Source organism: Quadrisphaera setariae (assembly GCF_008041935.1).
In the GTDB taxonomy this organism is placed as follows: Bacteria; Actinomycetota; Actinomycetes; order Actinomycetales; family Quadrisphaeraceae; genus Quadrisphaera; species Quadrisphaera setariae.
Map to the genome: position 1 here is coordinate 1 of NZ_VKAC01000008.1, position 113,405 is coordinate 113,405.

General features: G+C 75.3%; 106 protein-coding genes and 4 pseudogenes (1 of these 110 running past the window's edge). 59 read left to right on the top strand and 51 right to left on the bottom strand.

Annotated elements, in window-relative coordinates; translation table 11 throughout:
* Nucleotides 1–140 (top strand): annotated as a pseudogene (locus tag FMM08_RS23965) (IS110 family transposase); the annotation flags it as partial.
* A gap of 47 nt (nucleotides 141–187) precedes the next feature.
* Here the strand turns inward: FMM08_RS23965 and FMM08_RS13855 are convergent.
* Entirely contained in the window at nucleotides 188–643 is a 456-nt protein-coding gene (locus FMM08_RS13855) for a cupin domain-containing protein (protein WP_147926981.1), read from the bottom strand.
* 52 nt (nucleotides 644–695) lie between these two features.
* Here FMM08_RS13855 and FMM08_RS13860 point away from each other — a divergent pair, with 52 nt between their 5' ends.
* The gene (locus FMM08_RS13860; RefSeq protein ID WP_147926982.1) at nucleotides 696–1,697 is read left to right on the top strand and encodes a GlxA family transcriptional regulator; all 1,002 of its coding nucleotides are present in this window, start codon (nucleotides 696–698) and stop codon (nucleotides 1,695–1,697) included.
* A 174-nt stretch (nucleotides 1,698–1,871) separates the two neighbouring features.
* Here the strand turns inward: FMM08_RS13860 and FMM08_RS13865 are convergent, their stop codons facing one another.
* The gene (locus FMM08_RS13865; protein WP_147926983.1) at nucleotides 1,872–2,468 is read right to left on the bottom strand and encodes an RBBP9/YdeN family alpha/beta hydrolase; all 597 of its coding nucleotides are present in this window, start codon (nucleotides 2,466–2,468) and stop codon (nucleotides 1,872–1,874) included.
* Between the two features lie 127 nt (nucleotides 2,469–2,595).
* On the opposite strand from FMM08_RS13865, the gene FMM08_RS13870 reads away from it, so the two are divergent.
* Nucleotides 2,596–3,009: an Lrp/AsnC family transcriptional regulator gene (locus FMM08_RS13870; protein ID WP_222710774.1), complete on the top strand. Its 414-nt coding sequence runs from the start codon at nucleotides 2,596–2,598 to the stop codon at nucleotides 3,007–3,009.
* A 95-nt stretch (nucleotides 3,010–3,104) separates the two neighbouring features.
* On the opposite strand, the gene FMM08_RS13875 is transcribed toward FMM08_RS13870, so the two are convergent.
* The 6 genes from FMM08_RS13875 to FMM08_RS13900 are packed head-to-tail and all read right to left on the bottom strand — an operon-like array spanning nucleotide 3,105 to nucleotide 9,980.
* Nucleotides 3,105–4,733, bottom strand: a complete 1,629-nt coding sequence (locus FMM08_RS13875) for an aldehyde dehydrogenase family protein (protein ID WP_147926985.1) — start codon at nucleotides 4,731–4,733, stop codon at nucleotides 3,105–3,107.
* Nucleotides 4,734–4,778: 45 nt separating this feature from the next.
* Nucleotides 4,779–5,804 (bottom strand): proline racemase family protein, encoded by a 1,026-nt coding sequence (locus tag FMM08_RS13880; protein ID WP_147926986.1) that lies wholly within the window; start codon nucleotides 5,802–5,804, stop codon nucleotides 4,779–4,781.
* A 1-nt stretch (nucleotide 5,805) separates the two neighbouring features.
* Nucleotides 5,806–6,759, bottom strand: a complete 954-nt coding sequence (locus FMM08_RS13885) for a dihydrodipicolinate synthase family protein (protein WP_147926987.1) — start codon at nucleotides 6,757–6,759, stop codon at nucleotides 5,806–5,808.
* A complete protein-coding gene (locus tag FMM08_RS13890; RefSeq protein WP_222710775.1) occupies nucleotides 6,756–8,345 on the bottom strand; it encodes an FAD-dependent oxidoreductase in 1,590 nt (529 codons plus the stop codon). The genes FMM08_RS13885 and FMM08_RS13890 overlap by 4 nt, the downstream gene beginning before the upstream one ends.
* Nucleotides 8,338–8,700 carry a (2Fe-2S)-binding protein gene (locus FMM08_RS13895; RefSeq protein ID WP_147926988.1) on the bottom strand — a complete coding sequence of 121 codons (363 nt, stop codon included), beginning with the start codon at nucleotides 8,698–8,700 and terminating at the stop codon, nucleotides 8,338–8,340. Before FMM08_RS13895 ends, FMM08_RS13890 begins: the two co-directional genes overlap by 8 nt.
* Nucleotides 8,697–9,980, bottom strand: coding sequence for an NAD(P)/FAD-dependent oxidoreductase (locus FMM08_RS13900; RefSeq protein WP_147926989.1), 1,284 nt, complete (start codon nucleotides 9,978–9,980; stop codon nucleotides 8,697–8,699). The genes FMM08_RS13895 and FMM08_RS13900 overlap by 4 nt, the downstream gene beginning before the upstream one ends.
* A 72-nt stretch (nucleotides 9,981–10,052) precedes the next feature.
* Between FMM08_RS13900 and FMM08_RS13905 the strand changes: the two genes are divergently transcribed.
* Nucleotides 10,053–10,727 carry a GntR family transcriptional regulator gene (locus FMM08_RS13905; RefSeq protein ID WP_222710776.1) on the top strand — a complete coding sequence of 225 codons (675 nt, stop codon included), beginning with the start codon at nucleotides 10,053–10,055 and terminating at the stop codon, nucleotides 10,725–10,727.
* Between the two features lie 26 nt (nucleotides 10,728–10,753).
* Nucleotides 10,754–12,319 (top strand): M17 family metallopeptidase, encoded by a 1,566-nt coding sequence (locus FMM08_RS13910; RefSeq protein ID WP_187279755.1) that lies wholly within the window; start codon nucleotides 10,754–10,756, stop codon nucleotides 12,317–12,319.
* A gap of 4 nt (nucleotides 12,320–12,323) precedes the next feature.
* On the opposite strand, the gene FMM08_RS13915 is transcribed toward FMM08_RS13910, so the two are convergent.
* From FMM08_RS13915 to FMM08_RS13935, 5 genes are all read right to left on the bottom strand, one after another.
* Entirely contained in the window at nucleotides 12,324–12,668 is a 345-nt protein-coding gene (locus FMM08_RS13915) for a hypothetical protein (RefSeq protein ID WP_147926991.1), read from the bottom strand.
* Nucleotides 12,669–12,711: 43 nt separating this feature from the next.
* Nucleotides 12,712–14,067, bottom strand: a complete 1,356-nt coding sequence (locus FMM08_RS13920; protein ID WP_147926992.1) for an MFS transporter — start codon at nucleotides 14,065–14,067, stop codon at nucleotides 12,712–12,714.
* Nucleotides 14,064–14,591: a MarR family winged helix-turn-helix transcriptional regulator gene (locus tag FMM08_RS13925; protein WP_147926993.1), complete on the bottom strand. Its 528-nt coding sequence runs from the start codon at nucleotides 14,589–14,591 to the stop codon at nucleotides 14,064–14,066. The genes FMM08_RS13920 and FMM08_RS13925 overlap by 4 nt, the downstream gene beginning before the upstream one ends.
* A gap of 105 nt (nucleotides 14,592–14,696) precedes the next feature.
* On the bottom strand, nucleotides 14,697–17,645 hold the full coding sequence (locus FMM08_RS13930) for a hypothetical protein (RefSeq protein ID WP_147926994.1): 2,949 nt from the start codon (nucleotides 17,643–17,645) through the stop codon (nucleotides 14,697–14,699).
* A gap of 224 nt (nucleotides 17,646–17,869) precedes the next feature.
* A complete protein-coding gene (locus tag FMM08_RS13935; RefSeq protein ID WP_147926995.1) occupies nucleotides 17,870–18,781 on the bottom strand; it encodes a PKD domain-containing protein in 912 nt (303 codons plus the stop codon).
* 187 nt (nucleotides 18,782–18,968) lie between these two features.
* Between FMM08_RS13935 and FMM08_RS13940 the strand changes: the two genes are divergently transcribed.
* The gene (locus FMM08_RS13940) at nucleotides 18,969–19,883 is read left to right on the top strand and encodes a TspO-related membrane protein (protein WP_147926996.1); all 915 of its coding nucleotides are present in this window, start codon (nucleotides 18,969–18,971) and stop codon (nucleotides 19,881–19,883) included.
* Between the two features lie 44 nt (nucleotides 19,884–19,927).
* On the opposite strand, the gene FMM08_RS13945 is transcribed toward FMM08_RS13940, so the two are convergent.
* Nucleotides 19,928–20,410, bottom strand: a complete 483-nt coding sequence (locus tag FMM08_RS13945) for a hypothetical protein (RefSeq protein WP_147926997.1) — start codon at nucleotides 20,408–20,410, stop codon at nucleotides 19,928–19,930.
* A gap of 97 nt (nucleotides 20,411–20,507) precedes the next feature.
* Between FMM08_RS13945 and FMM08_RS13950 the strand changes: the two genes are divergently transcribed.
* Complete coding sequence (locus FMM08_RS13950; protein ID WP_222710777.1) at nucleotides 20,508–21,971, top strand: NAD(P)/FAD-dependent oxidoreductase; 1,464 nt, start codon at nucleotides 20,508–20,510, stop codon at nucleotides 21,969–21,971.
* A gap of 154 nt (nucleotides 21,972–22,125) precedes the next feature.
* Here FMM08_RS13950 and FMM08_RS13955 read toward each other — a convergent pair whose 3' ends face one another.
* A complete protein-coding gene (locus FMM08_RS13955; RefSeq protein ID WP_147926999.1) occupies nucleotides 22,126–23,301 on the bottom strand; it encodes a sensor histidine kinase in 1,176 nt (391 codons plus the stop codon).
* 3 nt (nucleotides 23,302–23,304) lie between these two features.
* Complete coding sequence (locus FMM08_RS13960) at nucleotides 23,305–24,012, bottom strand: response regulator (protein WP_222710778.1); 708 nt, start codon at nucleotides 24,010–24,012, stop codon at nucleotides 23,305–23,307.
* A 264-nt stretch (nucleotides 24,013–24,276) separates the two neighbouring features.
* On the opposite strand from FMM08_RS13960, the gene FMM08_RS13965 reads away from it, so the two are divergent.
* The 4 genes from FMM08_RS13965 to FMM08_RS13980 all read left to right on the top strand — a co-directional run bounded on the left by FMM08_RS13965 (nucleotide 24,277) and on the right by FMM08_RS13980 (nucleotide 29,504).
* Nucleotides 24,277–25,365, top strand: a complete 1,089-nt coding sequence (locus FMM08_RS13965) for a fatty acid desaturase family protein (protein WP_147927000.1) — start codon at nucleotides 24,277–24,279, stop codon at nucleotides 25,363–25,365.
* Nucleotides 25,366–25,531: 166 nt separating this feature from the next.
* Nucleotides 25,532–26,524, top strand: a complete 993-nt coding sequence (locus tag FMM08_RS23970) for a methyl-accepting chemotaxis protein (protein ID WP_147927001.1) — start codon at nucleotides 25,532–25,534, stop codon at nucleotides 26,522–26,524.
* Nucleotides 26,525–26,854: 330 nt separating this feature from the next.
* Nucleotides 26,855–27,457 carry a hypothetical protein gene (locus tag FMM08_RS13975; protein WP_147927002.1) on the top strand — a complete coding sequence of 201 codons (603 nt, stop codon included), beginning with the start codon at nucleotides 26,855–26,857 and terminating at the stop codon, nucleotides 27,455–27,457.
* 154 nt (nucleotides 27,458–27,611) lie between these two features.
* On the top strand, nucleotides 27,612–29,504 hold the full coding sequence (locus FMM08_RS13980) for an ABC-F family ATP-binding cassette domain-containing protein (protein WP_222710779.1): 1,893 nt from the start codon (nucleotides 27,612–27,614) through the stop codon (nucleotides 29,502–29,504).
* On the opposite strand, the gene FMM08_RS13985 is transcribed toward FMM08_RS13980, so the two are convergent.
* On the bottom strand, nucleotides 29,416–30,183 hold the full coding sequence (locus FMM08_RS13985) for a TetR/AcrR family transcriptional regulator (protein WP_147927003.1): 768 nt from the start codon (nucleotides 30,181–30,183) through the stop codon (nucleotides 29,416–29,418). The genes FMM08_RS13980 and FMM08_RS13985 overlap by 89 nt on opposite strands.
* Nucleotides 30,184–30,264: 81 nt before the next feature.
* Here FMM08_RS13985 and FMM08_RS13990 point away from each other — a divergent pair, with 81 nt between their 5' ends.
* From FMM08_RS13990 to FMM08_RS23080, 8 genes are all read left to right on the top strand, one after another.
* Nucleotides 30,265–31,122, top strand: coding sequence for an NAD(P)H-binding protein (locus FMM08_RS13990; protein ID WP_147927004.1), 858 nt, complete (start codon nucleotides 30,265–30,267; stop codon nucleotides 31,120–31,122).
* Between the two features lie 112 nt (nucleotides 31,123–31,234).
* A complete protein-coding gene (locus tag FMM08_RS13995) occupies nucleotides 31,235–31,705 on the top strand; it encodes a hypothetical protein (protein WP_147927005.1) in 471 nt (156 codons plus the stop codon).
* Nucleotides 31,702–32,037, top strand: a complete 336-nt coding sequence (locus FMM08_RS14000) for an ammonia monooxygenase (protein WP_147927006.1) — start codon at nucleotides 31,702–31,704, stop codon at nucleotides 32,035–32,037. Before FMM08_RS13995 ends, FMM08_RS14000 begins: the two co-directional genes overlap by 4 nt.
* 83 nt (nucleotides 32,038–32,120) lie before the next feature.
* On the top strand, nucleotides 32,121–32,513 hold the full coding sequence (locus FMM08_RS14005) for a hypothetical protein (RefSeq protein WP_147927007.1): 393 nt from the start codon (nucleotides 32,121–32,123) through the stop codon (nucleotides 32,511–32,513).
* Nucleotides 32,514–32,619: 106 nt separating this feature from the next.
* Nucleotides 32,620–33,105 carry a hypothetical protein gene (locus FMM08_RS14010; protein ID WP_147927008.1) on the top strand — a complete coding sequence of 162 codons (486 nt, stop codon included), beginning with the start codon at nucleotides 32,620–32,622 and terminating at the stop codon, nucleotides 33,103–33,105.
* Between the two features lie 91 nt (nucleotides 33,106–33,196).
* The gene (locus tag FMM08_RS14015) at nucleotides 33,197–33,406 is read left to right on the top strand and encodes a hypothetical protein (protein ID WP_147927009.1); all 210 of its coding nucleotides are present in this window, start codon (nucleotides 33,197–33,199) and stop codon (nucleotides 33,404–33,406) included.
* Nucleotides 33,403–33,744, top strand: coding sequence for an NUDIX domain-containing protein (locus tag FMM08_RS14020; protein ID WP_147927010.1), 342 nt, complete (start codon nucleotides 33,403–33,405; stop codon nucleotides 33,742–33,744). Before FMM08_RS14015 ends, FMM08_RS14020 begins: the two co-directional genes overlap by 4 nt.
* A 10-nt stretch (nucleotides 33,745–33,754) precedes the next feature.
* Complete coding sequence (locus tag FMM08_RS23080) at nucleotides 33,755–33,901, top strand: hypothetical protein (protein ID WP_187279756.1); 147 nt, start codon at nucleotides 33,755–33,757, stop codon at nucleotides 33,899–33,901.
* Between the two features lie 267 nt (nucleotides 33,902–34,168).
* Here FMM08_RS23080 and FMM08_RS14025 read toward each other — a convergent pair whose 3' ends face one another.
* Nucleotides 34,169–34,366 (bottom strand): hypothetical protein, encoded by a 198-nt coding sequence (locus FMM08_RS14025; protein WP_147927011.1) that lies wholly within the window; start codon nucleotides 34,364–34,366, stop codon nucleotides 34,169–34,171.
* 342 nt (nucleotides 34,367–34,708) lie between these two features.
* Between FMM08_RS14025 and FMM08_RS14030 the strand changes: the two genes are divergently transcribed.
* From FMM08_RS14030 to FMM08_RS14040, 3 genes are all read left to right on the top strand, one after another.
* Nucleotides 34,709–36,595 carry an HNH endonuclease signature motif containing protein gene (locus tag FMM08_RS14030; protein ID WP_147927012.1) on the top strand — a complete coding sequence of 629 codons (1,887 nt, stop codon included), beginning with the start codon at nucleotides 34,709–34,711 and terminating at the stop codon, nucleotides 36,593–36,595.
* Nucleotides 36,596–36,702: 107 nt separating this feature from the next.
* Nucleotides 36,703–37,881: a RidA family protein gene (locus FMM08_RS14035; RefSeq protein WP_147927013.1), complete on the top strand. Its 1,179-nt coding sequence runs from the start codon at nucleotides 36,703–36,705 to the stop codon at nucleotides 37,879–37,881.
* Nucleotides 37,878–38,429 (top strand): hypothetical protein, encoded by a 552-nt coding sequence (locus FMM08_RS14040; protein ID WP_147927014.1) that lies wholly within the window; start codon nucleotides 37,878–37,880, stop codon nucleotides 38,427–38,429. Before FMM08_RS14035 ends, FMM08_RS14040 begins: the two co-directional genes overlap by 4 nt.
* Here FMM08_RS14040 and FMM08_RS14045 read toward each other — a convergent pair.
* Complete coding sequence (locus tag FMM08_RS14045; RefSeq protein ID WP_147927015.1) at nucleotides 38,401–39,438, bottom strand: helix-turn-helix transcriptional regulator; 1,038 nt, start codon at nucleotides 39,436–39,438, stop codon at nucleotides 38,401–38,403. The two genes, FMM08_RS14040 and FMM08_RS14045, sit on opposite strands and share 29 nt — an antisense overlap.
* A 100-nt stretch (nucleotides 39,439–39,538) precedes the next feature.
* Between FMM08_RS14045 and FMM08_RS14050 the strand changes: the two genes are divergently transcribed.
* Nucleotides 39,539–39,934 carry a RidA family protein gene (locus FMM08_RS14050; RefSeq protein WP_147927016.1) on the top strand — a complete coding sequence of 132 codons (396 nt, stop codon included), beginning with the start codon at nucleotides 39,539–39,541 and terminating at the stop codon, nucleotides 39,932–39,934.
* 808 nt (nucleotides 39,935–40,742) lie between these two features.
* On the opposite strand, the gene FMM08_RS14055 is transcribed toward FMM08_RS14050, so the two are convergent.
* Both FMM08_RS14055 and FMM08_RS14060 read right to left on the bottom strand, forming a co-directional pair.
* The gene (locus FMM08_RS14055) at nucleotides 40,743–41,450 is read right to left on the bottom strand and encodes a hypothetical protein (protein ID WP_147927017.1); all 708 of its coding nucleotides are present in this window, start codon (nucleotides 41,448–41,450) and stop codon (nucleotides 40,743–40,745) included.
* A complete protein-coding gene (locus tag FMM08_RS14060) occupies nucleotides 41,447–42,607 on the bottom strand; it encodes an aminoglycoside phosphotransferase (RefSeq protein WP_147927018.1) in 1,161 nt (386 codons plus the stop codon). The genes FMM08_RS14055 and FMM08_RS14060 overlap by 4 nt, the downstream gene beginning before the upstream one ends.
* A gap of 65 nt (nucleotides 42,608–42,672) precedes the next feature.
* Between FMM08_RS14060 and FMM08_RS14065 the strand changes: the two genes are divergently transcribed.
* On the top strand, nucleotides 42,673–43,158 hold the full coding sequence (locus FMM08_RS14065; RefSeq protein ID WP_147927019.1) for a MarR family winged helix-turn-helix transcriptional regulator: 486 nt from the start codon (nucleotides 42,673–42,675) through the stop codon (nucleotides 43,156–43,158).
* 16 nt (nucleotides 43,159–43,174) lie between these two features.
* Here the strand turns inward: FMM08_RS14065 and FMM08_RS14070 are convergent, their stop codons facing one another.
* The 4 genes and pseudogenes from FMM08_RS14070 to FMM08_RS14085 all read right to left on the bottom strand — a co-directional run.
* Nucleotides 43,175–43,771: a TIGR03086 family metal-binding protein gene (locus FMM08_RS14070; protein ID WP_147927020.1), complete on the bottom strand. Its 597-nt coding sequence runs from the start codon at nucleotides 43,769–43,771 to the stop codon at nucleotides 43,175–43,177.
* A 104-nt stretch (nucleotides 43,772–43,875) separates the two neighbouring features.
* Nucleotides 43,876–44,574, bottom strand: a complete 699-nt coding sequence (locus tag FMM08_RS14075) for a hypothetical protein (RefSeq protein WP_147927021.1) — start codon at nucleotides 44,572–44,574, stop codon at nucleotides 43,876–43,878.
* 100 nt (nucleotides 44,575–44,674) lie between these two features.
* Entirely contained in the window at nucleotides 44,675–45,130 is a 456-nt protein-coding gene (locus FMM08_RS14080) for a GNAT family N-acetyltransferase (protein ID WP_147927022.1), read from the bottom strand.
* Nucleotides 45,127–45,546 (bottom strand): annotated as a pseudogene (locus tag FMM08_RS14085) (rhomboid family intramembrane serine protease); the annotation flags it as partial. The gene FMM08_RS14080 and the pseudogene FMM08_RS14085, both read right to left, overlap by 4 nt.
* Nucleotides 45,547–45,776: 230 nt before the next feature.
* Here FMM08_RS14085 and FMM08_RS14090 point away from each other — a divergent pair.
* Entirely contained in the window at nucleotides 45,777–46,187 is a 411-nt protein-coding gene (locus FMM08_RS14090; RefSeq protein WP_147927024.1) for a hypothetical protein, read from the top strand.
* Between the two features lie 58 nt (nucleotides 46,188–46,245).
* A complete protein-coding gene (locus tag FMM08_RS14095; RefSeq protein ID WP_147927025.1) occupies nucleotides 46,246–46,800 on the top strand; it encodes a hypothetical protein in 555 nt (184 codons plus the stop codon).
* 27 nt (nucleotides 46,801–46,827) lie between these two features.
* Here FMM08_RS14095 and FMM08_RS14100 read toward each other — a convergent pair whose 3' ends face one another.
* Nucleotides 46,828–47,589, bottom strand: a complete 762-nt coding sequence (locus FMM08_RS14100) for an SDR family NAD(P)-dependent oxidoreductase (protein WP_255472397.1) — start codon at nucleotides 47,587–47,589, stop codon at nucleotides 46,828–46,830.
* Nucleotides 47,590–47,645: 56 nt separating this feature from the next.
* A complete protein-coding gene (locus FMM08_RS14105) occupies nucleotides 47,646–48,749 on the bottom strand; it encodes an acetylxylan esterase (protein ID WP_255472398.1) in 1,104 nt (367 codons plus the stop codon).
* A gap of 4 nt (nucleotides 48,750–48,753) precedes the next feature.
* Between FMM08_RS14105 and FMM08_RS14110 the strand changes: the two genes are divergently transcribed.
* From FMM08_RS14110 to FMM08_RS14120, 3 genes are all read left to right on the top strand, one after another.
* Nucleotides 48,754–49,518 (top strand): DsbA family oxidoreductase, encoded by a 765-nt coding sequence (locus tag FMM08_RS14110; RefSeq protein WP_255472401.1) that lies wholly within the window; start codon nucleotides 48,754–48,756, stop codon nucleotides 49,516–49,518.
* Nucleotides 49,519–49,740: 222 nt separating this feature from the next.
* Nucleotides 49,741–53,517, top strand: a complete 3,777-nt coding sequence (locus FMM08_RS14115; protein ID WP_147927029.1) for a TM0106 family RecB-like putative nuclease — start codon at nucleotides 49,741–49,743, stop codon at nucleotides 53,515–53,517.
* Between the two features lie 75 nt (nucleotides 53,518–53,592).
* Complete coding sequence (locus FMM08_RS14120) at nucleotides 53,593–54,498, top strand: hypothetical protein (RefSeq protein ID WP_147927030.1); 906 nt, start codon at nucleotides 53,593–53,595, stop codon at nucleotides 54,496–54,498.
* Between the two features lie 21 nt (nucleotides 54,499–54,519).
* Here the strand turns inward: FMM08_RS14120 and FMM08_RS14125 are convergent, their stop codons facing one another.
* Nucleotides 54,520–55,740, bottom strand: coding sequence for an MGDG synthase family glycosyltransferase (locus FMM08_RS14125; protein ID WP_147927031.1), 1,221 nt, complete (start codon nucleotides 55,738–55,740; stop codon nucleotides 54,520–54,522).
* 142 nt (nucleotides 55,741–55,882) lie between these two features.
* Between FMM08_RS14125 and FMM08_RS14130 the strand changes: the two genes are divergently transcribed.
* Together FMM08_RS14130 and FMM08_RS14135 are read left to right on the top strand one after the other, a co-directional pair.
* Nucleotides 55,883–56,854, top strand: a complete 972-nt coding sequence (locus tag FMM08_RS14130; RefSeq protein ID WP_147927032.1) for a DMT family transporter — start codon at nucleotides 55,883–55,885, stop codon at nucleotides 56,852–56,854.
* Between the two features lie 51 nt (nucleotides 56,855–56,905).
* Complete coding sequence (locus FMM08_RS14135) at nucleotides 56,906–57,805, top strand: nuclease-related domain-containing protein (protein ID WP_147927033.1); 900 nt, start codon at nucleotides 56,906–56,908, stop codon at nucleotides 57,803–57,805.
* 16 nt (nucleotides 57,806–57,821) lie between these two features.
* On the opposite strand, the gene FMM08_RS14140 is transcribed toward FMM08_RS14135, so the two are convergent.
* Nucleotides 57,822–58,784: a nucleoside hydrolase gene (locus tag FMM08_RS14140; protein WP_147927034.1), complete on the bottom strand. Its 963-nt coding sequence runs from the start codon at nucleotides 58,782–58,784 to the stop codon at nucleotides 57,822–57,824.
* 192 nt (nucleotides 58,785–58,976) lie between these two features.
* On the opposite strand from FMM08_RS14140, the gene FMM08_RS14145 reads away from it, so the two are divergent.
* The 9 genes from FMM08_RS14145 to FMM08_RS14185 all read left to right on the top strand — a co-directional run bounded on the left by FMM08_RS14145 (nucleotide 58,977) and on the right by FMM08_RS14185 (nucleotide 69,376).
* The gene (locus FMM08_RS14145; protein WP_147927035.1) at nucleotides 58,977–60,065 is read left to right on the top strand and encodes a polysaccharide deacetylase family protein; all 1,089 of its coding nucleotides are present in this window, start codon (nucleotides 58,977–58,979) and stop codon (nucleotides 60,063–60,065) included.
* Nucleotides 60,066–60,095: 30 nt separating this feature from the next.
* The gene (locus tag FMM08_RS14150; protein WP_147927036.1) at nucleotides 60,096–61,466 is read left to right on the top strand and encodes an aminotransferase class V-fold PLP-dependent enzyme; all 1,371 of its coding nucleotides are present in this window, start codon (nucleotides 60,096–60,098) and stop codon (nucleotides 61,464–61,466) included.
* Between the two features lie 6 nt (nucleotides 61,467–61,472).
* Nucleotides 61,473–61,946, top strand: a complete 474-nt coding sequence (gene sufU / locus FMM08_RS14155) for a Fe-S cluster assembly sulfur transfer protein SufU (RefSeq protein WP_147927037.1) — start codon at nucleotides 61,473–61,475, stop codon at nucleotides 61,944–61,946.
* Between the two features lie 76 nt (nucleotides 61,947–62,022).
* Nucleotides 62,023–63,681 (top strand): insulinase family protein, encoded by a 1,659-nt coding sequence (locus tag FMM08_RS14160; protein WP_147927038.1) that lies wholly within the window; start codon nucleotides 62,023–62,025, stop codon nucleotides 63,679–63,681.
* Nucleotides 63,678–65,282, top strand: a complete 1,605-nt coding sequence (locus FMM08_RS14165) for an insulinase family protein (protein WP_147927039.1) — start codon at nucleotides 63,678–63,680, stop codon at nucleotides 65,280–65,282. Before FMM08_RS14160 ends, FMM08_RS14165 begins: the two co-directional genes overlap by 4 nt.
* Before the next feature lie 11 nt (nucleotides 65,283–65,293).
* Entirely contained in the window at nucleotides 65,294–65,743 is a 450-nt protein-coding gene (locus FMM08_RS14170) for an Lrp/AsnC family transcriptional regulator (protein ID WP_147927040.1), read from the top strand.
* Between the two features lie 84 nt (nucleotides 65,744–65,827).
* Complete coding sequence (gene lat, locus FMM08_RS14175) at nucleotides 65,828–67,198, top strand: L-lysine 6-transaminase (RefSeq protein WP_222710780.1); 1,371 nt, start codon at nucleotides 65,828–65,830, stop codon at nucleotides 67,196–67,198.
* A 32-nt stretch (nucleotides 67,199–67,230) separates the two neighbouring features.
* Entirely contained in the window at nucleotides 67,231–68,082 is an 852-nt protein-coding gene (locus tag FMM08_RS14180) for a sugar phosphate isomerase family (RefSeq protein ID WP_147927041.1), read from the top strand.
* Nucleotides 68,083–68,167: 85 nt separating this feature from the next.
* On the top strand, nucleotides 68,168–69,376 hold the full coding sequence (locus FMM08_RS14185; RefSeq protein WP_187279758.1) for a GGDEF domain-containing protein: 1,209 nt from the start codon (nucleotides 68,168–68,170) through the stop codon (nucleotides 69,374–69,376).
* A 61-nt stretch (nucleotides 69,377–69,437) separates the two neighbouring features.
* On the opposite strand, the gene FMM08_RS14190 is transcribed toward FMM08_RS14185, so the two are convergent.
* Nucleotides 69,438–69,818 carry a very short patch repair endonuclease gene (locus FMM08_RS14190; RefSeq protein ID WP_147927172.1) on the bottom strand — a complete coding sequence of 127 codons (381 nt, stop codon included), beginning with the start codon at nucleotides 69,816–69,818 and terminating at the stop codon, nucleotides 69,438–69,440.
* Nucleotides 69,819–69,980: 162 nt separating this feature from the next.
* Entirely contained in the window at nucleotides 69,981–70,916 is a 936-nt protein-coding gene (locus FMM08_RS14195) for a helix-turn-helix transcriptional regulator (RefSeq protein ID WP_222710781.1), read from the bottom strand.
* Nucleotides 70,917–71,030: 114 nt separating this feature from the next.
* Between FMM08_RS14195 and FMM08_RS14200 the strand changes: the two genes are divergently transcribed.
* Both FMM08_RS14200 and FMM08_RS14205 read left to right on the top strand, forming a co-directional pair.
* Complete coding sequence (locus FMM08_RS14200) at nucleotides 71,031–71,729, top strand: SDR family NAD(P)-dependent oxidoreductase (RefSeq protein ID WP_147927043.1); 699 nt, start codon at nucleotides 71,031–71,033, stop codon at nucleotides 71,727–71,729.
* Nucleotides 71,730–71,771: 42 nt separating this feature from the next.
* Nucleotides 71,772–72,245, top strand: coding sequence for a VOC family protein (locus tag FMM08_RS14205; RefSeq protein ID WP_222710782.1), 474 nt, complete (start codon nucleotides 71,772–71,774; stop codon nucleotides 72,243–72,245).
* 97 nt (nucleotides 72,246–72,342) lie between these two features.
* Here the strand turns inward: FMM08_RS14205 and FMM08_RS14210 are convergent, their stop codons facing one another.
* A complete protein-coding gene (locus FMM08_RS14210; RefSeq protein WP_147927044.1) occupies nucleotides 72,343–73,398 on the bottom strand; it encodes an aldo/keto reductase in 1,056 nt (351 codons plus the stop codon).
* 160 nt (nucleotides 73,399–73,558) lie between these two features.
* Between FMM08_RS14210 and FMM08_RS14215 the strand changes: the two genes are divergently transcribed.
* Entirely contained in the window at nucleotides 73,559–73,978 is a 420-nt protein-coding gene (locus FMM08_RS14215) for a hypothetical protein (RefSeq protein WP_147927045.1), read from the top strand.
* Between the two features lie 34 nt (nucleotides 73,979–74,012).
* Here the strand turns inward: FMM08_RS14215 and FMM08_RS14220 are convergent, their stop codons facing one another.
* The 3 genes from FMM08_RS14220 to FMM08_RS14230 form a co-directional block, all read right to left on the bottom strand.
* Nucleotides 74,013–74,315, bottom strand: coding sequence for a hypothetical protein (locus FMM08_RS14220; protein WP_147927046.1), 303 nt, complete (start codon nucleotides 74,313–74,315; stop codon nucleotides 74,013–74,015).
* 136 nt (nucleotides 74,316–74,451) lie between these two features.
* A complete protein-coding gene (locus FMM08_RS14225) occupies nucleotides 74,452–75,201 on the bottom strand; it encodes an NADPH-dependent F420 reductase (RefSeq protein WP_147927047.1) in 750 nt (249 codons plus the stop codon).
* On the bottom strand, nucleotides 75,198–77,006 hold the full coding sequence (locus FMM08_RS14230) for an ABC transporter ATP-binding protein (protein ID WP_369431730.1): 1,809 nt from the start codon (nucleotides 77,004–77,006) through the stop codon (nucleotides 75,198–75,200). The genes FMM08_RS14225 and FMM08_RS14230 overlap by 4 nt, the downstream gene beginning before the upstream one ends.
* Before the next feature lie 226 nt (nucleotides 77,007–77,232).
* Here FMM08_RS14230 and FMM08_RS14235 point away from each other — a divergent pair, with 226 nt between their 5' ends.
* Both FMM08_RS14235 and FMM08_RS14240 read left to right on the top strand, forming a co-directional pair.
* Nucleotides 77,233–77,790, top strand: a complete 558-nt coding sequence (locus tag FMM08_RS14235) for a MarR family winged helix-turn-helix transcriptional regulator (protein ID WP_222710783.1) — start codon at nucleotides 77,233–77,235, stop codon at nucleotides 77,788–77,790.
* Between the two features lie 92 nt (nucleotides 77,791–77,882).
* Nucleotides 77,883–79,151, top strand: coding sequence for an LCP family protein (locus tag FMM08_RS14240; protein ID WP_147927049.1), 1,269 nt, complete (start codon nucleotides 77,883–77,885; stop codon nucleotides 79,149–79,151).
* A gap of 87 nt (nucleotides 79,152–79,238) precedes the next feature.
* Here the strand turns inward: FMM08_RS14240 and FMM08_RS14245 are convergent, their stop codons facing one another.
* On the bottom strand, nucleotides 79,239–79,808 hold the full coding sequence (locus tag FMM08_RS14245) for a TetR/AcrR family transcriptional regulator (RefSeq protein ID WP_147927050.1): 570 nt from the start codon (nucleotides 79,806–79,808) through the stop codon (nucleotides 79,239–79,241).
* Between the two features lie 45 nt (nucleotides 79,809–79,853).
* Between FMM08_RS14245 and FMM08_RS14250 the strand changes: the two genes are divergently transcribed.
* Nucleotides 79,854–80,861 (top strand): SDR family NAD(P)-dependent oxidoreductase, encoded by a 1,008-nt coding sequence (locus tag FMM08_RS14250; protein ID WP_187279759.1) that lies wholly within the window; start codon nucleotides 79,854–79,856, stop codon nucleotides 80,859–80,861.
* 8 nt (nucleotides 80,862–80,869) lie between these two features.
* On the opposite strand, the gene FMM08_RS14255 is transcribed toward FMM08_RS14250, so the two are convergent.
* Nucleotides 80,870–81,415, bottom strand: coding sequence for an acetoacetate decarboxylase family protein (locus tag FMM08_RS14255; protein WP_147927051.1), 546 nt, complete (start codon nucleotides 81,413–81,415; stop codon nucleotides 80,870–80,872).
* Nucleotides 81,416–81,737: 322 nt separating this feature from the next.
* Between FMM08_RS14255 and FMM08_RS23425 the strand changes: the two genes are divergently transcribed.
* Nucleotides 81,738–82,568: an excalibur calcium-binding domain-containing protein gene (locus tag FMM08_RS23425; protein WP_222710784.1), complete on the top strand. Its 831-nt coding sequence runs from the start codon at nucleotides 81,738–81,740 to the stop codon at nucleotides 82,566–82,568.
* Between the two features lie 34 nt (nucleotides 82,569–82,602).
* Here the strand turns inward: FMM08_RS23425 and FMM08_RS14265 are convergent, their stop codons facing one another.
* A complete protein-coding gene (locus tag FMM08_RS14265; protein WP_147927052.1) occupies nucleotides 82,603–83,286 on the bottom strand; it encodes a DUF6318 family protein in 684 nt (227 codons plus the stop codon).
* A 174-nt stretch (nucleotides 83,287–83,460) separates the two neighbouring features.
* Between FMM08_RS14265 and FMM08_RS14270 the strand changes: the two genes are divergently transcribed.
* Nucleotides 83,461–84,252: a matrixin family metalloprotease gene (locus FMM08_RS14270; RefSeq protein ID WP_147927053.1), complete on the top strand. Its 792-nt coding sequence runs from the start codon at nucleotides 83,461–83,463 to the stop codon at nucleotides 84,250–84,252.
* A 43-nt stretch (nucleotides 84,253–84,295) separates the two neighbouring features.
* Here FMM08_RS14270 and FMM08_RS14275 read toward each other — a convergent pair whose 3' ends face one another.
* The gene (locus FMM08_RS14275) at nucleotides 84,296–84,775 is read right to left on the bottom strand and encodes a hypothetical protein (RefSeq protein WP_147927054.1); all 480 of its coding nucleotides are present in this window, start codon (nucleotides 84,773–84,775) and stop codon (nucleotides 84,296–84,298) included.
* Between the two features lie 296 nt (nucleotides 84,776–85,071).
* On the opposite strand from FMM08_RS14275, the gene FMM08_RS14280 reads away from it, so the two are divergent.
* The gene (locus tag FMM08_RS14280) at nucleotides 85,072–86,874 is read left to right on the top strand and encodes a DUF4407 domain-containing protein (RefSeq protein WP_147927055.1); all 1,803 of its coding nucleotides are present in this window, start codon (nucleotides 85,072–85,074) and stop codon (nucleotides 86,872–86,874) included.
* A gap of 83 nt (nucleotides 86,875–86,957) precedes the next feature.
* Here FMM08_RS14280 and FMM08_RS14285 read toward each other — a convergent pair whose 3' ends face one another.
* Nucleotides 86,958–88,217: a PucR family transcriptional regulator gene (locus FMM08_RS14285; RefSeq protein WP_439653565.1), complete on the bottom strand. Its 1,260-nt coding sequence runs from the start codon at nucleotides 88,215–88,217 to the stop codon at nucleotides 86,958–86,960.
* Nucleotides 88,218–88,290: 73 nt separating this feature from the next.
* Between FMM08_RS14285 and FMM08_RS24225 the strand changes: the two are divergent.
* From FMM08_RS24225 to FMM08_RS14295, 3 genes and pseudogenes are all read left to right on the top strand, one after another.
* Nucleotides 88,291–89,787: pseudogene (locus FMM08_RS24225) on the top strand (flavin-containing monooxygenase); the annotation flags it as partial.
* A 105-nt stretch (nucleotides 89,788–89,892) separates the two neighbouring features.
* A pseudogene (locus FMM08_RS24230) lies at nucleotides 89,893–90,756 on the top strand (alpha/beta fold hydrolase); the annotation flags it as partial.
* Between the two features lie 8 nt (nucleotides 90,757–90,764).
* Nucleotides 90,765–91,607 carry an SDR family NAD(P)-dependent oxidoreductase gene (locus FMM08_RS14295; protein WP_147927178.1) on the top strand — a complete coding sequence of 281 codons (843 nt, stop codon included), beginning with the start codon at nucleotides 90,765–90,767 and terminating at the stop codon, nucleotides 91,605–91,607.
* A 99-nt stretch (nucleotides 91,608–91,706) separates the two neighbouring features.
* Here the strand turns inward: FMM08_RS14295 and FMM08_RS14300 are convergent, their stop codons facing one another.
* Nucleotides 91,707–92,609, bottom strand: coding sequence for a hypothetical protein (locus FMM08_RS14300; RefSeq protein WP_147927056.1), 903 nt, complete (start codon nucleotides 92,607–92,609; stop codon nucleotides 91,707–91,709).
* A gap of 128 nt (nucleotides 92,610–92,737) precedes the next feature.
* The gene (locus FMM08_RS14305; protein WP_147927057.1) at nucleotides 92,738–95,623 is read right to left on the bottom strand and encodes a hypothetical protein; all 2,886 of its coding nucleotides are present in this window, start codon (nucleotides 95,621–95,623) and stop codon (nucleotides 92,738–92,740) included.
* A gap of 107 nt (nucleotides 95,624–95,730) precedes the next feature.
* Here FMM08_RS14305 and gtfA point away from each other — a divergent pair, with 107 nt between their 5' ends.
* Together gtfA and FMM08_RS14315 are read left to right on the top strand one after the other, a co-directional pair.
* Complete coding sequence (gene gtfA / locus FMM08_RS14310) at nucleotides 95,731–97,242, top strand: sucrose phosphorylase (RefSeq protein ID WP_147927058.1); 1,512 nt, start codon at nucleotides 95,731–95,733, stop codon at nucleotides 97,240–97,242.
* Nucleotides 97,243–97,427: 185 nt separating this feature from the next.
* Nucleotides 97,428–98,051 carry a DUF6518 family protein gene (locus tag FMM08_RS14315; RefSeq protein WP_147927059.1) on the top strand — a complete coding sequence of 208 codons (624 nt, stop codon included), beginning with the start codon at nucleotides 97,428–97,430 and terminating at the stop codon, nucleotides 98,049–98,051.
* A gap of 11 nt (nucleotides 98,052–98,062) precedes the next feature.
* Here FMM08_RS14315 and FMM08_RS14320 read toward each other — a convergent pair whose 3' ends face one another.
* The 3 genes from FMM08_RS14320 to FMM08_RS14330 are packed head-to-tail and all read right to left on the bottom strand — an operon-like array spanning nucleotide 98,063 to nucleotide 99,698.
* Nucleotides 98,063–98,782 carry an NERD domain-containing protein gene (locus FMM08_RS14320; protein ID WP_187279762.1) on the bottom strand — a complete coding sequence of 240 codons (720 nt, stop codon included), beginning with the start codon at nucleotides 98,780–98,782 and terminating at the stop codon, nucleotides 98,063–98,065.
* A gap of 41 nt (nucleotides 98,783–98,823) precedes the next feature.
* Entirely contained in the window at nucleotides 98,824–99,426 is a 603-nt protein-coding gene (locus FMM08_RS14325) for a hypothetical protein (RefSeq protein ID WP_147927061.1), read from the bottom strand.
* Between the two features lie 53 nt (nucleotides 99,427–99,479).
* Complete coding sequence (locus FMM08_RS14330; RefSeq protein WP_147927062.1) at nucleotides 99,480–99,698, bottom strand: hypothetical protein; 219 nt, start codon at nucleotides 99,696–99,698, stop codon at nucleotides 99,480–99,482.
* A 45-nt stretch (nucleotides 99,699–99,743) separates the two neighbouring features.
* On the opposite strand from FMM08_RS14330, the gene FMM08_RS14335 reads away from it, so the two are divergent.
* Nucleotides 99,744–100,646, top strand: coding sequence for an alpha/beta fold hydrolase (locus FMM08_RS14335; RefSeq protein WP_187279763.1), 903 nt, complete (start codon nucleotides 99,744–99,746; stop codon nucleotides 100,644–100,646).
* Here FMM08_RS14335 and FMM08_RS14340 read toward each other — a convergent pair.
* Together FMM08_RS14340 and FMM08_RS14345 are read right to left on the bottom strand one after the other, a co-directional pair.
* Nucleotides 100,637–101,173, bottom strand: coding sequence for a hypothetical protein (locus FMM08_RS14340; protein ID WP_147927064.1), 537 nt, complete (start codon nucleotides 101,171–101,173; stop codon nucleotides 100,637–100,639). The two genes, FMM08_RS14335 and FMM08_RS14340, sit on opposite strands and share 10 nt — an antisense overlap.
* A gap of 53 nt (nucleotides 101,174–101,226) precedes the next feature.
* Nucleotides 101,227–102,156: an NERD domain-containing protein gene (locus tag FMM08_RS14345; protein ID WP_147927065.1), complete on the bottom strand. Its 930-nt coding sequence runs from the start codon at nucleotides 102,154–102,156 to the stop codon at nucleotides 101,227–101,229.
* A gap of 178 nt (nucleotides 102,157–102,334) precedes the next feature.
* On the opposite strand from FMM08_RS14345, the gene FMM08_RS14350 reads away from it, so the two are divergent.
* Nucleotides 102,335–103,333 carry an ADP-ribosylglycohydrolase family protein gene (locus FMM08_RS14350; RefSeq protein WP_147927066.1) on the top strand — a complete coding sequence of 333 codons (999 nt, stop codon included), beginning with the start codon at nucleotides 102,335–102,337 and terminating at the stop codon, nucleotides 103,331–103,333.
* A 103-nt stretch (nucleotides 103,334–103,436) separates the two neighbouring features.
* On the top strand, nucleotides 103,437–103,832 hold the full coding sequence (locus tag FMM08_RS14355; protein ID WP_147927067.1) for a hypothetical protein: 396 nt from the start codon (nucleotides 103,437–103,439) through the stop codon (nucleotides 103,830–103,832).
* A 3-nt stretch (nucleotides 103,833–103,835) separates the two neighbouring features.
* Here FMM08_RS14355 and FMM08_RS14360 read toward each other — a convergent pair whose 3' ends face one another.
* The gene (locus FMM08_RS14360) at nucleotides 103,836–105,032 is read right to left on the bottom strand and encodes a 5-methylcytosine restriction system specificity protein McrC (protein WP_147927068.1); all 1,197 of its coding nucleotides are present in this window, start codon (nucleotides 105,030–105,032) and stop codon (nucleotides 103,836–103,838) included.
* A gap of 2 nt (nucleotides 105,033–105,034) precedes the next feature.
* The gene (locus tag FMM08_RS14365) at nucleotides 105,035–106,558 is read right to left on the bottom strand and encodes an McrB family protein (RefSeq protein WP_187279764.1); all 1,524 of its coding nucleotides are present in this window, start codon (nucleotides 106,556–106,558) and stop codon (nucleotides 105,035–105,037) included.
* A 141-nt stretch (nucleotides 106,559–106,699) separates the two neighbouring features.
* Between FMM08_RS14365 and FMM08_RS14370 the strand changes: the two genes are divergently transcribed.
* On the top strand, nucleotides 106,700–107,551 hold the full coding sequence (locus FMM08_RS14370) for an HNH endonuclease (protein WP_222710787.1): 852 nt from the start codon (nucleotides 106,700–106,702) through the stop codon (nucleotides 107,549–107,551).
* Nucleotides 107,552–107,800: 249 nt separating this feature from the next.
* Here FMM08_RS14370 and FMM08_RS14375 read toward each other — a convergent pair whose 3' ends face one another.
* Nucleotides 107,801–108,655: a DUF4190 domain-containing protein gene (locus FMM08_RS14375; RefSeq protein WP_147927070.1), complete on the bottom strand. Its 855-nt coding sequence runs from the start codon at nucleotides 108,653–108,655 to the stop codon at nucleotides 107,801–107,803.
* A 212-nt stretch (nucleotides 108,656–108,867) separates the two neighbouring features.
* Nucleotides 108,868–111,987, bottom strand: a complete 3,120-nt coding sequence (locus FMM08_RS14380) for a DEAD/DEAH box helicase (protein WP_147927071.1) — start codon at nucleotides 111,985–111,987, stop codon at nucleotides 108,868–108,870.
* A 179-nt stretch (nucleotides 111,988–112,166) separates the two neighbouring features.
* Here FMM08_RS14380 and FMM08_RS14385 point away from each other — a divergent pair, with 179 nt between their 5' ends.
* Nucleotides 112,167–113,405 carry the 5' portion of a DUF2075 domain-containing protein gene (locus FMM08_RS14385; protein ID WP_222710788.1) on the top strand. The gene runs 651 nt beyond the window's last position, so only the first 1,239 of its 1,890 coding nucleotides appear in the window; its start codon is at nucleotides 112,167–112,169; the stop codon falls past the right edge of the window.

The following is a 113,405-nucleotide window of genomic DNA, read 5'->3' on the forward strand; positions in this document are numbered from 1 at the left end:
CCGAGGGACGCCGCCACAACGCCGCCCTGATCTGCCTGTCCCGCCGTCGCATCGACGTCATGTTCGCGATGCTGCGCGACCGCCAGCCCTACCGCCCGCGGCCCTTCAGCACGAGCGGCGAGGCAACCCTGGCGGCTTGACAACGACATAGGGACACCCCCCGGGGGGGGGGGGGGACGCTGGCCGGTCAGTCCAGGGGAAGTCCCCGGGTGGAGGTGACGTGCTCGGGGACCTGCCCGGCGTAGTCCCCCGTCGACAACGTCGCCGACGGCTCCACCATCACGATCACCGCCCCCTCCGCGGACACGGGGCGGTGCTCCACACCCCGGGGCACCACGTGCACGTCCTGAGGACCGAGCACCACCACGCGCTCACTCCCGGCGACGCGCTGGTGCAGGTGCAGCTGTCCGGACAGCACCCAGAACAGCTCATCGGTGTCCTGGTGGGCGTGCCAGACGTACTCCCCGAGCACCTTGGCCACCTTCACCGCGTAGTCGTTGACAGATGCCAGGACCCGCGGCGCCCAGAGGTCCTCGAACCCCGCCAGCACCTCGTCGACGTTGACCGCTGCGTCACGCCCAGGGGCGGAGGCGTCCCGACCAGAGGAGCCGGCCGCAGGGCTGTGGAGGTGATCTGCGCTCATGGCACGAGCCTCACGCTTGCCCGCCAGCAGCCGTGAGTGCGAGAAATGACGCATGGCGCAAGATTCGTCTCACGCCCCCTCCGGGCGAAGGGCCCCGCTGGAGCGGGTCGTGGTCCTCGTCGACGACGACTCCAACCCCTTCGAGCTGGCCTGCATGACCGAGGTCCTCGGCATCGACCGTCCCGAGGTCGGCGGGCTGCTCTACGACCTGCGCCTCGCCACCACCGCCCCTCAGGTGCGGATGCGCCAGGGCTTCTTCACCATGACCGGCACCGCCGGCCTGGAGGACCTGCAGGAGGCCGACACGGTCATCGTCCCCAACCGCCCCGACACCGACCGGCCCCACACCCCCGAGGTGCTCGAGGCCCTGCGCCGCGCCCACGCCCGAGGCGCGCGCATGGTCGGCATGTGCAGCGGAGCCTTCACCCTGGCCGAGGCCGGCCTCCTGCGCGGGCGGGCAGCCACCGTGCACTGGCAGTGGGCCGAGCGCTTCCGAGCGGCGCACCCCGACGTCGACCTGCGCCCCGACGTCCTGTTCGTCGATGACGACGGGTTGCTGACCGCCGCGGGCAGCGCCTCCGCGCTGGACCTGGCACTGCACATCGTGGCCAGCGACCACGGAGCCGACGTCGCGGCTGCTGTCTCGCGCCGCCTGGTCTTCCCCGCCCACCGCCCCGGTGGGCAGCGCCAGTACATCGAGACCCCCCTGCCCAGACCCAGCGCACCCGATGCCCTGGCGGGCGCGCTCGCCTGGGCGCAGGAGAACCTGGCCGAACCGATCGACGTCGCCGCGCTAGCAGCTCGAGCGGGGCTGAGCCGGGCCTCGCTGCACCGGCGCTTCACGGCGCACCTGGGGTGCACGCCGCTGGCGTGGCTGCACGCCCAGCGGGTGGCGCACGCACGCCGGTTGCTGGAGACCTCCGACCTCCCCGTCGAGCAGATCGCGCTCCGCAGCGGCCTGGGGACAGCCACCAGCCTGCGCAGCCACCTGCGCCGGACGACCGGGCTCAGTCCCAGCGACTACCGCCGCCAGCACCGTCACGCGCTGGCCTGAGCGCGACCTCAGCGGTCGACAGCTGTCGCCCCCGGACACCGATGGCTCCGCAGGCGGACCGGACGGCGATCCGCCGCGGTCCCGGTGGACGGTCCCGGACGGCACACGATCAGGACCGATGACGGCGACGGCGCCACCGGTCCTGATCGTCGCGGCCGACGGCCCCCGGAGGAGTCATCGACTGGCGGACCGCCCGTCGGGCGCCGACGACGCCGGACGGGTGCCGTCCAGGAAGCGCCGCAGCAGCTCCCTGCCCTGGGGCCACACCCCCAGGGCGCTGCCCGAGCTGATGTGGCCGAGCGCACCGGCCTCGGCCCAGGTCGCTCCCCACTGCACGGCGACCTCGCGGCTGAAGGTGACCGACGCGTACGGGTCATCAGCGCTGGCGACGACCACCGCAGCAGACCCCAGCGCCCCGGGAGCGACGCCGAAGCCCGCTGCAGCCGCGGGGAACTGCGGCCCGGCCGGGTCGGGAACGGCCACCAGGAACCCGACAGCAGCGCCGGGGTGCGCCTGCAGCCAGGCAGCCGCCGCCAGGCACCCCAGGCTGTGAGCGACCAGCACCAGCTGCTCCTGCGCGGCCCCGTCCGAGCCGGTCGCGCCGACCTCGGTGACCGCAGAGGTGATCGCCTCCTGCCAGTCGTCCCACGACGGTTCGGTCCACGACGCCGGCGCGATGCGCACGGCCTGAGCGCCCCAGTCGCTCTCCCACCGGCTCTGCCAGTGCTCGGCGTCGGAACCGTCGATGCCCGGGATGATGACGAAACCCACTGCAGGCCTCCTGCGATGTGACCGATGAGAAGGTGATCACAGCACCCGTGGTCCCTCGGAGGTGGAGGCACTGATGGTCGAGAAGAAGGTCCCCTCTGCTGCCGATGGTCCATCGGACGCGGTGGACATGGCGATGCTCCGCCTGCTGCGCGTCGAGGGACGCCTGGGCGTGACCGAGCTGGCCCGGAGGGTGCAGCTGTCCCAGCCGGCGGTGTCGGCTCGGCTGCAGCGCCTGGAGCGCTCGGGGGTCATCACGGGCTACAGCGCCAGCATCGACCGGCGCCGCCTGGGCCTGGCGATCCACGCCGTCGCCCGGCTGCGCACGACGCAGGCGCAGGTCGCGCCGGCCCTGGAGCTGTTCGCGGTGCTGCCGGAGGTGGTGCGCATCTACCGGCTGACCGGGGAGGACTGCTTCCTGCTGGACCTGCACGCGGTGGACGCGGAGCGGTTGGAGGCAGTGGTGGACTCCATCGCGCGGATCGGTCCGGTCACGACGTCGCTGGTGCTGCGCGAGTACCCGGCAGGCGCGGTCCACGTCTGAGGCCCAGGTGGGCCACCGCTGCGGGGATCGTCAGCGGCGCGCTGACCGGGTGGCGACCCGCAGCGGCAGACCCCGGGCCGGGGACGGCGCCGCGGTCAGCCGCCCCAGCCCGCAGACTCCCCCGCGGCCGAGACCGCGCGCGGGACGCCCCACGGGTCGTCGTCGCGCAGGGCTGCGGGCAGGAGCGCCGCCAGCGCCCCGGTGGCGCCCTGGAAGGTCACCGGCCGCAGGAAGCGGCCCACCGCCGCGGACCCCACCGAGGTCGTGCGGCCGGCGTCGGTGGTGGCGGGGTAGGGACCTCCGTGCTGCATCGCGTGCGTCACGGCGACGCCGGTGGGCCACGCGTTGAAGATGACGCGCCCGGCCACGCTCGACAGCGCCGACACGAGGGCCGAGAGCGCGCCGTCAGCAGCGGTCCCGGCCTCGGCCTCGGTGACGTGCACGGCGGCGGTGAGCTCCCCCTCGTACAGGTCCGGCACGGCGGCGGCGACCTCGGCGAGCCCGGGGTGTTCCACGATCACCGACAGGGGGCCGAACGCCTCCTCCCGCAGCTCTGGACCGGCGGCCAGCAGCGCGGCGAGGGTGGTGCGCACGAGCGTCGGTGTGGCCAGCACCGCGGTCGGGGCGCCGCCGTCGTCGTCGCCCTCCTCGCGGAGCGCCCCCTCGACGAGCACCTCGACGCCGGGGGCCCCGAGCACCGCCGAGCGCCGGGCTGCGTAGCCCGCGGCGATCCCGGGGTGCAGCAGCCGGTGCTCGGGAACTCCGGAGAACGCCGCGACCAGCGCCTCGCCGAGCGGCCCGGCGAGGGAGCCCTCGGGGACGAAGACGAAGCCCGGCTGGGTGCACAGCTGCCCCGCCGAGGCGGTGGCGCTGGTGGCGTAGGCGGCCGCGAAGGCCTCGGCCCCCGCCTGCTCGAGCGCCCCGGCGGTCACGACGACGGGGTTGGTGGAGCCGAGCTCGCCGTAGAAGGGGATCGGGCGGCGGCGGGAAGCGGCCACGTCGGCCAGGTGGCGCCCGGCGCGCTGGGAGCCGGTGAAGGAGGCCGCGGCGATCCGCTCGTCGCGCAGGAGGTCGACCCCGTCCTGCTGGCCGGTGGCGGGGTCGGTCCCGGCGAGCTGGAGGGCGTCGGCGGGCAGTCCGGCGCCGGCGAGCGCCGAGCGGACCACCTCGGCCACGGCCACCGACAGGCGGGGGTGGCCGGGGTGGGCCTTCACGACGACGGGACACCCGGCGGCGAGCGCCGCCGCGGTGTCACCGCCGGCCACCGAGAACGCGAACGGGAAGTTGCTCGCGGCGAAGACCAGCACCGGGCCGAGCGGCACCAGCACGCGGCGCAGGTCGGGGCGGGGCAGCGGGCGGAAGGCGGGGTCCGCCTCGTCGACGCGGACGTCGAGGTGGCTCCCGGCCAGCGCCACGGCGGAGAACATCTCCAGCTGCACCGCGGTGCGCTCGAGCTCTCCGCGCAGCCGGGGGGCGGGCGCCAGTCCGGTCTCCTCGGCGGCGATCGCGACGAGGCGGTCGGCGTCGGCGCGCAGCGCGCCGGCCGCGGCCCGCAGACCGCCGGCCAGCTGCGCCGGCGCGATGGCGGCCAGCGCCGGGGCGACCGCCGCCGCCCGCGCTGCGACCCCTTCCGCACTTTCCGCGGCAAGTGCGCCTCCGGAGGGGGTCCTTGCCGCACTTTCCGCGGCAAGTGCGGAAGAGGCGGGTGCGGGGGTGGTGCTCACAGCGGTGCTCCTCAGCGGGGTGGTCGGGCGTCAGGTCGTCGAGCGTCAGAACGTGAAGCCGGTGGGGAACGGGTCGGTCGGGTCCAGCAGGTACTGCCCCATGCCCGTCACCCACGCGCGGCCGGTGATGGTGGGGACGACGGCGGCCCGCTGCTGCTCACCCTCCCCCACGGTCGTCTCGGCCACGAGCCGGCCGGTGAAGCGGGAGCCGATGAAGGACTCGTTGACGAAGTCCTCACCCAGCGCCAGCTCGCCGCGGGCCCACAGCTCGGCCATCCGCGCGGACGTGCCGGTGCCGCACGGCGACCTGTCGAACCACCCGGGGTGGATGGCCATGGCGTGCCGCGACAGCCGGGCGTCGGAGCCGGGTGCGATGAGCTCCACGTGGTGGCAGTGGTCGACGCCGTCGATGGTCGGGTGGCTCGGCGGGGCCGACGCGTTGAGGGCGTCCATGATCGCGAGTCCGGCGGAGAGCACGTCGTGCTGGCGCGCGCGGTCGAAGGGCAGCCCGACGTCGTCCAGGTCGACCATGGCGTAGAAGTTGCCGCCGAAGGCCAGGGAGTAGCGGACGTCGCGGGCACCTCCGGGGAGGCCCGGCACGTGGAGCACCTCGTCGAGGCGGTCGCAGAAGCTCGGGACGTTCTCCAGGGTGACGCCGTCGGCGTGCCCGTCGCGCACGGCCACCCGCGCCACCACGAGACCCGCGGGGGTGTCGAGGCGGATGACCGTCTCGGGCTCGGTGACGGTGACCATGCCGGTCTCCACCAGCACGGTGGCGACGCCGATGGTGCCGTGCCCGCACATCGGCAGGCAGCCGGAGACCTCGATGTAGAGCACGCCCCAGTCGGCGTCGGGCCGGGTGGGCGGCTGGAGGATCGCCCCGCTCATGGCGGCGTGCCCGCGCGGCTCGTTGACGAGCAGCTGCCGCACGCCGTCCATGTGCGCCATGAAGTGCAGGCGCCGCTCGTTCATGGTGGCGCCGGGGATGACGCCCACCCCACCGGTGACGACCCGGGTCGGCATGCCCTCGGTGTGGGAGTCGACCGCGGAGAAGACGCGGGAGGCGCGCACCTCAGACGCCTGCGCGCAGCGCCTCGACCGCGGCGACGGCGCGCTCGGTCTCGGCGGTGATGGTGGCCACCTGCTGCGCGGAGAGGGCACCGCGCGGCGGGCGGCACGGGCCTCCGTAGCGGCCGACGACGTCCATCGACAGCTTGATCGCCTGCACGAACTCGGTGCGCGAGTCCCAGCGGAACAGCGCCACGAGCTGGGTGTAGAGCTCGCGCGCCTCGGTGTAGCGGCCAGCGGTCATGAGGTCGTACAGCTCGACGGCCTCGCGGGGGAAGACGTTGGGGAACCCCGCGAACCAGCCGACGGCGCCGTCGAGCATGAGCTCCATGAGCACGTCGTCGGCGCCGGCGATGACGTCGATCTGGGTGCCGGCGGCCTCGCACAGCTCGGCGATCTCGAACGCGCGGCGCACGTCTCCGGAGAACTCCTTGACCGCCACGACGTTCTCGATCTGCGCGATCTCGGCCACGAGGGAGGGCACCAGGTCGACCTTGGTGTCGAAGGGGTTGTTGTAGACCATCACCGGCAGCCCGACGCTCGCCACCTGCTCGAAGTGCTCCACCACCTGGGCCGGGGTGGAGCGGTACATGGTGGGCGGCAGGCACAGCAGGCCGTCGGCGCCGTCCTCGGCAGCCACCTGCGCCCAGTGCTTCGCCTGGTGCCAGCCCGGCGCGTGCACGCCGGCGACGACGATGCCGCGCTCACCGGACGGGGTGCTCGTGCTCCGGGCGGTCTCGACGGCCACCTGCACCGCGCGGCGCCGCTCGGCGTCGGTGAGGGAGGAGTACTCGCCCAGGGAGCCGTTCGGGCCGACGCCACGGCATCCGTTCTCCAGCAGCCAGGCGCAGTGCTCGGCGAAGCGCTCCTCGTCCACGGCGAGGCCGGCGGGCGCTGAGGGGTCCTCGCGGTAGGGCAGGGCGGTGGCGACGACGACGCCGCGCAGGTCGATGCTCATGGGGTCTCCTCGGACGTGGGCTGGCTGGTGGCGGGACTGGTCGGTGTGGTCGCAGGTGGCAGGTCGGCGAGCTCGCCGAGGCGGACGGGCACGGCGAGGGGCCGTCGCTGGTGGGACACCGGCGGACGGGTAGTGCCGGTGGAGGCGGGCAGGCCGCAGCCGAGCACGGCGTCGACGGCGTGGCCGCAGACCCGGCCCTGGCAGGGCCCGAGACCGGCACGGGTGGTCAGGCGCAGCGACCGGGAGCCGGCGGGCGCGTCGGCGGCGCTCGCCGTGGCCTGCGCGACCGAGCGCAGGCGACCGGCCGTGACCTCCTCGCAGCGGCAGACCACGGTGTCGTCGGTGACCTGGGCGAGCCACCCGGGGCGGGGGGCGTGCGCAGCGGCGAGCCGGTCGGCGAAGGCGCGCAGCACCCGGCGTCGGCGCAGCAGCCCGTCGACCTCCGGGCCCGCGGGGTGGCCGAGCGCCTCGGCGGCCGCGAGACCGGCGAGGGCGCCCTCGACGAGCGCGGCGTCGGCTCCGCCGATGCCGGTGACCTCCCCGGCGGCCCAGACCCCGGGGGCCGAGGTGGCACCGCGGTCGTCGACGGCGACGAACCCCGCGCCGGCGCCTGAGCCGGCGACGGCGGCGCCGGCGGCCAGCGCCACCTCGAGGCGGGGCGTGAAGCCGTGGCTGACGGCCAGGGCGTCCGCGGCGACGACGCGCTCGGTGCCGGGCACGGGTGCCCAGGTGGCGTCGAGCCGGGCCAGCACCACCTCTTCCACGCGCCCGTCCCCGCGGGCGGCGACCACGCCGGTGGCGGTCCGGTACGGCACGCGGGCCGCGGTGAGGGCGGCGACGTACCCCGCGAGCTCGCGGGTCTTGCCCGCCAGCACCCCGACGCCGGAGAGCCCCGCGGCGAAGACCCCCGCGCCGCCACCGGTGAGCAGAGGGCCCCAGCCACGGGTGAGCTGCGCGGGGCCGGCGGCCTCGGCCACCTCGAGCACGCGCGCGCCGGTGTCCAGCAGCGAAGAGGCGACGGGCAGCAGGAACGGCCCGGCGCCGGCGACCACCACGCGCTCCCCGACGGCGAGCCGCTCGGACTTCGCGAACGCCTGCGCGGCGCCGCCGGTGACGACACCGGGCAGGTCCCAGCCGGGGAACGGCAGCGTGAGGTCGTGGGCGCCGGTGGCGACGACGAGCGCCGCGGGACGCAGCGCGAGGTGCCGGCGCCCGGGGGCGTCGGCCTGTCCGGAGGGCGTCACGAGCACGCGCACCACGAGGGCGCCGGCGCCGGGCTCGACGGCCCACACCGAGGCGCCGGTGAGCACCTCGCAGCCGGGGTCGCCGGCGAGGGTGCGGCGCAGGCCGGCGAAGGTCGACCAGCCGTGGTGCAGCTGCGCCTCAGCCGCGGCGGGACGCTCGGCCGGCAGGTGCCGCCAGTACTGGCCGCCGACGTCGTCGCCGCCCTCCACCAGCACCACGCGCGCACCGCTGCGGCGGGCGGCGTCCGCGGCGGCGAGCCCGGCGGGCCCTCCCCCGACGACGAGCACCTCGACGTCGCGCACCTCTGCACCCGCCCCCGCCAGGTCAGCCGGCTCAACCACGCCGCTCCCCCTCCACGCGCTCGACACGGGCTGGCAGCGGCTCGCCCTGCGTCGTGACGACGGCCCCCTCGACGGCGCGCCGCTGGCAGGCCCTCACGTCGCGCACGCCGTCGACGGTGACGAGGCAGTCGAAGCAGACGCCGATGCCGCAGAACACCCCGCGCGGCGCTCCGGCCCCGGCGGTCCGGCGCAGCGCTCCTCCGGTGCTCGCCGAGCGGCCGGCGGCCATGACGACCCCGGCGATGCTCTGCCCGCGCACGCCGGTGACGGGCTCGCCGTCGACGGTGATGGTCACGGGCTCCGCCGTCTCCGTCCTGGCGACGTCGCGGGCCGGGTCGACGCGTCGCGCGCTCACGCCGCCGCTCCCCCGGAGCCGCCCGGGTGCTCAGCGAGGGGCTCGGCGAGGGGCTCGGCGAGGTGCGGGGCCAGCGAGGGCCGGGCCACCGAGAACGCCGCGGCGTCGAGCGCCGGCTCCCGGCCGAGCAGGAGGTCGGCGACGAGCTCCCCGGTGGCCGGGGCCAGCCCGATGCCGGCGCCCTCGTGCCCGGTGGCGTGCCACAGCCCGGGCAGGCGCGGGTCCGGCCCGGCCACGGGCAGGTGGTCGGGCACGTAGGGGCGGAACCCGCCGTAGCTGCGCATCACCGGCACCCCCGCCAGCCCGGGGAACAGCGTCAGCGCCCCGGCCGCGAGGCGGCGGAGCACCTCCACGCGCAGCGCGCCGTCGAACCCGACCCGCTCGCGTGAGGATCCGATGAGGATGGTGCCCGAGGCCGTCGACTCCACCACGGTGGAGGTCTGCAGGTCGGCGTCGCCGGAGCCGACGGCGCCCACGTAGTCGGCGTCGTAGACCTTGCGGAACACCTGGTGCGGCTGGCGGGTGGTCACGAGGATGACGCCGCGGCGAGGGAGCACCGGCAGCGGAGCGCCCAGCAGGGAGCTCACCTCGCCCGACCAGGGACCCGCGGCGACGACGACGGCGCCTGCGGCGACGTCCCCGCGGCTCGTGCGCACTCCGGCCAGCCGGGCGCCGCCCTCGGCGAGGAGCGGGCCCGTCACCTGCGCGCCGGTCAGGACCACCGCACCGCGGCGTCGGGCGGAGGCCAGCAGCGCCTCGGTGGCGACCACGGGCTGGACCTGGGCGTCGTCGGGGTAGTGGACGGCGAGGGCGACCTCGGGAGTGAGCCCCGGCTCCAGCGCCCGGGCGCCGGCGGCGTCGAGCTCGACCGCGTGCACGCCGGCGGGTCGCTGCGTGGCCGCGAAGGCGCGCAGGGCGCTGGCACCGCCGTCGGTGGTCGCGACCACGAGGCCGCCCTTGGGCTCGAGCTCGAGGTCGGGGAAGCCGCCGGGCAGCCCTGTGCGCAGCTCCTCGCGCAGCTCGGCGGCGAGCGCCGGCCACAGCTGCACGGCGCGCTGGGCCATGGCCAGCTCCGCACCGGGGCCCTTGTCGGAGACCAGGAGGTTGCCCTCGCCGCTGCCGGAGGTGCCACCGGCCGCCTCGCTGCGGTCGACCACCACCACCCGCGCGCCGCCGGCCGCCAGCGCCCTCGCGACGGCCGCGCCGACGATCCCGGCACCGACCACCGCGACGTCGGCGACCCACCGCGACGCGGTGGTGCGAGGTGTTCCCTGGGCCATGTCCCATCAGTACCATGTCACATACCGGCACGGGAAGGTGTCGGGCGGAACAGCTGGTGGAGGGAGTCGCACGTGACCGAGGTGCTCTCGACGGACCGCGGCGTGGCTCGCGCGGCGAGCTTGCGCGACCAGGTCGAGGAGGCCATCGCAGCCGCCGTGGTCTCCGGCGAGCTGGCCCCCGGCCAGCTGGTCTCGGCCCCGGCGCTGGCCGCCCGCTACGGCGTCTCGGCGACCCCCGTGCGCGAGGCGATGATGGCCCTGGAGGCCCGCGGGTTCGTCACCACCGTGCGCAACAAGGGCTTCCGCGTCACCGAGGTCCACCGCGAGGACGTCGCCTCCCTCGTGGCGGTGCGCCGCCTCCTCGAGCCTCCGGCCGTGGGCCAGCTGGCAGCGGAGCGCTGCGCGCTCGTGGCCGAGCACGCTCCGCGCCTGCGGGGCCTGGCCGACGAGATCGTCGCCGGTGCCCGCAGCGGCGACCTCGCCGCCTACCTGCGCGCCGACACGCAGTTCCACTCCGAGCTCCTGGCCCTGCTGGGCAACCGCCACCTCGTCCAGGTGGTGGGCCAGCTGCGCTCGCAGACGCGCCTGGTGGGACTGGCGGCGGCGGTGGGCAGTCCTGAGCTGGAGCGCTCAGCGGTCGACCACCACGAGCTGCTGGACCTGGTGCTCTCCGGTGACGGCCCCGCGGCTGAGCGCTTCATGGGGCTCCACGTCAGCGCCGTGCTCGACTGGTGGACCCCGCAGTGACGTCCCACCCGGTGACGCCCCGCCCGGTGACGCAGCACCGAGCCTGCCGCGACCACGCCGCGGAGGTCGAGGCCGCCCTCGCCGTGCTGGTCGGAGTCCTGCCGCTGCCGCTGCGGGTGGCCGCCGACGTCGCTGTCCCCCTGAGCGGCGACGGCGACGGCGACGCGCCCGCCGCGAGGCTGCTGCTGCGCCGACCGGACCGACTGCCTGCCAGTGACGCCCGTCCCGGCGGAGCCCGCTGGCCCGCGGCCGACGGCTCCCTCGGCGGGCTGTGGCCCACCGCCGAGGGGCTGGTGGTCGGACTCGGCGCACCCCCGTCGGGCGGCTCCGAGGCACCGGGGGTCGAACCGTGGCTGGTCGCCGGCGAAGCGGCAGGGCGCTGCCTGGACCGCGACGTCGTCGTCGACATGCCCCACCCCGCCGCCACCATCGATGACGAGGAGGCCGTGGAGGCCCTGCTCTGCGGGCTCGGCGTCGGTGCCGCGGCTGCCCGGCTCGGCCACGAGCGCTCCACCGCCGGCAGCGCCGTCGACGCCGGTGGTCCGGTGGTCCGGGTGCCGGAGGCGTTGCTGCCGGCGGCCCGGCGCGGTCTGGTGGCGTCGGCCGCGGTCCACCTGGCCCGGCTGGTGACGTGCGCCCCGCCGGGCGTCGCGACCCCGGCGGCCGTCGCCGAGTGGGCACGCGCGGGAGCCGCGGCGGTCGGCGCCGGCTGCGAGGTGCTCGACGCCGACGGCCTGCGCGCCGGCGGCTACGGCGCCGTGCTCGCCGTCGGCGCGGGTTCCGCGCACCAGCCCCACCTCGTCCGCGTGAGCTGGGACGGGCGTCCGGCCGACCCAGCTCGTCCGGGCGGCTCCGGGTCGCCGGCGGACCTCGTGGTCGTCGGCAAGGGCGTCACCTTCGACAGCGGGGGCCTGTCCCTCAAGAGCCCCGCCGCGATGCAGGACATGCGCTCGGACTGCGCGGGGGCCGCGGTGGCGCTGGCCACCGTCCTGTCGCTGGCGGCCCAGCGCGCCCCGGTGGCGGTGGAGGCGCTGCTGCCGCTGGCGGAGAACCTCCCGGGTCCGGGGGCGACGCGCCCCGGAGACGTGGTGCGCTCGCGGTCGGGGCGGCTCGTGCAGGTGCTCGACACCGACTTCGAGGGCCGCGTCCTGCTCGCCGACGCGCTCACCGACGCGTGCGCCGCCCGCCCCCGGCTGGTGGTCGACGTCGCGACGCTGACCTACCAGGCCGTGGTGGCCCTGGGCCCCGACATCGGGGCGCTGCTGGCCCGCGACGACTCCGCGGCGGCGTCCGTGCTGGACGCCGCTCGGCGGGCGGGCGAGCCGCTGTGGCGGCTGCCGCTGGCCGACCGCTACCGCGCCCGGGTGGACGTCGGGTGGGCCCTCCGCAACCACCCCCTCACCGACAGCGGCCGCGCCATCACGGCGGCGCTGTTCCTCGACGCGTTCGTGCCGCCCGAGCAGCCGTGGGCGCACCTGGACGTCGCGGGACCGTCCTGGCGGGGCGACGCCTCGGCTGACGGCGCGACCGGCTTCGGGGTGCGCACCCTGCTCGAGCTGGCGCGCTCGCTGACGGGCTCGTCCGCGCCCTGAGCGCTCAGCCGCGGCCGGCGCCCCGGACGGTGCCGGCGTCGTCCAGGTCGAGGTTCACGCGGTCGGCGCGGAAGTCCATCGTCACCGGGAAGCACTCCGCCCCTCGGCCGACCACGCGCACGGACAGGCCGCCCGCCTCGACCCGCGCGGTGGCCTCGGTCTCGGTCATGCCGAGCAGCACGTCGGTCGTCTCGTCAGGTGCCCCGGTGGTGCCGCACGGACCGCTCGGTCCCGTCGGCGACGGACCGCCGGCGGGGTCGGCTGCTCCGCAGGCGGCCGTCACCACCACCACGGCCAGGAGGACGGCGACGAGCGCCGCCCGGGAAGCGCCTCGCGCTGCTGCGACCACACCCCCACGACGCCACCGGCCGCTGGGCTGTTGCGCCCCTGCGTCACAGAGGGCCGGGGCCGGCTCCGAGCGTGCGGGGGGTGCCGCCCGGGCGCCAGCGCCGCAGCGCGGGGTTGGTCGCCGCCAGCGCCGCGACCAGCACGACGCAGGCCAGTCCGCCGCTGACCGCGGCGACGCCGGGTGACGACCACGAGCTCACCAGCCCCGCCCGGGCGTTCCCCAGGCCCGGCCCGGCCACCCCGACGACGTTCTCCAGCGCGCTGACCCTGCCCAGGTAGGCGTCCGGCGTCTCGAGCTGCACGAGCGCGCCCCGGGCGATCACCCCGGTGCTGTCCGCGGCCCCGGCGACCGCCAGCAGCACCAGCACCACCCCGACGTCGTGGGCGAGCCCCACCCCCGCCAGCGCCAGCCCCCACACGGCAGCCGCCACCAGCTGCACCGCGCCCGGGCGACGGGCGCGGGCGAGCGGCGAGGTCGCCAGGCCGGCGGCCAGCCCGCCCGCGGCGAGGGCGGAGAAGAACAGCCCGAGCGTGGCCGGCTGGTCCGCGAAGCGCGCGGCGTTCAGGGCCGGGAACAGCGCCACGGGCATGGCCAGGACGGTCGCGGCGGCGTCCACGAGCACCGACCCCGACAGCGCGGGGCGGCGGGCCACCAGGCGCCAGCCGTCCCACGTCTGCCGCGCGGCGACGCCCAGTCCCGCCAGCAGGCGCGCCGGCGCCGGGCGCCTCGACGCGAGCGGTGCGCGCTCGTCGTCGTCGACGATGCCACCTCTGGCCGCAGCGCCCCCTGCCCTGGCTCGCGGCAGCCGCAGGGTCGCCACGAGGACGACGACGAGCGCGGCGGCGTCCAGCAGGTAGCACGCGCCCGGACCCGCCGCGACCAGCACGGCCCCGGCGGCCAACGGCCCCACCAGCAGGGCGACCTGGAAGGTGAGGTGGCTCAGGGCGACCCCGGCGGGCACCTGGTCCCGTGGGAGGAGAGCGCTGATGAAGGTGCGGCGGGCGGCTGACCCCAGCGAGATGGCAGCGGTCTGCGCCGCCACCAGCGCGAGGAGCAGCACGAGGCTCGATGCCCCGGCCGCTGCCTGCACGGCGAGGGTGAGGGCCGCGGCCAGGGAGGCGGCGGTCGTGACCAGAGCGAGGCGGCGTCGGTCGAGGGCGTCGGCCAGCTGCCCGCCCAGCAGCCCGCAGACCAGGGTCGGGACGGCGGTGACCAGGCCCACCGCGCCGACCCAGGCACTGCTGCCCGTGAGCTCCCACACCTGGAAGAGCACGGTGACGCTGACGAGCTGCCCGCTCGCCGTCGACAGCGCGCTGCCGAGCCACAGCCGCCGGAAGGCCGGGCTGGAGCGCAGCGGGCGGGTGTCGACGACGCGGTCGAGGTGGTCCCAGCGGCTCACGGGTGGTCGGTGGTGTCAGCGGTGTCGGCGAGCTTCTCGCGGAGCCGGTCGAGGAAGGAGCGCTCCTCGAGCAGGGCGCGCAGGTCGGCGACGACCTGCAAGAGCGAGTACGGGACGGCGGCGTCGAGCTCGGCGAGGAGGTCCTCCGTGGCGTTCCACTCGCGCTCGAGCAGCGGGACGGCTTCCGCTCCGGCTGCCGTGAGCGTGATGACGCGGGTGCGGGCGTCGGCGCCCGGGGCGCTGTCCACGAAGCCGCCCCGGCGCAGCTCGGCGAGGGTCTGGCTCATGGCGGAGTGGGTCACCCCCACCTCCCCGGCCAGCTGGCGGACGGTCAGCGGACCGAGGCGGGACAGGCGGATGAGCACCTTCGCGAACCGCGGTCGCAGCCCCTGCACGTGGCGCTCGGCGTAGAGGGCGGCGATGTCGGCGTCGACGGCGTCGGTGAGCTCGCTGAAGGGCCGCAGGAAGTTGCGGGTGGTCGGGTCCTCGTCGGACCGGTCGCTCGGCAGCGTCACAGCGCTCATACAACAGCACTGTCAGATCTGCGCCAAGGGGCTGTCATGCAGAAGACCCGCACCTCGAGGGTCGAGGTGCGGGTCTTCTGCGCGGTCAGCGGACGTCGGAGGTGGTCAGCCCATCGAGCCGTTGCGGGGGCGCGGCGCGGCGTGCCCCGCTGCTGGTCCGGGCGCGCGTCCCGACCTCAGCGAGGTCGACGACGCCGACAGGTCGGACAGGTCCGACAGGATCCGCGCGTGGCGGTCGCGCAGGGCCTCGACGTCGGCCTGGGCCTGCTCGAGCACCGCCTCGGCCTCCTCGCGGAGCCGCTCGGACTCCTTCGCGGCGGCCTCGAGCAGGCGGTGCGCGGCGGTGCGCGCCTCGGTGAGCAGCGCCTCGGCCTCCACGGAGGCGGACCGATGCTGCTCGGCAGCCTCGCTGCGGGCGCGGGCGACCTCCTCGGCCACCTGGTCCACGAGCTCGCGGGCACCGGCCTCGGCCTCGGCGGCCGTCCGCGCCGCGGCAGCGGCGGTGTCCGCGGCCTGCGCCGCGGCGGTCTCCACGAGGCGGGCGGCCTCGGACTGGGCCAGCTGGAGCGCCTCGCGCGCGGCGCTGCGGGCCGAGGTGGCCTCGCGCTGCGCGCTGGAGCGCAGCTCGGCGGCCTCGGAGCGCGCGGTGACCAGCAGGTCCTCGACCTCGCGGATCGCCGTGGTGCGCCGCTCCCGGACGTCCTCGTCGGCAGCGGTGCGCAGCTGGGTGGCGGCCTGCTCGGCTGCCTGGCGCAGCTCGGTGGCGATCCGCTCGGAGGAGGCGCGGACCTCCTGCGCGGTCCGCTCGGCGGCGTCGAGCACCTGCTCGGCGTGCTCGGCGGCCGTGCGGCGCAGCTCGGCCACGTCGAAGTCCGCCGCCTGCTGCTCGCGCTCGAGGCGCTCGGTGGCGGCCGTCGCGACCTGCTGGGCGCGCTCGCGCACGTCGCGGACGAGGGCGGCGGCCTCGGCGCGGGCGGTGCGGGTCGCCTCGTCAGCGGCCCCGGCGGCCTCGTCGAGCAGGCGGGCGGCCTCCGCCTCCGCGGTGGCGCGGACGGCCTCCGCCTCGGCGCGCGCGGCGACGACCTCGTCGGCAGCGCCGTCGCGCAGAGCCTCGGCGTGCGCGCTGACGGCGGTCAGGGACTCCTTGGCCTCCGCGTAGGCCTCGGCGGTCACACGGCGGGCCTCGGCCTCCGCCTGCTGGCGGACCCGCTCGGCCTCGTGCTGGGAGGTCGCCAGCAGCGTCGACGCCTCGGCGCGGGCAGCGGCCAGGAGCTCGGCGGCCTCGGCCTCCAGGGCGGTGCGGGCGGCCTCGGCGTCGTTGAGGAGGGAGACACCCCGCTGGCGGGCGAGGGTCAGCAGCTCCTCGGCGTCCACCTGGGCGGCAGCCCGGACGTCGTCGGCGTCCGCGGCGGCCGCGGTGGCGATGCGGCCGGCCTGGGCGCGAGCGGAGGCGAGCAGCTCATCGAGCTCCTGGGCGGCCTCCTCGCGGGCGGCGTCCGCGCCGCAGGTGACCCCCTCGGCCTCCGCGCGGGCCGTCGCCAGCACGGCGGCGGCGCCGGCGCGGGCGCTGGCGAGCACCTGCTCGCGGTCGTCCAGGGTCGCGACGCGCACGGCCTCGGACTCGTCCCGGGAGGCGCGCAGCAGCACCTCGGCGTCGGTGCGGGCCTGCTCCAGCAGCGCCTCGCCCTCCGCGCGGGCGGTCTCGCGCACCCGCTCGACGTCGGCGAGAGCGGCCTCGCGCTCCTCTCCGATCGCGGCGAAGACGGCGTCCCTGCCGGCGTCGATGTCCGCCTGGGCTGCGCGCAGCTGGTGCGCCACCAGCTCGGCCGCCTCGGCGCGCGCGACCTGGGCCGCGCCTGCGGCCTCCTCGCGCAGCAGCGCCGCCTCGACCTCCGCCTGCTCGGCGGTGCGCCGGGCCTGCTCCACGGCGGCGGCCCGCAGGGCGTCGGCCTCGTCGCGGGCGGACGCCAGGGCCATCGCAGCCGCGGCTGCCGCCGCAGCGGCGAGCTCCTCGCGCTCGTGCTCGGCGTCCGCCACCAGCTGGTGGGCGTCGGCGCGGGCCTGCTCCAGCAGAGCCGTGGCCACCGCGGCGGCCTCGGCGGCTGCGGCGCGCTCGGCCTCGGTCCTCCGGAGCGCCTCGTGGGCCTCCGCCTGGGCGCCGGCCCGCGCCTCCAGGGCCTGCTGCACCGTGAGGGCCGCCTCGTGGGTCACCTGCGCCGCGCGGGCCGCGGCCTCGTCGACGACCGTCTCGGCCACCGAGCGCAGCACGCTGACGCGGTCTTCGAGGGTGGTGCCCTCGGCGAGGAACCCCGCGCGGCGCGCGTCCATCGCGGCGAGGTCGGCGCGCATCTCGACCACCTGCTGGCGCAGGGACGTGTACTCCTCGCCCATGGCAGCCAGCGCCTCCCGCCCCTGGGCGGTGCGCTCCTCCAGCAGCGCCGCCTCCTGCGAGGCCCGGGCCACCAGGCCGTCGGCGCGGTCCTCGGCGCTGCCGATGACCAGGGCGGCCTCGCGGTCGGCAGCGGCGCGCACCTCGTCGGCGTGGCGCTGGGCCAGGCCGAGCAGGTCCACCGCCTGGCGGTAGCGGGAGGGGTCCACCCCCGCCTGCTCGGCGCGGTCGGCGCGGGGCGCGCGGGTCACGGGCGCGGCTCCCCGCCAGTGCTCCTGCTCGGCGGGCGACGGGTGGTGCAGCGCGGGCGCGGTGGGCGGCAGCTGGACCCGCTGCGGAGCCTGCTGCGGAGCCGGCGGGAGGGCCGTCGGGTGGGTCTGTCCGTCACGCAGGTCGATCATCGAGCGCCTCCCGGCGGTCTGCCCTGCGGGCCAGGTCGTGTCGTGGCGGAGCGCGCCGGGGCGCTCGTCGCCGGACGGTGCTGCGGCTGGGCCGGCCTCGTCAGCCGGAGGCGCGGTGAGCGCGGAGGCACGGGCTGCGCGGGGGGTCATGCGGACCCACGCCGGGCGGGCGGCGTCGACGGCGAGGTCGTGGGCGTCGTCGGAGGTGTCCTGGGCGACGCCGCGAGACGGGTCGCCCGAGAGTCCGGGTCTGTGCGTCTCCATGCACGGATCGTGACACCTCGAACGCTCTCAGCGTGGGACTTCCGGCGCGTCGAGGCATGTCGCCAGGTCCCGTGACCTGCCCAGGAAGCTGCTCCACCGAGGCGAACCAGGACAGATCAACTCTCCCGATCACCGACCGCGTGACTCGTGTGACTGCTGTGAACGATGGTGCACCCATCTACCCATGACGTGCAGCACGCGCCCCGCGCTCCGGCGTGTCGCGCTCACCCGACCGCGTCCCCGACGAGCGCAGCAGCGCCGGCCAGCACGGCCAGGGGCACCGGCGGGGAGGGCACGTCGACGGTGCCCGCCACCGCCGTGAACGCCCCGCCCTCCACGGAGTACTCCCCCGCGTAGGTGGTGGTGAGCACCACCTGCACGTCGCCGCCGCGCTCGTAGGTGTGCGTGGTCCGCAGCGCGGGGAACAGGGCGCCGGGGTCCGGCGTCGGGCCGAGCACCGTGCCGTCGCCGAAGTCCCACGTGTACGCCACCGGGGTGGCCCGCACGGCCACGGCCGCCCCCAGCACCGCCGTCTGCAGCGCCACCGCCGTCGTCCCGGCCACCGCGTTGACCGGCACCCCCACCAGCGCGTACCCGTTGCCGGGCTCGAGCACCACCGCCTGGCCCGGGATCGGCAGGCTGCGGAGGTCGGCGAGGGTCAGCCCCGGGACCGCCTCGCCGTCGGTGGCCTCCTGACGGGTCAGGCAGCGGGTGCCCGACGCCGACCACGTGGCGCCGTCGGTGGAGCGGAACTGCCGGTACTGCAGCCGCGGTGGCGTGCACTGCGCAGCGGCCAGCTCGCAGGTCGTGGAGGTGGGGGCGTCCAGCGTGTTGCCGTCGCAGGCCAGCACGTACCGGTAGCGGTAGCGGGGTCCGCTCGGCGCGGTCGCTCCCCCACCGCCCTGCTCCGCCGAGCCGCGCCCGCTGCCCGGCACGTGCTCGTGGCAGCCCACGTCCACGGAGCGGTCGCCGAGCGCGCCACCGCAGCCGACGGCCGCGGCTGTCGGTGACGCTCCCGGCACCGCCACGGCCACCACCGCCAGGACCACCAGGACGACGAGCGCCACCGCCCGGGTCGCCAGGCGGAGCGCGGCGGGGCGCTGCGTCAGACGGGTCCTGCCCGTGGCGGTGATCACGGGCGCAGCCTGGGGGACCGGCGCGGCACACCGGGCGCGGGCGCCCCCTCCCGGACCAGGCCCGTGCTCCCGTCGGGCCCGAGCTGCAGCGGGCGGTGACGGACGGCCACCGCTCGGTGGTCGCTCCTGCGCCGCCAGCGGCCCCCTCTCTTTACTCGCCCTTGACCATCCGGTGAGAGACTGGGACATGCCCGCCGGCGTCCTCGGTCCCCCGTCCTCGCCCACCACCCACAGGCCCTCGCTCGCCTCGCGCGCGCGGCGGTGGACCGTCGCCGTGCTCGCGGCTGCGCAGGTCCTCGCCGCCGTGGTCGCCTCCGTGCTCGGGGGTGGCCGGCCGACGGGCTCGAGCGGCGCGGACGCCTCGGGCCTGCTCATCACCCCTGCCGGGTACGCGTTCTCCATCTGGGGCCTCGTGGTGGCCGCCTGCCTGGCGTACGCCGCCTACCAGCTGCCGGCGGGCCGCGGCGACGAGCCGCCCTACCGCCGGGTGGCCTGGCCGCTGGCCGGCATCATGGCGTGCTTCGTGGCCTGGCTCGTGCTGGCGGCCACCGCACCGGTCTGGACCACCGCCGCCGTCTTCGCGCTGATGCTCGTGCTGCTGGTGGTCGCCTACGACACGGCCCTGCGCCACCGCCGGCTCATGCGCCTGCCCGGCCGTCTGCTGCTGCTCGGCGCGCTCGGCGTCTACACCGGCTGGGCCGCGGTGGCGGTCCCCGTCAACGTCGCCTCGGTCCTGGTCGAGGCCGGCGCTCCGACCGCAGGCGGTGGCGCCGTCGCGTGGCAGGCGGGTGTGCTGGTGGTGGCGCTGGGCGCGGGCGTCGCGGTGGTGCGCCGCTGGCGCGCACGCGCGGCGAGCACGCTCGCGGTGGTGTGGGCGCTCATGGCCGTCGCGTTCGGGGCCGGGGCGCGCGACGGCGGCGCAGTGCTCGCGGCAGCGGCTGCCGTGGGCGCCGTCGCGCTGCTGGGCTGGGCGGTGTGGTCTCGCTGGGAGGACCTGCGCCGGCGCGTCCAGGCGGCCACCGTCCGCGTCGGCGGGCCCGGGGGCCCCTTCGGTCCCGGGGGCCCGGGAGCGCCCGGCGGCCCCTTCGGCCCGCGCCCCTGACCCCGCCCGCAGCACCACGTCCGGCGTGTCGGCAACGTCCATGATCACGAACGGGGCGGGGGGTCTCCGTCGCCGTGGCCCAGGGCGAGCATCGCCTCGAGCATCTCCGAGCGCAGCCGCTCGATCTCCGGGGTGAGGCGCTCCACCGCCTGGCGCCGCCGCGGCGCGTCGCTGCGGCCCGACGTCGTCGTCCCCAGCAGGAGGTGCCTCGACCGCTCCAGCGCCTTCGCGCGCCGCAGCCACCCCTCCGCCTGCGCCACCTGGGCGGGGCTGCTGGCGCTCTCGGCGTCCGCCTTCGCGGACGTGGCGTGGTCGACGAGGGCGGAGATCTCCTGCGCGAGGCGCGCGTCGGGGGTGCGCGCCGCACGTGCGTCTGACCAGCCCTGGGTGAGCGCGCGGAAGCGGTCGCGGGTCTCGGGCTCACGCAGGTAGGGCGCCACGATCGTCATCCAGCGGATGGCGTCGGGGCCCCGCTTGGCCGCCAGCGCGACCAGCTGGCGCAGCACGGCGGGGTTGACGGCAGGCACTCCGCCATCGTGGCCCGGCGGGCACCCCGACGCACGAGGACGGGCACGGGAACGAACGCGGGAACGAACGCGGAGCGGTGCGCGAGAGGATCAGCCCGTGGGCTCATCTGCGAACGGCCTCGGTGGTGGCGGGGTCAGCTTCTGGTGGCACCAGCTGGGCGGCGCGCCGCGCCAGCGGCCACCGCTGCCGCGGCCCCCGTCGTCGTCCTCACCGGCGCTGGAGTGCGACGTCGCGGTGGTGGGAGCCGGCTACACCGGCCTGTGGACCGCGTACTACCTCAAGCGGGCGGACCCGTCGCTGCGCGTCGTCGTCCTCGAGCAGGCCTTCGCGGGGTACGGCGCGTCGGGCCGCAACGGCGGCTGGCTGACCAACGAGATCACCGGTGGGGTGGAGGGGTACCGCGCCAGCCACGGCCCGGCGGCGGTCGACGCGTTCCAGCTGGCGGTGGACGAGACCGTCGCCGAGGTGGTGCGCGTCGCGGAGGTGGAGGGCATCGACGCCGACGTCCACCTCGGTGGCGAGCACACCGTGGCGCGCGGTCCGGCGCAGCTGGCGCGACTGCGGGAGCTGCACGCGGGCATGGCCTCCCGGGCCGGCACCGACGTGCAGTGGCTGGACGCCGACGAGGCGTTCGAGCGCATCGGCGTGGCGGGGACGTCGGCAGCGGTGTGGCACCCGCACTGCGCCCGCATCCACCCCGCCAAGCTGGTGCGCGGGCTGGCCGAGGCCGTCGAGCGGCTCGGCGTGGAGGTCTACGAGGGCACCCGGGTCACCGAGGTCTCCCCCGGTCTGGCGCGGACCGAGGTCGACGGCGTGGCCGGCGACGTGCGCGCGCGGGTGGTGGTGCGGGCCACGGAGGGCTTCACCGCGGACGTCCGCGGGCACAGGCGCGACTGGCTGCCCATGAACTCCTCGATGGTGGCGACCGCGCCGCTGCCCTCTGCCGCGTGGGACGCCATCGGGTGGGACGGGCGCGCCACCCTCGGGGACGCAGCGCACGTCTACATGTACGCGCAGCGCACCGCCGACGACAGGATCGCCCTCGGAGGCAGGGGCGTGCCGTACGCCTACGGCTCCCGGACCGCCCGGACCACCGCGGACGGCGAGACGCCGGCCCGCACGGTGGAGGGGCTGCGCCGGGTGCTCGAGACCTTCTTCCCCGTGCTGCGCCAGCTCACGCCCGACGGGCGCGCGCCGCTGGAGCACGCGTGGTCGGGCGTGCTCGCGGTCCCGCGCGACTGGCACGCCTCCGTGGGCATCGAGCGCGCCGCCGACGGCACGGCGCTGGCCTGGGCGGGCGGGTACGTCGGCACCGGCGTCACGGCCACCAACCTCGCCGGCCGGACGCTGCGCGACCTCGTGCTCGGCGAGCGGACAGCCCTCACCGAGCTGCCGTGGGTGGGGCACCGGGTGCGCCGGTGGGAGCCCGAGCCGCTGCGGTGGCTGGCCGTGCACGGCCTGTACGCGGCCTACCGGGCAGCAGACGCCGCCGAGGCCCGCGGTCGCACGCGCACCTCACCGCTGGCGGTGCTCGCGGGGAAGGTCGCCGGTCACCACTGAGGACGACGACGACCCGCCCGCTGTGGCCCCGGCCGACTGCGCAGGGTGACCATCTCGGCAGGTTCCGAGGATGTGCCCCTTGGCGGTGACCACGTCGCCACGGCCGGTGACTGCTGCTCAGAACGGGTGACCCTCGCACCGCTGCCGCAGCAGCTCAGGAAGGCCCCGCCGCGTCCTGCAGCGGGAGCAGCACGCGCAGGTGGTGCTCGTCGTCGTCCTGCTCCACCGCCACCGTCCCGCCCAGGCTCTCGGCGCGCTCCCGCAGCCCGACCAGCCCCAGGCCCGCACCGCCGACCCCGAGCGCCGTGCGCGGCGCTGCACCGGCGCCCGTCGTCCTGAGGTGCGTGACCACCTCCACCCGCACCCCGCGAGGTTCCTCGGCCAACGACACCGTCACCGACACCGGGGCTCCGGGCGCGTGCTTGCGCGCGTTCGTGAGGCCCTCCTGCACGATCCGGTAGACCGTGCCCTGCACCGCGTCGGGCACCGGCACGCCACCGCCGGGCAGCAGGCGCGGGTCCACGCCGAGCCGCCCGGCCGCGTTCGCCTCGCGCACGAGGCGCGGGAGCTCGTCCAGCCCGTGCGCCAGCGGCACCGCGCTCGCGCCGTCCGAGGACCGCAGGACCCCGAGCACGGCGCGCAGCTCGCCGATGGCCTTCGACGCGAGCTCGCGGACCGTCGCAGCCGCAGCCCGGGTGCTGTCCTCCCGGGTGCTCACCTGCAGGGCGCTGGCCTGGACGGCGATGAGGGAGACGTGGTGGGCCACCACGTCGTGCATCTCGCGGGCGAGGTGGGCGCGCTCCTCGGCCCGCGCGGACGCCGCAGCGGCGGCGCGCTCCGCCGCACGGGCCTCCTCCAGCTCGCGCCGCTGGCGCCGCTCCACGCCCAGCGACCGGCGCAGCGCGCCGAGCCCGACCGCCCCGGCGACGGACACGCCGGCGGTGAGGAACGCCGAGGTGTTGGCGGCGAGCATCCCCGGGTCCCACTGCGGCCACACCGTGATCACGTAGGAGGCCACCACCAGCAGTGCCACCACCCAGGCGCGCCGCTGGCGCTCACCGAGGGTGAAGAGCACCACGAGCGGCGCCAGGGTGCTCTGGGCCCAGCCCAGGGCCGGTACCCCGAGGACCACCGCCGCCTCCGGCGACCACCGCCTCAGCGGGACCGCCACCAGCGCCAGCACGGACAGCACGAACGGCCGGTTCCACCCGGCGGTCTGGTTGGTGAAGCCCTGCGCCCAGCAGGCCAGCAGCAGCACCGCGTCCACGGCCACCGCACGGGCCAGGCGCGACCGGACCAGTCCCCGCAGCGCCCGTCCTCCTGCCACCACCGCTCAGGTCCCGGTCGGGACGAGGCCGGCCCGCACCGCCACCAGGGCGGCCTGCACCCGGTTCTCAGCGCCGAGCTTGGTGAGCACCGCGCTGACGTGGTACTTCACCGTGGCCTGCGAGAGGTGCAGCTCGTCGGCGACCTCGGCGTTGCCGAGACCCCGAGCCATGAGCACCAGCACCTCCCGCTCCCGCGGTGAGAGCAGCGCGACCTGCGCCACGGCGCCGGCGTCAGGTCGGCTGCGCAGGAACCCGTCGATGACGGGCCGCGTGACCTCGGCGGACAGCACCGCCGCTCCCCGCGCCAGGCGTCGCACGGCGTCGATGAGGTGCTCGGGGCTGGAGTCCTTGACCAGGTACCCGGCCGCTCCCAGCGACAGGGCCTCGGCCACGAGGGCGTCGTCGGCGAAGGAGGTCAGCACCGCCACCGCGGGTCGCGGCGGCGGGCAGGAGGCCACGTGCCGGAGCACCGTGAGCCCGTCGACGTAGGGCATCCGCAGGTCGCACAGGACGACGTCGGCCCTGTGCGCCGACAGCGCGGCCGCCGCGCCGACGCCGTCCACGGCGGCGACCACCTCGAGGTCGTCGGCCGAGCCGAGCACCGTGCTCAGGGCCGTCCGCACCAGCTGCTCGTCGTCGACGACGAGCACGCGCACCACCGTGCCACCCACCGTGCGACCGGGCGGTGGGCCGGGGTCAGGGGTGAGCTCCACGGGTGCAGTGAACCAGCCGGAGGCGGTGGCGTGATCCGCCGTGGGGCGGGACCGAGGTCGGCGAGGAGGCACCGGGACTGCCGCGGGTGCAGACCCACCCGGGTGGGTGTGTGACAGTTGGTCATGGGACTCCGGTCCCTCGCTGAACGGTCGGACGCGGCGTGCGCGAGCACGCGACGCGCACCGGGTGAGCAGTGCCTGACGCCCACCGGTGAGCGCCCGCGCCTGCGGTCCGCAGCCCGACCTTGCCTGAGGAGCCTCGCGATGACCACCACCGCCCCTCCCCCCGCCGAGAACGCCCCGCGCGTCCGCGAGCGCGACCGGGCTGTCAGCGCCTACGCCGAGCTGTCGAGGATGGTGAAGGAGCGCGGGCTGCTCGACCGGCGCCACGGCTACTACGCGGTCCGGATCAGCGCGGCGGCCCTCGCCATCGTCGCGCTCGTGGCGGGTGTCGTCGTCCTCGGTGACTCCTGGTGGCAGCTGCTGCCGGCGGCGGCCCTCGGCGTGATCGGCACCCAGTTCGCCTTCCTCGGCCACGACGGCGCGCACCAGCAGGTCTTCGACTCCTCGACCCGCAACAAGTGGGCGGCCCGGGTGTTCGCGGGGCTGTGCGCGGGCCTCAGCCACGGCTGGTGGATGAACAAGCACACCCGCCACCACGCCGCCCCCAACCAGGTGGGCAAGGACACCGACATCGAGTCGGTGGTGGTGGCCTTCCACGCCGAGGAGGCCCAGCGCCGCCGCGGGCTGCGCGCAGCGCTGACGCGCCACCAGGGCTGGTTCTTCCTGCCGCTGCTGCTGCTGTCGGGCGCCAACCTGCACGTCGACAGCGTCAAGGCGCTCGCGCGTCGCTCCCCCGTCAAGGGCCGCTGGGCGGACGTCGGCTTCATCGCGGCGCACTGGAGCGTCTACGCCACCGTGCTGCTGACGACCATGGGCCCCGGCAAGGCCGCCGCGTTCGTGGGCGTGCACCTGGCGGTCTTCGGCCTGTGCATGGGTGGGGCGTTCGCCCCCAACCACGTGGGGATGCCCATCGTCGAGCGCGGGGCGAGGATCGACTTCCTGCGCCGCCAGGTGCTGACGTCCCGCAACATCCGCGGCGGGGTGGTCATCGACTTCCTCATGGGCGGTCTCAACCGCCAGGTGGAGCACCACCTGTTCCCGAGCATGCCGCGGCCCAACCTGCGCCGCGTTCAGCCGCTGGTGCGCGAGTTCTGCGCCACCCACAACATCCCCTACACGGAGACGACGCTGGTCGGTTCCTACCGGGCGATCATCCGCCACCTCAACGAGGTGGGCCTGCGCGCCGGGGACCCGTTCAGCTGCCCGCTGGCGGCGCAGCTGCGCTCCTGACGACAGACGACCGACGGAGGGCGGGGAGGCGCGGCGTCGCGCCTCCCCGCCCTCCGTCTGCGTCTCCCCCGAGGGCTACAGGAGCTGCAGCACCCGGCCGATGTCGATCACGTGAGGCGGCCTCCCACCCGGGCCGTCCAGGGATCCGCGCGGGAGGAGTCGCAGCATGCGGCGCACGAAGAAGGACGTCCACGTCGAGGCACCGTCGGTCAGCACAGCGGAGGTGGAGGCCCTGCAGGCCCAGGTGGCTGCGCTGGAGGCTCGGACGCTCGAGGCCGAGCAGGCGACGGAGCGCGCCACCGCCCGGCACGAGCTGATGGTCCGCTCCTCCGGCATCGGTCTGTGGGACGCCGACCTCGTGCCCGGGGTGCCGCTGGCGCCGGACGACACGCTGCGCTTCTCGACGGGCCTGCGCCACATGCTCGGCTTCGAGGGGCTGCACGACTTCCCTGAGACCGTGGTGACCTGGGCGTCCCGGCTGCACCCCGAGGACGCCGACCGCGTCACGAGCGCCTTCGCCGCTCACCTCGGTGACCGGACGGGGCGGACCGGGTACGACATCAAGTACCGGCTGCAGCGCAAGGACGGCCGCTACGTCTGGATCCACGCCACCGGCGACAGCATCCGCGACGCGCAGGGCAACGCGCTGCTCGTCGCCGGGTCGCTGCGCGACATCGACGAGCAGACGCGCCTGGTGGAGACCTCCCAGGAGCAGGTGGAGACGATGCGCGCCTCCTCGGTGCAGCTGGCCGGCGTCAGCCGCGACCTCAGCACCGCCGTGGACTCCGCGGTCTCGCGGGCCTCCGACGCCGCGCGCACCATCGGCGTCCTGGACACCGCCAGCGAGCAGATCGGCGAGGTGGTGAAGCTCATCACCTCGATCGCCGCCCAGACCAACCTCCTGGCGCTCAACGCCACCATCGAGGCGGCCCGCGCTGGCGAGGCCGGCCGCGGCTTCGCCGTGGTCGCGAGCGAGGTGAAGGAGCTGGCCAACAAGACCAGCAGCGCCACCGAGGACATCTCCCAGCAGATCGAGGGCATCCGCGGCCGCACGAGCGACGCGGTGCGCAGCATCGGTGAGATCGAGACCGCGGTGCAGACGCTGACCGCCACCCAGACCGCCATCGACGCCCTGGCGCACGCGCAGAACGCCCACTGACGCCTTCACGGTGACCGGGTGCGGGCGGCTGACACCCCCGCACCCGGCTCACCACGTGAGCGTGGCGGTCACCGGTCGCCCGCTGCGCCCCACCCGACGGCGCCGTCAGCGGGCCCCTCGCCTCGAGCGGTCTCAGGGGCGGCGCGCCTGGGGTCCGCCCGAGCAGTGCGCCTGTCGAGTGCCCCGCCGCCGCCTCTGCCGCCGCTGGGGTCGCGCCGTGATCACCTCGCGGCGGGTGTGGCCGCTCGTGCTGGCCAGCGCCGGCGTGGCAGCCGTGGTGGTCGCCGCCGTGCGGGCCGTGCAGGCGTGGACCCGTTCGGGGAGCCCCGCATGACCGCTTCGAGAACGCCGCGCAGCAGTGGCACGGGGAGCGGCGGCTCCAGTCCACCCGGCCGACCCGACGGCGAGACGTGGAAGCAGCGTCGAGCTCGCGCTCGAGAGCAGGCACGGCGGACGTACTTCCACGGCGTCGAGGCCGTCGTCGCCGAGGCCGCACGCGCCGCCGGCGGCCTGACCGTGGTGGTCGAGCCGGGAGAGGACCACCCGCGGTACGTGCTGCGGCTGACGCGTCCCGGGGACGACCACGCCGCCGCTCGCCAGGCGTGCATCTCCACCTGGGGCAGCGGGCTGTTCTTCCTGGGCCTCTCCGGCGGCTTCGAACACCTGGAGATCGAGTACGACGACGAGCCCGAGGCTCTGCGCCTCCTCGTCGCCCTCGCCGCCGAGCACCTGCACGGCCGCTCCCGCGAGGTCGAGGAGGTCTTGCCCTCCGGTGCCCGCAAGCGCTGTCTCGAGATGACTCTCGACGGGGAGGTCCACCGCGTCCCTGAGGAGCAGGAGGCGGTGTTCGACTCCTGGCAGGCGGCGCTCCTGGGACTCCCCCGGGTGGTCGTCGTCCACCTCGTCCGCCGCGCCTGTCGCCGGAGCCGCTGACCGAAAACCCCTCGACGCCGAGGACCGAGCCGCCTAGCGTCGACGCGTGCTCAGCTGACACCGCGACCGTCCCGCGCCAGCGGACCCGCCCCACCCCTGCCGGTGGAGCTGCGAGGACCCGGCGGGAACCCTCCTCACCTCCGAGGACCTCGCGTTGCCAGCTCTCCACCTCGCCCTGCACCACGTCGACCGCCGCTACCCGGACCGGGTGGTGCTCCGCGACGTCTCGCTCGCCGTCGCGCCCGGCGCCCGGGTGGCCCTCGTCGGTGAGAACGGCTCCGGCAAGACCACGCTCCTGCGGGTGGCGGCCGGGGTCGACCACCCCGACTCCGGCACCGTCACCCGCCCGGACCGCACCCGGCTCGTGCACCAGGTGCTCCCGTTCGACGACGACGCCTGCGTCGAGGACGTCCTCGACGACGCCGTCGCCAGCGCGCGGGACGTCGAGCGCCAGCTCACGGCCGCTGCCGAGGCGCTGGCCGCGGCTTCCGACGCCGCAGCGGAGGCGCCCCACGTCGAGGCCCGGCGCGCGGCGGCCCACCGCTACGACGTCGCCCTCGCCGAGGCCACCGCCGCGGGCGTCTGGTCGTTGGACGCCCAGGTCGAGCGCGTCCTCGCGGGGCTGGGCCTCGGCGACGTCGGCCGCGACCGGCAGCTGGGCGCCCTGTCCGGTGGCCAGCGCACGCGCCTGGCGCTCGCGGCGGCGCTGGTGGCGCGCCCCACCGCGCTGCTCCTCGACGAGCCCACCAACCACCTGGACGCCGCGGGCGCCGACTTCCTCGCCGCCGAGCTGCGCTCCTGGACGGGTCCGGTGCTCTTCGCCAGCCACGACCGGCGGTTCATCGAGGACGTCGCGACCCGCGTCGCCGACCTCGACCCCGTCGCCGGCCCGGGCTCTCCGGAGGACGCTCCCGCCGCGACCCCTGAGGACGACGACGGCAGCGGCGTCGCCCGTGACACGGCGACGTCCGTGACCAGCCACCGCGGGGCCTACAGCGACCACCTGCGGGCGAAGGCCGCGGCCCGCCGCCGCTGGGAGGAGCAGCACGCCGCGGAGCAGGAGCAGCTGGAGGTGCTGCGCCACGAGGTGGCCGTCGGCGCCCGCGACGTCATGCACACCACAGCGCCCAAGGGCGAGGCGCGGATCGCCAAGAAGTTCTACTCCGACCGCGCGGCCACGGTCATCGCCCGCCGGGTCCGCTCCGCGCGCAGCCGGCTGGAGGACCTCGAGCGCACCCAGGTCGCGGCGCCGCCTCCGCTGCTGAGCTTCGCCGGATTCGTTCGGCGCGGCGGAGCTGAGCTTCCCGGACCTCCTGCGCTGCCGGGCACCCCGGACGTGCTGGTCCAGCTCGACGACGTCGAGGTGGCCGGTCGTCTGCGGCCCACGAGCCTGACGGTGCGTGCCGGTGAGCACCTGCTGCTCGACGGTCCCAACGGCAGCGGCAAGTCGACGCTCATCGCGGTGCTCGTCGGCGCTCTCGCCGCCGACCGCGGGCTGCGCCGCACCGCGCCGGGCGTCCGTCTGGGACTGCTCGCCCAGGACGTCGTGTGGGAAGACCCCCGGCGCAGCGCCCAGGAGGTCTACCTGCGCGCCGTCGGCGAGCACGCCCCGGCGCTCACCAGCACAGGGCTGGTCTCGGTCCGTGACGCCGGCCGGCCCGTCGGGTCGCTCTCGGTGGGCCAGCAGCGGCGGGTGGCCCTCGCCGTCCTGGCCGCCGACCCACCGGACGTGCTGGTGCTGGACGAGCCCACCAACCACCTCTCCCTCGGACTGGCGGAGGAGCTGGAGGCGGCGCTGGCGGATCACCCGGGCGCGGTGGTGCTCGCCAGCCACGACCGCTGGCTGCGGGAGCGCTGGAGCGGCAGCCGCCTCGACCTCACCCCGGGAGCCACCGGTTGGCCGGCCGTCAGCGGAGGTGCTCGGCCCTCGTCAGCGCGGGGAGCGGTCGCGCCCGGGATCAGCGCCCGCGCGCGCGACGCAGCCACTCGAGGAGCAGGGCCCGCTCGGCGTCGGTCAGCCCCGGCAGCTCCGGTGCCAATGCGGTGAAGGCGACGACCGTCGCGGCGGCTGAGTGCTCAGCCGCCGTCATCCCTGCCTCCTGCGCGTCCCCCTCGACGGGCACCGCGAGGACGGCGGCCAGCACCGCGTCCCACATGGCGAGGGCCAGCTGCGGGTCGCGGTCGGCCACCGGGGTGGCCAGCAGCGTCTGGATGACGCCGGTGCCGGCGGACTGCACCAGGTCGACGCAGCGCTCCTCCGTCACGCGCAGCCGCCCCGTCAGCGCCACGCGGTGCACCCGCGCCCGCAGCACCTCCCGTCCGGCCCGGGCCGCCCCCGAGCGCACCACGCGGGCGGGATCACCCAGCAGCCGGAAGACCTCGGGGTTGGCCACGCCGAACTCGACCTGGGTGACGAAGGCCGCGCGCAGGTCGTCGAAGGGGTCCGCTCCACGACCCGCCTCCTCCTGGACCTCGCGGGCCTTGGCCGCCACGAAGGCGTCGGCGGCGTGCTCGGCGACGGCGTCCAGGAGGCCGTCCTTGTCGCCGAAGATCCGGTAGATCGTCGGCGCCTGGACCCCCGCTGCGGCTGCGACCGCTCTCGTGGTCACCGCAGAGGGGCCGTGCTCCCGGAGGAGCTCGGCCGCGACGTCGACGAGCCGGCTGCGCACGGCGTCCCGCCCGGCGGGAGTGCTGGCCGGCGCCTGCGCACTGTTCTCGACCGTCATGTTGCCAACGATAACGACTGAGTGGTACCACTGCGTTACCGCCGATCCGGCGAAACTGCTTCCACTGATAGCGAGACTGCGATGATCGTCATCACCGGCGCCACGGGTGCCCTCAACGGCGCCACCACCGACCACCTGCTGAGCCGCTTCCCGGCCGAGGAGCTGGTCGTCGTCGCGCGCACCCCGGAGAAGGCGCGCCGCTTCGCCGACCTCGGCGTGAGCGTCCGCAGCGGCGACTACGCCGACCCGGGCTCGCTCGTCGACGCCTTCCGCGGCGCCGACCAGCTGCTGCTCGTCTCGTCCAGCGACCCGACCGCAGACGCTGTCGCGCTGCACACGGCCGCTGTCGACGCAGCGGTCCAGGCGGACGTCGGCCACGTGCTGTACACGAGCCACCAGGGAGCGCACCCGCGCACGCCGTTCGGTCCCGGGCGCGACCACGCCGCCACCGAGGCGGTGCTCGAGCGGTCCGGTCTGGCGTGGACGTCACTGCGCAACGGCTTCTACGCCCACAGCCTGCTCTGGCTGACCGGTGACTGGCGCACCACCGGCACCATCGCCGTCCCCGCTGACGGGCCTGTCTCGTGGACGTCGCGCGAGGACGCCGCGGAAGCCGCAGCGGTGGTCGTCGCCAGGATCGCCGCAGGCGACACAGGGCTCGGGGGGCCGCTCACCCTCACCGCCGACGAGGCCCCCACGTTCGTCGACGTCGCCGCCCTCGCGTCCGCTGCGAGCGGGCGGTCCGTCGAGCGGGTGCTCGTCGACCCGGAGGAGTGGGTGGCCGCGCAGGTCGCTGCCGGTCGCCCCGAGCGGGTCGCGCGCTTCACGCTGGGCTTCTACGAGGCCGCCGGCGAGGGCTTCTTCGCCGGCACCTCGCCCCTGCTCGGCGACCTCCTGGGCCGCCTCCCATCAACGGTCAGCGACGTCCTGACGGCGTGACGCCAGGCCCCGGCAACGAGTGCGGGCTCGTCCGGGGTCACCCGAACTGGGCCACCCTGGGCCGACGAGGCTCGTCCTGCTCGGTGGCGCACCCGGCATCGGCAAGAGCGCCGTGGCCCGCGCCGTCCTCACCCACCACCAGGGCCCACCCGGCTCAGCGCCCCTGCTGCAGTGGGTCGACGTCGACGCGTTGTGGCTCCACCAGCCGTGGCGGGTCGACCCGGCGATGCGCGCCCTCGTGGCCGCCAACCTCCGAGCGGTGCTCGGCGGCGCTGCCGCCGCGGGGGTCGAGATCGCGCTGGTGACGTGGACGTTCCACACCCCGGAGCTGCGGCGGGTCGTCGTCGATGCCGCCCCGCCGGACTGCGTGGTCCGGTGGGTCCAGCTGGTCGCCGCCGAGGAGGTGTGGCGCGCCCGCTTCGAGGCGGACGGCGACAGGACTGGCGTCGACGCGTTCTACGAGCGGCGCTACCGGGTCGCCCAGGCGGAGGCTGAGCACGCGGACGCGGTCGTAGACACGAGCCACTCCCAGGTCCGTGCGGTCGCGCACCGGGTGCACGCGCTGATGACCGAACTGCTGTGAGGACGACGCAGAGGCCCCGGCGGCCGCTCCGCCCCGGGGGCCGGTTGGTGGTGGTCGACAACGACCACCACGCGGGCGAGTTCGCGGAGCTCCTGGCGGCCAGCCCATGGGCTGCCTACCAGGGCAGCGGTGGAGCGACGGCGGCGTGGTGGGCCGAACGCGGCGCGGAGCGTCGGGAGGTGATGAGCGAGTGGCTCTTCACCCGTCGACAGGACCTCGAGGCGGTGCTCCGCCTGGAGTTCCCCGCCGAGGTCGCGGAGCCGTGGCTGCGCGCCCATCCCGACGCCCTGGGGCTGACCTACGGCTACGTGCTCTTCGCCGTCGACGCGTGAGCACTGCCCCGTCCCTCCGCTTCCACGGCACGCGCTGCGCAAACCCGTGGCGCCGCGGTGATCGCCGCGACGACCATGCAGCCGTGAGTCGACGCCTCCGCCGCACGGCCCCCGTCGTTCCCCTGGACCACTGGGGTCACCCCCTCGAGCTGGACGAACCGGAGTGGACCGACGACGGCCGGTTCTGGGACGGCGAGCGCCTCCACACCCTCCTGGACGACGACGTGCGCAAGCACCAGGCCGATCTGCTCGCCGCGGCCGACGTCGTCGTCGAGTGCCTCGACGACTGCACCCCCGGCAACCCGCACGCCGGGGGCAAGCGCGTGCTGCCGCCGGAGGCGCGTCGCCGCCTGGCGACGGCGGGGTTCGTGCGCCTGGCGGCGGACTCGCGGGGCGAGGTCCAGTCCTGGCGGGCCGACGACGGCACGAGGCTCGTCCTGCTGACCGGTCCCGTGGTGCGTCCCCGCCTCGACTGACGGGAGGGCACCGGGCCGGTTCCGCGACGAGGCTCGCCCCACGGCTGCAACAGCCACCCCGGGGAGGGCGTCACAGGTGCAGATCTCCCCGAGAGCAGGAGCAGACGTGCACAGTCGCCACAGGCCCGCGTGGTCCCGCCAGGTGCTGAACACGACCGCTCTGGCGGTCACCGCAGCGACGGTGGTGGCGGGGTGCACCATCAGCAGCACGGTCGGCGGGCTCGTGACCATCTCCGGGCGCGACGTCGACGGCGAGGCGGTTCCCTTCGAGGGCGAGCTGCTGCTCGACGACCAGAGCTGCGAGCTGGCGCGCCTCACGACACCGGCGGGCAGCACCACCGACCGGTGGGTGGTCTGGCCGACCGGCGCGGACCTCTACGTCGAGGACAGCAGAGAGCCCGTCGAGGGGGCCGTCATCGACGGCGAGCGCTTCGTCAACGGCGACCGGATCAGGGGCACGGGGTACGTCGTCGGGCTGGAGGCGCTGCCCGGGGAGGGCCGGCGCAGCGGCGGCATGTACGCCGAGAGGGGCCGCTACTGCGACGCCCACCACCGCGGCGTGCTGGTCATCGTCGAGGTGGAACACGCCTGAGAGCCGTCCCCCTCCCCTCCACCGGCGTGCGGCGCCGACCGCCGAGGCGGAGAGTGCCTCGCAGCTGATCACGAGGAGAGGAAGACCACGCGTGGACGGTGCTGCGCCAGCTCCCCAGCCCTCCACGGGCTTGTGCGCGGCAGCTCTCGCCGTCGTCCCCATCGGGGTCACCGTCCCCGCCGCCTCAGACGAGGCTGACGGGATCCGCCTCCCCTCCATCCCCTTCCCCGTGGCAGCCCTCGTGGCGGTGGTGCACGCCACCGGGCTGGTCACGGCTGTCAGCGCGGTCTCCGCGGCGTGACCGCCGACCACCGCGACGACGACCCGCGGCGCCGCTACCCGCTGCTGCACCGCTCGGAGCGGTGGGAGTGGGCGGCGACGACGATGACCTCCTCCACGCACCTCCCCGATGACGCGGTGGTGGTGAGCACCCACGTCGTCGGGTTCACCGGAGGGGACGTGCTGCTCTGCCGTGGCGAGGGGCCCGACGACAGGTTCCTCCCCGGCGGGACCCATGAGCGGGGCGAGACCGTCGAGGACTCCCTCGTCCGCGAGCTGCTCGAGGAGGGCGGCGGCGCCCGCGCCCTACCGACCTCATCTCCCCCAGCCCTTCGCGGCGTGGCTGTGGGGCTGGGGTGAGGTCGAGGTGGTGGCCCCGCCGTCCGTCCCCGACGACGGCGAGAGGGTCACCGAGGTGGCGACCTTCCCGCTCGCCGCAGCGCAGGAGCGGCTCGCAGCGACCGCGGCGTGGGGACCGGAGCTGCTGGCGCCGGCAGCCGACCTCCGCAGGCGCTGAGCCATCGGGTCCGCTGGACCGCTGGCCAGGCGCCACCGGCGACGAGGGCGTGCTGGTGCAGGTCGCGCCAGTCGTCGAGGTGCAGCGCCGTCGAGCGCCGTCGAGCACCGGGGACTGTCGGGGCGGAAGGTCTGGGCACACCAGTGGTAGACCGCCAGGTCCTCGTGGGCGCGGGCCACCTGCCCGGTGTCGGTCTCCTGCCAGGGGCGCAGCCCGAGATCATGCGCGGAGGTGACGGATGGTGCCCGGCAGCGTCCGGTCGGCCGCTCAGTGAGCGCGCAGTGAGCCGCGAGCGCGGCGGCAGCGCTCGTGCTGAGCGCCGCCGTCGTCGTCCTCCAGCACGACGACGACGGAGGTGCCCGTCCGACCGATGCCGCCTCGGTGCACATGATCCTCACCGCGGCGCACCACCGCCTCGTTCACGGGCGTGCGCGTCTCCGGCTCGTGGGCTTCCGAGGACGACACCGTCGAGCGCTGCGGGGCCGAGGTCGACGGTGACCGGTCCCGGAGGGTCATCGCCGACGGCGCCACCTGCACCGTCACAGGGAAGCCGGCCCGGCGCCACCGGGTGGACATCAGCCCGGCTCGCACCGTGCAGCGGCAGCAGCGGCAGCGCGAGCGCGTGCTGGCCGGCCTCGATGACAGTGCGCCCGTGGAGGGCGCGGTCGAGGCCGCCCTCCACACCGCCGGTGCCGAGCGCTGCGCGAGGGTCCGAACGGGTGAACTTCAGGTTGCGCGAATCACAGCCCTGTGCAGCGCCTTTGCACGCACGTTCGACTGTCGGTGGTGGCCCCTAGCGTGATCCGCATGACCTGGACCAGCACCGAGATGCCCCACGAGGGCACCCCCGGCGCTGACGGTCTGGACGACGGTCTCGGCGGCGGGCAGAGGTGGCAGTCCGAGCCGCTCGCCCCGGGTGCGCTCGGCGCCGGTCCCGCACCGCACCACCCTGAGGACGACGACACCGAGCCGCGCCCCGACCTGCCTCCGCTTCCGCTGACCGGTCCGCTCGCCGAGGCCCTCACCGCCGCTCGTGCCGCCGCGGACGCCACCGTCGAGGCCGCGCGCTACCTCGCGTCGGTCGGCCCCCACCAGCGCGTGCAGGCGCTGGCGCTGGCCGCCGAGGTCCGCCACGTCACCGACGCGGCGCTGCTGCTGCTCACCGCCAGCTTCACCCCCGAAGACCTCACCGTGGTCGGGGCCACCTCCCCCACCGACCTGCTCATCACCCACACCGGGGCCGAGGCCCGTCGCGCGAGTTCGGACGTGCGCCTGGCGAAGGCGCTCACCGCCCCCGTCGCGCCGCTGCCCGTCCCTGCCGGCGGCCCTGTACCAGACGGTGCCGACGGGCCGGCTGACGGGCCGGCCGGGGAGTCGACGTCTGGGTCAGCCTCCGTGCTCCTCGCCGGGGAGGGCCTGGGGCGGGTCGGCGAGCAGCACGCTCGCGGCCGCATCTCCACCGACATCGCCTCGCTGGCCCGCCGCGTCGTCGAGTCGCTGCCCCGGCGCATCCAGCGCGCGCACTCCGCCGAAGCCGACGAGGTGCTCGCGCGTACCCTGCCCGGCCTGACCCACCCGCAGGCCGCCATCGCGTGCGAGGTGCTGGCGCAGACGCTGGACCCCCAACGGGCCGACCGCGGCTTCGACCCCGACGACGTCGACAAGCGGTACCTGTCCCTGACGCTCCACGACGACGGCTCCCTCGACATCCGCGGCCACCTCGACGCGATCGTCGGCGCCGAGTTCAAGGCCGCCATCGACCACCTGTCCAAGCCCGACCCCACCGTGCGCGCTCCCCTGGCCGACCCCGCTCGTGCCAGCGCCCTCGACGACACCACCGGTGGCACGGCCGACGCTCCGCTCCCCGGGCTGGACGAAGGCACCACCGACGACGACGGCGGCGGACGGACCACCGCCCGCCGCGGCGAGCCCGCAGTCCCCGTCCGCGACGACCGGACAGCACCTCAACGCCGCGCCGACGCCCTCGCGCTCCTCGCCCGCCTCGGCCGCAGCGCCGACGAGACCCGCGGCGGTGAGCCTCCGCGGGTGATCGTCACTGCCACCGGTGACCAGCTCGTCGGCGTCCCAGGCTCAGGCCGGGCCACCAACGAGACCACCCGTCGTCCCCTGACCACCACGCAGCTCCAGCACCTGGCGTGCAGCGCGCTCATGCACACCGTGACCCTGTCCTGCCAGGGACCCGACGCAGCGGTCCTGGCGCTCGGGCGTGCGGTGCGTCTCTTCAGCCCTGCCCAGCGCCGCGCGATGCTCGCCCGCGACGGCGGATGCGTCATCCCCGGCTGCACCGCCCCGCCGGGGTGGCTCGAGGCCCACCACGTCCACGCCTGGGCCGAGGGCGGTCCCACCGACGTCGACTTCGGGGTGCTGCTCTGCGGGCGCCACCACGTCCTGGTGACCCTCGGGGTGTGGGGCGTGCGCATGGTCGACGGGACCCCTCATGTCCGCCCTCCCGCCAGCGTCGACCCGCTGGGGCGGTGGTTGCTCAACCCCCGCCGGGCGGTCGCGCAGACCACGCGGCGCCGCGTGGAGCCGGGGGCACCTCCCGCTGGCGGGGGGTTGCTGCTGACCACCCCACCCCCAGCTCCACCACCACCGTCCGCTCCGGACGACGACGACCTCGCCGGCGACGACGTCCCCGACATCCCCGCAGCGCGCCGCGCCTGCGGGTGCTGATCCCTGGCTCGGAGCTGGTGTGCCCAGGGCCGGCACTCCCCGTGGTCGTCCCGCCGGGCTGCTGCCGCAGCCACGACGGTCTTCGCCGCGGGCCCCGCGCTGACGGGGTGCACCGGGGCCTCTCCGACGAGGGCACCGGTGGCGGGCTGGTGACGCCTGCGCGCGCCAGGGAGACGACGAAGAACTCGTGGCTGGCGAGCACCAGCGAGGTCATCGCGGCCAGCGACGGCATGAGCCACCGCGGCAGTCGCAGGTCCGGCAGCACCTCGGTGGTGGCCGTGGTCGCGAGTGTCGCCGGACCGGGCACCGCGCGGAACGGCCTGGCGGGTGCACGTCCGTGGCCGCTCCCTTGGCCCGGTGCCATGATCACCCGACCGGTGGTGGTGCGGCTGGGACGGTGGAAGGCGGTGTCGGCGGTGGAGCCCTTCCTGCCCGACCTCTCGGCGCTCTTCTGGCTGAAGCTCGTCGGCGGGGCGGCCCTCTGGGTGGTCCTCGAGCGGCTGCTGGCGTCCCGCGAGACCGGCACGTCCGACGGCGACCGGGCCTGGTCGGTGCAGTGCTGGATGCGCGTGGAGGCCGGCGAGCACCCGCCGCTGTCGCACCGGTGGCGCGTCGGGCGCGCCGTGGTGGGCCCCGGTTCCCTGCAGCTGTCGCCGGGCAGGGTCCTGCGCCCCGGGAGGGGGGCGCCCGTCGCCGTCGACTTCCAGGCGGTCGAACGCGACCGGGTCCAGCGCGCGGGGTGGCGCCACAGCCTCCGCTTCGAGGCGTCGACCCACCTCGTCCCGGTGCGCACCACCGCCGGCGCCCGGCTGCTGCTCGGCGTGCCCGCCGGCGACGTCGACGTGGTGCTCGACCTCCTCGAGGGACGTCCGCTGCCCGCCCCCGAGGAGCGCGAGGAGCCCTGGCCCTTCCCCAGCACGGTGGTCGTCACCGGACGTCCCGCCGCACGGGGCCATGCCTCCCCCGACGGTCCCGATGACGTGCCGGCGCAGCTCCACCGGTGCCTCGACGACGTCGAACGCCAGCTGGCGGCCGAGCGGATGTCCCTCGCTGACCTCGACGGCCTGCGGGTGCGCACCACCGACCCCCACGCGGTGGCGGCGAGCGTCCGCGAGGTGGCGCAGCGGCTGCGCGACACCGGGTCGGCGCCGTCGATCAGCGTGCTCGACGTCGAGCGCCTCGCCGCTCAAGGTCAGCTCGTCGAGGTGGACACGACGGCCACGGCCGTCGGCCTGCGCCCGAGCCCGAGCCCGAGCCCGAGCCCGGGGGCAGGAGAGCCGCGGTGACTGGACCTGCCCGGCCCTCCCCGCCCGGTGGCACGTGGCGCCAGCGCAGGGCGCGGGCCCGCGAGGAGGCGCGGACGGCGTGGTGGGCCCGGATCGTCGCCGCCGTGTCACGGGCCGCGCAGGCGGCGGGTGGCCTGTCCGCGGTGGAGGACGCGAGCGGGGACGAGCCGAAGCTGGTGCTCCGCCTGGCGCACCCCGAGGACGACGCCGAGGAGCGGTGGGCCAGCACGTCGAACCGGGGGGCGGGGATCCTCGCCCTGGAGTTGTCCGGTGGCTTCACCGAGCTCGAGTTCGAGGTCGACGACGACGAGCTCGCCGAGGTGGCCGACCGCTTCGTCGCCCTCGCCGCCGCGCACCTGCACGGGCGGTCCCGCGAGGGCGAGGAGCCGCGCCGCGACGGCAGCCCGCGGCGGTTCCTGGAGGTGGTCCTCGACGGTGAGGTCCACCGGGTGCAGGAAGAGCCCGAGCCCCTGTTCGGCTCCTGTGCCGAGGCCCTGCTGGGCCTTCCCCTCCTGCTCGTCAGGCGTCTCTTGGGGCGGCGCCGCTGACCGAGTGGTGGGCCGAGTGGTGGGCGGCGAGGGCCAGGGCCCGGTCGCGCAGGTCGGCGCGCAGCCGCGCAGGGTCGACCACCTCCACGTCCAGGCCGAGCATCCACAGTGCCCAGCGAGCGTGGCGGTCGTCCTGGAAGGTGACGTCGAGGAGCCGCCAGCCCGCCCGGCCGGCTCCGGCGACGGCACCTGCGTCCAGCGGCTCGTCGCCCAGCACGGAGACCGCGGTCGCCAGCAGCTCGGCCCTCCGTGCAGGCTCCACCGCCAGCCGGACGCGCACCTGCTGCTCCCCCGCGCGGAACCGCGCGCTGCGCTCGCGCCACAGGGCGGCGAGGTCGACGTCGTCGTCCCGGTCCGCCTCCTCGGGCAGCACGTCGGCGCGGGTGACCCGTGAGAGCCGGTACGTGCGGTCCCGGCCGGACCGGGTGGCGAGCAGGTAGTGCCGGCCGCGGGAGGTAACCAGGCCGACCGGGTCGACGGTGCGGGTGGCCCCTTGCCCACCAGCGCCGTCCGCGCCGGTGTGCTCGATCCGCAGCCGTCGCCCCGCGACCACCGCCTCCCGCACCGCCGCGACCACCGCCGGCAGCACCTCGTCAGCGGCCTGGCGCCTGGCGAGCAGGTCGGCGTCGGGCTCCACGAGGAGGCGACGGGCGGCGCTGCGGGCTCGCGCGACCCCGGCCGCGGGGACGGCGTCGAGCACCTTGCGGACCGCCGCACCCACGTCGGCGCCCAGGCCCAGGGCGTGGCCGGGGCGCGAGGTGGTCGCGAGCAGCGCGGTGGCCTCGTCGTCGGTGAGGCCCGTCAGCTCGGTGCGGAAGCCCGGCAGGAGCGCGAAGCCGCCGTGACGCCCGCGCTCGGCGTACACCGGCACGCCGGCGGTCGAGAGCGCCTCCACGTCGCGCATCACCGTGCGGACGGAGACCTCCAGCTCGGTGGCCAGCTCGGGCGCGGTCATCCGTCCGCGCTGCCGCAGCAGCAGCACGAGGGAGACCAGACGGTCGGCGCGCACCCGCAGATCGTGGCGGATACCTGACAGGAGGTGACAGGTATCCGCACCAGAGTCCTCCACGCGGCGCAGGGCCGCACAGGTGGACAGGAGCTGGTGCAGCGTGGAGCGGATCGCGGTCAACCCGGTGTCGTGGTCGACGGAGCTGGGGTTCAACCAGGGGGAGCTCGTCGTGGGAGCGCACCGCACGCTCTACGTGTCGGGGCAGACGGCCACCGACTCCACCGGGGCTCCCCAGCACGTCGACGACGTCGCCGCGCAGCTGGCGCTGTGCCTGGACAACGTCGAGGCGGTCCTCGCCGGAGCGGGGATGACGCTGGCGGACCTGGTCCGCCTCAGCGTGCACACGACCGACGTCGACGCGCTCCTCCCCCACTACGGGGTGCTGGCTGGCCGGCTCGGGGCCGCTGGAGCTGCACCGACGACGACGATGCTCGGCGTCGTGCGGCTCGCGCTGCCGGGTCAGGTGGTCGAGCTGGAGGCGACCGCCGTCGCCTGACGGCCGCTGGGGCGGTGCGCCAGGAGCACGCCTGCGAAGCCCACGGCCAGCAGCAGGGACGCGACCACCGGCCCAGCGCACCTCGACCGTGGACGCTGTGTTCCGGTGTGGACTCTCACACCGGAACACAGCGTCCACGGTTCTTCCGCTGCAGCCCGCCGTGCGTGCTGGCTGCAGATGACGCACGGCCCGTCTGGCATGATCACGCGCCGCTGAGCTCGACCGACAGGACAGCGCCATGAACGGTTCCTCCCGCCCCGGCGCACCGGATGGCATCCGGCACGAGCGCCGGGCGCGTGCGCGGGAGGCCTCGCGGAGGGCCCACGCGGACCAGGTGGTGGCCGCGGTCACACGGGCCGGGCTGACAGTGGTGGTCTGACCGTCCACGCCGAGCCGGGGTGCCGCGACGCGACGGTGCTGCTGCGCCTGAGCGACCCGGCGGACGACGACGCCGCGGTGCGGTGGGCCCGCATCTCGAACTGGGGCGGGGGTGCTTGCCCTGGACCTCTCCGGCGGCTTCACCCTCCTGGAGTTCGAGGTCGACGACGAGACCCTGCGCGAGACGGCCCGAACGTTCGCCGCGCTGGCCGCTGAGCACCTGCACGGCCGGTCCGGCGAGGTCGAGGAGCTGCGCCACGACGGCAGCCAGCGGCGACACCTGGAGATCACCGTCGACGGCGAGCTGCACCACGTCGCCGGGCCGGCGGAGCCGCTGTTCGGCTCGTGCGAGGAGGCGGTGCTGGGGCTCCCCCGCATCCTGCTCACCCGCCTCCTGCTGCGGAGGCGCTGGTACGGCACCGACCTCGCGTCAGCTGGCGGCTCTGGAGGCGACCGCCGCGGCCTGGTCGCGGCCGGGGCGGTGTGCCAGCAGCACACCTGCGAAGCCCACTGCCAGCAACAGGGATGCAACCACCGGTCCCGCGCCGACACCCGCGACCAGGCCGGCCACCCGCACGGGCGCCGACAGCACCAGCGCCCAGCCGGCGCACCAGGGCACCGTGCGCCGCTGGCGCAGAGCGGCGACACCCAGCACGAGCACACCGACGAGCGCTCCGAGGCCGAACAGCACGTAGGCCCCCACCATGGCGGCGGGGGCATGCCCGTCCTCGGCTGCGGCGTAGGCGCTGGGGTCCGCGCCGGAGCGGGCGAACCCCAGCGCCGTCGCCGTCTCCACCGACAGCGCCACAGAGATGACGTAGGCGCTGCTGGTCAGCCAGGCGCCGGCCGCCGCCGTCCGCGGGGTGCGGCGGGCGAGGACCGCCGCGACCGCCCAGGTTCCGGGAACGAGCAGGAGGGCCGCCAGCAGGCCGGTGGCGACGGCCACCTCGGTGAGCACCGGGTGCTCACCGGCGACCCGGACGACGTCGGCACTGGCGGGCGCCGGGCCGGCCGCAGCCACGAGGGCGTTGGTGAGGGCGAGCAGCAGGGCCCCGCTGACCGCGGCGGCAGCTGCGCCGGGCACGGGGAAGGGCGCGGCCCGGGCGACGACCGCGGCAGGGAGCGGCGCGGTGGTCACGACGCGCGCCCTGAGCGCTGCGCCGCACGGCTGGACCTGTCGGCGTCGTCGAACTGGTCGACGAGGAAGGCGCTGAGCGCCAGCCGCTCGGCCACGAGCGCACCTGCCCCTGCCTCGCCCCTGCCGACGAGGTGGTACGGCACCGCGTCGAGGCCGCTGCGCAGCAGGGCGGAGGCGGCGAAGGCCCAGCGGACGTCCCGCTCAGGAACGCGCACCCCTTCCGCAGCCAGTCCGTCGAGGTAGGCGGGGACGACGACGCCGACCACGCCGGGCAGCTCCGCCGCCGGCAGGAGGCTCGCGTGGACGGGCCCGACCACCAGCTGGCCGAGGTCGAAGCCGAGGGCGTGCGGGCTGGTGAAGCTGACGTCGATGGCTACGAAGCCGTCCGGCTCGTCGGCGGGTACGAGGAGGTTCTGCGGGCTCGCGTCGCCGTGTGGAAGGGCCTGCCGGTGGTCGTCGAGCCGGTCGAGCACCTCACTGACCCGCTCCCCCGCCCGCCGCAGTCGCTGGCGCAGCTGACCGTGCGGCACCAGCCACGGGTGCTGCCACAGCGCGTCGTCGGACAGCGGAGCCAGGCCGCGCAGCGGGACCGACCGCTCGGCGTACATGCGCAGCGCGAAGCCCGGCGGGAGCCCACCGACGGCCAGCACCTCGGGCGCCGTGGCGCGCGCGTTCCAGCGGCCGAGCAGGTGGGCCGCCCGGGCGTACCGGGCCAGGTCCCACGGGTCGGGGTGCTCGACGACGTCCTCCATCCAGACGGCGGCGCGGTCGTCGGGGAGCTCCACCACGCGGTGCAGCACCGGGCTGCGCATCCCGGCGGGCAGGCAGCCCTGCACGCGGGGGTCCCAGAGCGCGAGCTCCGCCCGCCACGGGAACTGCTCCACGAACTGCGCGGCCATCGGCGGTGGCAGCTGCGCCAGCACCGGCCAGTGGCGCACGTGCTGCAGGACCTTGCAGAAGAGCGACCAGGGGTGCCCGTCGGCGTCGCGACCCCGCAGGCGGTGCAGGGAGCCAGTGGCAGGGGAGCCGGAGGCGTAGTCGACGCCCTCCAGCCGCCAGGCGCCGTCGGGTCTGACTGCCAGTGCCTGCTGCAGGAGGTCGGTCACCGCCTCGCGCTCCGCCGCCGGGGTGGTGTCCAGCAGTGCGGCCACGTCCATGACCGACCTCCAGAGGTAAGGTTGCCTTCCTAGTTCGGTGACGAGAAAGGTAAGGCTGCCTGACCATGTCGGTCAAGGGTCATGGCGACGCTCCCGCGCAGGACGTGCCCGACCACGTCCTCGCCCTGCTCGGGACGCTCCTCGACGGGCTCCGCCGCGACGTCAAGGCCGCACAGGTGAGCCGTGCGGGCCTCGACGACGAGATGCGCGGCCTGCGCTCCTCGCAGCTGCGGCTGCTGAGCCTCACCCCGGCAGACGGTCTGCGCGTCACCGACCTCGCCGAGCGGCTCGGCATGACCAAGCAGGCCCTCGGTGAGTTCGCCACCGCCCTGGAGGACCGGCGGCTGCTCGAGAGCGTGCGCGACCCCGCGGACCGACGGGTGCGCATCCTGCGCCCGACCCAGCGCGGGCTCCTCGCGGCCAGACAGGCGACCGACGTCATCGCGGAGGTGGAGGTGCGCTGGCGCGAGCGCCTCGGTGCGGAGCGGTGGGACCTGCTGCGCGAGCTGCTCGTCGCGGCCGCCCGCAGCGCCGACGAGACCCTCGCCTGACCGCGTCCCGACCCGCTCAGGAGGACGACGGCGGACGCCACCCCGGGTCCCGCCCGGCGAGGCCGAGCGCCCGCTCGAACGGCGGCGCCCCGTCGTCGACCGGGACCACGGGACCGAACAGCCCCTCGCGCTTCCACTGGTCCCCGGGCGCAGCGACGGCGGTGGTGAACGCGAGCACGACCGCCGCCGACGCGTCGTCCACCTCGTAGTCCTGGCCCGTCGCTCGAGCCAGGTCCCAGCCGTGCAGCACGACCTCGTCGAGCGCCACCGCGACGGCGTCAGGTCCCTCCATCACCACACCGCCGGCCTCGAGCTGCCGGCCGTACTGCGCCGGGTCGAGCCAGGCGGCCGCGAGCGCCGTGAGCCGCGCCGGTGCGAGCTGGCGCCATGAGGGGTGGAGCCCCGCGAGTGCAGGCGCGTCACCGTCGCCCTCGCCGTCCGGACCCGGGGCTCCGGGGGTGAAGGCGAGCGACAGCCCGAGGAGGTGGGCCAGCAGCCACGTCACGTCCCGGCCGTCACACGGTGTCGGTGAGTGCAGCTGGTCGTCGCGGACGCCGAGGGCCACCCGGGCGGTCTCGGCGCAGGCGGGGCGAAGGTCCAGAAGGTCGTCCATGCGGGACAGACCGCACGAGGCGGCGGCACTCATCGCCCCGGAGGACGGCGCAGCACGACGAGTCGTCGACGGGTGGGGTGGACTGGTCACGAGGACGTCGAACGTCACCCCGTGGAGCTGGCACTCGCGCTCTGGCGCTCCAGCTCACGGGCAAGGTCGGCGCGCTGGGCCGCGGTGGCCGCCATCGAGCTCTCCACGAAGGCGAGGAGCCGGTCGCGGCTGGTGCTGTCCGCACTCTCCGCAGGACCTGCGTCTCCGGGCACCACGACGCAGCGCTGGTGGAGCACCCCGTCGTCGCGCACCGCGTAGACGCCCTGGTTACCGCCGACGGTGAAGAAGACGCCCGCGTCCGCGTCGTACGCACCGAGCAGCAGCACGTACTCCCCCTCGGGCAGGGCACCCGCCCCCGGCGGCTGGCGCGAGAACAGGCGCATCCCGTGGGGGAAGCTCCCGACGAGCGACTCCACCGCACTGGTCTCCACCCACGACCCGTCGCCCGCCCAGAAGTCCGACGGCAGCGCTCTCCCCGTGACGTGGACCTGCGCCACTGCCTCGACGAACCCGGGCAGCGAGGAGGTGAGGTCGTCCGCGCTGGTCGGGGGCGCGCAGGGCGCGTACGTCGGCCCCGTCAGCGGCGCGGGCGGCGGTGACCGGGTCTGACCTGAGGTCGCCTCCGCCGGCGCCGCGGACTGATCGCCGGGCAGCGCCGCCCCCGTCGCTCCCCCGCCGCAGCCAGCCAGCCCCAGCAGGACGACGACGGCGACCGGGGCCAGCACAGCAGCGGCCACCGCCGTCGTCCTCATCGAGCCTCCCGTGGGGTTGCCAGTGCGACACACACCCCTCCTCCGCGCGCGGGCCCCCGCGGGGTTGCACGCACCTGAGCGCTGCTCGTGCCCTACGGCGTCACGCAGGAACCGGCGGGGTCCACGACATGTGGTGGCAGACCATGTCGAAGCCGTTGCGCAGGTAGGTGCGGTGAGCGTCGTGGCGGGCGTACCCGGTGTCGAGGTGCAGCTCGGCGCACCCGCGGGCCACGGTCTGCGCCTGCGCGTGCCGCAGCAGGAGCGCGCCCAGGCCCTGGCCGCGGTGCTCGGGCATCGCGACGAGGTCGTCGACGTAGAGGATCCGACCCCACGCCATCGTGGTCAGCTCGCGGAAGCCCATGACCGCAGCCACGTCACCGTCGCGCTCGACGAAGACGACCTCGAAGCCCGCCGCCGCCTGCGCGCGCCACCGGCGGACGAACTCCTCCTCGTCGAGGTGGGGACGCAGCACGCGGTAGGCGGGGAAGCAGCGGCGCACAGCCGGCTCGTCGGTGGCGCGGAGCACGTCGTCAGCACCCGCAGCGTCGCTGATCATGCGCGGGAGCCTAGGCCCGCCCGCCCCGCGGCCCGGCGGTCCCGCACCAGCAGGGCGACACCCACCAGCGCGCCGAGCAGCGCGGCTCCGCCGTGCAGGTCCCCCAGGACGAGCAGCGCCAGCCCGCCGACCAGCGCCAGCGCCCCCGCGACCCGCGCGAGCACCGGACCGCGCACCACCGCGACCACGGCCGAGGCCGCGGCCAGGCCGAAGACCACCACGGAGTTGCCGGCGCCCACCGGCTGCACCACGGCACCCCAGAACTGCGCGCCGACGCCCGCCACGAGGCCGATGAGCGCGAACCGGCGAGCACCCCACGCCCGTTCGGCCAGCACCCCCACCACGGCGAGGCTCACGAGGTTGAGCACCGCCCCGGACGCGCCGCCGTCCTGCACGGTCAGGGACGTGACCAGCCGCCACCACCGTCCACTCCGAGTTCCGCTGGCGCACCGGAGGCGTCGGCAGCGAGGTCATCCCCTGGGTGGTCACCGAGGACCCCGCGACGGGACAGATCACCGACCTCGAGGTGCAGGACTGGGACGACGGCCCCTACGACTGCTGACACCGCGGTGCATCGGCGCCGCCCGCCCGCTCGCTCGCTCGCAATCCACTGGACCGGCGCAGCAGCACCGGTGACGATCGCCGCGTGACCCGGAAGCGCCGCGGACCCACGTTCGCCCAGGTGGTGCAGGAGCTGCGCGAGGCCCCTGCAGCTCCGGTCGCCGAGCCGCCGGTCGGCCGGATGGTCGGTCCCGACCAGCTCTACGACCCGCGTGGGCACCGCTTCCAGCGCGTCGCCCGTGACCTCAGCCCGGCGGTGGCCCTCGCCGAGGTCACGGCGGGTGCTCAGGTGGCGTGGGACCGGTGCGGGTGCGCCGGGTGCTGCGGTCTGGACTGGCTCGACGCCCAGCACGTGGCCCGGCTGGTCGCGGCCGGAGCGCCCTCGCCGCGCCGCCGCAGGGACCCGGTCTCCCACCTGTCGGCGTGGGAGGCGGACGACGGGTCCGTCGTCGTCCTGGCGGTGGCCGACGTGCGCTGGGGGGACGTCCTGGCCTGAGTGCGCGGTCCCCCCAGGGGATGACGACGGCCGCGCAGGGAGCGTGATGTGCTCGACCATGGTCTCCCGCACCAGGCGCGTGCGACGGCTGCGCCTCGCGGCCGCGGGAGCCGCTGCGGCGCTCGTGCTGACCGGGACCGGTGTCTGGCTGGCGACCACGCCCACCCCGCCCTCGGTGCCCGTCCCGCTGAGCCTCCTGCAGCGGCACGACCTGCACGCCCGCGTGCTGCTGGTCGCTCGCGAGGTGGAGGACCCCTCGTCCACGCCGTCCCCGCAGGAGCGGGCCACCCACCTCGCAGACCGCGCGGACCTGCGGGGGGAGGCCGTCACCGACGTCGCGGCCTACGCCCAGAAGACCGCCGACGAACAGGCCGTGCTGGCCCGGACGGGCAGCCCCGTGACCGACACGGAGGTGGAGCTCGAGAGCATGTCCGCCACGAGGCAGCTGGGCGGTCCGCTCCGCGTGTGCGCCCGCATCCACTCCACGCACGACGTGCAGACGGGGCCGGCGTGGCAGGAGGTCACCCCGTGGGTCTTCACCGTCGACCCGGGCGACCAGCACATCACCGACGTCGAGGTGCAGGACTGGGACGGCGGCGGCCACACCTGCTGACCGGCTCGTCCAGCGTGGTCGGTGCGGTCAGTGCATGTGCATGCCGCCGTCCACGCTGAAGGTCGTCCCGTTGACGAAGCCGGCGCCGTCGGAGAGCAGGAACGCCGCCACCTCGGCGACGTCGGTCGGCTGCCCGACGCGTCCCGCGGGGATCCCGGAGGCCATGCGGGCCTTGCGCTGCTCGTCCAGCGCGCCGCCCATGATGTCGGTGTCCACCGGCCCCGGGACCAGCGCGTTCACGGTGACCCCGTGCGGGCCCAGCTCGCGCGCGGCGCCGCGCGCCAGACCGAGCACCGCGGCCTTCGCCGCCGCGTAGGCCGACTTCGAGAACGTGCCCCCACCGTCGAGCGCCGTCACCGACGACGTCAGCACGATCCGTCCCCGCCCGACCGCCACCATGCGCCGTCCGGCCTCCTGCACCAGCAGCAGCGAGCCGGTGGCGTTGACCGCCATGACCCGGTCCCACTCGGCCAGCGTCACCTCCAGGAGCGGCGTCGGGCTGGGGATGCCTGCGAGGTTCACCAGCCCCGTGACGGGCGGCAGCTGCTCGTCGGCCGCGCGGAAGGCGGCGGCGACGTCGTCCGGGGAGGTGACGTCGCACGCGAGCCCCAGCGCCGTGGCGCCGTCGACCAGCTCCCCCGCCAGCTCGGAGGCGCGCCGCTGGACGCCCTCGCCGTCGACGTCCAGGAGCAGCAGGCTCCAGCCGTCGCGGGCGAGCCGGTGCGCCACCGCCCTGCCGATCCCCCGCTCCGAGCCCGCCCCCGTCACCACCGCTGTCCTGCCGCTCACCTGCACCGCGCTCCCCCTCGTCGTCGTCGAACTCCGCCGCAAGCCCTCGAGCTGCCTCAGCCGAGGTGGCGGCGGAAGAACTCCACCGCGGCCACCTCGTCGACGGACCCGCCGCCCTCGTGGCCGTTGTACGGCCACACCTCGATCTCCTTGTGGACGGACGCGTCGGCGCCGCCCCACTCGGCGTGCGCGGCGAACGGTCCCGACGGCGGGACGACGGCGTCCATGAGCGCTGCCGTGAACCGGGCCGGTGCGCGGCCGCGGCGGGCGAAGCCCACCCCGTCGATGTGGTCCAGCGTGCGGTGCACGGCGTCGACCTCGTCGCGGTGGACGGCGAGGTAGCGGACCAGCTCGTGGAAGGGGTCGGCGTCGGTGATCGTCATCGCGCGGCGGATGTCGCACAGGAACGGCACGTGCGCCACGACCGCGCCCACGTCGGGCACGAGCGCCCCCGCGGCGATGGCCATGGCCCCGCCCTGGCTGCCGCCGTAGACCGCCACCCGCGCGCTGTCGACCACGGCCAGGGTCCGCGCGGCGTCGACGGCGCGGGCCGCGTCGGTGAACAGCCGGCGGTAGTAGGAGGTCTCCGGGGAGGTGATCCCGCGCGTCATGACGCCGGGGAACTGCGGGGAGTGGCTGAGCGGGTCGGCGGTGCCGAGGTCGGGGGTGGTGCCGCGGCTCCACGTCGAGCCCTGCCCGCGGGTGTCCACGTGGAGGTGGGCGAACCCGCAGCTGGCGAAGAGCAGGTCGTCGGCGGGCTCACCGCGCCCACCGCCGTACCCGACGAACTGCACCACCGTCGGCAGCCCTCGCCCGGAGGCCTCGGCTGCGGCGACCGCACCGGCCGGCACCCGCAGCCAGGCCCGGACCGGCTGCCCGTCGAAGCCCGGGAAGGTGACGTCGTAGACGTCGACGGAGGTCAGCGGCGTGGGCTGGGGGACGACGACGACGTCGCCGCCGGCCGCGCGCGCCTGCGCGAGCGTGGAGTCCCAGAAGTCGACGAGCCCCTCCGGGTCTCGGTGGGCGCTGCGGTGGGTACGGAGCTGGTCCAGCGGCATGTCGGTGAGCACGAGCGCCATCGTGGCCCGCGCGGCGCGGTGGTCGCCCGTCGGGTGCACGGGCGCCGTCTGGAACAGGCTCGGCGGCTGCGCTGTTGCCACGCGCGTGAAGGTCGAGATCTGGTCCGACGTCGTCTGCCCCTGGTGCTACGTGGGCAAGCGCCGCTTCGAGCAGGCGCTGTCGCGCTTCGAGCACGCCGACGGCGTGGAGGTGGTCTGGCGAGCCTTCGAGCTCGACCCGAACAGCTCCTCCCACCCCGAGGGCACCCAGGTCGGCCCCGACGACTACGCCGAGCGCCTGTCCCGCAAGTACGGCTCGGGGCTGGAGCGCGGCCGCGAGATGGTGACGCAGATGACGGCGACGGCCGCCACCGAGGGTGTCGAGATGCGCTTCGACAGGGCGGTGAAGGCCAACACCGTCGACGCCCACCAGGTCATCCACCTCGCGCTCGAGCGCGGGGGCGCCGCGCTGCAGGGCGCGGTCAAGGAGCGGCTGCTGCGCGCCTACTTCACCGAGGGCGAGGCCGTCGGTGACCGCGCGGTGCTGCAGCGCCTCGCGGTCGAGGTCGGCCTGGACGCCGACGACGTCGCCGCGGTCCTGTCCGAGGGCCGCTACGTCGACGCGGTGCGCGCCGACGAGGCGGAGGCCTCGGCCATCGGCATCTCCGGGGTGCCCTTCTTCGTCATCGACAGGAAGTACGGCGTCTCGGGCGCCCAGTCGGCGGAGGTGCTGCTGGGCGCGCTGCAGCAGGCGTGGTCCGAGAGGGCCCCGCAGCTGGTGATGACCGGCGCCGCTGGCTCTGCTGGCGGGAAGGGCGGGGCTCAGGACGCGGCTGGCGAGGCCTGCGGCCCCGACGGCTGCGCCATCTGACGCCTGCTGCCACGACCTGGGCGCCCACCGCGTCCGTGGTCACGGTCGTCCGCCACCCCGCGTCCTGGTGGGTGGCGGAGTGGGGGCACCTCCCGCTTGCGGGGGACCACGACCACGGTGGAGGGCGGGTCCTCCTCCGGGGTGTCGGGGGTCTCGCGCAGACTGCCCGTGCGGCGCGCTCCCGGGCCGCGCACGGCAGGCGGTGACGGACGGGGACGGCGGATGCGGCGGACGGCTGGTGGGTGGTGGCACTCGCCGCGCGACCTCATGGCGGCGCTCGAGTGCGACCACCGCCTCCGCCTGGAGCACGCCGCGCACAGCGGCCTGCTGCAGCGGCCCCCGGTCCCGCTCGACGGGAGCCTGGAGCTCGTCGCCCAGCACGGCCTGGAGCACGAGCGCGACGCGCTCGCCGCGCTCAAGGCGCTGGTCGCTCCGCGCGGCGGCCGGGTCGTGGAGATCACCGCTCCCCAGGACGACGAGACGGGTCCCTCCGACCCGGTCGCCTCCACCGCGGCGGCGATGACGCGGGCGGCCCTCGACGCCCAGGTCGACGTGGTCCACCAGGCGGCGCTCGTCGTCCCCGCCCGGGCCGGAGACCCGCTCGGCGGCGGGTTCCTCGGCTTCGCCGACTTCCTCGTCAGCGTCGACCTCGTCACCGGTGAGCCCGTGCTCGACGAGGCCACCGGCCGGCGCCGCTACGAGCCCGTCGACGCCAAGCTCGCGCGCACCGCGCGCCCGACGGCGCTGCTGCAGACCGCCGCCTACGCCGACGCGCTGGTGGCCCTCGGCCACCCCGTGCCGCAGAAGGTGCACCTGTGGCTGGGCGGTGCACCCGGCGGCCGGGTGGCCTCCGAGCGCGCCGCCGACCTGCTGCCGCTCGTGGCTGAGTACCGCGAGCGCGTGCTCGCGCAGCTGGCCACCTCCGGGCCGGTCACCCCGGGCCCCTCCGGCGACGTCCCCTCCGGTGCCGACCCGTCGGTCCTCCCCGAGCCGCTGTGGGCCGACGCGCGCCCCGCGTGCGGCACGTGCCCGTGGGCGCCGGTGTGCGAGACCGGCCGCGAGGACGCCCGCGACCTCAGCCTCGTCGCGGGCATCCGGCGAGACCAGGTGCACCGCCTGCGCGAGCGGGGCGCCACCACGGTGGAGGCCCTGGCCGTCGCCGGTGACGACCAGCGGCCGCCCAGCATGAGCCGGCCGACCTTCGAGCGGCTGCGCGCGCAGGCCGCGCTGCAGGCCCGGGGGGACGCGCAGCCGCCGGGGTCGCCGCCGCTGCACGTCGTGCACGACGACGCACCCCTGCGCCTGCTGCCCGAGCCCGACGCGGGCGACCTCTACTACGACATCGAGGGAGACCCCTTCGCCGACGGCGGCGAGGGCCTGGAGTACCTGCACGGCCTCACCGGCGCCGACGGGAGCTTCACCGCGCACTGGGCGCACGACCGGGCGCAGGAGAGGGTCGCCTTCGAGGCCGTGGTCGACACCATGACGGCCGCGGCGGCCGCGCACCCGGGCATGCACGTCTACCACTACGCCGCCTACGAGCGGACCGCGCTGCTGGCCCTGGCGGTGCGCCACCAGACCCGTGAGGCCGAGGTCGACCAGCTGCTGCGCGAGGGTCGCCTCGTGGACCTGTACGCCGTGGTCCGGTCCTCGGTGCGGGTGTCGGCGCCGTCGTACTCCATCAAGAAGCTCGAGCCGCTGTACATGGGATCTGACCTGCGCAGCAGCGACGTCAAGACCGCGGGTGACTCCATCGTCCAGTACGAGCACTACGCCGCGCTGACCGCACGGGGCTTCCACGACGACGCCGCCGTGGTGCTCGAGGCCATCCGCGACTACAACGCCTACGACTGCGAGAGCACCCGCAGGCTGCACGACTGGCTCCTGGCCCTCGTGGGCAGGACGACGGCGGCGGCGGCCGAGGCGGCCGCTGCTGCCGCCCGCGCAGCGGCCGAGCAGGCGGTGCAGGACAGCGCCGACCCGCTGGCCCTGGCCGCTGCGGTCGGCGTGGACGACGTCGCCGGCTCGGCGGACGGGAGCGCGGTCGACGGCCCCGACGCCGTGGTGAGGGACCTCGTCGGACGCCTGCTCGCCGGCGTCCCCGCCCACGCCGGCGAGCGGACCGACCTCCAGCACGCCCAGGCGCTGCTGGCGGCGTCGCTCGGCTACTACCCGCGCGAGCACAAGCCGTTCTGGTGGGAGCACTTCGACAGGCTCCGCACGCCCCTGGACGAGCTCGCCCACGACGACGGCGTGGTCGTGCTCGACAGGGTGGACGTGAGCGACTGGGAGAAGCCGCCGCGCGCCCGCACGCTCAAGCGGACCGTCACCGCGACGACGTCCTCAGGGGCCGGTGACGTCGCGCGCCTGGGCCGCTCCCCGCACGCCGTCTACGAGGCCCCGGCTCCCGAGGGCATGCAGCTGTCCGCCGACAGCGCCCGCGGGACCCACGCGCGCTGCGGCTCGCCGGAGTGGGACGACGGCGTGGTGACCTTCGTCGAGAGCACGGCCCAGGGGGGCGTCGACGGCTGGCCGGAGGTGCCGGTGGCCCTGTTCCCGAGCGCCCCGCCGGCGACGAAGGGCAAGGAGGCGGTGGTCCTCGACCTGGCCCGGGCCGCCCTCGCGGAGCTCGACGCCGGGCGCGAGCCCGACGAGGCGTGGTGGCGCCTGCTGCTGCGCCGCGCCCCCGGCCTGCACCACGCACCCGCTGACGACGGCGCCGACGGGGACGGCGCAGACACCGTGGCCGCGGTGACCTCGGCCCTGCTGGGCGCCGGCCGCGACGTCGTCGCCGTCCAGGGGCCGCCGGGGACGGGCAAGACCTACGTCGGCTCCCGCGTCATCGCAGCGCTCGCCCAGCGGGGGTGGCGGATCGGCGTGGTGGCGCAGAGCCACCAGGTGGTGGAGAACCTCCTCGAGCGCGTCGTGGCCGTGCGCGACGCAGGGGAGGCGAAGGACGCGGGGGCTGCGCAGCCGGCTGCGAGGTTCACCGTGGCCAAGCCGAAGCAGGACGGCGACGAGCGCGACGCCACCGCCTGGGAGCGCCCGCCCAGGGTCGACGCGTGGCTCGCTGCGCAGGAGGGCGGCTGCGTGCTGGGCGGCACGTCGTGGACCTTCGCCCAGGAGAAGGTCCGCAGCCAGCACCTCGACCTGCTCGTCGTGGACGAGGCCGGGCAGTTCGCCCTGGTCGACGCGCTCGTCGCGGGGTCGGCCGCCGAGCGGGTGCTGCTGCTGGGAGACCCGCAGCAGCTGCCCCAGGTCTGCCAGGGCACCCACCCTGAGCCCGTCGACGTCTCCGCGCTGCGCCACCTGCTCGGGGACGCCTCGCTCGTGCCGCCCGAGGCCGGCTACCTGCTCGACACCACGTGGCGCATGCACAGCCGCGTGTGCGAGCCGGTCTCGCAGCTGCAGTACGAGGGCGTGCTCGCGGCGCACCCGCGCACCGCCGACCGGCACCTGGAGGGCGTGGAACCCGGCGTGCACCTGCACACCGTCGACCACCGCGACCGCACCACCTCCTCGCCGGAGGAGGCGGCGCGCGTGGTGGAGCTGGTGGGCGGGGTGCTGGGCCGCACCTGGACGGACGAGGACGGCGCGGCCCGTCCCGTCGGGCAGGAGGACGTCCTCGTCGTCGCCCCCTTCAACCGGCAGGTGTCGCTGCTGCGCGCAGCCCTCGCCGAGGCGGGGCACGAGGGCGTGCAGGTCGGCACGGTCGACAAGTTCCAGGGGCGCGAGGCGCCGGTGGTCGTGGTGTCGATGGCGACCTCCTCCGGTGACGACCTGCCGCGGGGCGTGGAGTTCCTGCTGTCGCGCAACCGCCTCAACGTGGCGCTGTCGCGGGCGATGTGGGCGGCGCACCTCGTGCACTCCCCCGCGCTGCGCTCCATCACGCCCACGACCGCGGAGGGTCTCGTCGCCCTGGGAGCCTTCGTCGGCGTGCTGCGCCGCGGTGCAGGGGGGCGAGGCGTGCGTGAGGTGCGGGAGCGGCCGGACGGGTGAGGCCGGACACCCGGACGAGGCACCTCCTCAGGATCCGGGTCAAGCAGCCGACAGGCCCCTGCCGACCTCTGGTGCATGCCGCTCATCACCCTGCGACCCGCACCGGCGGGAGCGACACCGCTGACGACGTCGACGGCATCGGTGCTGCGCCACCTCGACGCCGTGCTCGTCACCGCCCTGCTGCGCACCGCGGCACCGGCGCTGGAGGGCGCGGCCTCCGTGGTCCTGCTGGCCGAGGGCCGCGACGGCCGTCGCGTCAGCGGCGCGGCTCGCGAGGTGCTCGCCACGGACCGCACCGCGGCGCTGCTCGTGGTGAGCGGTGACCGCACGCGCCCGCCGTGGGTGGACGAGCTGGGCGCCACCGAGCAGCAGCCGCGCGTGGCGTGGTGCTCCTCCGCGCACCTGGCCGAGGTCGTCGACCTCGCCCTCACCGGGGGGCTCCCCCCGGCCCGTGTGACGCAGCAGTCCCGCCAGCTGCTCAGCGAGCTGCTGGCCTACTGGGACGCGCACGGCCTGCGGTCCCTGCACGACACCGTGGTGGTGGCCGGGCGCACCGCGTGGCCGGAGTACCTGCGCACGGGCGCCGTCATCACCGCTCCCGGACGCGAGCTGCGCGGCGGGACGACGCACCTCGGCTTCTCCGTGGACGGCGAGCTGACCGGGGTCGTGCCGTCCGTCGAGGGCGTGCACAGCGGCGTGCGGTTCACCACCGCCAGCGCCGACCGGCACCGCACCCAGGGACGGGAGCGGCTGGCGGACGTCATCGAGGCGTCGCTGGCCGACCACTCGCGCACCGACGGCGCTGTCTACGACGTCGTGCTGCTGAGCGCCCCCTGGGACGAGCGCACCGTGCAGCTCGGCACGGGCGTGCCCGACGCCGCCAGCTCGGGGCGCCGCTCCGGGTGGGCGCGGGCCCGCAGGTACGCGCACCTCGACGAGCTGCGCGCCGCCTCGTCCGCCCAGGCGCCGGCGATGGTCTGACAGCTCCGGCGTGGAGCCTGCTCAGCGCACCACGGCCAGCTCCGCGGCCGGGGTGACCCGTCGCAGCACGGCCTGCGCAGCGCACGGCCAGTCCCGCTGGAGGCGTCCGCGCACCAGCTGCGAGCGCAGGGCACCGGCGAGCTCCTGGGACGTGGTCGGCCACGGGACACCGCCGCGCTCGGCGAGCACGGTGGCGTTGGCGCGGCCGTGCCCGGGGATGCTGCGGTAGGTGACCGCGGGCAGGCCGGCCACGAGGGCCTCGGTGACGGCGAGGCCGCCGGCGTTGTGCACCAGCACGTCGGCCAGCTGCATGAGGCGGTGCACGTCGGAGCGCCACCCCAGGGCCACCGCGCCGGGCACGGCAGCGGCCCTGCGCCGCAGCGCGTCGTTGCGCCCGCAGAGCACCAGCGGGGTCCACCCGGCTGCGGCGACGTCGCACGCCGACGGCACCACGGCGCCCATCCCCAGCGACCCGGTGGCGAGCAGGGCCACCGGGCGGCCGCTGCCCCGACCGCGCTCCCGTCCAGGGTGCAGCCCTCCGTCCAGGCTGCTGCGCAGGCCCAGCTCCGTCCGCAGCCGCACGAGCTCGGGCAGCGCCATCCGCTCCGCGAAGCGCGCCGGCACCAGCGGACCGGCCACCTCGAACGGCACCCCGGCGCGCTCCAGGTGCGGGTAGTCGGCGCGGCCCTGCTCCGCCGTGGCCTCGGTGACGGTGAGGTGCGCCGCGGCGCGCGGGTGCAGCCACGACGCGTGCACCGCCGGGTCGGTGCAGTACGTCACGAACGGCACCGCCAGCCGGCCGGCCTCCGCCTCCTGGCCGAGCAGCTGGCTGGACAGCGGGTAGGTCGAGACGACGACGTCGGGCCGCACCTCCTCCAGCCACCCCTGCACGGCGGACGCCCCGAGGGCGCAGATCTCCTGCTCGACCCGCCACACCAGGCCACGGCGCTCCATGCCGCGGAACACCGCCTCGAACACGTGGGGAGCCCGCGCGACGGCCACGGCGTAGCCGTCGCGCAGGAAGAGCTGGGCGGCGCGCGGCAGGCCGTCGAGCAGGTCGCGCACCTCGGACACCGCACCCGCCGCGCGCAGCCGCGAGGCCAGCTCCGCGGCTGCGCCGTCGTGCCCGGCGCCCACGCTGCCGGTGAGCACCAGCACCCTCGGTGCGCGAGCGCGCCCCGCGGAGAGCGCGGCGCGGACGGCGGGGGCGGCGGGGAGCAGGCCCGTGGGCGCTGCGGTCATCGAGGGTCCTCACGTCGAGCCGAGCGGTCGTCCCGACCCTGCCCGCCCCGGTGCGGCTCCTCCCCCCTGCGCGGGCGCACTCCAGGTGAAGGTCGGGCGAACACCTGCCGCCCTCCGGTGACGGTTCGGGGATGCTGGGCGGGTGATCGCGGTGCTCCTCGGCCTGACGGCGGCCGCTGCCCTGGCCGCCGCCGCCGTGCTCCAGCACGACGCCGCCTCCACCGCCCCCGCCCAGCGCGGCCTCGGAGCGGGGGTCAAGCTGCTCGGGAGGCTCCTGCGCCGCCGCCGGTGGCTCACCGGCCAGCTGCTGGGCGCCGCTGGCCTGGCGACGTTCGCGGTGGCGCTGCACCTGGGGCGCGTGGTCGTGGTCCAGCCCCTGCTGGCCACCCAGCTGGTGTTCTCGCTGCTGCTCGCCGGGGCCCTCGCGCGCCGTCGGCACGGCCGCGCCGGTCTCGACGCGGCGCTGTGGGGGGCGGCGGCGCTCGTCGTCGGCGGTCTGGTGGTGTTCGGTCTGACGGCGCGCCCGTCGGTCGACCCCGACGGCACCGACGTCGACGCCCTCCGCGGCACCTGGCTGCTCGGCTCGGCCGGCGTGGCGCTGGTGGCGCAGCTGGTGGCCGGGGCCGTCGGCCACCGGCTGCGCGCAGGACGCCGCTGCCTGCTGCTCGCGGTGACCGCCGCCGTCGGCTTCGGGGTGGACGCGCTGCTCCTGAAGGCGGTCGGCGCGCACCTGGCAGCGGGTGAGTGGCTGTCGTGGCCGCTGCTCGCCCTCGCGGTGCTCGCACCCTCCTCGCTGGTGACCGCGCAGCGCGCGTTCCAGGCGGGTGCGGTGACCCAGGCGCTCCCGGCCATCGCGGCGCTGGAGCCGGTGGTCGCCATCACCCTGGCCGGACCGGCGCTCGGCGAGCACCTCGCCTCAGGGGCCGGCTGGCGGGCCGGCCAGGTCGCGGGGCTGGTGGCGCTGCTGGCAGGGGTGGTCGTCCTGGCGCGGCGCGGCCCGTGGGCCACCGCCTCCCGCCCACCCGCCGCCGAGGACGACGAGGACGACGACGGGAGCGGCCAGCGCGACGGACCGCTGCGCCGGACGGGTGACGACGCGCCCGCGCGCCGCTGATCCGCGCACCACCTCCTCGAGCGGACCGCACGGGCAGCCGATGCCAGCGGGGTGACGGCCCCCGCTGGTGCTCAGCCCTCGCTGCTGGGCGACGCCGGCCAGCTCCCCTGGACCGCTCCCGACCGGCCAGGCCCCGCCCCCTCCGCGCCCCCCACGACCCCGCGACCGGCTGGTGCCACGGCGATGGCCGCCGCCGTCGCCGCGCAGGCCGCCGCGCCCCAGCAGCCCGCGCTGCTGCGGTCGCTCCGCCGCGCGGCGGGTGCCGACCCGCTGGCCCCGGCGGCCGTGGAGGCCTACGTCGACGCCGTCGGCCAGCGCGAGGTGGGGCGTCGCCTCGGCGCGCTGCGCCGGCGCACCCGTCCCACCCCGCCCTGGCACGTGCTGCACGACGTCCCCCTCGCCCACGAGGCGGACCCCACCGGTCGCGCTGACCACGTGCTCGTGGGCCCGGGCGGCGTCTACGCGGTCACCACGCTGCACCTGCCCGGGGCCCGCGTGCGGGCCGCGGGGGCGGCGATGCTCGTCGACGGCCGTTCCGAGCCGCACCTGCCCCGCGCGCTGCAGCGCGCCCGCGAGCTGCAGCGGCTGCTGGCCGAGGCCACCGGTCGGGACGTGCGCGTCCGCGCGGTCGTCGTCGTCCTGGGGACCGAGCGGCTGGCCCTTCCGCTGCGCTCCGCCGACGTCGTCGCCCTGAGGGCCCCCGTGCTCGTGCGGTGGCTGCGGCGGCAGCCGCGGGTGCTCGACGCCGCCGCTGCCGCGGACCTCGCGGAGGTCGTCCGCCACCTCGGCGCCGGGTCCGGTGCGGACGGGGCCAGCGACCCCCAGGAGGGCTTCGCGCTGATCCACGAGCGGGTCCGAGCCGCCGACCGGCTGCGCCGCGCCTGGTTCGTGACGGCCGCCGTCGCCGGCTCGACCGGGGTCACGACGCTGCTCGCCGCCGTCATGCCCTGACGCCCAGCCCCGAGGCTCAGAGCGTCAGCAGGCGCTCCAGCAGCACGGCGCCGAAGTCGCCCTCCACCTCCAGCGCCACGCGGGGCGCGCCGGGGAAGTGGTCGGGGAAGCCGTGGTAGAGCCCGCGCAGGTCGGCGATGGTCTGGCCTCGTCCCGGCCCGTCGCTGGTGTCGACCTCCACCGGGACCCGCGGCGCGAGGGCCAGCGCCACGTCCCCGGTGAGGACGCCGGCGGCCAGCGGGTCGTGCAGCACCGAGCACGGCCGCCCGAAGCGCTGCGCGTAGAAGGCGAAGTAGAACTCGAGCACCTCCCCCAGCGCCCGGGTGACGGGCGTCCCGGCGGCGAGCAGCGCCCGGCGGTGCTCCTCCTCGAAGCGCTGGTGCATGGTCACGTCGAGGCCGACGACGGTGAGGTCGAACCCGGCGTCGAGGACGCGGGCCGCGGCCAGCGGGTCGTTGTGGATGTTGGCCTCGGCGACGGCGGTGACGTTGCCCGGCGCCATCGCCGCGCCGCCCATGATGACCACCTCGCGCACCAGGCGCGGCAGCTCCGGCTCGACCTCCAGGGCCAGCGCGACGTTCGTCAGCGGGCCGATGGCGAGCAGCCGCAGCTCGCCGGGGCGGGCGCGGGCCGCGTCGACGAGGGCCTGCGCCGCACTGGTCCCGCTGACCTCGGTGACCGCCCGCGGCAGTGCCACACCGCCGGTGCCGTCGGCGCCGTGCACGTGGGGCGCGCCACCGGTGAAGGGGTGGTCGAGGAAGTCGTGGGCGCCCAGGTGCACGGGCACGTCCTCGCGGCCGAGCATCGCGAGCAGGTCGAGGGTGTTGCGCGCGCCGGTCGCCGCGGCCACGTTCCCGCTGACAGCACCGACGCCCACCAGGTCGACGCCCGGAGAGGCCACGAGCCAGGCGATGGCGAGCGCGTCGTCGACGCCGGTGTCGCAGTCCAGGAAGACGGGGGTGGGCGCGGTGTCGGTCACCGGCCCATGCTCCCAGCGACGGCCGGCCCGCAGACGGGTCCGGGCCGGATCCGGGCCCCGGTCGCGGGGCCCTCCGGGTGGGGCCGTGTTACGGCTGTGGGTCCGGTGCGCGTCGCACCACCCGCGCGGTGCCGGGTGCTCCTAGCGTCAGCGCACCCGTCCCAGGCCGGCCCGAACCCCTGCGAGGTCACCGTGGTGCCCACGTCGCTGCTGCCCGCGCCCCTGCTGCTCCCCCCGCCCGACCGCTCCGCCCTCGCCGACCTGCGGTCCTCGGCCGCCCTCGCGGCCGCCCGCGGCGGCGTGCCCGCCCTCCTCGCGCTCCTCTGGGACGACGACGCCCGCCGAGCACGCCCCGCGCCCCCGCACGTCCGCACCGACGGCCAGCAGCTGGCCGCCCGGGCCGCGGGCGTGTGGCAGGCGCTCGCAGCTGACCAGCGCGACGACGACCTGGCGTGCGTCAGCTCCGTGCTGCACGCGGCGGGCTTCGGAGCGCTGGCCGACGAGCTGCCCGGCGAGCGCGCGGGCCGTCTGGTCGCCGCTGCCTCCGTCCCCGGCGCCCTCCTGCCGCGCCAGCACCGCCGGCTCGCCCCTGCGCCGCTGGGCATGACCTCCCACCTGCTGGCGATGGGCCGCGGTCACCACCTCCGGGTGGTGAGCTGGCACAACACGCCGCCGTCGCGGCGCCACCAGCTGCGCGCCGAGCTCGCGGCCCTCCAGGTCCGCTACCGGACGTGGACCCTCGCCGACCTCGAGGCGGTCACCGCGACCGGCGTCTGGCCGGGCAGCCGGGACGGCGACGAGCGCCCGGGCCTGCTGCCCGTCTTCTACGAGGGGTACCGCGCCGCCGCCGAGGTCGCCGCGCCGGTGTGCGACGAGCTGGGCGTCACCGGCTGGTTCGGGGTGTGCACGGGGTTCGTCGGGTGCCGCGCCGACCAGCAGGAGCTGTTCGCCCGCTCCCACAGGATCGTCCTGCTCGACGAGGACCTCGCCGCCCCCAGCCCCGCCATGACGTGGGACCAGGTCGGTGAGCTGACGCAGCGGCACGTGGTCTTCGCGCACACCGCCTCGCACGCGGGCATCGAGGAGACTCCCACCGAGGCCGACCTGGAGCGGGAGGTGCTCGCGCCCGCCCGGGCGCTGCGGGCGGCGACGGGCGTCGACGCCGGGGTGTTCGCCTGGCTGCACGGCTCACCGACGGGCATGAGCCCCCGCCACGACGCCGCGCTGCGCGGGGCCGGGTACCGGCACCTCATCAGCGGCACCGCCGTCCACCGCCTCTGAGGACTCCTCAGCGGCGCCTAGCCTGGAGGGGTGAGCGCCTCCCCCGCGACGGCTGAGCAGACGGCTGAGCAGACGGCCCAGCAGGCCGCCGACGAGCCCCGGTTCGACCCGGCCGCGGTCCGTGACGACTTCCCGCTGCTCGGCGTGGAGGTGAACGGCGAGCCGCTGGTCTACCTCGACTCCGCCGCCACCTCCCAGCGCCCCCGGGCGGTGCTCGACGCCGAGCGCAGCTTCCTCGAGACGGTGAACTCCGCCGTCCACCGCGGCGCGCACACCCTCGCGGCGGAGGCCACCGAGCTCTTCGAGGGCGCCCGGGAGACCGTCGCCGGCTTCGTGGGCGCCGGGCCGGAGCAGCTGGTGTGGACGTCCGGCGCCACCGCCGGGCTGAACCTCGTGGCCTACTCCCTCGGCAACGCCGCCGCGGGTCGCACCGTGCCGGGGCACGAGGAGGCCGCCCGCCGGTGGGCCCCCGGCCCGGGCGACGAGATCGTCGTCACCGAGGCCGAGCACCACGCCAACCTCGTCCCGTGGCTGGAGCTGGCCGCGCGCACCGGCGCGAGCGTCCGCGCCGTCCCCGTCCGCGACGACGGCACCCTCGACCTCGAGGCCGCCGCCTCCCTCCTGTCGACGCGGACCCGCGTGCTCGCCTTCTCCCACGTCTCCAACGTCCTCGGCGTCGTCAACCCCGTCGAGCAGCTGGTGGCGCTGGCCCGCGAGGCCACCGGCGGCCGGGCGCTCACCGTGCTCGACGCCTGCCAGTCCGCGCCGCACCTGCCGCTGGACCTGCCGGCCCTGGGCGTCGACGTCGCCGTCTTCTCCGGCCACAAGGTGCTCGGACCGAACGGCGTCGGTGCGCTGTACGGGCGCGCGGAGGTGCTGGAGGCGCTGCCCCCGTTCCTCCTCGGTGGCTCGATGATCACCACGGTGACGCTGGAGGGCGCGCAGTACCTGCCGCCGCCGCAGCGGTTCGAGGCCGGTACCCAGCCCGTCTCGCAGGCGGTGGCGCTGGCCGCCGCCGTGGACTACCAGCGGGCCGTCACCGACCGCTTCGGCGCGACGGCCGTGCTCGACCACGAGCGTGCGCTGGAGCACCGCCTGCGCCACGGCCTGCGCGGGATGCCCGGCATCCGCCTCCTCGGTGACGCCGGTGAGGGCGCGGAGCGCGTCGCGCTGCAGGCGTTCGAGGTCGAGGGCGTGCACGCGCACGACGTCGGCCAGCTCCTCGACGCCCGCGGGGTCGCGGTGCGCGTGGGCCACCACTGCGCGCAGCCGCTGCACCGCCGCTTCGGGACGACGGCGAGCGTGCGCGCCAGTGCCGCCCTCTACACGACCGAGGCCGACGTCGACGTCTTCCTCGACGCCCTCGCCGGCGTGCGCTCCTACTTCGGCGTGGGGCGCTGACCCGCGATGGGCAGCCTCGACGCGCTCTACCAGCAGATCGTCCTCGACCACGCCAAGCGCCGGGTCGGCGCCGCCGACCTGTCAGCGCTCCCCGAGCCGACCGGAGGGGACGGCCTCAGCGCGACGTCCCACCAGCGCAACCCCATCTGCGGTGACGAGATCACCCTGCGCGCCACCCTCGACGGCGAGGTGGTCTCCGCCGTCGCCTGGGAGGGCCTGGGCTGCTCCATCTCGCAGGCCTCCGCCTCGATGCTCACCGAGCTGGCCCGCGGGACGACGACGGCGGAGCTCGCGCGGCTCACCGACGGCTTCCGCGAGGCGATGCGCTCCAAGGGCCGGCTCGCGCTCGACGAGGAGGAGTTCGGCGACGCCGCCGCCCTGTCCGGAGTCTCCAAGTTCACCGCCCGGGTGAAGTGCGCCATGCTCGCGTGGGTGGCGCTGGAGGACGCGGTGCGTCGCGCGCGTCCCCCGGTCGGCTGAGCCGACCGGCCGCGGCAGAGGGCCGCACGGGAAAGGCGCTCGCCCGACCGGGGACTGATCACCTAGCGTCCGCCGGGTGAGCACGGACCAGGTGGACGGGCAGGCGCACCAGCGGGCGGACGGGCAGGCGGGGCTGCAGGAGCTCGTCGTCGACGGCGTGCGGGTGTTCCACCAGCCCGGGCCGTCCAAGACCCGCGCCACCCTGTACTTCGGCGTGGGGCTGCGCGACGAGACCTTCGGCACCGTCGGCCTGACCCACCTCGTCCAGCGCCTCGTCGTGGCGGCGCTACCCACCTCGCGCCTCGAGGCCGAGGTCGGCGTGGCGGTCGACCACACCACCTTCGACGCGTACGGCCGCCCGGAGGAGGTCGGGGAGTTCCTGCGGCGGGTGTGCACCGCGCTGGCCGACCTCCCGCTGGACCGGCTGGCTCGGGAGCGGGGCGCGCTGCTCGTCGAGGGCACCGTCGGGGCCGACAGGACCATGGCCGTGGCGTGGGCCGCCCGCTACGGCTTCGCCGGACCGGGTCTGGCGATCACCGACGGGCACGGCCCGCTGGTCCTCACCGGCGAGGAGGTGCTCGCCCACGCCGCTGAGCACTTCCACGCCGGCCGGGCGGCGCTCGGTGTGCTCGGCCCGCTGCCCGAGGGGCTGACGCTGCCGCTGCGCAGCGGGACAGCTGCGTCGTCGTCCGCGCCGTCAGCGGCGGCCTCGTCGGTGTCACCGGCGCTGGCGGTCCAGCGCCACCCGCAGCCGCTGCTCGGAGACGGGCCGGAGTGGGTGGAGGCGCCGACGGACGGGGTCGGCCTGCTGCTGGACGGGTTCGCGCCCTACGACCGGGCGGCGGACGTCGCCTGGTCGGTGCTGTGCGAGCGCCTGCGCGACGTCGCGCGCACCGGGCACGGCCTGACGTACTCGGTGGTGTCCGAGATCATCGACAGCGCCGACGGAGACGTCTTCACCGCGGCCCTCGACGTCCGCGAGGGCAGGGGCGCCGAGGTGGCCGGTCTGGTGTGGGAGCAGCTGGTCGACCTGGCCGAGAACGGCCCCACGCGGGCCGAGCTCGACCACGCGATCGCCGGAGCAGCCGCGGAGATGGACGCCTCGGACGAGGACGTCGCCCGGGCCGAGCCCTTCCGCTGGGCGTTCAGCACCGCGCTCCACGGTCGCGCCCGCCCGCTGGAGGTGGTCCGCGCCCAGCTGGCCGAGGTCACCGGCGAGGCCGTCCGCGACCGCCTCGCCACCGCCGCGCGCCGGGCGCTGCTCGTCGTCCCCGCCGGCTTCCAGCTGCCGGAGGCGGCGCAGCAGGCGGCCCCCATCGCCCAGCGGCCGTGGTGCGGGTTGGCTCCGGCGCTCCCGCCGGGGCGCCAGCTGCGGCCGCCGCTGCTGCACCGGCTGCGCTCGAAGATGGCGCGCCGCCGCCTGGTGCTCACGGACGAGTGCATCGCGCTGCAGGACGAGGACGGCGACGTGCACGTGGTGCGCTGGGACGAGGTCGTCGCCGTCGACGAGCTCCCCTACGCGGACGACGGGCTGGCGGTGGTGGGACGGCGCCTGTGCGGCTTGGCCGTCCACCCCGACCCCTACGGGCGCCAGGCCTACGACGAGCTCCTGCGCCGGCTGGCCCCGCAGGTGGAGAGGCTGCGGCAGGTCCAGCGCGCGCGGGAGCAGGCGGCTCCCGCCGGCCCCGCCCAGGACGCACAGGACGCACAGGACGCACAGGACGGTGCCGCGTGAGCGCGGAGAGCAGCGGCCCGCAGGTGCAGCCCTCGGGCGGGCCGCGCGAGCTGCTGGTCGACGGCGTCCGGGTGTTCCACCAGACCGGCCCGTCCAAGACCCGCGCCGTCCTGTTCTTCGGGGTGGGTCTGCAGGACGAGAGCTTCGAGACCATCGGTCTGACGCACCTCGTCGAGCACCTCGCCATGGCGCAGCTGCCCAAGACCCACCTCGACGCGAACGCCAGCGTCACCGTCAACCACACCGCCTTCTACGCCCACGGCCGCCCCGACGACGTCGGCGCGTTCCTGCGCCGGGTCTGCGAGGCCCTGGCCGACCTGCCGCTGGACCACCTCGCCCGCGAGAAGGACGTGGTGGCCGCGGAGGCCGGCGTCGGGGCGGACCTGACGACGGCGGCGGCGTGGACCGCCCGCTACGGGTTCGCGGGCGCCGGCCTGGTCGCCACGCCCGGGTACGGCCCGCTGGTGCACACCGAGGCCGACGTGGTGTCGCACCTGGCCGCGCACTTCACCGCCGGGCGGGCCGCGCTCGGCGTGCTCGGGCCGCTGCCGGAGGGGCTGGCCCTCCCGCTGCCTCCGGGCGGCCTGACGACCGGGCCCGCACCCGGGACCGTCTCCGAGACCGCCGGCGCCCCGGCGGCCGTCCAGGCGCCGCGCCGCTTCCCCCGGCCGCGGCTCGGGGACGGCCCGGAGTACGTCGAAGGCGCGCCGTCACCCGGTGTGGCCCTGCTGCTCGACGGCTTCGACCCCGACGACCAGGCGGTCAGGGTGGCCCACACGCTGCTGTGCGAGCGCCTGGAGGACCTCGAGCGCGAGCACCAGGCGCTGGTGTTCTCGGTGGTGTCCGAGACCGTCGACGGGCCCGACGGCGACGTCTTCACCCTCGCCGTCGACGGCCCCGAGGAGCAGGCCGGGGACGTGGCCCGCCTGGTGTGGGAGCAGTTGGGAGACCTCGCCGCGAACGGCCCGACGCAGGCCGAGCTGGACGACGTGCTCCAGGCGTACGCCGACCAGGTCGACCCGACCGACGACGACGTCCGCGAGAGCGAGCCGTTCCGCCTCGCGGCCGAGACCGCGATCGCGGTGGCCGCGGGACGACCGGGCGCCACTCCGCTGGCGCGGATCGCGGCGGGCGTCGCGGCGACCACCCGCGAGGACGTCCGCGAACGGCTGGCGACCGCCGCGCGCCGCGCGCTGCTCGTGCTCCCCGGCGAGGCGAGCCTGCCGGAGTCCGCCCAGCGGGTGGCACCCATCGCGGAGCGGCCGTGGTGCCCGCAGGCGCCTGAGCTCCCGCCGGGGCGGCGGCTGCGGCCGAAGCTGCACCGCCGGCTGCTCGGTTCGTGCGCGGACCGCACGCTCGTGCTGGGGGTGGACAGCATCGCCCAGCAGGACGAGGACGGCACCGTGCACGCGGTGCGCTGGGACGAGGTGGTCGGCGTCGTCGAGGTGGAGGGCGGTCCCGGGGTCGCGGTGATCGGACCGGACACGTGTCACGTCTGGGTGCACCCGCACTCCTACGGGAAGGCCGCGCACGCCGAGGTGCTGGAGCGGCTGGCACCGCATGCCGAGCGCATGCGCCGCGCCGTCGCAGGGCGGCGCTAGGTTCTCCCGGCATGACCCTCGACGCCACGGACCTGGCACTCGTCCGCGCGCTCAGCGACCACGGACGAGCCACCTTCGCCCAGCTCGCCGGTGAGACCGGCCTGTCGACCTCGGCCACGCAGGCCCGGGTCCGCAGGCTGGAGGCCGAGGGGGTCATCGCCGGGTACCGCGCGGTGGTGGACCCGGAGGCCGTGGGGCAGCCGCTGGCCGCGTTCATCGAGATCACCCCGCTCGACCCGGCCCAGCCCGACGACGCACCCCGGCGCCTGGAGCACCTGCCGGAGATCAGCGCCTGCTACTCGGTGGCCGGTGACGCCAGCTACCTGCTCATGGCGCGGGTGGCCTCGCCGCGGGCGCTGGAGGACCTGCTCCAGCGGATCCGCTCGGCGGCGTCGGTGCGCACGCGCAGCACGGTGGTGCTGCAGACCTTCTTCGAGCGCGCCACCGCCCCCCTGTCGTAAGAAAGTGCGACCTAGGACTAGATGAGCAGGCGATTGTCCGGTCGAGCGTTGATCTGGCCGGACATCCACCTGTAGCGTCCGGCCATGGCCGTGATGACGCACACCCGCACCACCTCCTCGACCAGCTCGTCGACCACCTCGTCGATCAGCGCTGGCGAGGTCCTGCCGTCGCTGGCGCGCCACCTGCTCGTCGACGGGTACGACCTCGTCGTCGACCTGGCCGGCTCCCACGGCTCCTGGCTGCGCGACGCCACCACGGGCCGCGAGCTCCTCGACCTGTTCACGTACTTCGCGTCCAACCCACTCGGCACCAACCACCCCGGGCTCACCGACGACCCGGCCTTCCTGGCGAGGCTCCAGGCCACGGCGGTCCACAAGCCCAGCAACTCCGACATCTACACCACGCAGCTCGCGGAGTTCGTCGACACCTTCGCCCGCGTGGTCGGGCACCCGCAGCTGCCGCACCTCTTCTTCATCGACGGCGGTGCGCTGGCCGTGGAGAACGCCCTGAAGGTCGCGTTCGACTGGAAGAGCCGCCTCAACGAGAGCAAGGGCCTCGACCCGGCGCTCGGCACGCAGGTGATGCACCTGGAGGGCGCCTTCCACGGCCGCTCCGGCTACACGCTGTCGCTGACCAACACCGACCCGAACAAGACCGCGCGGTTCCCGCAGTTCGGCTGGCCGCGCATCGCCGCCCCCCACACCGGCCTCGGCGACGACGCCACCGTCGAGCGCGGCGAGGACGAGGCCCTCGCCGCCGCCCGCTCGGCCTTCGAGGCGAACCCGCACGACATCGCCTGCTTCGTCATGGAGCCGATCCAGGGCGAGGGTGGCGACCGCCACTTCCGCCCGCGCTTCCTGCAGCTCATGAAGGAGCTGTGCCACGCGCACGACGCGCTGTTCATCCTCGACGAGGTGCAGACCGGCGTCGGGATGACCGGCACGACGTGGGCGTTCGAGCAGCTGGGCGTCGTCCCCGACGTGGTCTCCTTCGGCAAGAAGGCGCAGGTCTGCGGGGTCATGGCCGGCGGACGCGTCGACGAGGTGCCCGACAACGTCTTCGCCGTCAGCTCGCGCATCAACTCCACCTGGGGCGGCAACCTCACCGACATGGTCAGGTCGCAGCGCATCCTCGAGGTCATCGAGGCCGAGGGCCTCGTGGAGCGCGCGGGTCTGCTCGGCGCCCAGCTCCTGTCGCGCCTGCAGGACCTCGCCACCCGCCACCCGGTGGTGACGCACCCGCGCGGTCGCGGCCTCATGTGCGCCGTCGACCTGCCCGACGCCGCCACGCGCAACGCCGTGGTCGCTGCGCTCGGGGACGAGGGCGTGCTCGTGCTCGGGTGCGGCACGCGCAGCCTGCGCTTCCGCCCGTCCCTGGCGGTGACCCCCGACGAGCTCGACGCCGGCGTCGACGCGCTCGACCGGGTGCTCACGCGCACCGCGGGCGCCGCCTGAGCCGCCCGGAGGCCCCTGCGTAGGGTCGAGCGGTGCGCGTGGAGCCCACCGTCCTGCCCTCCCCCGAAGCCCTCGGCGAAGCGGCTGCCGCCGCGGTCGTCGAGGGTCTCGCCGCTGCCCGAGCCCGCCGGGCGGACGCGTTCGTGCTCGGCTGCCCCACGGGACGCAGCCCGGCCACCACCTACGCCGCGCTGGCGCGGCGGGTGGCGGCGGAGCGGGTCGACGTCAGCCGGCTCGTCGTCGTCCTCATGGACGAGTACCTGGTCCAGGCCAGCTCGTCGGCTGGTCAGGACGACGACGGCGGGCTGGCCCTGGAGGACCCGGCCGCGCTGCACTCGTGCGCGCGGTACGGCCGGGAGGTGGTGCTCGAGCCGCTGCAGCGCGCCGCGGGCGCCGGGCGCGGCCCCGCCGACGACGCCCTCTGGCTGCCCGACCCCGCCGCTCCTGCCGTCGCCGGAGGTCCGGCGGCGTACGACGCCCGGATCGCCGATGCGGGCGGTGTCGACCTGTTCCTCCTGGCCAGCGGCGCGAGCGACGGCCACGTGGCGTTCAACCCGCCAGGCACCCCCGCTGGCGCGGAGACGCGGGTGGTGGAGCTGCCGGAGAGCACCCGGCGCGACAACCTGGGCACCTTCCCCAGCTTCGGCGGGGACCTGGCGAACGTGCCGCGGCACGGCGTCAGCGTGGGGGTCGCGACCATCCGCGACCTGTCCAGGTCGGTGCTGATGCTCTGCCACGGCACGGGCAAGGGCACCGCGGTGGCGCGCCTGGCCGGCGCCGAGGCGTACGACCGGTCGTGGCCCGCGACCGTGCTGTCGGACTGCGCGTCGCCGCGCTTCCTCGTGGACCGCGCCGCGGCAGCCGCGGCCGCAGCGACCCGCTGACCAGCCGAGCAGCCGACCGCCTGCTGTCTGCCGGTCGTGGGACGCCGGGGAGGCGGTGTCGGTGGCCGGCGCCATGATGGGTCGTGTGACGTGGCGGAGCTGGCCGGTGGTGAGCCGCCTGGAGTGGCGCACCGCGGTGCTCGCCCTCCTGGCGGCGCTGGCTGCTGCCTCCTCCGCCGTGGTCCTCGCCGTCGACCTCGCCACCGGTGGTGGGCTGGCGATCGCGCGGGGTGTGGTGGCTGCCACGTGCGCGGCCGCCGTCGTCGTCGCGGGGCTCCTGGTGTGGCGCCGGCGCGTGAGCGACGCCCAGGCCGGCGTGCTGCTGCACCTGGGGGCGGTGGCCACGGCGGTGTCCGGCGTGGTCCAGCCCGACCTCGGCTGGCAGTGGCTCAGCGCCTCGGCGCTCACCGCCATCCCCGTGGTGGGCGTCATGCACCTGCGCGGCTGGGGGCTGCTGTCGCTCACCGCGGTGGCGTGCCTCGGTGCGCCGCTGGTCTTCGCCGCGTGGGAGCCGCGGTCGCTGCTGACGCTCATCGCCTCGGTGGCGATGGCCGCCGTGCCCGCCGTGGTGGTGGGCGTGGTGTGGGCGCTGGCGCAGCAGCTCGACGCGGCGCGGGCCGCTGCCGCCCGGGCGGCCGGGCTGGACGAGCTGACGGGGCTGCTGAACCGGCACGGGCTGGCGATGCGCGTCGGTCCGCTGGTGCGGGCGGCGGCGCGCGCCGGGGAGCACGTGTCGGTGGTCGTGGCCGACGTCGACCACTTCAAGCGCGTCAACGACACCCACGGGCACCTCGTCGGAGACCGGGTGCTCGTGGCCGTGGCCGACGCGCTGCGCGGCGCCGTCCGCGAGGACGACCTGCTCGTGCGCTGGGGCGGGGAGGAGATCGCGCTGGTGGCGCGCGGGGAGGCCCGGCGCGTGACGCGGCTGGCGGAGCGGCTGCGGGTGGCCGTGGAGGACGTCGACGAGCCGGGCCTGCCCCGCGTCACCGTCAGCCTGGGCACGGCCAGCACGCCGGCCCCCACCCGCACCAGCGACGACGGCGCGTCCGAGCTGTCGGCGCGTCTGCTCGACCGCGCCGACGCCGCGCTCTACGAGGCCAAGCGGACCGGGCGCAACCGGGTCTGCCACAGCGGTCTCCTGCACCCGACGAGCCCGCCGAGCTCAGTCCTTGCCGCGCCCGCCACTGCGTCTGCGACGGTCCCGATGACCCTGGCGGCAGAACCGTCGGTGGTGACCCTCCCCGCGGACCCCGTGGTCGCCCTTCCCGGCACCGCCGTCCCTCCCAGCACCTGACGCGCTGCGCTGCCCGGCGCGACGGGCCTGGGAGCTGCGCACGCCCCCCCCCGGGAAGGGCTCAGGTGCTGCGACGGTCGAGCGCGGCTTCGATCCTGTCCACGGCGTCGGCCGGGCGCTCGTGCTCCCACACCCGCAGCGGCAGCCAGCCCGCCGCGAGCAGCTCGGCGTCAGTGCGGGCGTCGCGCTCGCGGATGCTCGCCAGCTTCACCTCCCACCAGGCGCGGTTGGCCTTCGGGACGTGCAGGTGCTCCGGGCAGGAGTGCCAGAAGCAGCCGTCGACGAACACCGCCACGCGCCGCCCGCGCAGCACCACGTCAGCGCGTCGCCGGCGGCTGGTGCCAGCTGGTGTCGCATCCACGAGGTAGCGGTGGCCGCGGCGCCAGAGCTCGCGGCGCACCGCCAGCTCCGGCGCGGTGTCCCGCCTGCGGTTGGCGCGCATGGTGCGCGCCGCTGCCGGCGATGACGGCGGCGGCGCCGGTGGCACGACGGTCGGTCGCGTCACCACCACCAGCCCGTCCAGCTCCGGGTCACCCGCCACACCCGGCACCCTGCCCGCCACCCCTGACACCTCGTCCCCCCCGTGCGCACCTCCCGCGGGACGTCAGGGAGCGGCCGAGGAGGCCCCAACCTGGCCCGCCAGCGCCGCCAGCTGGAGGCGGCTCTCGTCCTCGCTGCCGGGGACCGCCGTCATCACCACGATCTTGAGGTCGGCGTCGCCGTCGGTGAGCACGTCGCAGTCGACCGTCGTCGGTCCGACCGCAGGGTGGTGCACCACCTTGTGGTCGGCGCGGTGCGCCCCGACGGCTCCGGTGGCCCACAGCGCGGCGAAGTCCTCGCTGCCCTCCGACAGCTCGCGCACCACCGCCGCCAGCGCCCGGTCCCGCGGGTACCGCCCGCTGGCGCGCCGAAGGTCGGCGACCACGGCCGCCCGGACCGCGGTCTCGTCCACCGACACCACGGGCCAGCGCGACAACCGGCGCCCACCGGCCACGACCGTGCCGCCCCCGTCAACGCCCCCGTCATCGGCCTCTGCCGGCAGGAAGCCGGAGCGGGCGAAGTTGCGCCACCTCTCCGGGACCTCCAGCGGGTCGCCGAAGAGGCCGGCCCACGTGCGGTTCCACCACAGCAGCTGCCAGTCGGCGGCGAACACCGCCACCGCGGCCGTGCCGTCAAGGCGGGCGAGCATCCGCTGCACCCCGGGGGTGATGTGGCGGGGCACCGCCTCCCGCGAGAGCGGAGCCAGCCCGGCGAGCCGGAAGAGGTGGTCGCGCTCGCCATCGTCCAGCTGCAGCGCCCGCGCCAGCGCTCCCGCCACCTGCGGCGAGGGCGAGGTGGCCCGCCCCTGCTCGAGCCGCACCACGTAGTCGACCGACAGCCCCGCCAGCTCGGCGAGCTCCTCGCGGCGCAGCCCGCTGGTGCGCCGCCCGCGACGGGCGGGCAGGCCCGCGGCCGACGCCGGCAGCCGGTCCCGCCACAGCCGCAGGGTGGTGCCGAGCCCGGTCGTCAGTCCGGTCGTCAGCCCCGTCGTGCCCTCCACGCCCCCATGCTCCCCCGCCGAGGCCCAGCACCGTGAGGGCCCGGCCTGGTACCGCTGGTCCTACGGTCACCGGCTGCCTGGTGCGCCTCGTGCGGCGGCCCGCAGGCTGGAGCCATGACCACCACCTTCATCACCGGGGCCAACAAGGGCCTGGGCCGCGAGACCGCCCGCCGCCTCGTCGAGGCGGGCCACACCGTGCTGCTCGGCGCCCGCGACCGCGAGGCCGGCCGCCGCGCCGCCGAGGAGGTCGGCGCGCGCTTCGTGCAGATCGACGTCACCGACGAGGCCTCGGTCGCCGCCGCCGCCGCGGACGTCGAGGCCCACGAGGGCGTCGTCGACGTGCTCGTCAACAACGCCGGCGTCGCCGGCTCCCCCGGCGGGCCCGCGGACCTCACCGCCGACGACGTCGCCGCCGTCTTCGACGTCAACCTCCTCGGGGTGGTGCGCACCACCCGCGCCTTCCTGCCCCTGCTCCGCCGCTCGGACGACCCGGTGGTCGTCAACGTGGCCAGCGGCCTCGGGTCGACGCGGATCACCCACGACCCCTCCCGCATCGAGTCGACCGTGGTGGCGCCGGCGTACACGGCCTCCAAGGCGGCGCTCATCATGCTGACCACCCAGTACGCCAAGGGCCTGCCCGACGTCCGCTCCAACGTGGTCGACCCCGGCTACACCGCCACGGACCTCAACGGGCACAGCGGTCCCCAGACGGTGACCGAGGGGACGGACGCCGTGGTGCGCCTGGCCACCGAGGGCCCGGGCCACGGGTCGGGCCGCTTCCTCGACCGCCACGGCGAGATCGCCTGGGGCTGACCGCGGCGTGTGAGGCGATCACCGGCGGGTACGAGGCGTGTCGTGAGCGACACGACCCAGACCCCCCAGACCCCCCAGCCCCTCGCCCAGCCCCGCGGCATCCACCACGTCCGGCTGTCGGTGACCGACATCGAGCGGTCGAAGGCCTTCTACACCGCGCTCGTCGGCGCTGAGCCCGCCCTCGACAGGACGGCCGAGCTGAGCTCCGACCCCGGCGCGGTGGACGACCCGCAGAGGTTCTTCGGCGGTGCGGTGTTCGAGCTGGGCGGCCAGGTCCTCGGTCTGCGCCCGGTGCCCGCTGCGAGCGGCCAGACCTTCTCGCCGGACCGTCCGGGCCTGGACCACATCAGCCTGGCCGTCGACTCCCGCACCGACCTCGACGCCGCGTCGGCCCGCCTGGCCGCGGCGGGCGTCGAGCACGGTGAGGTCATCGAGATCCCCGCGCAGGGGATCGCCGTCCTGAGCCTCCAGGACCCCGACGACATCAACCTCGAGCTGACAGCCCCGCTGGGCTGACGGCCCGCGCTGGCCGCCGCCGGCGTCGTCGTCCTGCCCCGCGCTGCGGAGCAGGACGACGACGGTGGTGCGGGCCGGCGGGACCGCCCGCTGGCGCTCAGGCGTGGTTGGCGTGCAGCACCTGGTCGGCCGGGCCGAGGCGGTCCGACGCCGTCATCTTCTGGTGCCAGTACGGGTACTGCAGCGGCTGGCGGCTGACCTCCTCCAGGGCCGAGAGCTCGTCTGGCGAGAGCTGCAGGGAGGCGGCGGCGAGGTTGTCGGCCAGCTGCTCCTCGGTGCGGGCCCCGACGATCACGGAGGTGACGGTCGGCCGGGCCAGCAGCCACGCCAGCGCCACCTGCGCGCCGGACACGCCGCGCCCCGCGGCGACCTCGCGGAGCACGTCGATGGTCGCGAACAGCCGGTCGGGGGTGTTCACCGGCGGCTCGTGCCAGTCGCCGAGGTGGCGCGAGCCCTTCGGCCCCTGCACCGAGCCGTCGGCGCCGCGGGTGTACTTGCCCGACAGCAGACCGCCGGCCAGCGGACTCCAGATGAGCACGCCCAGCCCCTGGTCGGCGGCGAGGGGCAGCAGCTCGTTCTCGGCCTCGCGGCTCTCGAGCGTGTAGTAGATCTGCTGCGCCACGGGCTTGACGAGCCGGTCGCGCTCAGCGGCGCCGAGCGCCTTCATGAGGTGCCACGCGGAGAAGTTCGACACCCCCACGTAGCGGACCTTGCCGGAGTCGACGAGGTGCGTCAGCGCGGCCAGGGTCTCCTCGACGGGCGTCTGCCCGTCCCACTCGTGCAGCTGGTAGAGGTCGATGTGGTCGGTGCCCAGGCGGCGCAGGCTCGCCTCGCAGCCGCTGATGACGTGGTGGCGCGACAGGCCGCGGTCGTTGGGCCCGTCCCCCATGGGGAAGCGGACCTTGGTGGCGATGAGCCAGTCGTCCCGCTGGCCGGCCAGCGCCTGCCCGACGATCTCCTCGCTCAGCCCCGTCGAGTAGGCGTCGGCGGTGTCCACCAGCGTGACGCCGGCGTCCCTCGCCATGGACAGCTGGCGCTTGGCGCCGTCCAGCTGGGTGTTCCCGAAAGCCGCCAGACCGCCGCCGAAGCCGGCCGTCCCCATGGTCATCGTCGAGACCTTCAGCCCCGACCGTCCGAGCGCTCGCTGCTCCATGCGTCCCAGCCTCGCAGGTGGCCCACGTCACCCCACGAGGCAGGTGGCGCGCACCACACCCCGGACTGAACGGCGTCGAACAGGTGTTGACGCAGAGGACGGGTCGCACCGGGCACACCGGTCGACCAGCACGAGCCACCCGAGGGGGGCGTACGAGAAGGTGAGCACCGCGAGCGCACGACGCACCACCACCAAGAGCACCACGACGACGAGCGAGCGGGCCCAGATCCGCACGGTCGAGACTCCGGTCCGTCCGCTGCCGGCCGTGTCGCAGCTGCACCTGCCGAGCAAGCCGGTCTCCGACCGCATGCGCACCGCGGTGAGCGCCGCGGCGATGCGCGAGACGATCGCCGAGTGGCTGGAGGAGGCAGGTCCGCTGGGCCCGAAGGCGCTGCGCGACCTGGCCGTGGCCGCCCACGTCCCCTACGACGTGGTGCGCGGCATGACCCGTCGCGAGGCCACCGGCACGGTCCCGCCCGGTCTGGCGGCGCGGCTGCTGTGGGCGATGGGCGAGCCCCTGCGCCCCGACCTGCGCCAGGCGCTCGCGGAGGACCTCGCCGTCGAGGCCCCTGCGGCCTGACACCGCTCGTGCGGTGACCGGAGCCCAGGCAGCGTCAGCAGAGGACGCCGGGGCTCTCGCGGGGGTCCTCGTCAGCCGGGGCCGCGAAGACCCGCTCGCGGCGGCCCCGCGGCCCCGCGGCGGGCAGGGCGGGCGAGGCCGGGTCCGCTGACCCGACCCGCCGGCCGGTCGGACCGACGGCGCTGTCCGCGGGCCTCCGGGCTCGGCGCCGCTGCTCCGCCTCGCGCTCGCGGCGGCGTTCGCGCAGCTGCAGCGCGAGCTGGGCCTGGTACTCCGCCTGCACGTCCGTTCCGGCAGTGCTCGCACCGCCCAGGGACCTGATCGATGCGATCGCCATGCACGTACGGTGCCCTCGGACGCCCACCCACAACACCCAGTGACCTGCGATGACACTCTGTCAGCGCATCACCACGACCGGGCCGGCCCACCACCCCGTGCGGGGGGATGGGCCGGTCCTGGTGCACCAGCTGCTGTCAGCTGAGCGTGCGCGGCTGCTGGTCGGGGTCGTTCAGCTCAGCGGCCTCGAGCAGCGAGCGGACCGTCGCGGCGTCGGCCGGGGCGGGCGTGGCGACGTCGCCGTCCTTCGCGTAGGGCATGACGTAGACGGGTCGGCCGTTCTCGGCGCGCCAGCTGCGGGCCAGGGGGCCGCCGTCCACGGCGTCGTACCCGAGGGTGTCGAGGAAGGCGACGGCGACCGCCTTCGCGTCGTCGTCGTCCCCGAAGATCGGCAGGGCGGCGCGGGCCGGGTCACCGGCGGGCTTGGACAGGGCGGCCAGCGCGATGGAGAAGATGTTGTTGAACACCTTCACCAACGACGCACCGGCCAGGTGGCGGGCCACGAGCTCGCTGGTGGTGGCGCTGTGGTCGTCGAGCTCGGCGATGTGGCCGTCGCGGTCGGGGTAGTAGTTGTTGGTGTCCAGGACCACCTTCCCCGCGAGCTGCTGGGCGGGGAGCTCGCGGTAGGCCTTCAGCGGGACGGTGACGACGACGAGGTCGCCGGCCTCCGCGGCCTCGGCCGCCGTGGCGGCACGGGCGCCCTCACCGAGCTGGGCGACGAGGTCGGCGAGGGTCTCCGGGCCGCGGGAGTTGGCGATGACCACGCGGTGCCCGGCGTCGACGGCCAGCTTGGCGACGGTGCCGCCGATGTTGCCGGCGCCGATGATGCCGATGGTGTGGGTGCTGGGCTCGCCGCTGGTCCGGCCGGTGGTGTCAGTGGTGCTCATGCCCGTGCCAACACCGGTGCCTCAGCGCACGTTCCCCGGTCCTGGTCGCCGTCGTGCTCGGCCCGGGCGCCCGCCGCGGCGAGCGCCGCGAACGCGCCCCCGGCCGCGGCCAGCTGCTCCGGCGGCCCCTGCTCGACCACACGACCGGCCTCCAGCACCGCGACGGCGTCGGAGCCGGTCACGGTCGAGAGCCGGTGGGCGATGAGGATCGTCGTCCGGCCGCGGCGGACCTCGTCGAGCGCGGCCTGCACGGCCCGCTCGGTGCGGTTGTCCAGCGCCGAGGTGGCCTCGTCCAGGACGAGCACCGCCGGGTCGCGCAGGAGCGTGCGGGCGATCGCCAGGCGCTGCTGCTCGCCGCCGGAGAAGCGGTGGCCGCGGGCGCCGACGAGGGTGTCGTAGCCGTCGGGGAGCTCGGTGATGACGTCGTGCACCTGGGCGCGGCGCGCCGCCTCCTCGATCTCCGCGTCGCTGGCCGAGGGGCGGGCGTGCCGGAGGTTCTCGCGGACGGTCGCGTGGAGCAGGTACGTCTCCTGCGAGACCACACCGACCACCGAGGCGAGCGAGGTCAGCGAGAGGTCCCGCAGGTCGGTGCCGTCGAGCAGCACCCGCCCGGCGCTCGGGTCGTGCAGGCGCGCCACGAGGGAGGCCAGCGTCGACTTGCCCGACCCGGTGCGCCCCACCAGGGCCAGGGAGGTGCCGGCGGGCACCACGACGTCGACGTCGGACAGAGCGGCCCGGTCGGCGCCGGGGTAGGTGAAGGAGACGCCCTCGAAGCGGACCTCGCCGCGCACGCGGGCCGGGTCCAGCGGCACGGGCCGCTCCGGGTCGGCGATGTCCACGCGCAGGTCGAGGTACTCGAAGACGCGGCTGAACAGCGCCATCGACGCGGTGAGCTGCACGCCGACGTCCAGCAGGCCCATGAGCGGCCTGAAGATCGCCGCCTGGAGCGCGGTGAACGCCACCAGCGTGCCGACGGTCATGCCGCCGGAGGTGACGGGCAGCCCGGCGGCGAGGTAGATGAGCGCGGGGATGGTGGCGAAGACGACGTTCATGGTGGCCATGCGCCAGCGCCCGGCCAGGGAGGCGCGGACCTCGAGGTCGACCAGCTCGGCGGACGTCGCGGCGAACCGCTGCGCCTGCACCTCGCCGGTGCCGAGGGTCTTGGTGAGCAGCGCCCCGGAGACGCTGAGCGACTCCTCCACCTGGTGCTGCAGGTCGGCGAGGCGGCGCTGCTGGGCGGAGGTGATGGAGCGGCGCAGCAGCGCCACGCGGCGGGTCAGCCACACCGCGGGCGGCAGGACGACGAGCGTCAGCAGCGACAGCCGCCACGACAGCGCCGCCATGGCCACCGCGGTGCCGACCACGGTGGTGGCGTTGGACGCCAGCGACGTCGCGGTGGACGTCACGACCGACTGCATGCCGCCGATGTCGTTGGTGAGGCGGGAGGTGATCTCGCCGCCGCGGGTGCGGGTGAAGAAGTCCATCGACTGCCGCTGCAGGTGCGTGAAGACGGACGTGCGCAGCCGGTGCATCACCTGCTGCCCGACACCGGTGGAGATCCACGTCTGCACGACGCCCAGGAGCGAGGTCACCGCGGCGACGGCGACCATGCCGGCCACGGCGAGCACGAGCAGGCGCACGTCGGCGTGCGGCAGGGCGTCGTCGATGACCGCGCGGACGAGGAACGGCGAGGCGAGCGACACCACCGACGAGGCGACGATGAGGACGACGACGAGCGCGACCTGCCAGCGGTGCGGCCCGAAGAGGGAGGCGATGCGGCGCAGGGAGACCGGAGAGCGGCGCAGCTGCTCGCGGTCGGCCGGGTCGGTCCTCGCGGGACCTCCTCGGAACTGACCGCCGCGCGGGCCGTGGCCGCCGGAGTTGCTCCTGGTTGCTGCGAGCGTGGTGGTGGGGACGGGGGGACTGGGGGTGGGGCTCGACGTGGTGACCACGTCCCTTCTGCGGAGGGTGGGAGATGCTGAGGTTACCTCACGATGAGGTAAGCGCTCGACATCGCGCTAGCATTCCCCGGTGACTTCCAGCCACGACCCCGCAGCCGGCCGGGCCGACACCGAGGCCGACACCGAGGCCGACACCGAGGCCGACACCGAGGCCGGCACCGGGTCGAGCGCCGGGTCGAGCGCCGAGCTGGCAGACGCGCTGCTGGGCGCCGCGCGCGGGCTGCGCCGCCAGTTCCACGCCGCGCTCGAGCCCGCCGGGCTGTCTCCGCACCACGCCCGCGCCCTGCGCGTCATCGCCCACGCCGGCCACGCCGGCCACGCCGGCGACCACGGCCCTGCGGACAGCAGTGCCGAGGGCGTGCGCATCTCCGAGCTGGCCGCTGCCCTGCGCATCGCGCCGCGCTCGGCCACGGAGGTGGTCGACGGCCTCGTCGACCGCGGCCTCGCGCAGCGCAGGGCCGACCCGGCCGACCGGCGCGCCGTCGTCGTCGTCCTCACCGAGGGGGGCCGCGAGGCGGTCGCGCACGCCGAGCGGGCCCGCGCGCGGGCTGCCTCGGAGCTGTTCGGCACCCTCACCGACGACGAGCGCGCCTCCCTCACCGCCCTCCTGCGCCGCCTGACCCCCTGACGGTCGCCCCGCACCTGGGAGGTCACTGAGCGGTTGCCGCAGCACCGCTGGATCGGGCGGGTCGCAGCGCAGCGCCGCCCTACCGTCGGAGCGTGCCCTCCTCCCCCGCTCTCGACGACGCCTCGCCGCGCCACCGCATGATGCGCAGGCGTCGCCGCACCCTGCGCATCGCCGGGGCGGTCGGCGCGGTGGTGCTGCTGAGCGGCGCGGCCACGGCGTACGGCGTCTACCAGCACCTCGACAGCAACATCACCAGCGCCGACATCAGCAAGCAGCTGGGCGGGGACCGGCCGGCCGTGGTGGCCAAGGGCGCCGAGAACATCCTCGTGCTGGGGTCCGACAGCCGCGCCGGCACGGGCACGGAGTACGGAGCGGGGCTGACGACGGCGCAGTCCGACACGATGCTGCTGGTGCACCTGTCCGCGGACCGGAAGTGGGCCGCGGCGGTGAGCATCCCGCGCGACTCGTGGGTGTCAATCCCCAGCTGCACCGGCACCGACGGCACCACCACCACACCCCGCCAGGCCAAGATCAACGAGGCGTTCACGCTCGGGTCCGAGCACGGCGGCACCGCCAGCGGCGCGGCATGCTCGATCAAGACCGTCGAGGCGGCCACCGGGGTGCACATCGACCACTTCGTGGTGGTCGACTTCGAGGGCTTCAAGGACATGACCACCGCCCTGGGCGGCGTGCCGGTGTGCACCACCGAGCCCGTCGTCGACCCGAAGGCGAACCTCGACCTGCCCGCCGGGCAGCACGAGCTGGAGGGCGAGCAGGCGCTCGCGTTCGTCCGCGAGCGCCACGCCATCGGTGACGGCTCCGACCTCGGCCGCATCAACCGGCAGCAGCAGTTCCTCGCCTCGATGGCGCGCACCGCCGAGAGCGAGCTCACCGACCCGACGGCGATGTACGGCTTCCTCGACGCCGCCACCAAGTCGATCACCACCGACTCCGGGCTCGGCAGCCTGTCCGCGCTGGCGTCCCTGGCGGAGTCGGTGAAGTCGCTGCCGCCCAGCCAGCTGCAGTTCTTCACCGTGCCCAACCACCCGCGCAGCGACGTGGTGAAGTCCGACACCGCCAACGTGCTGTGGAGCGAGCCGCAGGCGAACGCCCTCTTCGGCGACCTCGAGCACGACGTCGACCCGACCGCCGCCTCCCCGACGACCAGCACGGCGACCAGTACGACGACGGGTAGCGCGGCGCAGCAGCCGTCCGCCTCGGCGACCCCCTCGCACAGCACCACCAAGGGCTCCGGCCACCACTCGACGACGACGACGACGCCGAGCCCGTCCGCCAGCACGCCGGCCGCTCCCCTGACGCCGTCGGTGACCGGCGCCGACGAGGCCTGCACCGTCACCTGACGGCCGGTCGCGCCCGCGCAGCAGCGGTCACACGGTGACGAGGGTCCGGTGACGACGGCTCAGCGACGACGGCTCAGAGACAACGACTCAGGGGAGCAGGGCCCTGCGGACGGTCAGCCGCAGCGCCTCGCGGCGCCGGGCGTGGTCGGCCTCGTCGTCGCCGGCGGAGGCCGTGAAGGTGCCGCTCACGGGCGACCAGGTGCCGGCCAGCGCGATGACCACCGAGTAGACCTCGTCCGGGCGCAGGTCGGCCACCACGCGCCCGGCGGCCTGCGCGGCGGCGATGGCGTCGAGCTTCGGCTGGGCGAGGTGGCGGTGCCCGCGCAGGACGTCGCCGGTGGGCACCCTCTCGAGCCGGTTCCAGCTGGTGAGGCGGACGAGCTCCGGCTCGCGCAGGTAGGAGTCGTACAGGCGCACGGCGTACCCGGGCAGGTCGTCGGCGTCGAAGGGCACCGCGTCGACGATGTGCCGGAGCTGGTCGTCGAAGACGGCGTCGAACAGGCCGTCCTTCGAGCCGTGCCAGGAGTACATCTGCTGCTTGTTGACCCCCGACGCCGCGGCGATCCGGTCCACGCGCGCTCCGGCGATGCCGTGCTGCGCGAACTCCGCCGCTGCGGCGTCGAGCAGCCTCCGCCTGCTGGCCTCCCCGTCCCTCACGCCGGGAGACTAGCGGGTAACCAACTAGTTGGTTAGGTTGGTGGCATGGCCTCGCAGACGCAGCTGCCCCGGATCACGAGCCCCTTCACCAGCCGCAGCACCGCCCTGGAGGTGGCGCGCGGCACCGACCTCGCGGGCCGGGTCGCGGTGGTCACCGGCGGCGCCTCCGGCATCGGCGTGGAGACCGCGCGCGCCCTCGCCCACGCCGGCGCCGAGGTGGTGCTCGCCGTGCGCGACACGGCCGCCGGACAGCGCACCTCCGACGACGTCGCCGGGACCGCCCGCGCCGCAGGCTCCTCCGCCCCCGCCCCGCGGGTGGAGGAGCTCGACCTGGCCGACCTCACCTCCGTCGACGCCTTCACCGACCGGTGGGGCGCAGCACCCCTGCACCTGCTCGTCAACAACGCCGGTGTCATGGACACCCCGCACGGGACCACCGCCCAGGGCTGGGAGCTCCAGCTCGGCACCAACCACCTCGGTCACTTCGCCCTGGCCACGGGGCTGCACGCCGCGCTGGCCGCGGGCGCTCGCGAGGTCGGCGAGGCGCGCGTCGTCGTCGTGTCCTCCAGCGGGCACGGAGCCTCCCCGGTGGTCTTCGACGACCTGATGTTCGAGCGCCGCCCCTACGACCCGGGGCTGGCCTACGGGCAGTCGAAGACGGCGAACGTGCTCTTCGCCGTGGAAGCGACCCGCCGCTGGGCCGACGAGGGCATCACGGCCAACGCCCTCATGCCCGGCGGCATCTGGACCCCGCTGCAGCGGCACTGGTCGGCGCAGCAGCGCGCTGCGGCCGAACGGCAGCTGCGGGAGGCGGAGGCCTCCGGCGCCTTCCACATGAAGACCCCGGAGCAGGGCGCCGCCACGTCGGTGTTCCTCGCCACCTCACCGCTGGTCGCGGGCGTGGGCGGTCGATACTTCGAGGACTGCCGCGAGGCGGAGGTGGTGGACGAGGTCCGCGGCATCACCGGGGTGAGGGCCTACGCTCTCGACCCGGAGGCCGCCCGCCGGCTGTGGGAGGTCAGCGAGCGGCTGGTCGCCGACGCACGGGCCTGAGGGCCGCCTCAGCGCGGCGGGCCGATGACCATCGTCCCGTCCAGGGCGACCCCGGGCCGGCGGCCCGGTCGCACGCCCCGCGGCGGGGTGCCCTCCAGGACGACGACGGCGGGCCGCACCCGTCCGGTGAAGCGCACCTCCGCGGGGCCGCGTCGCGGCTGGCGCAGCGCGGCGGTGAGGCTGACCCGCAGCCCGCGCCCTCCGGTGACGCGCGCGGTGACGGTGAGGTCGACGCCCTCGGCGAGCACCTTCGCCGTGCGGGGTGCTCGGTCGGCGGGCTCGCGCTCGGTGTCGATGACCGCGAGCTCCTTCGGCAGCCCCCACCCCTCCCGGCCGCCGGCACGGGAGGCCTCGGAGTCGACCACCATCCACGGCACCCAGCCGCTGCGGGGCGACAGCGCCACCGCGGTGAGCGCCTCGCGGTAGGGGCCGACGGGCGTGTCCGCGTAGTCGACGACGGCGAAGCCTCCGGCCCTCAGCGCTGGAGCCCGCAGGAGCGCGGGGACCACCACGGCCTGCAGCCGGCACGTCCACGGCGGTGGCGGTGGGGTCACGCTCCGACACTAGGCGCCGGGTCGGACGGCTGCCGCCGGTGAGCGCTCCGGGACGGGGGGCCGAAGCTGCAGCAGGGCGGGAGGCGGAGCAGGGGCTGGCACGGTGGTCGGGTCGGAAGGCCAGGCGGCGACCGGGCGCGGACGGTGCGTGCGCGACCCCTGGTGCTCGTGATGCTGCTGCGACGGCCGAACCCCGGCTGACCAGCGGCGTTCTCGTACCGGACGCGCGAGGACCGGCGTGTGCTCCGCCGCTGGTGACAGCGCTGCCCCTACCGTCGGAGGTGCCGTCGAGGGACGGCGCGGGGGCAGCCAGGGGGCGGACGTGGACGAGCACACCATCGACCTGAGGACGGCGCCGCGTGCGCCGCGCAGCGCCGACGCCCACGGCGGCACCGAGAAGCCGCTCACGACGGTCGAGCTGCCTCCCGGCCCCGCGCTGAGCGGCCAGCCGAGCGCCACGGTGCCACTGCCCCGCCGCGCTGGCACCGGCCCTGCCGGACGTGGCCCCTCTGCCGGCCCGGTCCTCGGAGCACCCGCCTCCGCCGGCACACCCTCCCCCACCCAGGGCCGCGCGCCGGCGCCCGGTGCGGGACAGCCCTCGGCGCGGCGGTGGCGCAAGCGCAAGTACGCCGCGGTGGCCGCAGCGTCGGGGATGGTGGCGCTGCTGGTCGGCATGGGGATCGGCGGAGCCGGGAGCACCTCGCGCATCGCAGCGGCGGACCACCGCGCCGACGCCGCCGTCCAGCAGGCCCACGAGGCCGAGGCCGCCATCGCCGGCGCCCACGAGCAGATGGCGCAGGCGCAGCAGGCCGCTGAGGACTCCGCCGCCGCCCAGGCGACCACGGAGAAGGCCCGCGCCAGCGCCCAGGCCGCCGCCGACGCGGCGACCGCCCGCGTGAACGACCTGCAGGCCCAGCTCAGCGCGGCGCAGTCCGCCGCGGCGAAGGCGTCCTCGTCCTCGTCGCTCTCGTCCTCGAAGACCAGCGACGACGCGCCCGCCGCGAAGGAGCCCGCGGAGGCTCCTCGCGGCTCCTCGGTCAGCTACGCCAACTGCACCGCGGTGCGCGCCGCCGACGCAGCTCCCCTGCACACCGGTGACCCGGGCTACAGCCGCAAGCTCGACCGCGACGGGGACGGCGTCGCCTGCGAGTGAGTCGCCGCCCCCCGCGGCCCAGGAGGCGCTGCGCTCAGGTCTCCGGCGTCAGGGCGTTGAGCTGGAGGCACCACGCGTCGCCGTCGAGGGCGGCCACCTGCCAGCGGTCCCCGGACCAGACGAGGTAGAGGTCGGTCTCGGCGCGGTACCCGAGAACGGGGCCCTGCGTCCCGTCGCTGCGGTGGACGACGAGATCGGAGACGTCGACGGTCGTGTGGACCAGCGCCGCCTCGCCGTCGGTCCCCACCACCGTGAGCGCCGGCGCGTCCATCCCGGGCTCGCCGAGGCGTGCGCCTCGCGCCTGGGCCTCCTGGACGGGCGCTGCGAGCTCCTGGCAGGTGGAGCAGCTCGGCGCCTGCGCTGCCGCGAAGCCGGCGAAGTCGCCGGTGCGGTAGCCGTGCTCGTAGGCGGTGACGAAGGCCCGGGCGGCCGCGGCGGCACCCTCGGCGTCCGGAGTGGTGACGGGCGTGGAGGACGGCTGGTCCGCCGGAGGCGCTGCGGCCCGGCGAGGCCTCTCCTGCTCGGTGTGCGGACGGCCGCCCCCTGACGGGTGCGGCCCGGCGAGCACCGACGCGGACAGCAGCAGCGCGAGCCCGACGGCTCCGGTCAGCAGCCCCGCCACGACCCCGAGGCTCACGAGACCGACGACGCGCCAGCGGCGGCGACGCCGCTCGGGGTGCGGTGGCGTCGGCACGGGCGGGAGCTGCTGGTCGACCATGGTGGTGAGGCTAGGAACGGAGCGACAGCTCGCGCTGATCTTGGTCTCCGGGCTGTGGATGACCGCTCAGGGGCGCTGCCCGCGCTGCACGGCGCAGCGCGCGCTGCGCTGCTCGCCCTGCGCTGCTCAGCGCGCCGTCCCGGGTGCTGTGATCGCCCGTGCGACGCTGTCGCCGTGGGTCTCCTCGCTCGCGGCGCCGCCGCCGTCCTGGCGCTGAGCACCGCCGCCGCTCTCGGCGGGTGCGCGCTGCTGACCACGGACGAGACCGACGCAGCGGCTCCGTCGACGGCGCCGCCGCTGACCACGCCGTCGTCGTCCTCGTCGGCTCCTACCGGCGGCGGGGACCCGGCGAGCGCCGGCTACGCCGTCCTCGAGACGGACGACAGCACCGGCGAACCGATCCGGTACAGCTCCTGCCAGCCCGTCCGGTACGTCACCCAGCTCGACGGCGCACCGGAAGAGGTGGAGCGGCTGGTCGCCGACGCCGTCGCCACGGTCTCGCGCACCACCGGGCTGACGTTCGTCGACGAGGGCAGCACCGACGAGGAGCCGTCACCCGACCGCGAGGCGCAGGTGGCGCAGTACGGCGACGACCGCTGGGCGCCGGTGCTCATCGCGTGGACCGACGACACGACCATCCCCGACCTCGCGGGCGACACCGTGGGCCTGGCGGGCAGCCAGGCGTACACCGACGCCGACGGCCGCAGCGCCTACGTCAGCGGTGACGTCATGCTCGACGGACCCGACCTCGCCGACATCCTCACCGAGCGCAACGGACCGGCGCAGGTGCGGGCGGTGGTCGTCCACGAGCTGGGTCACCTCGTGGGCCTCGACCACGTCGACGACCCGACCCAGCTCATGTTCGCCGAGGACAACCCCGACGTCGTGGAGCCGGCCGCGGGAGACCTGGCGGGGTTGGAGGCCATGGGCGCCGGTCCGTGCGTGGAGGACCTCGCCACGCCCTGACCGGAGCCGGGGCCGGCGCGGCCCGGGGTGCCGGCGCTGCGGCTCAGGTGAGCTGACCCGCTGCTCCGACGACGACGAGCACCGCCGACAGCAGCAGCGCCGCCGCGCTGAGCGCCACCCCCGCCACCGCAGTTCGGCTCGCGGGGGTCCGCCGGCGCACCGCGACGACCGAGACGGCGAGGCCCGTCGCACCGAGGAGCCAGGCGGTCGTCCGGACGGTCGGGCCGAGGGCGGGCAGCAGGCCGGACAGGACCGTCACGAGCAGCGCCGCGGCGCCGAGGGCGGCGGCGATGAGCACCAGGTCGTCGGTGGGCGCCTCGGTCTCGTAGGGCGCTGGCAGCGCACCCGTGCCCTCCTCAGCGGCGTCGGAGATGGGGCTGCTCCTGACGTCGTCGCTGCTGCTCCCGTTGCTGCTGACGGCCTCGACGCCCGTGACGTCGTCGTCGAGGGGACCGGCGGGCACCGGTGCGCGCGGGGCGCGGTCCAGCGCCGCCGGGACGCGCGGTGCGCGGTGGTCGGACACGCACTCACGGTAGCCACGAGCAGCGGAGCAGACCCGAACACGGCCGGATCAGGCTGCTGCTCCGAACGGGTGACGCGCTGGCGGGTCGGCTCGCTCCTGCGCACGGGGCGTGCGGGGCGGCCGATCAGGTCCCGGACACCACGAGCACGGGAGCGGCGCCCAGCATGACCAGACCAGAGGTGGCGGACGCGCACGCCCTCGCGTCGTCGGCGGAGACCTCCACGGCAGACGCGTCACCGGCAGACGCGTCACCGGCAGACGCGTCACCGGCAGAGATGGCTGCGCGAAGGTGGGCGGTGTCGACGGCGCACGCCGCTGGGCCGGTCGTGCGGTCCGCCCAGCTGCTGGGGCGGAGCGCCGGTCTGGTGGCCCGAGGCGCCGGCTTCCTCGCGCGGGGCGCGGCGCACCCCGCGCTGTGGTCGGCGGTCCGCCGTGGCGCCGCGCAGGTGGGCCCCGGCTGCCGGGGGCTGCACCGCGGCCTCGTGGCGCTGCTGCTGTGGCTGCCCCGGACGCTGCACCGCGTGCTGCTGTGGGCCTCCGGCACGGACCACGCGGTGCTGCGGTCGGTGACGGCCAAGGAGCGGGCGGGCCAGGAGGCCCTCGGTGCGGTGATGTTCGGGTCGGCGCTGCTCGCCGGTGGCTCGTCGTACCTGGCGTTCCAGATCCTCACGGGAGGGTCGGCGCTGGCGTCCGCGGCCCTCGGCCTGTGCTGGGCCGCGATGGTCTTCACCATCGACAGGTTCTTCGTGCTGAGCGCGGGCCGGTCGGACCGGTGGTGGAAGAACGTGCTCACCGTGGCGCCCCGCCTGGTCATCGCGGTGCTCATCGGCCTGGTGGTCTCCACGCCGCTGACGCTGGCGGTCTTCGACCGGGAGATCGGCGCCGAGATGGCCGCGATGCACCAGGAGCAGAAAGCTGAGAGCGTGCAGCGGCTGAGCACGAACGCCCAGTTCGGGGTGCTGCCCCAGCTGCGGGACCAGCGCGAGGCGCAGCTGGCGACCGCCCGCACGGCGACGTCGGCGTCGGCGGTCACCGACGACCCGGCCGTGCGCGACGCCCAGGCGCGCGTGGACGCGGCCGCCGCAGCGCTGGCCGCCGCCCAGCAGGACGTGACGTGCGAGGCGGAGGGCCGTTGCGGGTCTGGTGAGCCGGGCGCCGGGGCCGCCTACGCGAGCAAGGTCGCCGCGCGCGACACGGCCACCGCGGCGCTGGCCGCGGCCCAGGGCGAGCTGGCGGCGGTCCAGGCCACGGCTCGTGACGGGGCGGCCTCGTCCCGCGCCGACGCCGCGAGCGCCGCACAGCGGCTCGACCAGCAGATCACCGCGCTCGAGCAGCAGCAGCGCGACGCGGCCGCGGTCGAGGCGACGGCCATCGACGCGGACACCGGGCTGCTCGCGAGGCTGTCGGCCCTGCACCGCCTCAGCAGTGAGAACGGCGTGCTCGCCAGCGCCCACTGGCTCCTCTTCGCGTTCCTCACCGCGCTGGAGGTGATGCCGGTGCTCGTCAAGCTGCTCCTGAGCCTGGCGAAGCCCTCCGCCTACGAGGAGGCCCTGGCCGCACGGTCGGAGGAGCTGCGGGCGCGGGCCACGTGGGTGAGCGCGGCCCGCGAGCGCGAGCTGGAGCGGCGCGAGGATCGCCGCGTGCTGCTGGAGCAGGCGGAGGTCGACGGGCTGCTGGCCTTCGCCGAACAGAAGGTGGGCCGCCAGCTGCACCTGGCCGAGCAGGAGGCCGCTCGGGCCGACGCGCTGGTGGCCACCCGGGAGGGGCTGCGGCTGGAGCGGGAGCGGATGCGCACGCTGCGGGCGCTCAACCTCGACCGGCTCGCCGAGGGGCTGCCCCCGCTGGACCTCGACAGCGGCTCACCGGTCGGCGCGGTCGACACCCCCGTCACGGCCGGCGCGGAGAGCCCGGCCGGTGGTGCCGGCCAGGTCGGCGCTCACCGCCAGGTCGGCGTGGTCGGCCCCGTCGCGCCGGCGGAGCCGGTGGCGCCTGACCTCCGGTCCACCTCGCTGCTGCTCCCCCACCCGTGGGACCCGCGGGAGCCGGTGGCGGTCTACGACCTCCGGGACGTGCTGCGCCGTCCGCCAGGCCGGCCCTGACAGCAGAGTCCCGCCGCGATCGGCGGAGATCGCCGGTGGTCTGCGGAGACTCGCATCGAGGGGCCGCGACCGGGTGCCCGCGCTCAGGTGGCCCGACCACCTCGCCAGCGCAGCACCTCCAGGGCGGTGGCGACGGCGAGCGCGTCCTCGGCCAGCGGGCGGGGCAGCAGCTCGTCGGCGCGCGCCAGCCGTCGCAGCACGGTGTTGCGGTGGGTGAACAGCCGCTGCGCGGTGCGCGTGACGCTCCCCAGCTCCCGCACGTGGGTGAGCACGGCGTCCCGCACCTCCGAGGGCGCCTCCGCCAGAGCGCCGAGCGTGTCGCCGATGAACTCCTCCACCCGCGCCGGGTCGGCGGTGACCAGGTCCACGAGCTTCACGTCCTCGTAGCGCACCACCTGCCGGGGTGAGGTGAGCCGGGCGAGCAGCCGCTGGGCGGTCAGCGCGTCGAGGTGGCTGCGGCGGAAGCCCTCGACGTCACGGCCCGCCCGCCCGAGGGCCACCCGGACCGACGGGGTGGCCACCAGGTGACGGGCGAGGTCGTCCGCAGCGACCTCCCCGGCCACCGGCAGCCACAGCCACAGCGCCGTCGCCCCCGCCACCACGGTGAGGCGGCGACCGGTTCCGGCGGCGCGCGCCACGGCGTCGGCGGCGGCCTCCATCCGGTCGGTGCCCGCCTCGGTGGTCCAGACGACGGCGGCGGTGTGCGGGCCGGTGAGGCCGTACCCGAGCTGCACCTCGGCGCGGGCCCGGCCGATGGGCGCTCCCTCCAGCAGCAGCGTCACCACGGCGCGCCGCTCGGCGTGGGCACCGCGGGTGAGCTCGGCGCGCTCGGCGTCCATGTGCTCCACGACGGCGGCCACCGTGTCGTCGAGGAAGGTGGAGATGGACAGCGCCGAGACGTCGAGCAGCTCCCGCAGCAGCGCCGGGTCGTCGGTGAGCTCGAAGCAGGTGGCCGTCCACTGCCGCCACACGACGCCCTGCACCGCGCGGTAGGCCTCCAGGGCGCGCTGGTCGAGTCCGCGGCGGACCAGGTCGCGCGCGGTCTCCAGGGCCTCCGGGCCGGTGCCGGCGGGCACGCGCGCACCGGGGTCGCGGACGTTGGCGGTGGCCCACAGGAGCAGGTTGGCCTCGTTCGTGCGGCGGACGGCGGCCGCGAGCACCGGGTCGGCGGCCACGGCGCGCATCCTCCCGGTGCTCAGCGACGCCTCGTGCAGCTGCGCCACCCAGGTGGCGCGCACGTCGAGCGCCGTCTGCGCACCGCGGCGGAACAGCTCCCGCACCTCGGTCGACGGCTGTGGCCAGTCAGCATCCGCCCCCACCACCACCGCAGCATCGTGCACCACAGGACGGCGCCACCGGTGCACGGTGCTGCAGCACGAGCAGTGGTGCGTCGCGCACCATGGTGGGGTGACCGTGATCCCAGACCCACCCGTCGGGCTCGAGCACCTCGACGTCGTCGTCATCGGTGCCGGCATCTCGGGCATCGGTGCCGGGCGCTACCTGGCTGCTGAGCTGCCGGGCACCTCCTTCGCGATCCTCGAGGCGCGGGGCGCGTCCGGCGGCACGTGGGACCTGTTCCGCTACCCCGGGGTGCGCTCCGACTCCGACCTGTCGACGTTCGGGTACGAGTTCAAGCCCTGGCTCGACGAGCAGGCCATCGCCGACGCGCCGCGCATCCTGCGCTACCTGCGCGAGGCGGCCACCGAGGGCGGGCTGGACGACAAGATCCGCTACCACCAGCGGGTGGTGGACCTGTCGTGGAGCAGCCAGACCGCCCGCTGGACGGTCACCGTCGAGCGCACCGACAGCTCCCCCGACCAGTCCGACCAGCCCGAGCGGTTCCAGCTCACCGCCGGCTGGGTGTTCGCAGGTACCGGCTACTTCCGCTACGACGCCGGGTACACCCCGGACCTGCCAGGGCTGGAGCGCTTCGCCGCCACTCCCGGCAACACCGTCGTGCACCCGCAGCACTGGCCGGCCGACCTCGATGTGACGGGCAAGCGCGTCGTCGTCGTCGGCAGCGGAGCCACGGCCGTGACGGTGGTGCCGGCGATCGCCCAGACCGCCGCCCACGTGACGATGCTGCAGCGCACACCCACCTACGTCATGCCCGTCTCCCGGGGTGACGAGCTCGGCGCGAGGCTGCGGCACTGGTTCGGCGACGAGCGGGGCGCAGCGCTGACCCGGCGCAAGAACATCGCCAAGCAGCGCGCGGTGTGGCGCTTCAGCCAGGAGCACCCCCGCGCCGCCCGCGCGATCTACCGGCGGGTGGTGACGAAGCAGCTGCCCGAGGGCTACGACGTCGACACCCACTTCAATCCCCCGTACGACCCGTGGGACCAGCGCGTGTGCGCCTCCCCCAGCGGTGACCTCTTCGCGGCGATCCGGTCCGGGAGGGCGTCGGTGGTGACGGACCGCATTGACACCTTCGACGCCACGGGCGTGCGGCTGGTCAGCGGCGAGCGGCTGGAGGCCGACGTCGTCGTGACCGCCACGGGACTTGCGGTGCAGATCTTCGGCGGGGCCCGCGTCTGCGTGGACGGTGAGGGGGTCGTGCTGCCCGAGCGGCTCGCCTACAAGGGGATGATGCTGTCCGGGGTGCCGAACCTGGCCTTCTCGATCGGGTACACCAACTCCTCTTGGACGCTCAAGGTCGGGCTGCTGTGCGAGCACCTCGTGCGGCTGCTGCGCCACATGGCCGAGCACGGGTACGACACCGCGCGGCCCGTGCCGTCCGACCCCGGCATGCCGACGCGGCCCTACCTCGACTTCGGCGCCGGGTACATCCAGCGCGCGGTCGACGAGCTGCCGAAGCAGGGCAGCCGGCCGCCGTGGACCACGTCGATGGACTACCGCTCGGACGTCGCCGTGCTCCGTGAGGGCAGCGTGGTCGACCCGGAGCTGCAGCTGACCTCGCTCCAGCGACCCGATCCGGACCGCTTCGTGCAGCTGCCCGCAGGCCCGCGGATCTGCTTCCGCGACACCGCTCAGGACGACGACGACGGCCGCGAGGTGGTGCTGCTCATCGCCGGACTGGGACAGGACCTGACCGCATGGCCGGCGGCCTTTGTCGACGGGCTCGTGGCGCGCGGACTGCGGGTGGTGCGGTTCGACAACCGCGACATCGGACGGTCCAGCCGCATCGACGCCCCCGCGCCAGGGCTGGCGCGGCAGCTCTTCCGTCAGCCGCGGCCTGACGCGTACGACCTCGCCGACATGGCAGCCGACGCCGTCGGCCTGCTCGACCACCTCGGCGTGCAGCGGGCGCACGTGGTGGGGCAGTCGCTCGGAGGGATGGTGGCGCAGGTGCTGGCGTCGCGGCGTCCGGACCGGGTCGCGTCGCTGACGTCCCTGTACTCGACGACGGGTGCCGCCGGTGTCGGTGGTGCGGCGCGGTCGACGCTGTGGCGGCTGCGCCACGCCCCCGCCACCACGGTGGAGGTGGCCGTGGCGCGCCACCTCGGGATGGTCCACCACCTCGCCGGTCCGGGCTTCCCCCTGTCCGACGACGACGCAGCCGCCGAGGAGGCCCGCGCCCGCGGCGCGTGGGAGCGCGGAGGCGGGCCGGCGTCGAGGATCGGGCCAGCGCGACAGATCCAGGCGATCGCCGCCAGCGGTGACCGGACCGCGGAGCTCGCCCGGGTGACGGCGCCGACGCTGGTCGTCCACGGCGACCACGACGTCATGGTCCAGGCGAGCGGCGGTGCGGCGACGGCGGCCGCGATCGCCGGGTCCCGGCACGTGGTGGTCCCCGGGATGGGGCACCTCGTGTCGTCGGCGCTGGTCGAGCGGCTCGTGGCGCTCGTCGGTGACCACGTGGCGAGCGCCGCGGCGGGGGCCGACGGGTCCATCAACCAGGAGTTCGAAGGAGCGCAGCAGTGAGCGGGACCGTGAACAGCGTGGCCGGCAAGGCGTGCGTGGTGACCGGCGCGGGGTCGGGCATCGGCAGAGCGCTCGCGCTGGAGCTGGCCAAGCGCGGTGCTCGCCTGGCGCTGTCCGACGTGTCCGAGGCGGGGCTGGCCGAGACGGCGCAGCGGGCCCGGGCGCTGGGCGCGCGGGTCCACACCGCCCGGCTCGACGTCAGCGACAGGGACGCGTTCTTCGCCTACGCCCGCGTCGTCGTCGACGAGCTCGACGTGGTCCACCAGCTCTACAACAACGCGGGCGTGGCCAGCAGCGGCACCGTGATCGAGAGCGACTGGTCCGAGTACGAGCGCGTGCTGGGCATCAACCTGTTCGGGGTCATCCACGGGACGCAGGCGTTCCTGCCGCACCTCGTGGCGTCCGGTGACGGGCACGTCGTGAACATCTCCAGCCTCAACGGGTTCATGGCGCAGAGCGGGCTGTCGGCGTACAGCGCGAGCAAGTTCGGGGTGCGAGGGTTCACCGAGGCGCTGCGCGCGGAGGTGCTCGCCGCCAGACAGCCGGTGCGGGTGACCGTGGTGCACCCCGGTGGGGTGCGGACGAGCATCGCGACGTCCGCGCTGGAGCACGCGAAGGCGTCCGGGCACCAGGTGAGCACAGAGGAGGAGGCGCAGCAGCGGCGCTACAACGAGAAGCTGCTGCGGATGCCTCCGGAGCAGGCGGCGCGGATCGTCGTCGACGGGGTGGAGGCGGGCAGTCCGCGGGTGCTCGTGGGCCGCGACGCGAAGGTCGTCGACGCCGTCGTGCGCCTGGTGCCGCGCCACTACCCGGCGCTCGTGGCGCGGCTCGCGAGGCGCACGTCCCGCTGACGCTGGCCTGGCGAGCCCGAACCGCTCAGCCCCTGACGCTCAGCGCGGGCCACCGATCCGGTCGGGCGAGCCCCGACCGCTGAGGCCTGCCGCTGCAGCTCACGCGGCCGGCACGAGCACGGGATCCGCGCGGAGGTTGATCGAGACGGACCGCAGCAGGGGCTCAGCGCCGGGGGCGACCTGCAGACGGTCGCCCTCGGCGAGGACGCCCCACGAGCGCAGCTCGGTGACGTGCTCCAGGACGATCCGGTCCACGTGCTCGGACAGGACGTCGTCGGGTCGCAGGGCGCTCATGAGTCCCAGCGGCCAGGGGTCGTCCTCGATCGAGCTGGCGAGCATGGTGGCGAAGGCGTGGCGGACGTGGTCCCCCGCGACGTGCTGGGCTGAGACGTGGCGGGCCGTGCACTCCACGGCCGCGGCGACGACGAGGGCACGAGCCCACGCGCGGTCCTTCGCGTCGACCGCGGTCCAGCCCATGAGGTCGGGGCAGCGCTCCAGTCCATCGTCGGTGAGGGAGATGAGCCCCCAGCGCGTGCACGCCATGGAGAGCACACGGGGGCGCCAGCGCTCGACAGCGGTGCACCCGATGGCTGCGACGCCGAGGCGCTCGAAGAGCGAGGCCTCCGAGGGGAGGTCAGTGCTGTCGTCGTCCTCGGGGATCGCGGCGGACTCCACGGAGTCGGTGGAGTCGATGGGGTCGCGGTGCGGCTCGACATCGTCGTCGAGGTCGTCGAGGTCGTCGCCCTCCTCGACCCAGTCCAGGAACTGCCCGATGAGGTGGACGAGCGGCAGCTGGTCGAGGAACTGCTGGAAGGCCGGGTCCTCCACGGCCCGGTGCAGCACGAGGAGGGCGTCGTCGTTGGTGACGAACGGCTCGGACCGCTGCAGCAGCTCCTCCTCGGGTGCCTGCCGCTGCCGCGGGATGCTCGGTCGCGTGCCGCGCTGGGCGGTGCTGCGGCGTGCGGCGGACTTCGTGGTGCGGCGACGAGATCGCGGGCTCATGGAGCAACCCTGGCGCGTGCGGTGATCTCAGCGGAGGCTGCAGACCCCGACTGTGGACAACTGCCGTCCTCGGCCGGCTCCGACCTGGCTGTGGGCACGCCCGAGACCGTCGACGACAGGTGCCGCCGTCAAGCGGCCGGTAGGTCGTCGAACAGGTACGGCTCTTCTCCGCCCTGGTCGATGTCGTCGTCGTGCTCGGGTGCGGGTTCGGGTGGGGCGTCGGTGAGGACGGCACGAGCCCAGTCCGTGGACCACACCACCGCGTCCTCGTCCTGTCCGCTCTCGCCGGTCCCGGTAGCTGGTCGTGTGCCGGCCGGACGTCCATCCGGTGGCCACCCCACCCAGGCGGGCAGGACGTCAGCCAGCAGCCGGTGCACCCACCCCGGCAACCCACCCACGTCGGTGCCCCCTGTTCCGCCGGCGCCGACGACTTCCTCCGCTGCGCAGGAGTCGCACGTCATGCCCGCTCCTCCTGAGGCGCTGTCCTCCCCAGGGCCTGCGAGGGTGTCCTCAGGGTCCAGCAGCACCTGCGGGCTGACGCGGTAGGTGTGCCCGGTCGGTGCGGTCCACACCACCCCGTCCCCTGGCGCCGGCACAGGGTCACCTGGTCCGGGCGGACCGGTGCGCTCTACCGCCACGCTCCAGCCGTGGCCGGGGCGGGCGTGCTCCCCGGCCTGCTTGAGCAGGTGCTCGCTCTGGGCCAGCAGCTGCAGGTTCGTCACCTCCGTCGGCCCACCTGAAGGGTCACCGGCGGCGTAGGGCTGGACGTGGTCGAGCTGCCCACCCCCAGCACCACCCCCACCGCTGCCGCCACCAGCAGGGCCGTGGTCGGCCCCCACCGCACGGGTCGAGGACGGCAACGTCGAGGACCACCACCGCAGCCCCACCAACCGCGCCAAGGCCGTGCTCGGTCGCCACGCCCCCTCTTCGATCCCGACCGCCGCACCACAGGCGGGATCGGCCAGCACCCGACGCCACAAGCCGTCCGCGGCGATCCGCAGTGCCGCCACCGCACCGATCGGCCCGTACCCGGCCAGCTGCGCCCCGATGGTGGACACCCCCGCCAGCACCGTCCACGGCAGCACCAGGTGCACCACCGGCTTGGACGCCGCCGTCCGCGCGATCGGGTACCACGTCCCCGACACCCCGGAGGTCTCAGAGATCTCCAACGCCGCGGTCGCCCACTCCTTCACCGCAGCGATCCGGTGAGCATCCAGGCTGCCCACCGCACCCCGGTCGAACGGGCGCCCCTGCTCCCTGGCAGCGGCGCGCTCGGCAGCGCGGGCCTGCTGCTGGCGGCGGCGGGCACGGGCGTCCATCGCCGCGGTGATCACGGCGATGTCCTCCGCCGGTCCCCGCAGCTGCAACGCCGCCTGCCCGTCAGCTTCTGACCACCGCGCGGTGGAGCACCCCGCACGGGCCTTCGCCGCACGACGCTGAGCAGCGTCAGCATCAGCGCGGTGCACGGCGGTGTTCAGGCGCTTGGTCCACGCCCGCCGGTTCGGGCCCAGCCCCGCCCCGGCCGTGGGCCGCGATGTCGCACCCGCCGGACCAGACGGCGCAGCACTGCTGGAGCCGTCGCCGGAGCCGGTGCCGGTGCCGGTGCCAGTGCCGGTGGTGGTGTCAGAGCTGGGGTCAGAGCTGGGCGCCAGGTCCTGCCCGGCGCCACCAACAGACCAGCTGGAGGTGCCGGTGGCACGCTCCAGCAGCTCCCGACGCACCGCGGCAGCGACCTGCTCGGCGTGCGCGGCAGCAGCTGCTTCGGCGCGGGCGTCCACCTCGGCCTGGTCAGCGGCGGCCCGCGCCCGCAGCTGCTCCCGACTCAGCGGCGGCTGCCCGGACTCGGCTCGGGCAGCGTCCTGCGCTGCGCGCTCCTCCGCCAGCGCCCGCTCGCGGGTGGTGCTCTCGCGTTCCAGGGCGGAGAGGTAGGCGGTGGTGCGCACCGCGGACAGCTGCTCCAACATCCACGACCCCGCTGCCGCGGGCAGGGCTCCGGCGGCCATCGCCGCGGCCACGTCCCGCTGGGCTCCCACCGCGGCCAGGCCGCGCTCGACGAGGGCGTCGGCGGCGACCGAGCCGATGCCCAAGCGCGCGCACAGCTCCGAGGGCGCGGTGGAACGGGGGCGGATCGCCCAGGGGCGGCCCTTGCCGTCGCGGGCGGTGGCCGCGCGGGCATCCGCGACGTCGGCGTCGGCTTCGGCAGCACGGCGGGAGGCGAAGACCCCGGCGATCTGGTCTCGGCGGGCTGCCAGCGCGGCGATCTGGCGTTCGCACGCCGCGACCGCCTCGACCAGCTCCGCATCCGAGGTGGCACCCCAGGCCGGGACACCAGCAGGCTGGACGGCGTCGTCGGACGGGTCGGCGTCGTCGCGCAGGCTGCGGTCGTCGGACTCCCCGGGGTGGACGCTGGGCTGGTCTGGTTTCGCGGCTGATGCGGACTGGTCCGATGCGTCATCGAGGTCGAGCGGTGCGGCGGCCCCGGACGCGTGCTCGGCGTCCGGCCCGGCCGCGGGGTCACCTCCGTCATGAGCGGGGTCGCCCGGCGTGGAGGGGTCCGGCGCTGCTCCTGCCACCGCGGCGTCCGTGGAGCGGCAGGCAGCGTCCAGGTCTGCGGCGAGGTCACCCCACAGCTCCTCCACCGCCGCCACCAGCTCCGCACCCGGGGTCAGTGCCGCCCACTCCAGCGCCACCGCATCGCGCACCCCCAGCAGGCAGGCCTCGGGCAGCAGCGCCCGGGGAGACGCCTCCGGCTCTGCCTCGACGCCCACCGGCTCCTGAGGCGTCGGCCGCAGAGCACCTGGGGTGCAGCCCTCCTGGTCGCAGTCGCCGGTGCCCTCGTCGTCGTCATCATCGACGACGGCAAACGACGCCTCCGCAGAGGCAGCACTACCGGCAGCGGGCCCGTCACCCAGGGCCAGCAGCTGCACCGAGGACTCGAGCTCGTACCCCTCCGGGTGCGCCGCCGCACGCCACCACAGGCGCGCCGCGAGGCGCTCCTCCAGCAGCGATTCCATGCCCGCACCTGATCACGCACCACCGACAACCCGCACTGACCTGCACCGGCCTCCGCGCACGGGACCTCCGGATGCGTTCACCGCACCTCCACCCCGAGGCTGGTCGCGTGAAGCCCGTCACCAACGAGGCCATGCTCATCACCTACGCGGACAGCCTCGGCGGTGGCCTGCGCCACCTCGAGCAGCTCCTCGACGGCGAGCTGGCCGGCGCGTTCGGCGGGGTGCACGTGCTGCCGTTCTACCCGTCCTCGGGTGACCGGGGCTTCGCCGTCGTCCACTACGACACCGTCGACCCGCGCCTCGGCACCTGGGACGACGTCGCACGCCTCGCCGAGAAGTACACCGTCATGGCCGACTTCATGATCAACCACGTGTCGATCCGGTCGGCGGAGTTCCAGGACTACCTCGCCCACGGCGACGCCTCCCCGCACCGCGACATGTTCATCCGCTGGGACGAGTTCTGGCCCGGCGGCTCCCCCACCGCCGAGGACCTCGAGACGCTCTACAGCCGCCGCGAGGGCGGCCCGGTCCGCACCTTCACCCTCGCCGACGGCACGGACGTCCAGCTGTGGAGCACGTTCTTCGCCGAGCAGGTCGACGTCGACCCCTTCGCCGACGCCACCCGGGCCTACTACCGGCGCACCCTCGGCCGCCTCGCCCAGCTGGTCCCGATCATCAGGTTCGACGCCCTCGCCTACGCCTCCAAGCGTCCCGGCACCAGCTGCTTCTTCGTGGAGCCGGAGGTGTGGCAGGTCCTCGAGATCGGCCGCGAGCCCCTCCGCGAGGCCGGCACGCAGGTGCTCCCGGAGGTCCACGAGCGCTACGAGCTGCAGCTGGCCATGGCCGAGCGCGGCCTGTGGGTCTACGACTTCGCCCTGCCGATGCTCACCCTCCACGCCCTCATGACCGGCCGCACCGACCGCCTCGCGCACTGGCTCGGCATCTGTCCGCGCACGCAGTTCACCACCCTCGACACCCACGACGGCATCGGTGTGGTGGACGTCGCCGGGCTCCTGTCCGACGACGAGGTCGACCTCGTCAGCGAGCGCGTCACCGCGGTCATCGCCGACAGCCGCCACCTCGTCACGGGCCGCGAGCCCGTCATCCGCCGCGGCAGCGGACAGCCCCGCCGCTACCAGCTCATGTGCAGCTTCCACGCGGCGCTGGGCAGCGACGACGACGCCCACCTGCTCGCCCGCGTGCTCCAGCTGTTCGTGCCGGGCATCCCGCAGGTCTACTACGTGGGGGCGCTGTTCGGCGGCAACGACCTCGAGGCCCTCGCCGCCGTCGGCGACCCGCGCGCCATCAACCGCCACGACTACACGGCCGACGAGGTCCGCGAGCGCGTCGCCCACCCGCACGTGGCGCTGTTCCTCGACGTGCTGAGGTGGCGCAACACCTGCACCGCGTTCGACGGCGACCTCACCGTCACCGAGTCGTCCGACGACGGCGCACCCGGCGGACTGCTGCTGCGCTGGACGAACGGCGACCAGACCGCTGAACTGCGCACTGACCTGGCCGCGCGGACCTGGACGATCACCGCGACCACACCAGACCACGACGACGACGAAGCCCCCGCCGCGCTGTTCGGCAGCCTGCGCCCGACCGCGGAGGGATGAGGGGCAGGGGGCTGAGGCGAGGCGACCGATCTTCACCCCCGGGCATGAAGACCAACTGTCGGGGTCCGGCTGCGCGCTGATGCTCGACACCGCGACGGCGGTGCAGCGTTCGTCCTGTGAGCGACCCCGCCGTGATGAGCCCGCCCCGCACCTCTGCCGCTGGGGCTGACCGCAGGGGCCTCCGCGTGGCACCGGCCCTCGCTGTAGCGGTGGCGGTCGGGCTGGCATGGGGTGCGGCCACGTCCGGCCTGCAGACGGTGCTGCCGTGGCCCTTCGCGGGACTGGCCAACGCGGTGGGGCCGTGGGTGGCGCCCGCGTTCGTCGTCGGGGCGCTCAGCCGGCGGCCGTGGAGCGCGGTGCTGGCCGGGGTGCTCGTGTGCCTCGGCGAGGTCGCCGGGTACTACGTCACGTCGGCGCTGCGGGGCTTCGGCGTCAACCCCGCATGGGTGCTGCTGTGGTCGGCGACCGCCGTGGTCGGGGGTCCGGTCCTCGCCGTCGCCGGGTGGTGGTGGCGACGCGCCGCGTCCCTGCGCCTCGCCGCGCTGGGGGCTGCGCTGCTGGGCGGTGTGTTCCTCGCGGAGGGGGCCGTCTCCTACGCGTACTACCTGGGCTACGTCGGTGACGCCGTCGTCTTCTGCGTGCTCGGCGCCCTGCTGGTGGCGGTGCTGGGCGCCACCGCGGCGGCCGCACGCGGCCCTCGAGCCTGGAGTCATCGAGCACGGGGCGTCGGTGCGGCCGCGGCGTGGCTGCTGCTGGTGCTCCCCCTCGGCGCAGCCGGTGAGGTCGCGCTCCACAGCCTGCTCGGCTGAGGTCCCCGGCGTCAGCCCAGGGCGTGGACCCACAGGGCGCAGCCGCCGACCAGCAGGCCCAGCAGACCGAGACGCGTCAGCAGGTGCTCGACGCGCGACGGAGCAGGACGACGACGGACGCGCCGCTCCTGCACCGATCCCGCCCGCGCAGCCGTCGCGTGCGTCGAGCGCTGGGACGCAGGGGTACCTGAGGTGCCCGGAGGGGCAGCGGCGGTCCCGAGCACCGCGAGCGACGGCACGGACACCGGCGCTGTGCGCTGCTCCCACGCCTGCGCGGACAGCACCGACGGCGAGTGCGGACCGGCGAGCAGCTCGCGGAGCTGGGCGGCGACGGCGCGGACGTCGTCGTCGTCGAACCGGTGGGGAAGGGAGCGCAGGTGCTCCGCGAGGTGGGCGTCGCTGACGACGGCCACCCCCGCCCCTCCAGGGGACACTGCCAGCGGCTGGCCGACCGCGCACAGCACGGACACGACCGCCGTCCGGTGCCGCGGCGGCAGCAGGGACGCGACGTCGCAGGCCATGCGGGCTGCGTCCTCGCGCTCGTGCGGTGTGCCGGGCGAGCGCACGGCGTCGACCACCACGACGCCCCCGGGTCCGACGGCCACGTGGTCGAGGGTCGCCCTGGGACGTCCGGGCCGGTGGACGCCGTGGAGCAGCTCCCACCCGTGGGCACGCAGCTCCTCCAGGGCGGCAGCGACGCGCTGCGCCGCACGGCTCCCGGGAGTCACCACCCCCGGAGCGTCGGCGCAGCCACCCATGATCGACAGTCGGGTCACCCGATCGCCAGGCGCTGCGCCGTCGCGACGTCGAAGGACCAGTCGGCAGGGAGGTCCCAGTCGAGGTCCCACTCCTCCCACTCCTCGTCGGTGAGGTCGAGCTGCAGCTCCCGCTCGTCGACCACCTCACCGCGCACGTACCAGGCGACCGCGGCGTACTCGCTCTCGCAGGTGGTCACCGCGTGCACCACCACTGACGGGTGCGCGGCGCTGAGGGCCCGGAACACCTCGCCGGCGTGGGAGTAGGCGGTGGCGAGCCCGTAGACGATGCGGTCGTCAGCGACCACCTCCACCGTCGACTCCAGCTCCGGGCGGCTGGTGCCCCACAGCGCGAGGGCGCGGTCGCCGTCCCACGCGCCTTCGTCCATGCCGGTCGGCACGACCGCCTCCAGCGAGAACGGCCGCTCCACCCACGCCCCCGACGAGAGCCCGCGCCGCTCCCCCAGCCCGCCGAGCCAGGCCAGGAGGCGGTGGCCGCCACTGCGACCCGCGGGCGCCACCGGCCAGTCGCTCGGCGCCGCGGCGTGGACCTTGACCGCCGCCAGGGCCGGCGGGTCGGTGGACCACACGGTGATCGTCGAGACGGCGTGGTCGGGCACGGGCTGAACCTCTCAGCGACCACCGACAGCGCCCTCGCCGCGCCGCGTCCCCGTCAGCGCGACGGTTTGGCCTCGCTCGACCACTGCGCCCCGCACGCCCGGCACGCGGTGTCGACCCACGGCCTCGGCGGTGGCGGGTGCGGCAGGGAGCAGCCGCCCCACACGGCGTCACCGCTGTCGATCTCCGCCCGCGCGGCGGGGTTCGGGTACCCGAGCACCAGCCGGACGCCTTCGCGCTTCCCGCAGCCGGGGCACAGGAGCGGCATGGCCATCACGCCATGGTGCCCCCCGGGCGCGGTCGCTGCCAGGGTGGCCCGGTGGCCGCTGCAGACGCGGTGGAGCGCCGGGTGCGGATGCGGGACGGGGTGGATCTGTGGACGTCGTCGTCCTGGGTGACCGATGAGGACGACGACGGCGAGGGGCGCCCGGCGCTCGTGCTCGTGCACGGGGGTCCGGGCCTGTGGGACCACCTCGAACCGGTGGCAGCGTCCGTCGCTGACCTGGTCTCCACCCACCGGTACGACCAGCGCGGCTGCGGGCGCTCCGACCCCAGCGACGTGCAGACGATCGCGCGGGCGGTCGCCGACCTGGAGGAGCTGCGGGATGCCTTCGGCCACGAGCGGTGGACGGTGTTCGGGCACTCGTTCGGCGCGGCGATCGCGACGCGCTACGCCGCGGCCCATCCGTCAAGGGTGAGCGCCGTGGTGTGGTGCGCCGGCACCGGCCCGGACTGGCCGTCGCAGCGCGCGGAGGCGAAGGCGCGGATGGCCGACCGGCTCACAGCGGCTGAGTGGGGCGAGCACCGGCGGCTCGGCGAGCTGGGACAGCGCGGGCGGACGTGGGAGCAGGAGGTGCGCTGGCGCACGCTGCAGTGGCTGCCCGACCACCCCGCTCCGGCGACCGCCGCGACGGTCGCGGCGGTGGAGGCCTTCGCCACCACTCCCCTGCCGGTCAACGAGCACGCGAACCACTCGATGGCGGTCGAGGAGTTCGGCCGCGACCCGGCCGAGGCGCTGGACGAGCTGGCGGGCATCGACGTGCCGGTACTCATCATCCGAGGCGCAGAGGACCCGCGTCCGGCGATCGGAACGCTCACGGTGGCGGAAGCACTGCCGCACGCGGAGCTGGTGGTCATCGACGGCGCGGGCCACCTGCCGTGGGAGGACCGGCCGGCGGAGTACGCGTCAGCGCTGAGGAGATTCGTCCAGGCTCACGCCTGAAGGCAGGCAGCCACGGCCTCGGCGAGGTCGCGGTGGTGCGCGGACTCGCCGGCGAGACGCAGCCCCGTCGGCCAGGCGAGCGATGCGCAGCCCTGCGCCTCGACCACGGCTCTGCTGAGGGCGGCGAACTGCCACTGGTCGAGGTCGAGCGCGTCGTAGGCGCGGGGGTCGGTCTCGGTGTGCAGGCAGAAGACGTAGACCTGCGCGTGGTGGGTCGCCACGTCCGTGTGGCCGACGCCATCGGTCCACGTGCGGCTGCGCAGCCCTCCGAAGCGAGGCACCGCGGCCCGGCGCTGCGGCCACGCCTGCAGGCGCGCGGCGCTCTTCACCTCGATGGTCGTGCCGTCAGCGGCGGTGACGTCGTGCTTGGCCCACTCCTCGCGCACGCCGTCCCCGCCGACCGCCCGCTGCACGAGGAACTCGGCGAGCAGGCCGCGAGTGGTGTTGCTGCGCAGGTCGCCCAAGGCGAAGCGCCAGAAGTCCGCGACCGTCGCGTCGAGACCGGTGAAGTGGTCGCTGGCGTGCACCTCCCGAGCCACAGCTGCTGGGATGGCCGGGACGGCGGGAGGCGCCAGCAGGGTCACGGCGCCGCCGATGTGGGGGTGGGCACCAGCGGCGCCTCGGGCAGCACGTCGATGACGACACCGCTCAGGAGGTGACCGAACGCCATGCCCACGGGCTCGAGCCAGACCGGCGCCGTCGACAGCGCCGTCACCACGATGGCGACCTTCAGCAGCGCCTTTCCCGCCTGGATCTTCGGACGACGGGTGCTGCGCGATGGCCTCCCGTTCGGCTTGGCCGTGTGAACGGGCGGCGGCAGAGGGCGGCGCTGCCCCGCGAGCGCAGCCGTCGTGAGCAGTCCCGGAGAGACCGCTCCACCGAGCTGCTCACCCAGGTAGCGAGCGATGGCTGTCACCTCCTGAGGCTGCAGCCGCGCCGGCAGTCCGCTCAGCCAGTCGACCAGCTGACCGTCCCCTAGGACGACGGCGCCGTCCGCCGTCGCCACGGGTTCGAGGTCCTGGCCGGTGAAGCACAGCGCTCCGCGCACGGCCCCGCGGTGCTGCGGCTCCAGCCCGGAGGCGACATCGGCGACCATCCGGACCACGTCGGCGCTGGCCTCCGCCTTGCGGTAGCCGCCTGCTCGGAGAACACCATCGGCACCAACCACTGCGGTCGCTGACCAGTTCTTGGTGTCGACGACGACCACCCCGCCGGGGCCGACCGCTACGTGGTCGAGGTTGGCCTTCGGGCGGCCGGGCCAGTGGAGGTCGTGCAGCACCACCCACCCGGCTGCAACGAGACCCGACAGCACGTCGGCGACCTGGCGCTCGCCCGCGAGGCCAGCGCGCCAGCGCTGCAGGTTCTGCTCGATGCCGTGGATCTCCTGCTGGATCCCCGCGAGGGCGAGCTGCTTCGCAGCCAGTCGCCGTTCCAGCACCTCCACCTGCTGAGCGGCACCCGCCCCTGCCATCCGCTCGCTCATGGACGCCCCCCCAGCGTGCTCAGTCACTCACTGAGGGTGACGGCACGGACCGCTCCCCCACCAGCGCCCGTACGGGTGGACACCAACGCCGCGGTGCGGGGCCCGGAGACGCCAGTGCCTGCCGACGCCCGCAGGGACAACACCGGGCTGGGCAGGTGTGGAAGCCTCGCCTCGCACGACGGGTCAGTGCCGAACGGAGTCAGCCATGTCCACCAGCACGCCTCAGCTCACCGATGACCAGCTGGACCGTGCAGCCGGCGTGCTGCTCGGCCAGGCGGTCGGTGATGCGCTCGGCGTCCCCTACGAGTTCGTGCCTGATGACCGGTTGCCGCGCCTCGGCGACGACACCGACGGGCGCGCCGAGATGCTCGGCGGCGGGCTCGGCGACTACGCCCCCGGCGAGTACAGCGACGACACGCAGATGGCGGTGATCATCGCCGAGGTGTCCTCGCGCGGGCTCGACCTCACCTCCGCCGAGGCGCTGGACCAGATCGCCGACGGCTTCATCGCCTGGGCCGCGGACGGTCCCGCCGACATCGGCATCCAGACGGCCAAGGTGCTGCGCGGGACCTCACCCGGGCCCGGATCGGCCGACAGCATCCGCCGGGCCAGCGCCGCTCTCGCCGCCGCCGGAGAACGCACCGGCGGCAACGGAGCGCTCATGCGGACCGGGATCGTCGGGCTGACGCGCCTGCACGACCGGCAAGCCACCGCCCGCGCCGCGCGGGCTGTCGCCGAGCTGACCCATGCCGACCCCGATGCCGGCGACTCGTGCGTGCTGTGGAGCGAAGCGGTGCGGGTCGCCGTGCTGTACGGACGCTTCGCCGTCGACAGCGGTCTGGACCTGCTACCGGCCGAGCGGCGCCAGCTGTGGGCCGACCGCTTGGAGGCCGCCGCTCGTGGAGAGCGCGACCGCGCAGCGAGCAACGGCTGGACCGTCGCGGCGCTGCAGGACGCGTGGACGGCGATCGCCTCCACGCCGGGGAGCCAGCTCGAGCCGGCGCTGCACGCCGCGGTCCGCACTGGGAACGACACGGACACCGTCGCGGCGATCGCTGGAGCGCTGCTGGGCGCTCGGTGGGGCGCCAGCGCCGTGCCGGCCGCCTGGCGCGACCTGGTGCACGGCATCGGCGGCCGGCGAGCCGCTGACCTGCAGCGGCTCGCTCGGGACACCGCGACCTCAGGTACGGGCGAGCAGGTCTGACGCGCGACGCAGCCCCGCCACTCGGGTGCTCGCCCCACGCCGTGCGTGTGACGCAAGGCCGCCGTGGCTGTCCCGGACTCCCTTGGCGAGCAACCATCGACCCGTGTCCGTGGCTTCCTCCAGCGCCCGCCCGAGCCTTGCGCCCGAGGTCTGCGACTTCCGCCTCCACCAAGGCGAGTGGCTGGTCCGCCCTGGCAAGAAGCGCACGCGGGTCACTCCTCACCGCTGGGACCGCCTCCCGCTCTTGCGCGCCGCCCTCATCGCCGCCGCGCGCGAGCGCCGCACCCTGACCTACGCGGAGGCGTCACAAGCTGCGGACCGCATCGCCCTGCCGCAGGGCATGGGTGAGGTGCTGGACCTCATCGGCGAGGACTGCCGACGCCGCGGCGAGCCGGACCTCGCGGCGCTCGTCGTCGAGAAGGCCACGCGCGAGGTCGGCCACGGCTTCTCCGAGGATGCGGTCCGCATCCGCGAGGCGTGCTACTCGCACTGGGCCTGACGGTCAGAGGCTCCGGCTCGGCGCTGGCGCGGCAGGTGCGACACCATCCGCGCCGGCCGGCGTCACCGCGGTCGCCGGGAGCTGGATCGTCTCGACGTCGACGTCTCCGATCGACACGACGCGCGTCACCAGCGGCCCGTCGCTGGCCGGGTGGACCAGTGACGCGCGGCGCAGTCCGAGCCGGTGGCAGTACGTGACCATCTGGTAGACGTCCGCGGCGCTCGGCGTCGAGCCGAGCCGCTTGTACTTGGCGTCCAGGAGCCGCTCGACGCGTCCGTCGTCGTCGAGGACGACGACGTCGGCTCGCGCGGTGATCTCGCGGCCGTCGGTGACGGCGAAGGGGTGCTGCTGGACGACGCGACGCCCGGGGTGCTGGCCGCACGCCCACAGGGCGACGGCGTCCTCCCAGACCTGCGGCAGCGCGAACAGCAGCGACGACGACCGCAGGCCCGCCCCGCCGAGGTCGAGCTCCTGCGCCTGAGCGACGGTGATCGCCAGCTCCAGCGCGGCGTCGTACCGGCCGAGCCGGTGGGTGCCCACGAGCGCGCGCAGCGCGCTGGCCGACAGCGACGTCGGGGACACCGGGCCCATCGCCGCGGTGCTGCGCAGCACCGCCCGCTCCGCCACCTCACGCAGCCCCGACCGATGCAGTGCGGCCAACGCGGCGGCGAGCTGCTGGTGGCGAGGGGTGTCGGTGGTGAGGCGCCGCACCCGCGTGACGAGCTGGTCCGCGCGGGCCATCCGCCGACCCAGGTGCTCGCGGACGTCGAGCACCCCGCCGTACGGCGGCCTGTCGAGCCGCCGCGTGACGTACTCCTTGGCGAGCCCGGCGGCGACGAGCCCGTCGACCTCGCGAGCCAGCGACAGCGCCAGCACGTCGACCACCCCAGCGCCCGCTCCCCCGGGCGTCGCGCCCGCGTGGTGCAGCGAGGGGAACCGTCCGGTGACCCGCAGGAGGTGCAGCAGGTCGGCCGTGCTGATCCGACGGCTGGCGACGTCGAGGACGACGCCCGACGGCAGCGCGATCCGCCCCGCGACAGATCCCAGGACGACGTCGAACTCGCCCGCCCTCGCCGTCGGCGTCACCGACTGCACCACAGCGCCGAGGAGCCCGACGACGGCGACGCGGTCAGCGTCGTCCAGGTGCAGGCGCGCCGTCGTCCACTCCGAGACGGGTACCAGCTGCGGCGTCGCTCGCACGGTCAGGACTGCTCGCCGAGCAGCCGCTCGACCCGCTCCTCGAGCGCGACCAGCTGCTCGGGCCGCTCGAACCAGTGCTCCTGCAGGTAGGGCCGCAGCTGGTAGCGCCAGACCCGAGCCAGGCCCGCGGCCGAGGTGTCCGGCGCCATCCAGAACGAGTGGCCGGGCGCGCCGGGAGCGTCGCGGCCGACGGCGTCCTGCACGAGGTCGAAGAGGTCGAGCACGAGCGCCCGGGCGTCCGCGGGCTGCCCTGCCACGTGGTGCTCCAGCACGCCGCGGTCAGGGCGGACCTCCACCGTGTGGAACCGCCGCCGCAGCGCGAAGTCGACCAGCGCCAGGCTCCGATCAGCGGTGTTCATCGTGGCCAGCAGTACGAGGTTGGACGGCACGGAGAAGTCGTCCTGGCTGTATGGCAGGCGCACGGAGAGCTCATCGCGGTACTCGAGGAGCACGAGCAGCTCCCCGAAGGCAGCGGCGAGGTCGGCGCGGTTCATCTCGTCGACCAGGACGACGTGGGTGTGGTCCCGGTCGGCGCGGGCGGCGTCGCACGCCTGCCGGAACACACCGGGTCGCACGACGTACGAGAACTGCCCGGCGGTGGCGCCCCGGCCGACCTCCGGGCGGAGCCCCTCGACGAAGTCCTCGTAGGAGTACGCGGGGTGGAACTGCACCGTGGTCACGCGAGAGGAGTGACCGGCGAGGTGGTCGGCTAGCCGTCGAGCCACCCAGGTCTTGCCCGTGCCGGGCGGGCCGTAGAAGACCATCTGCCGCTTGCGCGGGTCGGAGAGCAGCTCGATCCACTCATCGAGGTCCTCCGGGGCGACAGCCTCACTGATCTCCATGGCCGCCTCCGGACCGGGAGCGCCGCTGGTCGTTGCCCCGCTCGCCGCCGACCTCGGCGGGCTCGGCGGGTCCTGCTTCGCGAAGTGCTGCTGCGCCCTGGCGAGGACGGCGTCGACCTCCTGAGCGGCGAGCCCGTGCTCGGCGCGCAAGGTGGCGACCCGCTCGGCGAACTCCCGGTAGCCCGGCAGCGCTGACTGCTGCCCGATGACGCGGCCGCCGTCGAGGACCGCCAGGCCGGTGGCTGTGGCGGTGATCCACACGGGGAAGCGCTCGGGATCGCGCAGGTAGAGGAGCATCGTGGGGAGCACACGACCCGCACCGGGGAAGGTCGACGGGGTCTTGCAGACCTGGTCGAGGAGGGCGAGCGCGTCCTCCTCGGAGCCTTGCCAGAGCTCCTCGACCCGCCGGTTGAAGAGGTCGAGGTCGGCGGTGACGACGTTCAGCCAGCCGCCGAAGAACGCCGGCGAGAACCTGTTGCGCATCTGGACGCTGCCGCGCTGGTGGCGGTTGCAGGCTGCGCCGAGCGCGGCGGCGTCGTCCTTGGACATCCGCCCGGCCTTCGCGTCAAGGAGCGCCCTCGCCTCCGCCTCGGGTCGGAGGCGGCCGGGCACGAACTCCGGCCCGAACAGCTCACGGCGTTCACGGACGTACTCGGCGACGGCAGCGCGCTCCGGTGCGGGCATCCCCCGATCCTGCCTACTGCGAGTCCCGCCCTCGTCGGAGGGACACCCACTGGGCTCTCCGTGATCAACCGCCTCTGCTGACGCCGTGTGATGAGCTATCGCCGTGGACAGCGATGTCGAGCGGGACATGCGCGACGGATCATGCGATGGGTCGAGGAGCGCGCCGCGCACAACGGTGGCTGGATCTCCCGCGCCGACCTGCTCGGCCACACCCTGGAGGACGGCACGTCCCTACCGCTCATCGACTACTCCCGGGGCAGCAGGAACCCCCAGTCGATGGTGGCGACCCTCGCCATCGTCAGTGCGACCGACGGTCCGTACGCCGACCGCGACTCCGGTGACGGTCTCCTCCACTACGCCTACCGCAAGGGCGGCTCGGGTGGCGACAACACCAAGCTGCGCCAGGCCTACGAGCGCGGCCTGCCGCTGATCCTTCTTCTCAAGCCCGAACCGAATGTCTACATCCCGGTGCATCCGGTCTACGTGGTCGCCGACGACGGAGCGTCGGCCAGCTTCACCACCGCCCTCGACGAGTCGTTCCTGTTCATGCGGGATGTCGCACACCCCACGGAGGACCAGCGCCGCTACGCGGTCCGGCTGGCCAAGCAGCGGCTGCACCAGCCGTACTTCCGCGGGCAGGTGATCCGCGCCTACGCCACGCGGTGCGCCATCTGCTCGCTGCGCCACGCGGAGCTGCTCGAGGCCGCGCACATCTACCCCGACAGCCACCCCGACGGTCGCGCCGTGACCACCAATGGCCTGAGCCTGTGCACCATCCACCACCGCGCGTACGACGCGAACCTGCTCGGCATCTCCCCCGACCACCGGGTGGCGATCAACCAGGCGCTGCTCGACGAGGTGGACGGCCCGATGCTGCGCCACGGACTGCAGGACATGCACGGCCGGACCATCGACCTCCCGCAACGCCCGCGAGACCGCCCCGACAGGGACGGCCTCGCGTGGCGCTACGAGCGGTTCGTCTCCGCTGGCTGACCGGGGCTGCTCTCACGACGACTGTCGATTTAGCTAGCGCTTGTGACATCGATGCCGTGCAGCTGAGCACTCCGTCTCGATGTGGTGGGTGGTGTCGCCGTCGTCCCGCACCACGCGGTGGATGGAGCCGGCATCTCGGGCGAGACGTCGCCACTCGGAACTTCGCGGGGCTCCCTCAACTGCGGTCACGGCGCGGCTAGCACGTGAAAGCCCCCCGGCGGGATGCGACTTCCCGCCAGGCGACTCACGTCATCGCACTGGCACGGTGACGGGCTTGTCGAAGAGCCCATCGCGTAGCTCGAGCCCGGAGAGGTCTGCGCCCTTCGGCACGTCGAAGAGGAGCGACCCGCTGAGCGTGTTGCCGGGGTTGATCTGGTCGAACAGTCCCGCGCCGCTGTCGAGGTAGATGGAGTCACTTGATGCGGAGAACTCCTGCCCGCTCCCGTTCAGGAGCGTGGCCTGCGAGGACGTGAAGTAGTTGGCTCGCTGACCATTGTTCAGCACCGACAGGTCTGCTTGGCAGAACTGGCCCTGCGCGTCAGCGCCGAAGGTGCGGCTACCAACCCGGCTGATGCCGCACTTGAAAGAGGTGACCGTGAAGGTGAGGTCTCCTGAGACGGCAGGGATGCCAATCCCGGCAGCGGGAGCCGCCGGGGCTGGAGGCTCGGGTGCGGGCGCTGATGACGTCGGCGCCGGCTCCGGTGCACTGGTCGAGGGTGCGGCACTCGGTGCAGCCGACGAGGTCGGCGCTGCCGAGGACGGGGACGCTGACGCCGCAGGCGATGCGGTCTGGGCAGGCTCGGCCGTGTCCGTCGACGTGCCCGAGGCAAAGGCGGCGATCGTGATGACGATGCTCGTCAAGGCCGCAAGGGCCCCCAGCACGATCGAGGTGATGCCCAGCCCTCTTCCACGGCCACTCAAGGCCGTAGCCCTCCGAAGGGCCACGACGCCCAGCACGATCGCGGCGACTCCCAGGAGGAGGCCGAAGACCGGGACCCACCCGAAGATGAAGGCAACGCCGGCGGTCACGATCGCACCGGTCGCCCATCCGTTGGTCGGCTGACGGACGTCAGGTGTCCCCACATAAGGCTGGTGCATCGACATGGTGTTCTCCCCCTTGAACGCCTGTTCGGCGTCGGCACCATACGTCGTCCTCGACGATCGCACGCACGTGCAACGCCGAAGCACCTGGACGGGGGTTGGACGTTTCCTGTAAAGGTCCCGCTCACCCGGCCACGGCCGAAAGCAGCACATCTCTGCAGCTCAAGTTGCCGAACCTCAGATGCCGAGCATCGGCCACCGTCGACTGTGGCCGCTCAAGCACTCGCGGCGGAAGCTGTCTGCACCACGTCGGCCGGCATCGGGCGCTGCAGCTTCCACGTGATCGCCATCGGCCGCTCCCCGCGGTGCTCGGCGTAAGTCGCCGTGCCGAGACACAGGAACGGCGGCGTCCCCATCTCCCCCTTCGGCGCCTCCCGCGTGAACAGCACGACGTGCGACCCGGCCGCTTCATGCTCCACGTACCGCCGTCCCGTCGGTGACTCCGGCGACGTCGCGTTCTGGCTCTCCCAGTGGAACAGCCGCGGCGAGAGCGCGTAGTCGCGGTACATCGTGGTCGGGGTGAAGGCGCGCTCGTCCTTGCGCAGGTTGATGAGCAGCGCGTCCACCGCCGTCCTCTCGCACCAGGCCACTCCGCTGACGTGCCCAGCGGTCGAGCGCTTCTCGTCGGCGTAGTCCAGACCCGCGAGCAGCTCGTCACGCCGGTACGTGGCGTGGCTGAGCACCGGCAGGTGCGCCAGCGCCGGGCTCAGCGGCTTCGGCACGTGCCGCGCCCGTTCCACCGCCCCCGCCATCAGCTGCTGGACCTCTGCCACCACCGCCGGGTGCTGCCGCAGGTGGTCAAAGCCCTCCTCGTACGCCCCGAACCCACCGCGGTTCGGCCACAGCGTGAAGAACAGCATCCGCGCGAGGCGCTGCTCGCGGTCGCTCAGCTCCTCGTACGCCGCAGCTCCCGGGGTGACGAAGCGTGAGTAGGCGCGGGCGCGCTCGTCGTCGTCGACGTGGACCAGAGCCGCCACGCGCTTCAGCAGCGCGGCCTCCCCCGGACCGGCTTCCGGCGTCGGCAGGCCCGCAGCGCGCAGCAGCGCGGTCCAGCTGCCGTAGGTGCCGCGGTCGCGGTAGACGTCGGCGACCTCCCGGCCGCTGTCGTCGAGGTACTCCTGCAGCGTCGGCACCCGACCACCCGAGGCGTAGCTGCGGACGTCGGCCAGCAGCTCCTCCTTGGCCATCCGCAGGGAGGAGCGCACGTTGGACAGGACGATCTTCTGGCTAACCGCGTCGAGCACCAGCTGCGATCCGGGCGGGAGGTAGGGAAAGCCCTGCTCGAGCTGCGCCTCCAGCTGCGACCGCGTCGCTCCGGTCAGCGCGCGGTAGCGGACGTCGAAGCGGTACTCAGCGCGGTGTTGCCCGATGAAGTCGAGCACCGTCAGCACCGCCTTGTTCGGCGCGCGCCGCAGCCCGCGCCCGAGCTGCTGCAGGAAGACCGTCGCCGACTGCGTGGGCCGCAGGAGCAGGAGCGTGTCGACGTCCGGGACGTCCAGTCCCTCGTTGAAGAGGTCCACGGCGAAGAGGCACCGCACATCACCCGCCTTCAGCGCGGCGAACGCTCGGTCTCGCTCGTGCGCCGAGGTGCCGCCGTGGACGGCGAGCGCCGGGATGCCGTCCTCGCTGAACCGCCGCGCCATGTACTGCGCGTGCGCCACGGACACGCAGAAGCCGAGCGCGCGCATGCTGTCGACGTCGGTGACCCGGTCTTGCAGGGTGCTCAGCACGATGCGGGTGCGGGCGTCGTTGCCCGTGTAGACGTCGGACAGGCCGTTGAGGTCGTACCCCGCCCGCCGCGCGTACTCGACGCGCGTGAGGTCCGTGCCGTCGTGCACGCCGAAGTAGTGGAACGGGCACAGCAGGTCCGCCTCGAGCGCGGTCCACAGCCGCAGCTCGAAGGCCGTGCGCCCGTCGAAGAAGCTGCGGACGTCCACGCCGTCACCGCGCTCCGGCGTCGCCGTGAGCCCGAGCAGCTCAGCGGGGCGCAGGTGGTCGAGCAGTCGGCGGTAGCTGGAGGCGTCAGCGTGGTGGAACTCGTCGACGACGACGACGTCGAAGCGGTCAGGGTCGAGCAGCGCGAGGCGCTGCGCGGTGAGCGACTGGACGCTGGCGAACACGTGCCGCCACTGCTCGGCCTTGTACTCGCCGACGTGGAGCTCGCCGAAGGAGCCGTCCTTGAGCACCTCGCGGTAGGTGCGCAGCGACTGCTCGAGGATCTCCTTGCGGTGGGCGACGAACAGGAGCCTCGGTTCGCCGCGACGCTCGGCCACCGACTGCTCGCGGATCCGGCGGAAGTCGAGCGCGGCGACCACGGTCTTGCCCGTGCCGGTGGCCGCGACGACGAGGTTGCGGTGCCGGTCGTGGACGGTCCGCTCGACGTCGAGCGCTTCGAGGATCTCCACCTGGTGGGGACGCGCCTGCACGTCGAGCCCGGACACCGCGGCCACCTGCGTGCTGCGTGACCCCCCGCCCTGCTCGACGAGCGCGCGGTCGAGGAGCTCCGCGTCCCGGTCGGGGTCGTAGTCGAGGAACGCGGCGTCGTTCCAGTAGGTGTCGAAGGTCGCCTCGAACTTGCGCACCAGTGTGGGCGTGGCGACCGAGGAGATGCGGACGTTCCACTCCAGCCCGTCGACCAGCGCCGACTTCGACAGGTTCGAGCTGCCGACGTAGCCGGTGTCGAACCCCGACCCGCGGCGGAACAGCCACGCCTTGGCGTGCAGCTTGGTGCTCTGCGTCTCGTAGCGGACCTTCACCTGCGCGCCGTAGCGGCGGACCAGCACGTCGAGGGCTTTGCGCTCGGTGGCACCGCAGTAGGTGGTGGTGATGACCCGCAGCGGGCGTCCGCGCTCGGCGAGCTCCGTGAGCGAGTCTTCGAGGACGCGGATGCCGTGCCAGCGGACGAAGGCGCACAGCAGGTCGACGTGGTCGGCACTGGCCATCTCCGCGCGCAGCTCGGCGCCGAGGTTGGGCTCGCCGTGGCTGTTGGTGAGCAGCGCGACGTCGGACAGCGGCGTGACCGGGCGGTGGCGGGGCCAGCCCTCCCCCAGCCCCGCCAGCCGTAGCGCGAGGAGCTGCTCGATCTGGCTGACGTGGTCGTCCTCCGGGGCGCCGACGAGGTCGAGGACGCGGTTGACGAGGCCTGCCCGCTGCTCGGGCTTGGCGCTGGCGAGGGCGCGCTGGACGGCGACGGCGACGTGGCGGGCGAGGACATCGGGGGCTGCTGCGTCGGGGACGGTGCCGTGCTCGGGCACGAGGTCCGAGGCTTCGAGCGCCTGGTGGAGCCTCTGGGTGAGGAGGGCCTCGTAGGCACCGGGCGGCGTCGCGGCGGTCACGCATCGCAGCTTCACACGCCGATGGGGGACGTGGATGCCCGTTCGATCCGTTCACGCAGATCACCCGGTCGAGCTACCGTGCGTGACGCGGCCCGACAAGCTTCCTCACCGGCTGTGCCGATGCCTGGACACGCTTCCACCCGCACGACTCGCTTCGTGCTGCCCTGGGGGAAGTCCACGTGCCGCTGGTTCGGACGTCGGCGTCGTCACTGCTGATCGACGCTGGTACAGACTCGTTCATCGAGCAGATGCTGCAGGCAGGCATCCACGCGCGCCTCGGGCGGGCCTCTCCGGCTGAGCAGGCGTCGTGGCGGTCGAGCCTGCCGGTGCTGGCCCGTGACCTCGCCGACGCGGGGCTCGGGCGGGTCGAGGTGCTCGTCGAGCACACGCTGCCGCTGACCAGCAAGCGAGCCGACGTCATCCTCGCGGGAGTCCACCCGAAGACTCGGAAGCCCTCGTACATCGTCGTCGAGCTCAAGCAGTGGTCGCGGGCGACCACCTTCGAGGACGATCCGCACCTGGTCGACGTCGCCGGGATGCCCGGTGGCCCGAAGCTGCACCCGGTGGCCCAGGTGCGGGGCTACTGCGAGTACCTCGCCGACTTCCTCGTGGCGCTCGCGGACCAGCCGGACGGGCTCGCCGGCGCTGCCTACCTCCACAACGCGCACGACCCGCTGGCCGTCGGTGACCTCGAGGCCTACCCCATGGACACGCGAGGTCAGCTCTTCACGGGCGCAGATCGCGGAGCGTGGCTGGACTTCCTGCGGTCGCGACTGGACGGCGGTGTGAGCGGCGTCGCCAGCGCAGACCACCTGCTGAAGTCGCGCGTGGCACCGAGCAAGCAGCTGCTGGCCGTCGCTGCTGACGAGGTGCGGGACCGCGAGCAGTTCCGCCTGCTCGACGAGCAGGAGCTGGCCGCGCGACTCGTGCACCACGAGGTGCGCCGCGCTCGCCAGTCCGACCACAAGCGGGTCGTCGTCGTCAGCGGTGGCCCGGGCAGCGGGAAGAGCGTCATCGCGCTGTCCCTGCTCGGTGAGCTCGCCCGCGAGCAGCGGACGGTCCTCCACGCCACGGGGTCGCAGTCCTTCACGCAGACGATGCGGCGCGTGGTGGGCAAGGGATCGACGCGAACCCAGAAGCTCTTCAAGTACTTCAACGACTTCATGACCGCGGAGAAGAACGGCCTCGACGTCCTCATCCTCGACGAGGCGCACCGCATCCGACAGACCTCGGCGAACCGCTGGACGCGGGCGCAGGACCGCACCGGCAAGGCGCAGGTCGACGAGCTGCTGGCGGCCGCACGCGTCCCCGTCTTCCTCCTCGACGAGCACCAGGTGGTGCGCCCCGGCGAGATGGGGTCCCTCCATGAGATCACCTCGCACGCCGAGGCGGCTGGCTTCGAGGTGGTGCACGTCAAC

Excerpts from the sequence above, each read along its gene's own strand:
- FMM08_RS14060 (WP_147927018.1), bottom strand. The coding sequence starts at position 42,607 with ATGGACGTGGCCGCACTGCTGGACACCACCCCGGCGGCGGAGCGCGAG.
- FMM08_RS13900 (WP_147926989.1), bottom strand. The coding sequence starts at position 9,980 with ATGGCCCAGGGAACACCTCGCACCACCGCGTCGCGGTGGGTCGCCGAC.
- FMM08_RS14065 (WP_147927019.1), top strand. The coding sequence starts at position 42,673 with ATGTCGGTCAAGGGTCATGGCGACGCTCCCGCGCAGGACGTGCCCGAC.
- FMM08_RS14190 (WP_147927172.1), bottom strand. The coding sequence starts at position 69,818 with ATGCGCGCCAACCGCAGGCGGGACACCGCGCCGGAGCTGGCGGTGCGC.
- FMM08_RS14170 (WP_147927040.1), top strand. The coding sequence starts at position 65,294 with ATGACCCTCGACGCCACGGACCTGGCACTCGTCCGCGCGCTCAGCGAC.
- FMM08_RS13855 (WP_147926981.1), bottom strand. The coding sequence starts at position 643 with ATGAGCGCAGATCACCTCCACAGCCCTGCGGCCGGCTCCTCTGGTCGG.
- FMM08_RS14115 (WP_147927029.1), top strand. The coding sequence starts at position 49,741 with ATGCGGCGGACGGCTGGTGGGTGGTGGCACTCGCCGCGCGACCTCATG.
- FMM08_RS23970 (WP_147927001.1), top strand. The coding sequence starts at position 25,532 with ATGCGGCGCACGAAGAAGGACGTCCACGTCGAGGCACCGTCGGTCAGC.
- FMM08_RS14300 (WP_147927056.1), bottom strand. The coding sequence starts at position 92,609 with ATGAGCCCGCGATCTCGTCGCCGCACCACGAAGTCCGCCGCACGCCGC.
- FMM08_RS14370 (WP_222710787.1), top strand. The coding sequence starts at position 106,700 with ATGCGATGGGTCGAGGAGCGCGCCGCGCACAACGGTGGCTGGATCTCC.
- FMM08_RS13940 (WP_147926996.1), top strand. The coding sequence starts at position 18,969 with ATGCCCGCCGGCGTCCTCGGTCCCCCGTCCTCGCCCACCACCCACAGG.
- FMM08_RS14365 (WP_187279764.1), bottom strand. The coding sequence starts at position 106,558 with ATGCCCGCACCGGAGCGCGCTGCCGTCGCCGAGTACGTCCGTGAACGC.
- FMM08_RS14080 (WP_147927022.1), bottom strand. The coding sequence starts at position 45,130 with ATGATCAGCGACGCTGCGGGTGCTGACGACGTGCTCCGCGCCACCGAC.
- FMM08_RS14330 (WP_147927062.1), bottom strand. The coding sequence starts at position 99,698 with ATGGCCATGCCGCTCCTGTGCCCCGGCTGCGGGAAGCGCGAAGGCGTC.
- FMM08_RS14120 (WP_147927030.1), top strand. The coding sequence starts at position 53,593 with ATGCCGCTCATCACCCTGCGACCCGCACCGGCGGGAGCGACACCGCTG.
- FMM08_RS13965 (WP_147927000.1), top strand. The coding sequence starts at position 24,277 with ATGACCACCACCGCCCCTCCCCCCGCCGAGAACGCCCCGCGCGTCCGC.
- FMM08_RS14225 (WP_147927047.1), bottom strand. The coding sequence starts at position 75,201 with ATGAGCACCACTGACACCACCGGCCGGACCAGCGGCGAGCCCAGCACC.
- FMM08_RS14220 (WP_147927046.1), bottom strand. The coding sequence starts at position 74,315 with ATGGCGATCGCATCGATCAGGTCCCTGGGCGGTGCGAGCACTGCCGGA.
- FMM08_RS13930 (WP_147926994.1), bottom strand. The coding sequence starts at position 17,645 with ATGGAGACGCACAGACCCGGACTCTCGGGCGACCCGTCTCGCGGCGTC.
- FMM08_RS13870 (WP_222710774.1), top strand. The coding sequence starts at position 2,596 with ATGGCGATGCTCCGCCTGCTGCGCGTCGAGGGACGCCTGGGCGTGACC.
- FMM08_RS14095 (WP_147927025.1), top strand. The coding sequence starts at position 46,246 with ATGGTCTCCCGCACCAGGCGCGTGCGACGGCTGCGCCTCGCGGCCGCG.
- FMM08_RS14305 (WP_147927057.1), bottom strand. The coding sequence starts at position 95,623 with ATGGAATCGCTGCTGGAGGAGCGCCTCGCGGCGCGCCTGTGGTGGCGT.
- FMM08_RS14210 (WP_147927044.1), bottom strand. The coding sequence starts at position 73,398 with ATGGAGCAGCGAGCGCTCGGACGGTCGGGGCTGAAGGTCTCGACGATG.
- FMM08_RS14200 (WP_147927043.1), top strand. The coding sequence starts at position 71,031 with ATGACCACCACCTTCATCACCGGGGCCAACAAGGGCCTGGGCCGCGAG.
- FMM08_RS14250 (WP_187279759.1), top strand. The coding sequence starts at position 79,854 with ATGGCCTCGCAGACGCAGCTGCCCCGGATCACGAGCCCCTTCACCAGC.
- FMM08_RS14265 (WP_147927052.1), bottom strand. The coding sequence starts at position 83,286 with ATGGTCGACCAGCAGCTCCCGCCCGTGCCGACGCCACCGCACCCCGAG.
- FMM08_RS13885 (WP_147926987.1), bottom strand. The coding sequence starts at position 6,759 with ATGAGCATCGACCTGCGCGGCGTCGTCGTCGCCACCGCCCTGCCCTAC.
- FMM08_RS14070 (WP_147927020.1), bottom strand. The coding sequence starts at position 43,771 with ATGGACGACCTTCTGGACCTTCGCCCCGCCTGCGCCGAGACCGCCCGG.
- FMM08_RS14125 (WP_147927031.1), bottom strand. The coding sequence starts at position 55,740 with ATGACCGCAGCGCCCACGGGCCTGCTCCCCGCCGCCCCCGCCGTCCGC.
- FMM08_RS13990 (WP_147927004.1), top strand. The coding sequence starts at position 30,265 with ATGATCGTCATCACCGGCGCCACGGGTGCCCTCAACGGCGCCACCACC.
- FMM08_RS14350 (WP_147927066.1), top strand. The coding sequence starts at position 102,335 with ATGTCCACCAGCACGCCTCAGCTCACCGATGACCAGCTGGACCGTGCA.
- FMM08_RS14375 (WP_147927070.1), bottom strand. The coding sequence starts at position 108,655 with ATGTCGATGCACCAGCCTTATGTGGGGACACCTGACGTCCGTCAGCCG.
- FMM08_RS13975 (WP_147927002.1), top strand. The coding sequence starts at position 26,855 with ATGACCGCTTCGAGAACGCCGCGCAGCAGTGGCACGGGGAGCGGCGGC.
- FMM08_RS13985 (WP_147927003.1), bottom strand. The coding sequence starts at position 30,183 with ATGACGGTCGAGAACAGTGCGCAGGCGCCGGCCAGCACTCCCGCCGGG.
- FMM08_RS13925 (WP_147926993.1), bottom strand. The coding sequence starts at position 14,591 with ATGAGCGCTGTGACGCTGCCGAGCGACCGGTCCGACGAGGACCCGACC.
- FMM08_RS13860 (WP_147926982.1), top strand. The coding sequence starts at position 696 with ATGGCGCAAGATTCGTCTCACGCCCCCTCCGGGCGAAGGGCCCCGCTG.
- FMM08_RS14030 (WP_147927012.1), top strand. The coding sequence starts at position 34,709 with ATGACCTGGACCAGCACCGAGATGCCCCACGAGGGCACCCCCGGCGCT.
- FMM08_RS14075 (WP_147927021.1), bottom strand. The coding sequence starts at position 44,574 with ATGAGGACGACGGCGGTGGCCGCTGCTGTGCTGGCCCCGGTCGCCGTC.
- lat (WP_222710780.1), top strand. The coding sequence starts at position 65,828 with ATGGCCGTGATGACGCACACCCGCACCACCTCCTCGACCAGCTCGTCG.
- sufU (WP_147927037.1), top strand. The coding sequence starts at position 61,473 with ATGGGCAGCCTCGACGCGCTCTACCAGCAGATCGTCCTCGACCACGCC.